This is a genomic window from Methylobacterium sp. ARG-1, from assembly GCF_001262595.1.
In the GTDB taxonomy this organism is placed as follows: domain Bacteria; phylum Pseudomonadota; class Alphaproteobacteria; order Rhizobiales; family Beijerinckiaceae; genus Methylobacterium; species Methylobacterium brachiatum.
The window spans coordinates 1-97,500 of the sequence record NZ_LHCD01000020.1 but is presented as its reverse complement, the minus strand read 5'-3'; the positions used below and the strand labels follow the sequence as shown (position 1 = coordinate 97,500).

Genomic DNA, 97,500 nt, shown 5'->3' with positions numbered 1-97,500 from the left:
CGGCGATCTACTCGCAATCCGGCGGCAGCCACGGCATCGGCTTCGCGATCCCCGTCGGCATGGTCAAGGCGGTGGTCGACGCGGCCCGCGAGGGCGCGAGCATGGTGCGCCGGCCCTGGCTCGGCGCGCGCATCCAGAGCGTGACCCCCGACATCGCCGACAGCATGGGCCTCGATCATCCCACCGGCGTGCTGGTGGCGAGCCTGCAGCCCAAGAGCCCCGCGGACGAGGCCGGCCTGAAGCGCGGCGACCTGATCCTGACGATCGACGGCCAGGAGGTCGCCGACCCGGAGGCGTTCGGCTACCGCTTCGCGCTCAAGGGCATCCAGGGCCAGACCCGCTTCGGGATCCTGCGCGGCACGGCCCGCCAGACGGTCACGGTCAAGCTCGCCCCCGCCCCGGAGACGCGCCCGCGCGACGTGCTCAAGGTGCGGACCCGCTCGCCGTTCCAGGGCGCGACCCTGGTCAACACCTCGCCCGCAGTGGCCGAGGAGTTGCAGGTCGATTTCCCGGCCGAGGGCGTGGCCGTGCAGGCGGTAGACGAGGGCTCGATCGCGGGCCGGCTCGGCTTTCAGAAGGGCGACATCGTCGTGGCGGTCAACGGCGTGCCGGTGGCGACCACCAAGGACCTGGACCGGGTCACCCGCAACACCCTCAATTCCTGGGAGGTCGTGATCAACCGCAACGGCGAGATCATGACCTCGGTGTTCGGGGGCTGAGCCGGACGGCGCGCATCCGGCTCATGGCCGTGGGCAAGGCCTGGATCCCGGGTTGCGCCCGCCGCCGGGCCCGGTGTTGATGCACGGATGTCCGACCTGTTCGCCTCCGCCGAGCCCCCATCGGGACCGGATTCCGGCCACGCCCCCGTCGCGGAGGCGAGCCGCCCGCTCGCGGACCGGCTGCGCCCGCAAAGCCTCGCGGAGGTCGTCGGCCAGGAGCACCTGACCGGGGAGGGCGGAGCGCTCACCCGCCTGCTGCGCGGAAAGAGCCTCGGCTCGCTGATCTTCTGGGGACCGCCCGGCACCGGCAAGACCACGGTGGCGCGGCTTCTGGCCCAGGGCACCGACCTGCATTTCGAGCAGATCTCGGCGATCTTTTCCGGCGTGCCCGACCTGCGCAAGGTGTTCGAGGCCGCCCGCAAGCGCCGGGCGACCGGGCAGGCGACCCTGCTGTTCGTCGACGAGATCCACCGGTTCAACCGGGCGCAGCTCGACGCCTTCCTGCCGGTGATGGAGGACGGCACCGTCACGCTGGTGGGCGCCACCACGGAGAACCCGTCCTTCGAGCTGAACGCCGCCCTGCTGTCGCGGGCCCGGGTGCTGCTGTTCCGCGCCCTCGATCCGGGCGCGATCGCGCGGCTGCTGGTCCGGGCCGAGGCGCTGACGGGCCAGGCCCTGCCGCTCACCGAGGAGGCGCGGGGCGTGCTGGTCCGGATGGCCGACGGCGACGGCCGCGCGGCGCTGACGCTCGCCGAGGAGGTCTGGCGCTCCGCCGGCCCGGGCGAGATCCTCGACGCCGAGGCGCTGCAGGAGATCGTGCAGCGGCGGGCGCCGATCTACGACAAGGCCCAGGAGGGCCACTACAACCTGATCTCGGCCCTGCATAAGACCGTGCGCGGCTCCGATCCGGACGCGGCGCTCTACTATCTCTGCCGGATGCTCGATGCCGGCGAGGACCGGCTGTTCATCGCCCGCCGGCTGGTCCGGATGGCGGTGGAGGATATCGGGCTCGCTGACCCGCAGGCCCTGGTGGTGGCCAACGCCGCCAAGGACGCGTTCGACTTCCTCGGCAGCCCGGAGGGCGAGCTGGCTCTGGCCCAGGCCGCGATCTACCTGGCCTGCGCGCCGAAATCGAACGCGGTCTACACCGCCTACAAAGCCGCGACGCGGCTGGCCAAGGAGGCCGGCTCCCTGCCGCCGCCGCGCACGATCCTCAACGCGCCGACCAAGCTGATGAAGCGGATCGGCTACGGCGAGGGCTACCGCTACGACCACGACGAGCCCGACGCCTTCTCGGGCCAGGATTACTGGCCGGACGCCCTCGGGCGCCAGCACCTCTACGCGCCCACGGAGCGCGGCTACGAGACCCGCCTGGCCGAGCGCCTCGCCCGCTGGGAGGTCCTGCGCAAGGAGCGGCGCGGAGAAGGGTAGGGCGGCGGCGTCACAGGTCGAGCGGCGCGTTGTCGATCACCTCCTTCATCACGAAGAAGGTCCGGGTCTGGCGCACGCCCGGCAGGCCGATCAGCGTCGCGCTGTGGAGGCGGTTGAAATCGGCCATGTCGGAGACGCGGACCTTCAGGATGTAGTCGAAGTCGCCGGCCACGAGGTGACAGTCGAGCAGCACGGGGATCGCCCGCACCGCCGCCTCGAACGCGGAAAAGCTCTCGGGGGTCGAGCGGTCGAGCACGACGCCAACGAAGACCAGGGTGCCCCGGCCGACCCGGGCCGGATCGACCAGGGCCCGGACCGCCCGCACGAAGCCGTCCGTGAACAGGCGCTGGATCCGGCGATGGCAGGTGGCCGCGCTGGTGCCGGAGCGCTCGGCGATCTCGGCATTGGCCATGCGCCCGTCCGCCTGCAGCAGGCGCAGGATCTTGAGGTCGATCCGGTCGAGCCCTGCGGACATGGTGGTTTCTTTCAGTTTTTTGCCGCTTTCCGGACGATTTCTCACCCGTTGCCGCGATCGATGCAAGCACCCGGCCGTCCCTGGGCCAAGATCGAGAGCACCTTTCACGCGATTCGGGTTAGCTTTCCTGCGTGCCGGACAGGCGCGCCGCCGGACATGGATCGGTCCCGGCGGTCGGAAGACCCGGAGAGACCCGATGCTGCAAGATTTCGAGCGCTACCCCCTGACCTTCGGCCCGACGCCGATCGAGCCGCTCAAGCGGCTCACGGACCATCTCGGGGGCGAGGTCGAGATCTACGCCAAGCGCGAGGATTGCAATTCGGGCCTCGCCTATGGCGGCAACAAGCTGCGCAAGCTCGAATACATCGTGCCGGACGCGATCAAGAGCGGCGCCGACACCCTGGTCTCGATCGGCGGCGTGCAGTCGAACCACACCCGCATGGTCGCGGCGGTGGCCGCCAAGATCGGCATGAAGTGCCGGCTGATCCAGGAAGCCTGGGTGCCCCACGAGGATGCCGTCTACGACCGGGTCGGCAACATCCTCCTGTCGCGGATCATGGGCGCGCAGACGCAGCTCGTGGATGACGGCTTCGACATCGGCATCCGCGACAGCTGGAAGCGCGCGCTGGCCGAGGTCGAGGCCGAGGGCGGCAAGCCCTACGCGATCCCGGCCGGTGCCTCGGTGCACAAGTACGGCGGGCTCGGCTATGTCGGCTTCGCCGAGGAGGTGCGCAAGCAGGAGGCCGAGATGGGCCTGCGCTTCGACTACGTGGTGGTCTGCACGGTCACGGGCTCGACCCATGCCGGCATGCTGGTCGGCTTCTCCGCGGACGGGCGCGCCCGCAACGTCATCGGCATCGACGCCTCCTGCACCCCGGCCCAGACCAAGGCCCAGGTCCTCGAGATCGCCCAGAACACCGCCGCCCTGGTCGGCGCGGGCGACATCGTCGCCGACGACGTCGTGCTCAACGAGGATTACGCCTACCCGGTCTACGGCGTGCCCTCGAAGGAGACCGTCGAGGCGATCCGGCTCTCGGCCCGGCTCGAGGGGATGATCACCGACCCGGTCTACGAGGGCAAATCCATGCAGGGCATGATCGACCTCGTGAAGAAGGGCTTCTTCCCGAAGGGCTCGAAGGTGCTCTATGCCCATCTCGGCGGCGCGCCGGCGCTGAACGGCTACAGCTACACGTTCCGCAACGGCTGAGGGCGCGCGACCGGCCTCCCACCCATACCCCTCAGCCTGAGGTGACCGCGAAGCAGGATGAGGGGGAGGGTGGGAGCCGCGACTCCGGCGCCTGGTCCACTATATGGCAGCACCGGACCCGTATCGGAGAGAGCCTGGATGATCGCACCGGCACGCGCGCTGCTCCTCGGGCTTCTCGTCACCCTCGGAGGCCCCGGTGCGCGGGCCGCCTCGGGACCGGCCGTGGAGGCCGAGAACGGCATGGTGGTGTCGTCCCAGCGCCTGGCCTCGCAGGTGGGCGCCGACATCCTGAAGGCCGGCGGCAACGCCATCGATGCCGCGGTGGCAGTGGCCTATGCCGAGGCGGTGGTGAACCCGTGCTGCGGCAATATCGGCGGCGGCGGCTTCCTGGTCCTGCACCGGGCCGACGGGCAGAGCCGCTTCATCAATTTCCGCGAGAAGGCCCCCGGGGCGGCCAGCCGCGACATGTATCTCGACGCCGCCGGCAACGTCGTGAAGGGCGCGAGCCTGCGCGGCTGGAAGGCGGCGGGCGTGCCCGGCACCGTGCTCGGCCTGAACACCGCGCTCGCCGAATACGGCACCCTGCCGCTGGCCCGGGTCATGGCCCCGGCGGTCGCCCTCGCCCGGGACGGCTTCGTGCTCACCCGGGGCGACACCGACATCCTGGATTACGGCGCGAAGCTGTTCGCCGGGCAGGCCAACGTCGCTCGCATCTTCCTGCGCCCGGACGGCAGCCCCTGGCGGCCCGGCGACCGGCTGGTCCAGGCCGGCCTCGCCCGCACCCTCCAGGCCATCGCCGAGGGCGGCTCGGACGCGTTCTACACGGGCGGGATCCCCCGCCAGGTCGAGGCGGCGTCCCGGGCCGGGGGCGGGCTGCTGACGGCGGCCGATTTCGCCGCCTACACGGTGACCGAATCCGAGCCGCTGAGCTGCGGCTACCGGGGCGCCACCATCCTCTCGGCGCCCCCGCCCTCGTCCGGCGGCACGACTTTGTGCGAGATCCTCACGATCCTGGACGGCTACGACCTGCGGGCGGCCGGCTTCAATTCCGCGCGGACCGTGCACCTGATGGTCGAGGCGATGCGGCGCGCCTTCGCCGACCGCAACATCCTGCTGGGCGACCCGGATTTCGGGCCCAACCCGGTGGCGCAATTGCTGTCGCCCGCCTACGCGGAGAAACTTCGGGCGACGATCCGGCCGGACCGGGCGACCCCGTCGGCGGACATCCGCCCGGCCCCCGAAAACCTCCCGCAGGAGCGGCCCGAGACCACCCACATCTCGGTGATGGACAAGGCCGGCAACGCGGTCTCGCTGACCTACACGATCAACGGCTATTTCGGCGCCGGGGTGATGGCGGGCGAGACCGGGTTCTTCCTCAACGACGAGATGGACGACTTCACGGTCAAGCTCGGGGTGCCGAACCTGTTCGGCCTGGTCCAGGGTGCCCGGAACGGGATCGAGCCAGGCAAGCGCCCGCTCTCGTCGATGGCACCGACCATCGTGCTGCGCGACGGCAAGGTCGCCCTGGTGGCAGGCTCGCCGGGGGGCTCGCGGATCATCACGATCAACGCCCAGACGCTCATCAACGTGCTGGATTTCGGCATGGAGCCGCAGGAGGCGGTGGACGCCCCGCGCATCCATCACCAGTGGCTGCCCGACACGGTCTATGCCGAGCCCTTCGCGCTCTCGGCGGACACGCAAGGTATCCTGCGGGGCATGGGCCACACGATCGTCGAGCAGAAACCCTGGGGGGCGCAGGAGCTGATCGCCATCCGCGCCGCCGTGCCGGATGCCGCCGACGTGGCCTCCTCGGGCAACGATGCGACCCGCACGGAGCGGATGCGCCCGGGCCTGCTCTACGGCGCCAACGACAATCGCCGTCCGGCCGGTGCAGCCATCGGCGATTAACGGGTTCCCAAAGGGCCAGCCCTCTGGCCGGGGTTCGGGGGGCGGAGCCCCTGAAGACAGCGGGCTCCGCCCGCACCCGCAAAAGGTCCCGGACCTTTTGAAACCAGGACTTTAGCCCCGCTCGGCGGCTTCCCGGGCGACTTCGCGAAAACCGATGTCCCGGCGGCAGAAGCCTTCCGGCCAGTCGATCCGGGCCACGGCCGCGTAGGCGTGGTCCTTGGCGTCGGTGACGCTGTCGCCGAGCGCCGTGACCGCCAGCACCCGGCCGCCATCGGCGAGCAATTGCCCGCCCTCGGCCCGGGTGCCGGCCTGGAACACGAACACGCCGTCGCCCTCGGCCGCCTCGACGCCCCTTATCACCGAGCCCCGGACCACGGCGCCCGGATAGCCCGCCGCCGCCATCACCACGGTGAGGGCGGCCCGGTGCGCGTCGAATTCGAGCGTGATCCCGGAGAGGTCGCCCTCGCTAGCCGAGAGCAGGGCCGGCACGAGGTCGGAGGCGAGGCGGGGCATCAGCACCTGCGCCTCGGGATCGCCGAAGCGGGTGTTGTACTCGATGAGCTTGGGGCCGTCCGCGGTGAGCATCAGACCGGCATAGAGGATGCCGGTGAAGGGGCAGCCGCGCGCCCGCATCCCGGCGAGCGTCGGCATGATGATCTCGGCCATGACCCGGGCCTCGATCTCCGGGGTCACCACCCGGGCCGGGGAATAGGCGCCCATGCCGCCGGTGTTCGGGCCGCGGTCGCCGTCGAACACGCGCTTGTGGTCCTGCGCGGTGCCGAGCGGGATCGCCCGGGTGCCGTCGCACAGCGCGAAGAAGCTCGCCTCCTCGCCGAAGAGACACTCCTCGACCACCACCTCGGCGCCGGGCTCTTCGAAGAGCGACGTGAGGGCGTCCTCGGCCTGGTCCAGGGTCTCGGCGACGGTGACGCCCTTGCCGGCGGCCAGCCCGTCGGCCTTCACGACGATCGGGGCGCCCTGCCGGCGGACATAGGCGAGCGCCGGCTCGAGTTCGGTGAACCGCGCGAAGGCGGCGGTGGGGATGCCGCAGGCGGCGCAGAGATCCTTGGTGAAGCCCTTGGAGCCCTCGAGCCGGGCCGCGTCGCGGGTCGGGCCAAAGGTGCGGATCCCGGCGATCTTCAGGTCGTCGACCAGTCCGGCCACCAGCGGCGCCTCGGGCCCGACCACCACGAGGCCGATCGATTCCGCGGTGCAGAAGGCCGCCACCGCGGCGTGGTCGGTGACCTTGAGGTCCGGCAGGTTGGTGCCGTGCCGGGCGGTGCCGGGATTGCCCGGCGCCGTGAACAGGCGGGTACAGAGCGGGCTCTTGGCCAGGCGCCAGGCCAGCGCGTGCTCGCGTCCCCCCGAGCCGATCAGCAGAATGTTCATGCGCGCGCCACCATGGGCCCTGCTTCTGGGCCAAGCGTGCGGACGGGAAAAGGTTTTTTTCGGGCTGTCCCCGCAATGCCCGGACCCGTGATGGTCAGCAGCCGATGCACACGCTCGTGTTGAGCCCACCCCGGGGCGCCCGCGCGATCCCGTGCCGGCCGACCCGGCGCCCGCCATAGATGCCGTAGACCGGCGCATGCGGCTGGAACTGGACGTTGCGCTGGAACTGCTGGTTCAGCGTGTTGTAGTCCGAGACCCGCTGCTGGTTGAGCGTGCGGATCTGGCTCTGCAGGGCGAACGAGGCATTGGCCGCGTTCGGGTCGTTCGGCTGCACCTGCGCCCGGGCGGCGCCCGCCGGGAGGGCGAGCGCCAGGGCGAGGAACGCGCGGGGGAAGGCGCGCATCTGTCTCTCCGTGATCAGGCCTGAATATTGTCCATCCCATCGACGCATCCAGGCTCGATCAGGTTCCTGACCGCGTCAACCCGGCACGATCGGCGTCTTGGTCTGCGACAGGGCGTCGATCTGCTTGGGATCCAGCCCAGTATGGGCCTGCACCAGGGGATGCGGGGTCAGCGCCAGCCACTGGTTCAGCGAGATGTCGGCGTAGCGCGGGCTCTTGAACATCTCCAGGAAGGTCAGCGTCGTGTCGCCGGTATTCTCGATGTAGTGGCCCATGGCGTAGGGCACGTAGCCGACATCGCCGGCCTGGTAGTCGAAGGTGCGGGCCTTCGATTCCGAGCCGAACACCGTCATCCGCCCCTTGCCCGAGAGATAGTACTGCCACTCGTCGCTGTTGGGGTGCCAGTGCAGCTCGCGCAGCCCCCCGGGCTCGACTTCGACCAAAGCCGCCGCGATCGTCACCGAGGCCGGGAACACCGTGGAATCGGTGATGCGCACGCGCCCGCTCCTGGTGCGGATCGGCTCCTGCGCCAGCATCCGGTGGCTGAACGTCTTCGGGACGTCGCCGGCGCCGCCCATCTTGTCGGCCGCGAGCGGGCCGGGCATCGGCCCGGGGAAGATGTAGAGCTCCCTCTCGGGGATCTTGGCCAGCGCGCTCTCGGGCACCCCGAGGTTCTTGGCCAGGATGTCCCGCGGGGTGTGGGCCAGCCAGTCGGTCAGCAGGAAAGTCGAATCCTCCGAGAAGCCGCCGTCGTCGAACACCAGCAGGAATTCGCAGCCGTCGACCCCGTCGGCGGACAGCCCCTGGATCGAATGCGGGATGCCGCCCGGGAAGTACCAGAGGTCGCCCTCGCCGACATCGTCCGCGAAGGTGCGCCCGTCCTGGTCGACCGCGGTGATCCGGGCCTTGCCCTTGATCATGTAGGCCCACTCGGCCTCCTTGTGCCAGTGCATCTCGCGGACCACGCCGGCCTTGAGCCGCATGTTGACCCCGGCCATGGCCTTGGAGATCGGCAGCTCGCGCACAGTGGTCTGGCGCGCCCAGCCGCCCTCTTCCAGGCGCATGTGGCTGTCGCTGAACGACCATTTCAGGTTCGGCATCGTGCCGTGGTCGGTGGACGGCGGCGCCTGGGTGAAGGGCTCCTCGGCGGCCCGGGGATCGTTGGTCGGGCCCAGGATGTCGGCGCCCTTGGAGCCGCGCCGGGGCAGGGGGGCGGCGAGGGGGGCGGCGGGAGCGGTTGCGGTCTGGGCCAGGGCGGGGGACGCCATCATCGCACCGCCGGCGGCGATCATGGAACGCCGGGAGATCTCGGTCATCGCGTCTCGGTCTGTTGAGCGCGCCGCCGAAGCCGGGACCGGCTCGGCGTCAGCGCGCGGTGGAACAGAGGCTCGGAGCCAAACTCGCTCGCCCTGCGATCGGGCCTCTCGGCTCCGTCGCGGGGGTAACCGGCCGGTTCACCGGAGGATCCAGCACATGATCGTGCGCTGCGGCATCTCGCCCGGACCCCGGGCGTGGTCTATGAATTGAATACGATATTGGATGTGTCCCGGTCGGCGGGCGCCGGCCGCAGGGCGGGGCGCCTCTGCGACAGAGGACGTTCGGCGCGACCCGAGGACCAGGATGGCGGACCGGGACAGTTCAGCCGCGCGCGAGGCCGGCGGCCCCGCGCGACGCGGCCGCCTGTGGGTCGGCCTGCTGGCGCTGGCGGGAATCGGGCTCCTGGGCTACCGCCACTGGCCGGACCCGTCCCGGGCGGCGACCCCGCCGTCCCAGGCGGCCCCGAAACCCCAGACTGTGCGGGTCGCCAAGGCCCAGCGGGCCTCCGACACGCTCAGCCTCACCCAGACCGGCACCGCTCAGGCCTTCGACACGGCGAGCCTCTATCCCCGGGCCACCGGCTACATCGTCGAGCGCAAGGTCGATATCGGCTCGCACGTGAAGAAGGGCGACCTGCTGTTCCGGATCAGCGCCCCGGACCTCGACCAGCAGCTCGTCCAGGCGCAGGCGCAGGTGCTGCAATTGCAGGCGGCGCTGATTCAGGCGCGCGCGATGGTCGATCAGGCCGAGGCCAACCGCCACCTCGCGGACGTGACCAACCGAAGGACCTCGACCCTGGCCGGCACCGGCGCCGAGACCCGGCAGAATGCCGACACCTCGCAGGCCGGGGTGCTGGCGCAGAGCGCCAACGTCGATGCGGTCAAGGCGGCCGTGAAGGTCGCGGAGGCCAACATCGCCGCCCAGGAGGCCCAGGTCGCCCGGCTCAAGGTGCTGACGGGTTTCGAGGAGATCCGGGCGCCGTTCGACGGGGTCGTGACCACCCGCAACAACGATGTCGGCGACGCGGTCACGGCGGACACCAATACGGGTGCGCCATTGCTGACGCTGGCCCGGGACGACGTGCTGCGCCTGGCGGTGAACGTGCCGCTCTACGCGGCCGACGGCGTCCGCGACGGCCTGGACGCCAAGGCCGAGGTGGCGCAGCTCCCCGGAAAGGTCTTCCCCGGCCGGGTCTCGCGCTCGTCGACGACCCTGCTCCACGCGTCCCGCACCCTGGTGACGCAGGTCGACATCCCCAACCCCGACCGCGCCCTCCAGGCCGGCCTCTACATCACCCTGACGCTGGCGATCCCGCGGGTCTCCCCCGCCGTGACGGTGCCGAGCGACGCCCTGATCTTCGACCAGGACGGCACCCGGGTGGCGGTGGTGGAGGCGGGCCAGGACGGGAGCCAGCGGGTGCGGATGCGCCCGGTCACGATCTTCCGCCAGACCGGGTCCACGCTGGAGCTGCGCACCGGCCTCGACGGCGGCGAGCAGGTCGTGGTCGGACCACCGGCCTCGCTGCGCGACGGCGACGCGGTCGCCCTGCGGGCGGAGGGCAAGGCCGGCACGTGAGGAGCGGCCGGGCTGCGGGCCCCGCCATCGGTCCGCCGCCGTACGAACGGCACAGCTTGAGGCCAGCTACAGCGAAGATAAACCGCCCGACTCGGGGCATTGCGCGGGTATTCTGTCCGGCAACCCCCAAGATCCACCCTTTTCGTCCGGATCAAGAGAGCGGGTTCCATCGCAATGGCAGTCAAACTCCTGGGATTGCTGACCGCTATACTGGGCTTAGCCCTGATCGGCTTCGGATACAAGCTTGCGTCGGTCGGCGGATCGGCGTTCTACGTCTGGATCGGCCTCGGCCTGCTCACCGCCGGGATCCAGCTCGCCCGGCGCCGCCAGAGCGGGTTCTGGCTCTACGCGCTCACCCTGGCGGCCGCCTTCGCCTGGACGATCCAGGAGGTCGGCTTCGACAAGTGGCAATGGATCCCGCGCGGCGCGCTGATCCTGTTCCTCGGCCTGCTGCTGTCCCTGCCGTTCGTGCCGTCCGGCCTGCGGGACGGGCCGCGCGCGTCCTGGGCGCCGCGATTGGGGAACGGGCCGCTGGCCCTGCGCGCCGTCGTGGCGCTCCTCGCGATCCTGGGCGCCGTGGCCTGGTTCGTCGATCCGGTCGAGACACGGGGCAGCCTGCCGAAGGTCGCGCAGGCCGGCAACGCCGCCATCGACCCGAGTGGCGTCCCCTATCCGGCAGACGACTGGGTGGCGTATGGCGGCACCAATCTGGGCCAGCGCTACTCGGCGCTGAAGGACATCGATACCGGCAACGTCCGGACCCTCAAGGTCGCCTGGGAGCACCATACCGGCGACCTGCGCGAGGGCGACAGCAAGGATTCGAAGGAATACACCTTCGAGGCGACGCCCATCAAAGTGAACGGGCTGCTGTATCTCTGCACCCCGCACAGCATCGTCCAGGCGCTGGAGCCGGAGACCGGCAAGCTGGTCTGGGCCTTCGATCCCAAGATGCAGCGGGACGCCCAGTACCAGCACCAGACCTGCCGCGGCGTGTCCTACAAAGACTCGGCCGGCTACGTGCCGCCGGCCGAGGCCGATCCGGCCACCGCCCAGGCGGCCGCGGCGGCCATCGCCGAATGCCCGCGCCGGATCATCGCGGCCTCGGTGGACGCCAAGCTCTACGCCCTGAACGCCGATACCGGCGCCCCGTGCAGGAGCTTCGGCACCGACGGCGCGGTCGATCTGAAGGCGCAGATGCCCGGCCTGCAGCGGGCGACCTACCAGCAGACATCGGCACCGCTGGTGACCCGGGACCTCGTGATCCTCGGCAGCGCCATCGCCGACAATTACTACGCGACCAACCCGTCGGGAGCGATCCGCGCCTACGACGTGCGCACCGGCGCGATCGTGTGGAAGTTCGACGCCGGCAAGCCCGACGATACCGCGCCGCTCAAACCGGGCGAACTCTACGAGCCGAACTCGGCGGTGGCCTGGACCCAGCTCTCGGCCGACGAGGGCTTGGGCCAGGTCTACGTGCCGTTCGGCAACCGCTCGCCCGACCAAGTCGGCGTGTCCTGATCCAAGACGGACGAGGCCTTCATCGATGCCCTGGCGGCTCTCGATCTCAAGACCGGCCGGCTGATCTGGAAGTTCCAGACCGCGTATCATGACCTGTGGGACCGGGATAACCCGTCCCAGCCGGTGCTGCTGACCCTGCCGCACAAGGGTGAAGCGGTGCCGGCGATCCTGATCCCGACCAAGATCGGCAACATCTGGGTCCTGGACCGCCGCACGGGCGAGCCGATCGTGCCGGTGGAGCAGATGAAGGTCTCCACCGAGACCGACATCCCGGGCGAGACCCTGTCGCCGGTCCAGCCGATGTCGGCGCTGAACTTCACCCCGGCGCCGCTCACCGAGGCGGCCATGTGGGGCACGACGCCGTTCGACCAGATCCAGTGCCGCATCGCGTTCCGGTCGAACCGCTACGACGGCAACCCGTTCACGCCGCCCCAGGCGTCGGGCGGCTCGATCGTCTGGCCGGGCAATATCGGGGTGTTCAACTGGGGCTCCGTGGCCGTCGATCCGGTCAACCACTGGATGATCGCGACGCCGCAATACCTACCCTACATCTACCAGCTGTACCGGCGCCCCGCGGGCGAGCCGAACAAGCGGCTGTTCTCGACCGATCCGGAATCCAAGCCCGGCAACGAGAATCTCGGCGGCCCCTACGCAGTGTCGATCGCCCATATGCGCTCGGCCCTCGGCGTGCCCTGCAACGCGCCGCCCTGGGGCGTGCGGGTCGGGGTGAACCTCGCGGACGGCACCACGGCGTGGAAGCACCGCAACGGCACCGTGGCCGGCCAGAAGGTCGCCGGCCTCGCCGTACCGATCCCGTTCGAGATGGGCATGCTGGCCCATGGCGGCACCCTGACCACGGCCGGCGGCGTCGCCTTCGCGGGCGCCACCCTCGACGATCTGATACGCGGCTACGACATGCAGACCGGCGAGACCCTCTGGTCCATGAAGCTGCCCGCGGGCGGCCAGGCGACGCCGATGACCTACCGGGGCAAGGACGGCCGGCAATACGTGGTGATCGCCGCCGGCGGCCACGGCTCGCTCGGCACCACGCCGGGCGACTCGGTCATCGCCTACCGGCTCGACTGAGCGCCCGAACGGGGTTTCCAAGGGCTCTCAGCCCTTCGGCAGGGTATCGGGCGGAGCCCCGATGCCCGATCCCGGGGGTCTGCCCTGGACCCGCACAAGGTCACAGACCTTGTGAATCCAGGAGTTTCGCCCGTGGATCCGTGCGGGCGAGGCGGGCCAGCAGGTACGTGATCTCGGCCTTGGCCTGCGGGGTGAGCGCCTGGGACGGCTTGCGCTGGGCGTCGGAGGCAAAGATTCCCCGGCGCTGGAACACGTATTTGCGCACGGCGAGCCCCAGCGGGCCCTGCTGCTGCTCGTAGCGCAGGTAGGGCAGGTGGGCGTCGAACAGGTCGTGGGCGGCGTCGCGCTCGCCGGCCCGGCCGAGGCGGACCACGTCAACCAGCATCTCCGGGAAGGCGTAGCCGGTATTGGCCCCGTCGGCGCCGCGCTCGGTCTCGAAATCCAGGAACAGGCCGCCATTGCCGACCAGGATCGCGATGTGGCGCATCGAGCCGTCGGCCTCGAAGCCCCGCAGGGTCGAGATTTTTTCCAGCCCCGGCCAGTCCTCGTGCTTAAGCATCACGCAGGACGGATTCTCGGACACGATCCGGCGGATCACGCCCGGGGTCATCTGGACCGAGAAGGTGAGGGGGTAATCCTGCAGGACGAAGGGCACGTCCGGCCCGATCGCCTCGACGGCGTTGCGGTAATAGCCGACCACCTGGTCGTCGGTGCGCAGGGTGTTGGGCGGCGCGATCATCACGCCGGCCGCACCCATCGCCATCACCTCGCGGGCGAGCGCCCGCATGGCCGCGAAGCCCGGCGCCGTCACGCCGACGATCACCGGCAGACGGGTGCGCCCGAGGACCTGCTTCGCGACGGCGAGCCCTTCGTCATGGTCGAGCTTGCCCGCCTCGCCGAGCTGGCCGAGGATGGTCAGACCATCGACCCCCGAAGCCCCGAAAAAATCGGTCATCCGGTCGAGGGAGACCGCGTCGATCCGGCCGTCCGGGTGGAACGGCGTCGGGGCGATCGGCACGACGCCGCGGAGATCGCTGGTGAGGGGCATGCCGGTTCTGTCCTCCGTCGCGCGGCAAGGGGGCAGCCGAGGGGGCGGCCGCGCGGGCGGGGATCATAGGGCATCCTGCCGAAAGGTGGTCCCGGCTGTGCCAAAAAGATCCGGCGCCGTCAGGGCCGGGCTTCGGCCGGCCGGACGACCGGCTGCTGCCCGGCGCGGGGGCGGGCGGCGCGACCGGAGCGCCCGGCCAGGGCCACCGAGCCCTGCTGCAGGGCGATGAAGGCGAAGAGCAGCAGGCCGGTGGCGATCTTGGTCCACCAGCTCGACAGGGTCCCGTCGAAGGTGATCGCCGTCTGGATCAGGCCGCCGATCATCACGCCGAGGAACGTGCCCAGGATGCCGCCCTGGCCGCCGGTGAGCAGCGTGCCGCCGATCACCACGGCGGCGATGGCGTCGAGCTCGACGCCGACCGCCGAGAGCGGGGTGCCCGAGGCGGTGTCCAGGGAGAACACGATCCCGGCGAGCGCCGCGAGCAGACTCGACAGGGCGTAGATCGCGATGGTGTTGCGCCCGACCCGCACGCCCATCAGCCCGGTGGTGTGTCGGCTGCCGCCCAGCGCGTAGACGGTGGCGCCGAAGCGCGTGGCGTGGAGCAGCACCCCGCCCATCAGGAAGACGGCCAGCATCACCCCCGCCGTCAGGGTCAGGCGCCCGCCGCCGGGCAGGCTCAGGGATAGGTCGGCCACCGCGCTGTAGAGGGGCGCGTTGATCGGGACCGACTCGGTGGAGAGCAGGAAGCCCGCGCCCCGGGCCAGGAACATGCCGGCCAGGGTCACGATGAAGGGCGGCATCTCGAAGACGTGGATCAGCGCGCCCATCGCGGCGCCGAACAGGGCGGCGGCCCCGAGCACGATCCCGAAGGCGGCGAGCGGCGGGATCCCCCAGCGCTCGATGGCGAGCGCCAGGAACACCGTGGTGAACCCGACCACCGAGCCGACCGAGAGGTCGATGCCGCCCGAGATGATCACGAAGGTCGTGCCGACCGCGACGATGCCCAGGAAGGCGCTGTCGGTGAGCAGGTTGCCGACCACCCGGGTGGTCAGGAAGGCGGGGAACTGCGTCGCGCAGAGGCTATAGCCGGCCGCGAACAGGAGCGCGGCGACCAGGACCGGAAGGTTGCGGCTCATCACGGCTTCCGCAGCAGCAGGGTCAGGCCCGAGAGGCGGGGTGACTGGAGCAGGAGCACCGCCAGCACCACCGCGGCCTTGACCACGAGGTTCAGTTCCGGCGGCAGGCCGGAGAGCAGGATTCCGGTGTTCATCGCCTGGATGATGAAGGCGCCGAGCACCGCCCGCCACAGGCTGAACCGCCCGCCGAGCAGGGACGAGCCGGCCACCACCACGGCCAGGATCGCGTCGAGCTCCAGCCACAGGCCGGCATTGTTGGCGTCCGCCCCCAGGATGTCGGCGGCCGCGACCACGCCGGCGAGCGCCGCGCAGAGGCCGCTCCAGGCATAGACCGCCACCGTCACCGACCTTGTGTCGATGCCGGCGAGCGCGCTGGCCCGGGCATTGCCGCCGGTTGCCTCGATCATCAGGCCGAGCGCCGAGCCGCGCACCAGGGCGAGCGTCAGGAGGAGCATGACGAGGACCAGCACCACCGGCATCGGCACGCCGAGCAGGGCTCCCCCGCCCAGGAAGGCGAGATCGGGCGACGTGAAGGTGACGATGCGCCCCTCGGTGATCAGCTGGGCGACGCCGCGGCCGGCGACCATCAGGATCAGGGTGGCGACGATCGGCTGGATCCGCAGGCTCGCCACCAGGAAGCCGTTCCACAGCCCGCAGGCGAGCCCGGTGCCGAGGCCGGCGGAGAGGACCACCGGCAGGGGGTAGCTGTCCGCGAGGCTGGCCGCGACCGCCCCGGCGATGGCCATCACGGCGCCCACTGACAGGTCGATGCCGCCGGTGGCCACCACCAGCACCATGCCGAGCGACAGGAGCGCCACCGGCGCGCCGCGGTTGAACACGTCGACCAGGCTGCCGAACAGGCGCCCGTCCTGGAGATGCACCGCGAGGAATTGCGGCGAGGCGAGCCGGTCGGCCAGGAGCACGGCCGCGAAGGCGAGGAGCTGGGGCGCTCCGGAGCGAAGGACGCGCATCAGGCGGGTTCCGGGACCGGTGCGGGCGCTGCCTCGGCAGCGATCGCCCGGAGGATGGCGGTGAGGTCGACCGCGCTGCCGGCGAGCTCGGCCACCTGGGCCCGGTCGCGCATCACGATCACCCGGTCAGAATAGGTCACGATCTCCTCGAGCTCCGAGGAGATCACCAGGAGGGCGAGCCCCTCATCGCAGAGCCGGCGGATCAGCCGGATGATCTCCGCATGGGCCCCGACATCGATGCCGCGGGTCGGCTCGTCGAGGATCAGCAGGCGCGGCTCGGTGGCGAGCCAGCGCGCCAGCAGCGCCTTCTGCTGGTTGCCCCCGGACAGGAGTCCGATCGGCCGCTCCGGATCGGGCGGGCGGATGTCGAGCATCGTGATGAAGTCGCGGGCGATCTTGTCCTGGGCCGCCCGGCCGAGGGGCCGGAACGGGCCGCGCCGGGCCTGCAGGGCCAGCACGATGTTCTCCCGCACCGTCAGGTCGGCGACGATGCCCTCGGTCTTGCGCTCCTCCGGGCAGTAGCCGAACCGGTGGCGCAGGGCGTCCCGGGGTCCGCCGATCTGGACCGGCTTGCCGTCGAGCCGGATGCGGCCGCGATCGGCCCGCTCGGCGCCGAACAGCAGGCGGGCGGTCTCCGTCCGGCCCGAGCCGAGGAGGCCCGCGAGGCCCACCACCTCGCCGCTGCCCACCGTGAGGTCGATGGGCTGAAGGTAGCCGGCCTTGCCGAGCCCTTCCGCCTGCAGGACCGGCGTCCCGGACCCGGCGCGGGCCGGCCGGTCCGCCTGCTCCACCCGCGCCTCGGTCTCGGCGAGGTCGTGGCCCAGCATCGTGTGCACGAGCTCGATGCGCGGGAAGCGCGCGGTCTCGCGCTCCGTCACCAGCCGGCCGTTGCGCAGGACCGTGATCCGGTCGGTGATCGCGTAGACCTGCTCCAGGAAGTGGGTCACGAAGACGATGCCGATCCCCCGCTCGGCGAGGCGGCGCATCACGCCGAACAGCACCGTGACCTCATGGGTGTCGAGGCTCGCGGTCGGCTCGTCGAGGATCAGCGCCCGGGCCGAGAGATCCACCGCCCGGGCGATCGCCACGAGGTGCTGCACCGCCACCGGGTAGCGTCCCAGCGGCGCGCCGACATCGATCGCCAGGCCGAAATCCGCGAGCAGCGCGACCGCGCGCCGGCGCATCTCCCGGTTGCACACGAGGCCGAACCGGGTCGGCTCGCGGCCGAGGAACAGGTTCTGGGCCACGGTGAGGTTCGGCAGCAGGCCGACCTCCTGGTAGACCGTGGCGATGCCCGCCCGCGCCGCGGCTTCCGCCGAGCGCGGGGCGATCGGCTCGCCGTCGAGCCAGACCTCGCCGGCATCGCGCCGGACGACGCCGGTCAGGGTCTTGATGAAGGTCGACTTGCCGGCGCCGTTCTCGCCGAGGAGGGCGTGAATCTCTCCCCGGCGCAAGGTGAAGTCGACCCCTGCGAGGGCCTGGTGCCCGGCAAAGCTCTTCGAGAGCCCACGGACGGTGAGCAGGACGGAATCGGACACGATGCGATCGCAGAGGTCGGGCGGCGCGGGGCGCGTCAGTAGCCGAGGTTCTTCTTGCTGTTGTAGACCTTCATCGGGTCGTCGGCGGCGGTGTAGAGCTTCGACTCGGTCTGGATCCACTTGGGCGGGACGGTGCCCTTCTCCTTGTAGGCCTTGAGCGCGTCGAAGGCGGGGCCGGCCATGTCGGGGGTGAGCTCGACGGTGGCGTTGGCCTCGCCGGCGGCCATCGCCTTGAAGATGTCGGGCACGGCGTCGATCGAGACCGTCAGGATCTCCTTGCCGGGCTTCAGGCCGGCCTCCTTCATCGCCTGGATGGCGCCGACCATCATGTCATCATTGTGGGCGTAGACCGCGCAGATCGCGCGGCCACCCTCGGCCTTGATGAAGCTCTCCATCACCTCCTTGCCCTTGGCCCGGGTGAAGTCGCCGGTCTGGCTGCGCACGAGCTTGATGTTGGCGTGGGGCGCGATGGCGGCGTCGAAGCCCTTCTTGCGGTTGGTGGCGACGCTGGCGCCGACCGTGCCCTGGAGCTCGACCACGTTGCAGGGCTTGTCGCCGACCGTCTTGGTCAGCCAGGTGCCGGCGACCCGGCCCTCCTCGACGCTGTCGGAGGTGACGGCGGTCAGATAGAGGTCCTTGCCGGCGGGATCGATGTCGCGGTCGAGCAGGATCACCGGGATCTTCGCGTCGCGCGCTTCCTTGAGCACCGCATCCCAGCCGGTGGCGACCACCGGGGCGAGCAGGATCCCGTCGACCCCCTGGGCCACGAAGGACCGGATCGCCTTGATCTGGTTCTCCTGCTTCTGCTGCGCGTCGGCGATCTTGACGGTGATGCCGCGCTTCTTGGCCTCGTCCTTGGTCACGGTGGTCTCGGCGGCGCGCCAGCCGGATTCGGAACCGATCTGCGAGAACCCGACGGTCAGCGAGGCCGCCTCGGCCCCGCCGGCCCACGCGAGAAGCGCGCCCGCGAGCATGGCCTTGATGGAAATGGTCCCTCTCATCGACGTCCCCCCGTTCGAATGTTTCCGCCGCCTCTTCAGGACGATCGGTCGGCATATGTATGACATATGCGCGACGCGTTGAACAGCCGCATCCCTTGGGTTGCCGACCGCGCCGCCAAGTCTCGGAGCGCGGCGCCATTCGCACCGCATATCGGCTGCGCGACCGGTAAAACAGCAGTTTTTCTCAATCTCTTATAATCGTTGACTCATTTTGAGACCCCGAATGTCGCCTGCCTGCATTGGGCTGGCGAGGCGCGCTTTTCACCTTTGCCGCCGCGCGTTCCGGAAGCCTGCTGATGCGCCGGCGCCGGCTTCCCGGCTGACGGGGGTCGGCGATTCGCTGTACGGCCGACCGTGCGCGACCAAATTGTATGAGTTTATAGCAAGCGGATTCGACTGCTCCTGGGACAGTGCGAACCGGTGCTGTGCCTGTGCCGCCCCTCAGTCGGAGCGTACGGCCCGGCAAACAACAAAAAACCCTGCCCGATCGGGCAGGGTTCTCGTCGTTCGGGCCATCGGAAGCGGGGAGCCGGACGGCAAAGATCCGCCAGACCTGCCGGGATCAGCCCAGGAGCTTGTCCAGGGTGATCGGCATCTCGCGCACCCGCACGCCGGTGGCGTGCCAGACCGCGTTGGCGATGGCGCCGACCGTGCCGGTGATGCCGATCTCGCCCACGCCCTTCACGCCGAGCGTGTTCACCACGGAATCGTCCTCATGGACCAGGATCGCTTCCATGGCCGGGATGTCGGCATTCACCGGCAGGTGGTACTCGGCGAGGTTGTCGTTGAGGAAGCGGCCGGTGCGCGGGTCCATCTCGGCCCGCTCGTGCAGGGCGAAGGACAGGCCCCAGATCATCCCGCCGTAATACTGGCTCTGGACCAACCGGGGGTTGATCACCCGGCCGGCCGCGAAGGCGCCGACCAGCCGGCTCACCCGGATCTGGCCGAGATCGGGATCGACCTTCACCTCCGCGAAGACCGCCCCGTGGGCGTGCATCGCGTAGGATTTCTGCGCCGCCGGGTCTGCCCCGGCCTTGCCCTGGCCCTCGATGCTGGCCCGCCCGGCCCGCTTCAGGATGTCGGCGAACGCCTCGCTGCGGCTCGGGTCGTCGCGCCGGGTCAGGCGCCCGTTTGCGGCGGTGACACCGGCATTGCCCGCGCCGTAGAGCGGGGAGGCGGGGTCGTCGGTGGCGAGCTTCGCCAGCTGGGCGATCACGTCCTGGGAGGCCGCGTGGATCGCGTTGCCGGCGGTGGCGGTGTGGCCGGAGCCGCCCGCGATGCCGGCATTGGGCAGGTCCGAGGAGCCCATCCGGAAGGTCAGCGCCTCCATCCCGATCCCGAGCCCGTCGGCGGCGATCTGGGCCAAAGCCGTCCAGGCGCCCTGGCCCATGTCGATCGCCCCGAGCTCCACCGTGCCGGTACCGTCGGCGCGGATCTCGGCCCGGGCTAGCCCCTCGAAGATCAGCGCCGGGAAGGTGGCGGTGCCCATGCCGGTGCCGACCAGGAACCCGTCCTTGTCCCGCGTCTGACGGGGCTGGAGCGGGCGCCCGGCCCAGCCGAACGCCTCGGCGCCGCGCCGGTAGCACTCGCGCAGGGCCTTGGAGGAGAACGGCTTTCCGGTGATCGGCTCGACCTCGGCGTAGTTGGCGAGGCGGAACTCCAGCGGGTCCATGCCGAGTTCGTGCGCCATCTCGTCGAGCGCGCTCTCCAGGGCCGCGCTGCCGCTGGCCTCGCCGGGCGCCCGCATGAACAGGGGCGTGCCGGTATCGAGCCGCACCGCCTCGTGCCGGATGGCGATGGCCGGGCTGGCGTAGAGGGTGCTGGTCGCCCGGCCGGCCGGCTCGAAGAAGTCGTCGAAGCTCGACGAGGCGGTCAGGATGTGGTGGTCCAGAGCCGTGAGCTTGCCGGCCGCGTCGGTGCCGAGCCGCAGCGTCTGCCGGGTCGGGCCGCGATGGCCCATCGGGCCGTACATCTGCGCGCGGGTCGGCACGAGCTTGACCGGCCGCCCGACCATCCGGGCCGCCATGCAGGCGAGCACCTGCGGCCCCGAGGGCACGCCCTTCGAGCCGAAGCCGCCGCCGAGATAGGGGCTCTCGATATGGATGTCGTCGGGCCGGATCCCGAACAGCCCGGCGAGCCGTCCCTGGGAGATCGCCAGGCCCTGGGTCGGCATGTGCAGGGTCAGCCGGTCGCCGTCCCACTGGGCCAGGGCCGCGTGGGGCTCCATGGCGTTGTGGTACTGGGCCGGCGTCTCGTAGGTGGCCGCGATGGTGCTCGAGGCGGCGGCGAGGCCCGCCTCGACGTCGCCGTCACTCTCGGCCGGGGGCGCGCCGACGCCGACCGCATCCGGGGTGAACACCTCGCCCGCGTCGAGGCCGATGCGCGGCGTCTCGGTCTCGTAGGTCGGCGCGAGCAGCCGGGCGCCCTCGGTGGCGGCCTCCAGCGTCTCGGCGATCACCACGGCGATCGGCTGGTTGGCGTAGCGGACCCGGTCGTTCTGCAGCAGGTCCAAGCGGAAGATGAACGGCCCGGCCTTGGCATCCGGGTCCTGGGCGAGCTTCGGGGCGTTCTCCGGGGTCATCACCGCGACGACGCCCGGATGGGCCTCGGCGGCGGCTCGGTTCAGGCCAGTAACCCGGCCCTTGGCGATCCGGGCGACGCAGAGCGCCGCGTGCAGCGTGCCAGGGGGCAGGTTGTCGGCGGAGAACCTGGCCTGGCCGGTCACCTTGAGGGGGCCGTCCCGCCGGGTCAGCGGCTGGCCGATGCTGGAGCCGTGGCGGGTGCCGGCGGCGTTCTGGGGTGTGGCGGTCGCGGTCATGCGGTCTGTCCTCAGACGATGCCGAACGGGGAGGCGGGAAGGGCCGGGATCCGGGCGGGGGTCCCGGCGGCGGCCAGCGTCAGCGCCCGGACCGCGACGCGGCGGGCGAGCTCGATCTTGAAGGCGTTGGCCTCGCCGGTGGGCTTGGCGCCGTCCAGCGCCAGGGCGGCGGCCCGGGCATAGGCCTCGGGGGAGGGCGCCTGGCTGGCGAGCGCGGCCTCGGCCGCCTCGACCCGCCAGGGCTTGAGCGCCAGCCCGCCGAAGGCGAGCCGGGCCCGGCCGATTTTTGCGCCGTCGAACGTGAGGGCCGCTGCCGCCGAGACCACCGCGAAGGCGTAGGAGGTGCGGTCGCGGACCTTGAGGTAGCGGGCATGGCCCTGGAACGCGGCCGCCTCGGGAGGCAGGCGCAGGGCGGTGATCAGCTCAGCCGGGCGCAGCGCGGTCTCGCGCTCCGGGTGGTCGCCGGGCAGGTTGTGGAAGGCGGTGAGCGGTACCTCCCGGGCGCCGTCCGGCCCGGCGATCTCCACCACCGCGTCGAGGGCGGCGAGCGGCACGCAGAAATCGGACGGGTTGGTGGCGATGCAGTGCTCGCTCCAGCCCTGGACGGCGTGGATCCGGGTGGCGTGCCCCAGGGCCGCGCAGCCGGAGCCGGGCGCGCGCTTGTTGCAGGGCGAGACCGCGTCGGTGAAGAACGGGCAGCGGGTCCGCTGCATCAGGTTGCCGCCCACCGTGGCGGCGTTGCGCAGCTGCGCCGAGGCGCCGGCCAGCAGGGCCTCGGCCACCATCGGGTAGGTCTTCGCGAAGGCTGGGTCGTGCGCGAGGTCGCTGTTGCGCACCAGGGCGCCGATCCGGGTGCCGCCGTCGGGCAGCTTCTCGATGCTGGAGAGACCCGGCAGCCGGGTGATGTCGACGATCCGGGCCGGGGCGGTGACGCCGCCCTTCATCAGGTCGACCAAGTTGGTGCCGGCGGCGAGATAGGCGGTGTCGGGAAGCTGCCCGGCCGCGACGGCCTCCGGCAGGCTCGCCGGGCGGATGTAGTCGAAGTTCCTCACGCCGCGTCCTCCCGGTGCTCGTTCCGGGCCGCAGCGTCCTGCACCGCGTCCAGGATGCCCGCATAGGCGCCGCAGCGGCAGAGGTTGCCGCTCATGCCCTCGCGGATGCGCTCGGGATCGGTGCCGGCATGGCCCTCGCGGATCAGGCCGACCGCGCTCATGATCTGGCCGGGGGTGCAGAACCCGCACTGGAAGCCGTCATGGGCGATGAAGGCGGCCTGGACCGGGTGCAGCCGGTCGCCCTCGGCCAGCCCCTCGATGGTCAGGATCTCGGCGCCGTCGAGGCTCACGGCGAGCGTCAGGCAGGCGTTGATCCGCCGCCCGTCCACCAGCACCGTGCAGGCGCCGCACTGGCCGCGGTCGCAGCCTTTCTTGGCGCCTGTCAGGCCGAGACGTTCGCGCAGGAGGTCGAGGAGGGTGACGCGCGGATCGTCGAGGGCGATCTCGCGGGCCTGCCCATTCAGGGTGAGCCTGAGGGGAATGGTCATGCTGGGTCCCGGCTGGCAAAGGCTGGAACCGTTACAGATAGCCGGCACCCCGGCCCCGGCGAGGCCCGGGGCGGGTATTATGTGCGCCAGCTCACAGGCCGGTACGCCTGCGCCGATCCGCTTACTTGACCGTCACCTCGGAGACGGACTTGAGCACCGTCTTGCCCTTCTCGGTCTTGATCTCCACGGCGGGCTCGTCCTTCGAGGCCTCGCGCTTGACCGTGTTGCCCTTGATGGTCTTCTCGACGTCCTTGGTGTGGACCTTGGTCACCGCGCCCTCGACGGTGCCCTTGCCCCACTTGTAGGTGACGTCGTCCCCGGTCTTCACCTTCGCCTTGCTCATCGCGCACTCCATCGTCTGGTGCGGGAGAAGGCCGCCGAGGGCGGGGGCGTTCCCGGACTTCCACGGCCGGGATGCCGCAGGTCCGGGCGTGGTGCCGAAATCGTGCGGCTCAGGATGCCGTCGCCTGGGCTCCCGCGGGCCGCGTCCTGTCGGACGATGATGGGGAAGGCCTTATGCGCAGGCCTGATCGGCACGTGTACCGACAGTCGAACACTCACCGTGTCAGTCCGGGGCCGCGAAGCGGAGCCCGGGAATGACGGGGCGATTCAGACGCGCCCGTCCCATCTCCGACCGAAGAGGCGGTCCGAGACGCGGCGGGCAGGCCTCAGCGCCTGACTTCCCCGCGCAACGCCGCGACCATCGCCTCGACCGTGGCCTGGGCGGTGTCGCCGAGGTCGATATCGGTCTCGCCGGCGGTGACGAGGCCGCGCTCCTCTAGCTCCTTCACGCCCGCCGGGTCGGCCTCGTGGCCGGCGCCGTCCTTGCGGATGACCGAGGTGACCCGCTCGCCGCTGACGAGGCGGTGATAGGCCGCGAAGGCGAAGATCGAGAGCGCCTTGTCGGAGAGTCCGTTCACATCGTCGGCCATGGTGCCATCCTTCGAGACGGGGGATTGACGGAACGCCGCCCAGCGCCGACGGGTCCGGGGGCGGGCGGGGGTGCGACGATCCGGTGCGACGACAGGGGCGACGACGGATGCGCCGCCGGAGGCTAGAGCGCGTGCCGCCGCGAGGGGCGCCGGTTCGGCGTCAGCGAGCGCGTCGGATCGCGGTCCCGGAGCCGGGCCGGCAGCTCCGCGTCGCCCTGGGACCGCCTTCCTGCTAATCTGCCGCCGCCCATGACCGCACAGACCGATCAGACCGCAGTGGAACCCAGCCCCGACGCGCCCGCGGATCCCGCCGCGCCCAGACCCGCGCCGCCCGATCTTGGCGACCGCCTGCGCCAGCAGGTGATCCTGTCCGAGTTCGGCGTCGAGGCCCTGCGCGGCACCGATGTCGACCACCTGCTGCAGCGGGCCGCGGAGCTGTGCGCGCAGGGGATGGGGGCCGAGTTCTGCAAGGCGCTGGAATACCGCCGCGGCGAGGACACGCTGCTGGTGCGCGCCGGCGTCGGCTGGGGCCCGGAGGTGATCGGGCAGGCCCGGGTCGGGGCCGACCTCGCCTCCCCGGCTGGCTTCGCCCTCAAGACCGGCCGGCCGGTGATCTCGAACCACCTCGCCGAGGAGACTCGCTTCCGCACGCCCCAGCTGATGGCCGAGTACGGCATCCGCCGGGCGATCAACGTGCTGATCGAGAACCGGGACGGGGCCTTCGGCGTGCTCGAGGTGGACGACACCCGTGAGGGCATGTTCGAGGAATCCGACATCGCCTTCATGCAGGGCTTCGCCAACCTGCTCGGCGGCGCGATCGAGCGCCAGCGCACTGAGAGCCTGCTGCGCGCGGCACTGGCCCGGCAGGATCTCCTCGCCCGCGAGATGAGCCACCGGGTCAAGAACAGCCTCGCCATCGTGGCGAGCCTGCTCGCCCTCCAGGCCCGGGCCGCCGAGGCCGAGCCCGCCGTGCAGACGGCCCTGTCGGATGCGCGCAGCCGGGTCGAGGCCATCGCCGGCGTCCACGACCAGCTCTGGCGGCAGGGTGACAAGACCGGGGATGGGGAGGGGGAGGGCGTGCCCGGCGAGCTCGACCTCGCGCCCTTCCTGGAGAAGCTGGTGGCCAATCTCGACAGCGGCGCCCCGGGCCAGTCCCTCACCTGCACGGCGGCGGCGCAGCGGATCTCGGCCGACCGGGCGATCCCGATTGGGCTCCTGGTCAACGAACTCGTCACCAACGCGCTCAAATATGCCTACCCGCCCGAGACGCATCCGGACGGCGGCGCGATCCGGGTCCGCGCGGAGCGCGAACTCGACACCCTGGTGGTCGAGGTCGCCGACGACGGCGTCGGGCTGCCGGCGGATTTCGAGATCGGGCGCAGCTCGAAGAGCCTCGGCATGCGGGTGGTCGGCAGCCTCACCCGGCAGCTCGGCGGTACGCTGACGGTGCCGCGGACGGGGCAGGGCGCCTGCTTCCGGCTCGAAGTGCCCCTGGCGGGTTGAGCCGCCGTCCCGGCCCCCTGCCCAAGTTCAGGTAGATTCGGACGAAGAAACCGGGCAAAAGTGGCAATCGCCGTCGGGGCACTCCCGGATCGGCGCTTGCGGAGGGGGCGGGATGCGACGGCGGCGCGTGCTGCTGGCAGGGCTGGCCCTGGCAGGCCTCCTCACCCTTGCCGTCCTGACTCTCGCCGCCCCGGCCGGGCCGGACCTGCGCGCGCGGGGCGCTCCCCTGCTCGCCACCTTGAACGGCCTTGTCACGGCATTCCTGCCGGAGGCGCCGGCCGCCGTCCCGGAGCCGAAGGCGACTGCGCGGGTCGCCGTCGAGGACGGCCGCACGATCGTGCGGCTCACCCCGGAGGAGCGCGACCGGGTCGGCCTCCGAACCGCCATCCTGCCGGCCCGGCCGCACCGCCAGGAGCTGACCGCCTATGGCAGCGTGCTCGACCTCGCCCGGGTGACCGAGCTGACCAACGCCTATGCCGGCGCGGTGGCCGGGCTCCAGACCGCCCGGGCCCGGGCCGAGGTCTCGGCCAGCGCCGCGCGGCGGGCCCGCAGCCTCGGCCCCGCCACCATGGCGGCCGCCCAGATCGAGACCGTCGAGGCCACCGTGCTGACCGACCAGGCCGCCGTCACGGCCGCGGAATCGCAGCTGCGCACCCTGGCCGCCACCGCCCAGCAGGAATGGGGCCCGGTGCTCGGCCGCGCCATCGTCGAGCGCGGGCCGCTGGTCACGCGCCTGATCGAGCGCGCCGACTTCCTGATGCAGGTGACCCTGCCCCCGGGCGAGACCCTGAACCCGCCGCCGGACGCGGCCTTTGCGGAGGTGCCGCCCCAGAGCGACCGGGTCCCCCTGCGGCTGGTCTCCCCGGCGACCCGCACCGATCCGCGGATCCAGGGCCAGAGCTTCTTCTACCGCGTCTCCGGGGCGGGCGGCCTCCTGCCCGGCATGAGCACGATGGCGTTCCTGCCGGCCGCCCGCTCGGCCACCGGGGTGCTGGTCCCGGAGGACGCCGTGGTGCACGGGGAGGGGGGAACCTGGGTCTACCGGGGGATGCAGGGCGGCTATGTCCGCCACCCGGTCCGGGCCGACGCGCCGCTCTCGGCCGACGCCTTCGTGGTCGAGGACCTGCCCGACGGCACCGAGATCGTGCTGAAGGGCGGCCAGGCCCTGCTCTCCGAGGAGATGAAGGGCCAGATCCGGGTCTCCGGCGACGACGATGACTAAAGCGCGCGCCGCCGAAGCGGACACCGGTTCGGCGCCAGCGAGCGCGTTGAACCAAGGTGAGCCCCTGCCCCGCGGTCCCCAGGCCGGGCTGGTCGGGTTCTCGGTGCGGCGGCCGCACGTGGTGCTGGCCCTCGCCTGCGCGCTCCTGGCCTTCGGGCTCTACGCCCTGCGCAGCGCCCGCTACGACGTCTTTCCGGAATTCGCGCCGCCCACCGTGACGATCCAGACCGAGGCGCCCGGCCTCGACCCCGAGCAGGTCGAGGTCTTGGTCACCCAGGCGATCGAGGGGGCGGTGGGCGGCCTGCCTGGGCTGGAGAGCCTGCGTTCCTCGTCGATCCAGGGCCTGTCGGTGATCAGTGCGGCGTTCCGGGCCGGCAGCGACGTCGACCGGGTGCGCCAGCGGGTCAACGAGCGCTTGGCCGCCCTGGCCGGAAGGCTGCCGCAGGGCGTGATGGCGCCCGCCATGACGGCGCTCACCTCCTCCACCTCGACGGTGCTGCTGATCGGCCTCACCTCGGACAGCCGCAGCGCCATGGACCTGCGCACGCTCGCCGACTGGACGGTCCGGCTGCGCCTCCAGGCGGTGCCGGGCATCGCCCAGGTCTCGGTCTATGGCGGCGACGTGCGCGCCCTCCAGGTGCAGGTCCGCCCCGACGACCTGATCCGCTACCGGGTCGGGCTCAACGACGTGCTGGCCGCCGCCCGCAAGGCCACGGGGGTGCGGGGCGCCGGGTTCGTGGACACGCCGAACCAGCGGGTCGGCCTGCGCACCGAGGGGCAGTCGCTCACCCCGGAGGCGCTGGGGCGCACCGTGCTGGTCAACGAGGGCGGGGCGAGCGTGGTCCTGGCCGACGTCGCCACGATCCTGGCCGCCCCCGAGCCGGCGATCGGCGCGGCCCTGGTGGACGGCAAGCCCGGGGTGCTGCTGATGGTCGGCGCCCAGGTCGGAGTCGACACGCGGACCGTCACCCGGCGCCTGGAGACGGCCCTGGCGGAGCTGCGGCCGGCCCTGGCGCGGGCCGGGGTGAGCCTGCATGCCGACCTGTTCCGCCCGGCGAATTTCGTCGATGTCGCCAACGGCAACGTCCTCCAGGCGCTGATGCTGGGCGGCGCCCTGGTGGTCATCGTCCTGCTGGTCTTTTTGGCCGACTGGCGCACGGCCCTGATCAGCGCGGCGGCGATCCCGCTCTCGCTGATCGCCGCGGCGCTCGCCCTCCAGGCCTGGGGCGAGAGCCTCAACACCATGACGCTGGGCGGGCTGGCGCTCGCCATCGGCGAGGTGGTGGACGACGCGGTGATCGGCGTCGAGAACGTCGCCCGGCGCCTGCGCGAGGCCCGAGCGAAAGGGAGGAGCGGCGGTCCCCGGGTGGTGTTCGACGCGATCCTGGAGGTGCGCGGCGCGGTCGCCTACGCCACCCTGGCGGTGCTGCTGATGTTCCTGCCGGTGCTGGCGCTCACCGGGGTGGCCGGCCGCCTGTTCGGCCCCCTGGCGCTCGCCTATATCGCCGCCGTGCTGGCCTCGCTGCTGGTGGCGCTCACGGTCACGCCCGCCCTCGCCCTGATGCTGCTCGGTGGGACAGGCCGCACCAAGGCCGGGGCCGCCGACCCGCCGGTGGTGCGCCTGTGCCGGGCGGCCTATCGCGGGCTTCTCGCCGGGATCGGGCGGGCGCCGCGCACCGCGATCCTCGCGAGCGCGCTGGCGGTTCTGGCCGGGGCCATGTTGGTGCCGCGGCTCGGCGCAAGCTTCCTGCCCGACCTGAAGGAGGGCCACCTGATCCTGCACATGGCCGCGGCCCCCGGCACCGCCCTGCAGGAATCGCAGCGCCTGGGCGGCCTGATCACCGCTGGCCTCAAGGGCATTCCCGGCGTCCGGACCGTGGCGGCGCAGATCGGCCGGGCCGAGGCCGGGCAGGACACCGCCGGCACCCATTACAGCGAGATCCATATCGACCTCGAGCCCGGGCTCGACGGGGCGGCCCAGCGGGCTACGGAAGCCGGGATCCGCGCCCTCATGGCGGGCTTCCCGGGGGCGGCCTTCTCGCTCAAGACCTTCCTGACCGAGCGGATCGAGGAGACGGTCTCGGGCCACACCGCACCGGTGGTGGTCAACCTGATCGGCGACGACCTGCCCCGGATCGAGGCCGCCGCCCGGGCGGTGGCGCGCGAGCTCGCCGAGGTGCGGGGCGCCCGCGACGTGCAGCTTGCCGCGCCGGCCGGGCTGCCGCAGGTGACCGCCGCCCTGCGGCCGGCGGACCTGCGCCACTGGGGGCTCGACGCGATCGAGGTTCTGGAATCGGTGCGCACCGCCTACCAGGGCGACACGGTCGGCCAGACCTATGTCGGCAACGCGGTGTTCAACGTGCTGGTGATCCTCGACGCCCGGGCTCGCGGCCGGCTCAGCGCGCTGGGCGACCTGCCCCTGCGCAATCCGGGTGGGCGCTATGTCCGGCTCTCCCAGGTCGCCGACATCTACGAGAGCACCGGCCGCTACCAAGTCCAGCATCAGGGCGCCCAGCGGGTCCAGACGGTGACCGCAGGCGTCGAGGGCCGGGACGTGGCCGGCTTCGTGGCGGCGGCGCGCGCCAAGATCGCCCGGTCGGTGCGCCTGCCGGAGGGCGTCTACGTCGCCTTCGCGGGGGCCGCAGAGGCGCAGGCCCAGGCTCGCACCGATCTCCTGGCCCATGCGGCGCTCGCCGGGTTCGGCATCGTGCTGCTGCTCGCCGTGGTCACCGGCTCGGGGGCCAACCTGCTGCTGGTGCTGGTGACCCTGCCCTTCGCGTTCGTCGGCGGGGTGGCGGCGATCGTGCTCACCGGGGGCGTGCTCTCCCTCGGGTCGATCGTCGGCTTCGTCACCCTGTCGGGCATCAGCCTGCGCAACAGCGTGATGATGATCGCCCATTACGAGCAGCTCGTCACCGCGGGCCGACCCTGGGACCGGGCCACCGCGGTGGAGGGCGCCGCCGACCGGATGGTGCCGATCCTGATGACCTCCCTGGTCACCGGCCTCGGCCTGCTGCCCCTGGCGCTGGGGGCGGGCGAGCCCGGCCGGGAGATCGAGGGCCCGATGGCGCTGGTGATCCTGGGTGGCCTCGTCACCGCGACGCTGCTCACCCTGGCGATCCTGCCGGAGCTCGCCCTGCGCTTCGCCCGGTTCCGGGGGCCGGGGAGGGGGCTCGAGACGGAGCCCCGGGCCGCAGCCTGAGCCTGCGGCACCGGATCAGTCCGCCGCAGTGCAGCAATCCGGGCGCGGGCGCGTTGCCGCTGGTTCGGGACGATGCCCGGGCGCTCCGGATCAGCAGGGACGATGGCAGAGATGAAACCGCGCGTGGCCCTCGGGCTCCAGGGTGGCGGCTCCTACGGCGCCTATGGTTGGGGCGTGATCGACCGGCTGCTGGAGGAGCATATCGAGATCGTCGCGGTCAGCGGCGCCAGCGCGGGCGCGCTGAACGGCGCCGCCCTGGTGGCGGGGCTGGCCACCGGCGGCGACGCGGGCGGCCGGGAAGCCCTGGAGCGGCTGTGGCGGGCGACCGCCGAGCGCTCGCCCCTGCGCGGCTTCGAGGGGTTCGGGACCTATTTCGAGCCCTTCCTGGACCCGTTCGTCGCCCGGTCCCTGGCGCTGTTCCGGGAGGCCTCGGCCTATGTCTCGCCGTTCCTGCCGGCCTTGCGCGACATGCACCTGTTCCAGGCGGTGGTGCGCGCCAGCATCGACCTCGAAACCGTCGCCCGCCAGGAACGGGTGCCGCTCTACGTCTCGGCCACCGACATCCTCACCGGGGCGGCGCGCCTGTTCACCGGGCCCGAGGTGACGCTCAAGGCGCTGATGGCCTCCTCGTGCCTGCCGGAGCTGTTCGCCCCGGTGGAGATCGACGGCCGGCGCTACTGGGACGGGGGCTACGCCGCCAACCCAGCCCTGGAGCCGCTGGTGTTCAACGGCCACGGCGCGACCGACCTGATCGTCCTGCAGCTGACGCCGTTCGTGACCGACGAGATCGGCCTGCTGCCCTCCGAGATCGCCGGGCGGGTCAGCGACATCAGCTTCAACGCCTGCCTGATGCGCGACCTGAAGGCGCTGACCGAATTGCAGCGCTACGCCCGGGAAACGGACACCCGGGACGCCCGGATGGCGGCGGTGGCCGACATCAACATCCACCTGCTGCAGGCGCCCTGCGAGCTGGCCGGGGGCGAGATCAGCAAGCTCGACACCCGCTGGTCGACGATCGGCGCCCTGCGCGACCTCGGCCGCGCCACCGCCGAAAGCTGGCTCTCGGAATCCGGACACGCGATCGGCACCGATTCAAGCCTTCAGACCCTGGAGGCGGTGATCGCGCCCTGAGGCCGGGGCACCGGGATTCACCTGCCGCTTTCGACCGCTGCCGGCGCAAGAGTTTGACATGTCGGCAGCTCTGGATCCCGGGCTCCGCTCCCGCGGCCCCGGGATGACGGCGCGTGGCGGCACCGGTCGCGCCTTCGGCCGGAGAGCAATGAGACGTCCGACCTGCGTAACCCGTACCTTCCTGCGGTGGGAGCGCGCGTTGCGTGAATCCGACAGGGGCCGGGGAGGGGGCTCCAACGCACCGAACAGCGAAAAGCACCCCTCCTCCCGGGCCGACCAAGTCGCCGCCGCGTCGGCCATGCGCGGGCGGGGCTGGACAAACCCGGGGGACCCCGCGATCTGGCGTGAAAGGGCTCGGCGGATCAGAGCGGACGACAGTGACCGGGATCAGGAACGCGGCGGCCGCAAGGCTTTCGGAGCGGCTCCACGGGTTTCGCAGCCTGGGCGGCAATTGCGAGTTCGGCTTCGTCCAGCGCTACGGCGGCGTCGAGCCGTCCGGCCTGCTGCGGTTCTCCTACACGCCGATGGAGGATCTGATCCGCGGCCTGCGCTGCGGCTTCGCGGATTTCGGCGCGCCGGGCGACCTGCGCATCGCGGTGAGCGCCGGCGGCACCTATTACTGCCACAGCGTCGCCTACAACATCTGGGCGAACACCGGCCACCCAGCCGGCTCGATCGACCCGGAGGTGCTGGTCGAGCGCGAATACGGCCGCCTCGCCCACCTGAAGCGCAAGATGCTGGACGATCTCGCCGACGGGTCGAAGATCCTGGTGCGCAAGGTCGGCCGCGACACCCCGGATTCCGAGTTCGAGCGCCTGGCCGAGGCGGTCTGGGCGCACGGGCCCTCGACGCTGCTGCGCGTCACCGCGGCCGGGCCGGACTGGCGCCCGGAGCCCGCGCGGCGGGTCGCCGACCGGGTGATCGCCGGGCAGGTGCGCCGCTTCGCCCCCACCGAGCAGGCCTGGGAGGTCGATCTCGAGCCCTGGATTCACCTCGTCGACAGCGCCTACGCGCTGGCGCACGGCCAGGCCCCGACGGATCTGGGGGCGGGAGCCTTCGCGGACGCCCTGTCCCTGCCGTCCGGCCTGCGCCGGCATGCCGGGCGGCACCCGACCCCGGCACTCAGCGCCTATACGCGGGCGGTCGACCCGGCCCGCCTCGGCACCGACCGGGCCTACGTGTTCTCGACCTGGGTGTGGATCCCGGAGGCGTTCGGCGGCGACCGGGTGTTTGCCGTCGCCGGGCACGGGCGCCTGGGCTGGCGCGACGCCGACCTGTCGCGGCGCGGCTGCTGGCAGCGGGTCTGGGCCGCCGGACGGATGCGCCGGGGCGTCGACCGCGAGCCTGTCGGGCTCGGCATGATCGGGACCCGGCAGGACAAGTTCTGGTCGTTCGGCGCGCGCTTCCACGAAGGCCCGATCCCGGAGGAGGGGGCCGCACCGACGGTCCGGATGCCGCCTGCCCGCTTACCCGGGCGCCGCCTGTTCGGCTGGCTCCGCTCGAAGCGGCCGTAACGCCCACGTCCATCGCCGCAGCTGTGTCGGCGATCCTCGGCGCGCCGGAGCGGCGACCGGGGCGCCGCCCCGGCGCTCGATCGCTCACGCGCCAGTCCACGGCCATGCAGGCGAGGCCGCCGGAAGCGGTGATCGGGAGCCGCCGACCGCCTGCAAGACCTCGACCTGTCGGCGGGTCTGGATCCCGGGCTCCGCTGCGCGGCCCCGGGATGACGGTGTGGTTCTGGAGGCGGCTGCCCGGATCCTGCGCCAGGGCCATCAGAAGACATCCCGGACCTGCCATCGGGCCCCAGCAGCACCCTTCCAACCCACATCCAGAGTTCGCATAAGATATATTATGGAACCAAAGCCATAAGCGCGGCCGGGTGAGGGGGTCTGGCATGCCAGATGGCCGGGTTCGCCGCCGAATCGGAGCGGCGTATCCCACCGGTCTCTGGCCGGCCCCCGAGAGCCGGCCCGATCCTCGGCGCCGCAAAACGGCAGCACACCCGAGAAGCGAAGCGGCGGAACCGGGTGAGGGCGGTTCGAGCAACCCGGGTCAAAGCGCCCTCCCCGCGGCGTCACGCGGCGCGCCTGGCCAGCCGGCTCTGGTCGACGAAGATCCGGCCGTCCTGGGCGCGGCACTCGATCTGGTCCGACAGCCGGCCCGGCCGGATCCGGATCGCCGCCGGCCGAGCCAGGGAATCGGCCTGGGCCAGGAAGCCGGCGGCGTCCATCGGCGCGTCGCGGCCGCCGCCGAGCCCGCGCCACCACAGCACCGCCTTCTCCCGCTCGTAGCCGCTGCGCTCGGGCCGCAGGCGTACCCGCCAATCGGCCGCGACGGCGCCGTCCCGCCAGCCGAGCACGAGGTCGAGCCCGTCCGGGGCCGCCTCCAGGCTCAGATCCATCACCGGATGCCAGGGCGCGTCCGCCTCCGGAGCAGGGCCGGCCGGCTCCGCGGCCGGCACGATCTCGGCCGAGAGGATCGGCAGTTCGTCCTCGGCCGCGGCGTCGTGCAGGGCGGCCGGGTCGGCCTCGTCCTCCGGCTCGGTCCAGCAGGCCTCGCAGGTGGAGGCGTTCAGGGCGATCAGGGCGCCGCAGCCGGGGCAGGGCTTGGCGCGCAGGCCCCCTGCCCCGCCGAGCACCTGGGCGGCACTCTGCGCCGTCACGGCGTCCACCGGCCCGTGCATCCGCACCAGGCCGGCATAGTCCAGGATCAGCGCGTCTTCCTTGCCGGGGGCGCAGCGCAGCGCCCGGCCGACCTGCTGGACGTAGAGGCCGGTGCTGCGTGTCGGGCGCAGCAGCGCCACGAGGTCGACCTCAGGGGCGTTGAAGCCGGTGCCGAGCACGCCCACCGAGGTCAGGCAGCGGATCTTCCCCGCCCGGAATGCCGCCACGATCCGGTCACGCTCCCGGCGGGGCGTCTCGCCCGAGACCGTCTCGCAGGAATACCCCTCGGCCCGCACCGCGTCGCGCACGGAATCGGCATGGGCGAGGCCGGCGCAGAAGGCGAGCCAGGCCCGGCGGCCGGCGCCGTACTCCGTCAGCTCGGCCACGGCGGCCCGGGTGATCCAGTCGCGGTTGACCGCCGCTTCCAGCTCCCCCGGGATGTAGTCGCCCCCGCGCCGGCCGACCCCGGAGACGTCGAGCTGGGTCAGGGTCGCCTTGGACACGAGCGGCGCCAGGAAACCGCGCCGGATCAGGTCGCCGGTATCGGCCTCGTAGGCAATCCCGGCGAACAGGCGGCCCTCCCCTGCGTCGAGCCGGCCGGAATCGAGCCGGTAGGGGGTCGCGGTGAAGCCCGCCACCCGCATCCCGGGGGTCAGCGCCTGCAGCCCGGCCAGGAACCGGCCGTAGCGGGTATGGGCGGCGCGGGGGATCAGGTGCGCCTCGTCGACGATCACGAGGTCGCGCGGGCCGACGGCGTCGAGCCAGTCGGCGACGGACTGGATGCCGCAGACCAGGACCTGCGCACCGGCCTCCCGCCGGCCGAGCCCGGCGGAGAAGATGCCGGCCGGCGCCTCCGGCCAGTAGCGGGTCAACTCCGAGAAATTCTGGGCGACGAGCTCGCGGCTGTGGGTGACGATCGCCACCCGGGCGAGGGGGTCTTGTGTGACCATCTCCTGGGCCAACGCAGCGATGACCAGGGCCTTGCCGGCCCCGGTGGGCAGCACGACCAGATGTCCGGGCGCCGCCGCGTCGCCCCCTCCCCGCCCCCAGGCGGCCGCGAGCGCGTCGAGGCTGGCGCGCTGGTAGTCCCGCAAGCGCAGCATGGCGGCGGTCTAGCCGGGTCGGACCGCCCTGTCCGTGGCGGCGGAGTCACGGCAAGGGCCGGCGTTCGCACGGGGCGTGTTCGAACCGCCCCCTCCCATCCTCCTCCTGAGGCAGCGAAGCGGAGGCCTCGAAGGAGCCCTCCAGCCGGCCGCGCGATCCCTGGAGGCCTCCTTCAAGGCCGCTGTGCGGCACCGCAGGATGAGGGAAGAGATCGGGATATCCGCGCGCAGCGCAACACTCCGGGGCCGGGGGCGCAGCCTCTCTCGCTCAGAGCCGTCGTAACAGATAAATATCCATGATCCAGCCGTGCCGTGCCCGGGCCTCCGCCCGGACCCGCCGGATCTCGTCGCCGACCGTGCCGAGGCGGCCGGCGATCAGGATCTCGTCCGGACTGCCGAGATAGGCGCCCCAGTAGACCGTCAGATCCGGGTCGAGATGGGCGAAGCGCGGGTCGCCGTCGAGCATCACCACGACGCTGTCGGCCCCCTCGGGCCAGCCCGCCGCGAGGCGGCGCCCGGTGGTGATCAGCACCGGCCCGCCGATGGCGTTCAGCGGCACGCCGTGGCGGGCGGCCAGGACCTGCACGCTGGAGAGGCCGGGGATCACGGAGTAGGTCAGGGCGAGACGCCCGCGCGAAGCAATGCGGTCGAGGATCCGCAGGGTGCTGTCGTAGAGGGCCGGGTCGCCCCAGACCAGGATCGCCCCGACCTGCCCGGCTTCGAGCTCCGCCGCGAAGGTCGCCTCCAGCCGCTCGGCCCGGGCCGCGTGCCAGGCCTCGACGGTGGCGCCGTAATCGGCCGGATGGCGCTCCCGGGGCGGGTCCTCGACGGTGACGACCCGGTGGGGGTTTCGGATATGGGCAGCACAGATCCGCTTACGGATGTCCACGAGGTCGGCGGTCTCGGTGCGCTTGTCGAGCACGAACACCGCGTCGACATCGGAGAGCGCCCGCACCGCCTGGAGGGTCAGGTGCTCGGGATCGCCCGTGCCGATGCCGATGACCCGGATCTGCCTGTCCTGCATGCCGCTCTGTCCTCCGCCGGGGCGGGGGGAGGGCCGGCGTCGGCGTCCCCTACCCGCGCCCGCCCGCTTTGGCGAGGATCGCCCGGGCGATGGTCAGGTCCTGGAGGGCAATGCCGGAGGAATCGAACACCGTGATCGTCTCCGGGTCGGTCCGCCCCGCGTTGCGTCCCCCCTGCCCGCTCCCCAGCACGGCGCCGATCGCCCGCAGCTCCGCCGCAGCGGGGGCGTGCTGGAACTCGCCGATGGTGCGCGATTGCTCGGGCAGGTCGCAGTAGAGGGCTGCCCGTTCCAGCAGGGCCGGGGGCAGCTCCTGCTTGCCCTTGGCATCCGCCCCCATGGCGGCGACATGGGTGCCGGGGCGGACCCAGTCCGCCTCGAACAACGGCGCCCGGGCGGGCGTCGCCGTGACGATCACGTCGGCGGCCCGGCAGGCCTCCTGCGGATCGGCCGCCCGCACCTCCACGGCGATCCCCTGCCCGCGCAGGCGCTCGCCGAACCCCGCGACCTTGGCCGCGTCGCGCGCCACCACCAGCACGGTCCGGATCGGCAGGACCCGGGCGAGCGCCGCGCATTCGAACTCCGCCTGGTTGCCGGCCCCGAACACGGCGAGCACCGCCGAATCCGGCCGGGCCAGGACGCTCGCCGCCACCGCGTCGGCGGCGGCGGTGCGATAGGCGTTGACGCGGCCCGCCTCGATCACCGTGTCGACCCGGCCGACATCCTGGTCGAACAGCAGGATCACCGAATTGTGCCGCGGCAGGCCCCGGTCGGGATTGCCCGGCCAGAACGAGCCGACCTTCAGGCCAGCATAACCAGCGGTCGATCCCGACTTGATCGAGAACCGGTTGGTCGGCTCCGAGCCGTGCCCCAGCACCGCCGGGAACAGGGTGGTGCCCGGCGCGACCGCGGCGATCAACGCCTCCCGGGCCGCCTCGAACGCCAGGGCGTGATCGACCAGGGCGGCGGATTCCTCTTCCGAGATGAAGCGCATGAGCGGCAAGCCTTTCCTGTCATTCGGCCTCTCCCACCCGCGCCCTCATCCTGAGGTGCCGGGCGATCGACGATCGCTCGGCCTCGAAGGAGCCCTCCTTCGAGGCCGCTGGCGCGGCCACCTCAGGATGAGGGGAATGGGTGGGAGGCGCCCCCTACCCTACAACGTCATGCCGCGGGCGGTGACCGGCCAGACCGCCTCGACCCGGCCGTTCCGCACGCCGACATACCAGTCGTAGACGTTGACGGTCGGGTCGCAATGGCCCGGGATCAGCTTCAGGCGGTCGTTGAGCTTGAGCACGTTGCCGGGATCGCTGATCACCCCGTGCTCGTCCGAGCACTTGACGTATTCGACGTCGCTCCGGCCGAACACCAGAGGCAGGCCGCTATCGATGCTCTGGGCCTTCAGGCCGGCATCGCAGATCGCGACATCGGCCTTGGCCTTGCTCATGATCGACGTGACGATGAACAGGCTGTTCTCGAAATCGCCGATCGGCTGGCCGCTCGCATCCTTCACCCGCTGGTAGTCGGCGTCCATGAACACGTAGGAGCCGCATTGCAGCTCGTTGTAGACGCCGCTGCCGCCCTCCAGGGCGAAGCTGCCGGTGCCGGCGCCCGCCACGATATCGCAGCTGAGCCCTTCGGCCTTCAGCAGGTCGACGGTGCGCTTCGTGTCGTCGATCGCCGCCTGGATCAGCGCCTTGCGCTCATCGTAGTCGCGCACGTGCTGCGCCCGGCCCTGATAGGCCTGCAGCCCAGCGAATGTAAGCCCCGGCGCCGCCGCGATCCGCTTGGCGATCGCCACGGCCGGCTCGCCCGGGGCGACGCCGCAGCGGCCGGCGCCGACATCGATCTCCACCAGGGCCTCGAGGGTGACGCCGTACTTCACCGCGGCCGCCGACAGGTCATCGACATTGCCGAGGTCGTCGACGCAGACCAGCACCCGCGCCCGGGTGGCGAGCGCGGCCAGGCGCTCGATCTTCTGCGGCGCCACGACCTGGTTCGACACGAGCACGTCGCGGATGCCGGCGCTGACCAGGGCCTCGGCTTCGCTGACCTTCTGGCAGCAGACGCCGCAGGCCCCGCCCCGCTCGATCTGCACCGTCGCGATGTCGGAGGATTTGTGCGTCTTGGCATGGGCCCGGTGGCGCAGGCCGTTCTCCTTCATGAAGCGGCCGAGCTTGTCGACGTTGCGCTCGAAGGCGTCGAGATCGACCATCAGGCAGGGGGTGTCGATCTCCTCGACCGGCATGCCGACGCGGGCGGGAATGTTGTTGCGCATGGGTTTTCCTCCTGTCGGGGCGTCTTCTTGGTTCGCGGTCGCGGAAGCTCAGGTCACGGGGCGAGACCCAGAAGCTCGGCGATGCGCGGCGTCGCCTTGATGCCGGTGCCGGTGAGCACCACCGCGACGGTCTCGTCGGGCCCGATCGCGCCGCTCGCGGTCAGGTCGGTCAGCGCCGCCGCGGCCATGGCGCAGGTCGGCTCGACGTAGAGGCCGGAGCGGGCGAGCTCCATCAGCGCCGCCTCGATCGCGGCCTCCGAGACCGCCACGGTGCTGCCCCCGGAGCGGCGGAGCGCCGCCAGCACCGCCCGGCCGCGCACCGGTTGGGCGATGGACGCGCCCTCGGCGAGGGTCGGACGCGGGGTGACCGGCAGGAAGTCCTCGGCCTCCGCCTGGAAGCCGGCATGCAGGGGCGCGCAATGGGCCGGCTGCACCGCGTAGAGGCGGGGCAGGCGGGCGATCGCCCCCCGGCGCAGCAGCTCCGAGAAGCCGATGTCGCAGCCCAGGATGTTGCTGCCCGCCCCGCACGGGATGATCACCGCGTCGGGGGCGGAGAAACCCAGATCCTCCCACAGCTCGTAGGCGAGCGTCTTGGTGCCCTGGAGGAAATGCGCCTGCCAGTTGTGGCTGGCATAGAAGATCGTGTCGGCCTGCCGCACCGCCGCGTCCGCGGTGTCCTGGCGGGTGCCGGGGATCAGCTCGACCTCGGCGCCGGCGGCGCGCATCTGCACGGTCTTGGCCGGCGAGGTTGAAGCCGGGACCAGGATCTTGGCCCGCATCCCGGCGGCGGCCGCGTAGGTCGCCACCGCGGCGCCGCCGTTGCCGGAGGAATCCTCCAGCACCGCGTCGATCCCCTGCTGGCGCAGGATCGACAGCATCACGGAGGCGCCGCGATCCTTGAAGCTGCCCGAGGGGGCGAACCATTCGAGCTTGAAATGGGCCTGGCGCCCCCGCCAGGGCCGGCGCACCAGCGGCGTGCAGCCCTCCCCCAGCGAGACCGGATCCGTGACCGCCACCGGCAGCGACGCCGCGTAGCGCCAAAGCGAGCGCTGCCCGGTATCGATCTGCCCCCGGTCGATCCCGGGCAGCGGCGAGATCATCAGCGGGCCGCCCGAATCACCCCGCCAGCGCGGGATCTCGATCGGGTAGGAGGCGCCGGTCGCGGGGTCGATATAGGCTGGGGGCATGCGCATCACGGCTCGGGAATCCGGGGCGGCTCAGGCACTGTATACATAATAATCCAACCTGGCACGTCGGCCGTGGGACGTCCGAGCTCCAGTGCGGGTGCGGAGCGGGGCTCCCTTGCCACATCAGGGCTCCGCCCTGATCACCCGCCACAGGGCTGGCCCGTTGGGAACCCCGGACTATCCAAGCCGCATCAGGCCGCCAGATCCAGGCCCACGGCCTCCGGCGCGTGCTCGGCGGCCACCGCCTCGGCGACGAGCTCGGCGGTGGCGCCCGAGAGAGTCCAGCCGAGATGGCCGTGGCCGGTGTTGTAGAACACGCCCTTCCGGCGCCCGCGCCCGACCTTGGGCAGCATGTTCGGCAGCATCGGCCGCAGGCCGCTCCAGGCCACGACCCGATCGGTGTCGACCAGCGGGAACTGCTCCCGGGTCCAGTCGATCAGCGGCTGCACCCGGTCGTGGCGGATGTCGCGGTTGAAGCCGTTGAACTCGGCGGTGCCGGCGACCCGCAGGCGCTCGTCGCCGAGCCGGCTGGTGACGATCTTGGCCGCCTCGTCGAGGATGCTGACCTCCGGGGCCGCCTTCTGTGCCTGCGGGGTCAGCAGGTTCACGGTGATCGAGTAGCCCTTCACCGGGTAGACGTTGACCCGGTCCCCGAGCATCGCGGCGAAGCGCCGGCTGGCACAGCCCGCGCAGATCACCACCGCGTCGGCGCGCAGCACCTGCGCGTCGGCGGTCGGCCGGTCGGCAAGATGGCCTGCTTGACGCCAGCCGATGGCGTAGCCCCCCTCCCCGGCCGCGATCGTCTCGACGCTGGCGTCGTGGACGAAGCGGACGCCCTTGCGGGCGCAGGCGGCGGCGAGGCCGCGGGTGAATTTGTGGATGTCGCCGGTGGCGTCCGACGGGGTGAAGTAGCCGCCCGCATAGGTGCCGGCCAGCGTCGGCTCGATCGCCCGGATCTCCTCCGGGGTCACGGCGTAGCGCTCGAGCCCGCCCTCCCGCAGCAGGGCGTTGACGGCGTGCGCCTTCTCGAAGCTCGCCCGGTCCCGGTAGAAATGCAGGATGCCGCGGGTCTTGAGGTCGAAATCGATACCCTCGGCCTCCGCCATGGCGAACAGGGCGGTGCGCGCCTTGAGCGCCAGCCGCACGGTCTCCACGGTGTTCTGCCGGTAATGGGCGATCTCGCGCACGAACTCCGCCATCCAGGACAGCTTGTGCCAGGACGGGGTGGGATTCATCAGCAGCGGAGCGTCGCGGCGCATCATCCACTGGATACCGTGGAGCACGGTGGAGAGCTTGTTCCAGACCTCGGCGTTGCAGGCCGAGAGCTGGCCACCATTGGCGAAGGAGGTCTCCATGGCGGCGTAGCGCTGCCGGTCGACGATGGTGACGCTGTAGCCACGCCGGGCGAGCGCATAGGCGGTGGTCACGCCGGTGATGCCGGCGCCGATGATGGCGATGTGGGTCATGATGGGTACTCCGGGACGTGCGGACGCGGGAAGGCCGCCCCTTGCGGGTTGGCCGGTTGCGCGCCCCATCTGTCCCGGTGCCTGAGAGCTTGATCCGGCCGGCCCTGGCGAGGCTGGCACGGACGTCCCCTTCGGCGGGTGCCCACGGAGACATCCGCTGCACCGCTCTCCAGATCGCCCTGACGACACGGTTCCGGTGCCTGAGAGTTTCCGGGGCGGTTGCTCCGTCGGCGCCGGGCCCCCCTCTGGCGGGTGGATCCCGGTCTCTCCCGCATCGTCGTGATGGGCCCAAACGGGATACCCCGATTCGGCCGACCGGGTGAAGGCCGGGCGCCCCGTCCCGGCCGACAGCGCGGCCACCCTGTCACCCGCCGGGAGCGAACCCGGCGCTGGCCGGTTGACAGGTGGAGGCCGAGGAGGCGCCCCGATGCTGACCAGGACCGCGATCTACGAGGGCACGGTGCGCGACGGCCGGGACGAGGAGTTCTTCCGCCGGGTCCGAGACGAGCTGGAGCCGTTCTGGCGGCGCTTCCCGGGGGTGACCGCGGTGCGGGTGCAGCGCCTCGTCTCCAAGGATGCCGACGCCCGGCCGATCGCCATGATCCTGGAGATGGACTTTCCCGATCAGGCGGCGCTCGACGCCTGCCTGGCCTCCTCGATCCGCCCGGAATCCCACGCCGCCACCGAGGCGGTGATGCAGATGTTCGACGGCCGGTTCTACCACTTGGTCAGCGCGGCGCACGGCCTGGACGTGGCGGGGTAGAGGGCAGACGCGCGGTCGGCTGCTCGGCGGGGCACCGCGGGGAGCTTACCGAAGCGCGCCTGCGGCCGCCTGCATCCGCGCGTCCACCCGTCCCTCACCGTTCATCGACACGATATAGGCCAGCCCCGCTGCGGCACAGGCCCGATTCAGAGCCTCATCCTCGTGCAACGCCAGGATGGCCTGCGCCAAGCCCGCCGGGGTGTCCGCCACCAGCCCCGCCAGCGGCTCCGGCAGATCGAGCCCCTCCGCCGCCGCCGGCGTACAAACGCAGGGCACCCCCGCCGCCAGGCTGTCCAGGACCTTGCCCTTCACCCCAGCCCCATAGGCAAGCGGCGCCACGCTCAGCCGCACACGGTCGAACAGCAGGGCGAGGTCGGGCACCCAGCCCACGGGTTCGACCCCCGGCCGCACCGCTGCCAGCTCCCGCAAGCGCTCCGGCATGACGCTGCCGGCCAACAGGCAGGGGAGCTCGGCGCCGGCACCGCGCGCCGTCAGTTCCGGCACCACCGACTCGATCAGGAACAGCGCCGCGTCGAGATTGGGCCGGTGCCCGTAGCCGCCAACGAACGCCAGCCCCCGCCGCGCGGCGAACGGCACCGCGGTCGGGCGCGGGTCGACCGCCCACGGCACGACATGCACCCGCTCCCGCGGAATGTGCGCGCCCAGGATCTCGGCCTCGTACGTCGAGTGGGTGATCACCGCATCCGAAGCGCGCGCCGCATGCAGTTCCAGGAAGCGCAGGTGGTCCGCGTAGGCCGCGAGATCCGCCCGGCCCTCGACCTCGGCCTGCCGGGCGGTGCGCAGGTGGTGCAGGTCGGCCACGCCGTAGACCAGCCGCGCGTGCCGCTGCGTGTCGCGCACGAGCTGGGCATAGCGCCCGGCGGTGTCGACTCGGTGCAGATAGACCAGCGCGAAGGCCCCGGCGTGCCGGCGCAGCACCTCCTCCACCGTGGCGTACCAGGGCGACAGGCAGCAGCGTACACCATGGGCCTCCAGCGTCTCCGCGTCTCCGACCATATCGACGGGGGCGAAGGTGACGGCGTAGCCGAGGCGCTGCAGGGAGCGGACCTGCGAGAGGATCGCGTTCGAGCCGGCGTCGCGGGTGGTTGCCGGCAGCGTGGCATCGATCACCAGGGCGCGCGGCCGGGTGTCGCTGTCGCGGGTTGCCCCGGGCTCGTCGGCTGCGGCTTGCCGCAGGCGCTGCACCTCCTCCATCAGGAAGGCGAGCCGCCGGGCGCGCTCGGCCGCATCGACAGGCTCGGCCAAGGCCAGGGACAGCCGCCCCCGCAAGTCGGCGTCGAACGTGGTGATCGGGTCGAGGACCAGGGGCGAGCCCGGCACGACCGCGCCGTCGCCGTCGCGGCGTACCGAGACGGTGCAGCGGGCCAGCGCCGGCAGGGCCCCGTCGGGGAAGGCGAAGTCGAACCCGTGCCGGCCGTGGCCCTCACCGGCTGCGACGAGGTCGTCGCGCGGCCGGTCGGCGAGGCAGCGCCCGACCGCACGGCCGTCAACCACGACGACCAGGGCGACGGTGCTGTCGGGCGCGGCTTCATCCCGCGCCCAGCCGATCACCTGCCGGCGGGACAGGCGATCGACATGCCCGCGCAGCGCCACCGGCACGGCTCGATTCGTCGGATCAGGCGGCGAGCCCGATCGGCGCGGCCGTATGCGCGGTACCGAGCATCGACCCGTCGGCCGAGCGGCGCAGTGCGACCGTGGACCCGCTGGGGACCCCCTTGAGCGTCAGCGTCACGTCGAAGCCGTGGCGGCCGTCGCCGATGCCGGACGCGGCAAGGTCCGCGCGGTAGGCCTCAGCATAGGCCAGCCCGACCACCGCACCGTCCACCACAACGTCCAGGCAGACCGGCCCGTCGGGATGCGCCAGATCCCAGGCCCAGCCCGCCACGCGCAGGGTCCCGTCCGCACCGACAGCGCACAGGTCGAGCTGGCCGCGCAGTTCACCGAACCGCCGCGCGGGCGCCACCGGCAGCCCGGCGCGGAGCGCCAGCCGCTGCCGGATCGCCTCCAGGGCGAAGCCGTCCGTCACCCGCGGGGCGCAGTAGTCTGCCGTGCCCGTCCAGGCCGGCGCGTGCGGGTACAGGGCGCGGTGCTCGGCGGCGTTGTGGAAGATCCCCCGGCCGCCATCGTCGACGAAGCTCTCGGCCGGCGCGTCCTCGGCGAGCAGCACGTCGTGGCTGTCCAGCTCGATGTGCCAGTAGGTGACGGCCTCGACGCGCTCGGCCTTCACGATGCTGACGCCGTTGACCAGCAATTCGGCCGGCACGAGCACGCCGTCGAGGAACAGGGCATGGTCAGGGGAGACCCAGAGGTCGCGGACGGGCACCGCCTCGGCCAGCGCACCGGCCTTGACGCAGACGGGCAGGATTGCGGGATTGGTGTTGGCGAAACGGCCGCCGTAACTGCGGGTGCCGATCCAGCGAATCGGGCGGTGCACGCCGGCAGCGGTCACGACCCGGTCGCCGATGGCCAGATCCTCGACGGCGACCGGGCCGCGGTCGGTCAGGATGCGCGTGCCGGTGCAGTAGCACGGGGCGTTGTTGGCCGGTGGGGTTGGGTTTGTAGGCGTTGGGTTCGTAGCGACCGGGTTCGTAGATTGATTCGGCGACGCGGCGTTACCGTTCGAAACCCGGAAGACCACTCCGGTGTCGTTTGCTCCGCCCTGAGACGTCGTGCCGTAGAGGTTGCCCTGAGCGTCGGTTGTCACACCGGAAAAGGGATATGCCCCGGTGGCGTTGCCGCTATGGCTGTTGGCGGCGAAGGAAAACAGGGTCTGCTGAGTGTAACCGTTGGCGCCTTTGACCAGCTCGTACACGGTCCCGGTGTCGTTCGCACCACCCTGTCCCGTCATACCGTAGAGATTGCCCTGGCCGTCGGCAGTCAACCCCAGAGTGGGGTAGGCGCCGGTGGCATTGCCGCTGCCGGTCTTGGCGGCGAAGGAAAACAGGGTCTGATGCGTGTAACCGTTGGCACCCTTGACCAGCTCGTACACCGTCCCGGTGTCGTTTGCACCGCCCCTATCCGTTGTGCCGTAGAGGTTGCCCTGAGCGTCGGCAATCACGCCGGCATTGGGGTTATTCCAGGTCACGTTGCCGTTGCTCTTGGCGGCGAAGGAATACAGGGTCTGCTGGGTGTAGCCGTTGGCGCCCTTGACCAACTCGTAAACCGTCCCGGAGTTGTTCGCGCCGCCCTGAGATGTAGTGCCGTAAAGATTGCCCTGAGCATCGGAAATCAGGGGCCCCGCAGAGGGCTTGGCTCCAGTGGCGTTGCCGCTACTGCTCTTGGCGGCGAAGGATAACAGGGTCTGCTGAGTGTAGCCGTTGGCGCCCTTGACCAGCTCGTACACCGATCCGGTGTCATTCACACCGCCCCTATCCGTTGTGCCGTAAAGGTTGCCCTGGGCGTCGGCGGTCAGGCCCGCAGAGGGGTTGGCCCCGGTGGTGTTGCCGGTGCCGATGCCGTTGGCGGCGAAGGAGAACAGGGTCTGCTGGGTGTAGCCGTTGGCGCCCTTGACCAGCTCGTACGCTACTCCGGTATTGTTCGTGCCGCCATAACGTGTCGTACCGTAGAGGTTGCCTTGGGCATCCGCGGTCAGGCCGGCGAAAGGTAAGGCCCCGGTTGCGTTGCCGCTGCCGTTGCTGGGCTGGGCTGCGAAGGAGAACAGGGTCTGCTGGGTGTAGCCGTTGGCGCCCTTGACCAGCTCGTACACCGCCCCGGTGTTGTTCGCGCCGCCCCAAAGCGTCGTTCCGTAGAGGTTGCCCTGAGCGTCAGCGATTAGGCCGGCATAGGGGAAGTAACCGGAGGCGTTGCCGCTGCTGGAAGATGCGTCGAAAGAAAACAGGGTGTCGACGGTCGCCATGTCGCCATCTCGAGTCGGCCGCCATCCATCCTGCTGATGTGGCTGCCATGAACCTCCGCCCGGATCGTCGACCCCGGCAGACCTGAGGCATTAAGTTGCCGATCCAAAGATCGCAGTCAATCGGCCTGCCATCGAAGCAAAACGCATAATTTTTTCCGGGCAAGTGCGTTGCTAAAACGCAACACAACCGAGAGTAATCTTTAAGCACTTGAATTTTGACTTACAAACGACGATACGACCCCACAGGGCGCGACGCTCGGAACTTTCACGACGACACTTTGACGGACGGAGCATCTGCAGCATGGCCATGAGACCCCGAGCCCGGATCGTGGACGATCCGGCCGTGCGCGAGATCGTGGCCACCACGACGGTGACGGGCACGGTCTTCGAGGGCGCGCTGTTCGTGACGCTGGCGGCGCAGCGCGCTCTGCCGGAGACGACCGGGGTGCCGCCGAGCCAGCCCCCGAGCGCGCACGTGACGGGGCGCCTCGTGCTGACGCCCACGGCCGCGGTGGAGTTGGTGAACACGCTGAGTACGCTGCTGGCGACGATGCCCGGGGTCAGCGTCACGCGGGTCGGTTCAGCGTAGGGCGCAGACGTTCCGTCAGCGGCTCGACCGGCGCGCCTCTCTATCTCGGTGACACGCCAGGGCTGGATTCCGGCTGGCCGCGATGCGAGGTCTGCGTGGCATGACCAGATGCGTCGCCACGAACCGGGACGGTCCGATGAAGCTCTTCTACTCCCCCGCCTCCCCGTATGCCCGCAAGGTGCTGGTGCTGGCCCACGAGACCGGGCTGATCGACAGGATCGCCGTCACGGTCGCCGGGGCCTCCCCGACCGGCCCCTCCCCGGAGGTCGCCGCCCACAACCCGCTCGGCAAGATCCCGGCCCTGGTCCTGGAGGACGGCACCGCCCTCTACGACAGCCGGGTGATCTGCGAGTATCTCGACGGGCTCTCGGCCGGGCCGCGCCTATTCCCCGAGGGCGCGGCGCGCTGGGACGCCCTGGTCCGGCAGGCGCTGGCCGACGGCCTGCTCGATGCCGCGCTGCTCACCCGCTACGAGCGGGTCCTGCGCCCGGAGGCGCAGCGCTGGGCGTCCTGGGAGGCCGGGCAGGTCGGCAAGATCACGGCGGCGCTCGACCGGTTCGAGGCCCTGGTCGCCGACATGCCGGCGCTCGATATCGGCTCGGTGGCGATCGCCTGCGCGCTCGGCTACCTCGACCTACGCTTCCCCGACCTCGCCTGGCGCGAGGGGCGCCCCGCCACCGCCGCCTGGTACGCAGTGTTCGAGGGCCGCCCTTCGATGGTCGCCACCGTGCCGAAGGGGTGAGTCCTCGGGGCTGCGTGCCCCGAACCCCGCTAGAGCAGTCACCGACCGGGTTGAATCGTCTAGGGTTTTCGCCGGGACAGGGTTGTGATTCGATGCGCGGCTTTCCGAGGAGGAGAGCCGATGGCGTCTGCCCTATCTGTAGATCTGCGCGAGCGTGTGGTGGCTGCGATCGAGGCGGGCGCGTCGCGCCGGGAAGCGGCACGACGCTTCGAGGTCAGCCCGGCCAGCGCCGTGCGCTGGCACGGGGCCTTTGTGCAGGAGGGGCGGACGCAGGCCAAGCCGATGGGCGGCGATCAACGCTCGCATACAATCGAGGCGCAGGCTGATCTGATCCGGCAAACCTACGAAGCGCAGCCCGAGCTATTCCTGCGTGAGTTGCGCGACCGTCTGGCCGAACGGGGTTTGCGGGTCGGTGTCAGCAGCTTGTCCCGCTTCTTCAAACGCCACGGTATCACGCGCAAAAAAACACTGGCCACGCCGCCGAGCAGGAACGGGAGGACGTGAAGGCCGCGCGCCTGTCCTGGTTCGAGCGCCAAGTCGATCTCGACCCAGACAGCCTCGTGTTCCTCGACGAGACCGCCCCCAACACCAAGATGGCACGCCGTTATGGACGGGCTCCGCGCGGCGAACGCTCCCGGGTCGCGGTCCCGTTTGGCCACTGGAAGACCATCACCGCCGGCCTACGCACCAGCGGCCTGATGGCCACCGCCCTCTTCGATGGGCCGATGACCGGCGCACGCTTCCGCGACTACGTCGAACAAACCCTCGTCCCAGCCCTCAGGCCTGGTGACACGGTCGTGCTCGACAATCTGCCTGCCCACAAGGTCAGCGGTATCCGCGAGCGCATCGAGGCGGCGGGAGCGGGGCTGCTCTACCTCCCGGCCTATTCCCCCGACCTCAACCCAATCGAACTCGCCTTCGCCAAGCTCAAGGCCCTTCTTCGTGCCGAGGCCGCCCGCACGATCAGCGACCTTTGGGACACCATCCAACGGGCCCTCCGACGCTTCACGTCCGCCGAATGCCGCCGCTATCTCGCCGCCGCAGGCTACGACGCATATGATCCAACATGATCGGATGCCGCTCTAGGTCGACGATGAGGCCCTTTGGAATCCCGGATTTTACGGCGTGGTCTGGACCGCGTAGGGGTGGGACGAGGCGAGCGGGTCGGCGAAGAAGTTTTCGACCGTCCCGGCGCCGGTCCCGAAGGTGATCAGCAGGAAGCCTCCGGCCAGCGCAAAATTCTTCAGGAAATCCCAGAACAGTTCGCGGCCCTTGCCGCCCGCCCAGAAATCGCCGGGCGCCCAGAACTGCTTCCACAGCAGCGCGGTGACGCCGCAATAGCCGGCGAGCACGAAGGCCGCCGCCCGGTCGGCGAAGCCGGTCAGGATGCACAGCGACATCCCGATCTCGACCCCGAGCCCGATCAGGATCAGCAGGGTCGCCGGCCCAGTGGCGTGTACCGCCTGGCGGGCCTGGCCGACCGCGCCCTTGAAGTTGAGGATCTTGTCCAGGGCGCTGAACGGCAGGAACAGCAGCACCAGGAGCAGGCGGACGCCGAACGCGATCGCGACGCTGAGGCTGGCCATGCGCTTTTCGACGATCCCCGACCCGGCCCCGCGGCCCGCCGCTCCTCCAAACCGCGAGCGGCGCAAAGGTTTCCCGTCGCGGGCCGAGCACGGATCTTCCGGCATACGGTGGGCCAGGCCCTGGCCGGACTGAGCCGTGCGGATCTGGTCGAGCGGCTGATCCTGTATCTTGCGTCGTTGGTGACTTCTGAACAACAGCATGGCCATCGATTTCAGCCAGCATTACGATCGATATCCCAGCGTTAAACACTCTTATATTCGAACAAAGCAATCAATTTTATAATGCAAAAAGATCTAATACACTTTATATGTTCGGATATTGTTTCGATCTTAACAGTCTGGAATAACTTGACAGCCCGAAACCCATACTGTTTCGAGTTATCCAGCGCGAGAGAATGTCGGCATGCCACAGTGCTATGAAGATATTTATATCCTACACGCAGCGTCGTCATGCATTTCTCGATAAATTTGTAGAGAAGCAAGAATGAAAATTGCGGTTATCACGCCATCACGGCTTAAACGCTCGACGCTGGCCGGTAAATCTGATCTCTATTTCTTGGAGCATGCGGTTGCGAGTGCAACGACCCAGGAGATCAATGATAGTCAGCTCACGATTCATTTTTTCGTGGGCGTCGATGCGGATACCGTGATCCCAGCTCGGCTCGCTGACCATCCGCAAATCACGTTCGTGCGGAGCGACTGCAAGGCCCAGGTCCCCGCATTGAATGCGGCAATCCGGGCCGTGGATGCCAGCTGGGACCTCGTCGGCTTCCTTGAGGACGACGACCGGTGGCTGCCGCAATATCTCGCTATTGCCATCCGGGCCCTCGACGGATTCGACTTCGTCTCCTCGACTCAACTCGAGGTGAACGAGGCCGACGAGCCCGTCCGGATCAACGATTTTCCGGCGCCGTCCGGCTGGCTCATGCGCCGCAGCACGTTCGAGCAGGTCGGCGCGATCAATCCGGCCTCGAAGTGGCACTACGACAATGAGTGGCTCGGTCGCCTGGCGGAAACCGGCCTGCGTCGCGCCCACCTCGTCGAGGCAACGGCACCGGGGAACTTGCAGGACGCCTTTCAGGTCCGCCCCTGGCTGGCGAACGTTCTACGTTTCGGCGGTCCGAACATTCACCTCGTGCGTCACAGCTTCGTCCTGCCGCTCGTGTACCGTCTCGTGCATCCGGGATCCGGGACATCGCATGTCGGCGGAGGCGGGACGGCCACGGCGGAGAGCACCGCGGAGTACCAGTGGCTCGTCGACCGGTTTGGACGCATCCCGTGGTGATCTGCCGGCTTCGGATCCGGCCTTGATCGCATTGCAATCGGTCTGGCCTTCAAGTCCTTGATGTGACGCCCCCGCGAGGGAGTGCTGGCCGCGACGTCCGGCCATTCTTCGCGGAAAATCTCAATCCGCGCTGCGAGAGCCGCAGCCTTCGAAGGCTCTTCGCGGGGAACGCTGCGCCGCGCCGTCAGCCCCGGCACGTCCGGATCAGCCGCCGGACGAACTCGGCGCAGGCGGCGAGCTCGTCCCGGGTCACGTATTCGTCGGCCTTGTGGGCCCGGGCGATTGAGCCCGGACCGATCACCACCGCCGGCACGCCACCCAGCCGCTCGAACAGCCCGCCTTCCGTCCCGTACGAAACCTTCCCGTGCGCGTTCCGCCCGGCCAGCCGCTTGGCGAGCGTCACGATCGCCGCCTCGGGGTCGGTATCGAGGCCGGGATAGTCGATCAGCGGCTCGACCTCGACGCCGCAGGCCGGGTCCGTTTCCCGCATCAGCGGCGCCAGGGTGTCGGTGGCGTAGGCGATCGCGGCCGCCGCCAGCGCCCCGGCATCGTCGGCGCCGATCGCCCGGTACTCGAATTCCACGCTGCAGGCATCCGGCACGATGTTGAGCGCCGAGCCGCCCCGGACCACGCTCGACAGGCCGGTGGTGTGGGGCACGTCGTAGAGCGGGTCGCGGGCCCCGTCCCGGGCGATCGCCTCCGCGCACAGCCGGACATGCTCGATGAAGCGGGCGGCGTATTCCACCGCGTTGACGCCCGCGGGTGCCAGGGCCGAATGGCTGGCCTTGCCCCGGAAGGTGAGGCGGGAAGCCGACTTGCCCTTGTGCCCGACCACCACGTCCATTCCGGTGGGTTCGCCGACGAAGCAGCCGAGCGGGCGCGGCCCCCGCTCCAGTATTTGGGCGATCAGCGGCCGCACCCCGAGGCAGCCGACCTCCTCGTCGTACGAGATCGCGATGTGGAGCGGGGTGGCGAGCTCCGCCGCCGCCATCTCCGGAAGCAGCGCCAGGCAGACGGCGAGGAACCCCTTCATGTCCGAGGTGCCGCGCCCGTAGAGCCGGCCCGCCTCCTCTCGCAGCACGAACGGGTCCGATGACCAGGGCTGGCCCTCGGTCGGCACCACGTCGCTGTGCCCGGAGAGGACGTAGCCGGCCCGCGTCTCAAACGGGCCGACGCTGACGAGCAGGGCCGCCTTCGTGCCGGTGGCGTCGGGCACCCGCGCGACCGCGGCGCCGTACGCGCGGCAGTAGTCTTCCGCCCAGTCGATCAGCGGCAGGTTCGAGCGGGCGCTCACGGTGTCGAAGGCCACCAGGGTCTCGAGCAGCGCGACCGGATCCTGCGCGGCGGGGTTTTCGGCGGCGATCGGCATCGGGCGGCTCGCATCGTCTCGGGGGGAGGGCGTCCCGCATCCTACGGGGTTTTCGCAAGTTCCGGACCGGCGAACACCGCCCTGCCCCGGGAAACGCCTCCGGAACCGGCGGCGCCGAGCCGGGTAGGCGCCGGAGCGCCCGCACAGCCGAGCCCGAACCATGCGCCCCGCGCCCGTCCCGATCCTTGCGGCCCTCCTGCCGGCGGCGCTGCTGCTGACACCCGCTCCGGCCGAGGCCCGCCCGCGCCCGCGGGAACCGCAGTACCGCGCAGCCTCGGACATGGTCGGACATGGAGGCGACGCTGGTCCGCATGGCCGAGCGCGACCGGCTCCGGGGCTGGCGGTCGTGGCAGAGGCCCCGGCCCCGCGCGGGCATCCTTCCCCCGGCGACGCGGGAGCGGGTCGCGGCCCCGCCCTTCACCGGCTGGGGCTATGGCGGCACGATCCCGAGGGCCCGGATTCTGACCTCTTCCCGCCCGACTCCGCGTCCGAGGATTGCGATGCCTGCCCCCACCCGCCCCGCCGCCCGGCTCACCCATGCCGCGGCCCTGACCGTCCTCCAGGCGGTCATCGCCCGCGCGGAGGCGATCGGGGTGCCGGAGAACGTCGCCGTGGTCGATGCCGACGGCAACGTGCTCGCCTTCCTGCGCATGGAGGGCGCCAAGTTGCTGTCGCGCGAGAGCGCGCGCGCCAAGGCGGTCACCGCCGCCTCGAACGGGGCCGCCACCGGCCGGCTCCCGGCCGATCTCGCCGTGACGGTCGCCCTCGCCTCCGGCGGCCGGCTGACCGACCTCCCGGGGGCCTGCCGATCGTGATCGACGGCGCCTGCCTGGGGGCATCGGGGTCGGCTCCGGCGCCAGCGACCAGGACGTCGCGGTGGCCCGCGCCGGCCTGCGGGCGATCGGCGCGCAGGATCCCGACCCCGCGGCCTGAGAACCGGGCGGCTCGACCCGGGTCCGGCGGCCTGTCATGGTGTGGCGGGAGGCGGGGAGGCAACCCACGATGGTTCTCGATTTCCGCCTGGACGATCCGACCCCGGCCGATCCGCGCCGCCGCTGGGCCGAGCTCGATCGGGACGCGCGCAGCGCCTGCTACGACAACACCCGCGCGGTGGCCGACAGCGCCGCCCAGGTGGCCGCCCGCGACGCCGCCTCGGCCGCCTACCGGGCCCGGCATCCGGTCGGCCTCGACATCCCGTACGGCCCGGGCCCCGCAACGCCCTCGACCTCTACCCGGCCCGCGACGGCTCGGCGCCCGGCCTGATCTTCCTCCATGGCGGCTACTGGCAGCGCGGTGCCCGCGAGCTGTTCGCCTGCTTCGCCGAGGGGCCGAACGCCGCCGGCTGGTCGGTGGCGCTGGTCGGCTACACCCTCGCCCCGGAGGCGAGCCTGACCCGGATCGCGGCCGAGATCGGCGCGGCGCTCGACTGGATCGGCGCGCAGGGACCCGCGCACGGGATCGGCGGCCCCCTGGTCCTGGCCGGCTGGTCGGCGGGCGGGCTGCTGACCGCCCTGCAGCTCGGCCACCCGGCGGTCGCCGCGGGGCTCGCGATCTCGGGCGTCTACGATCTCGCCCCGATCCGCCAGACCGCCCTCGACGACAAGCTGCGCCTCACGGAAGCGGAGGTCGAGGCCCTGTCGCCGCTGCGCCTGCCGGTGGTGGGCAAGCCGCTCTGCCTCGCCTATGGCAGCCGCGAGCTGCCGGCCCTGATCCACGATGCCCGCAACCTGCACGCCCTTCGGGCGGCGGCCCATGCGCCGGGTCCCCTGCTGCCGGTGCCCGGGGCCGAGCATTTCTCGGTGCTCGGCGAGCTGCGTCGGCCGGACGGGATCCTGGTGCGGGCGGCGCATGCGCTGCTCGGCGGCTGAGCGCCCGCGCCGACGTTCGCGCGGCGGCACGGACCGCCGTTTCGCCGGACACGCCGCCCCTGCGGAAGACCGCGCGGAGGGGTGAGATCGCGCACGGGCCCGGCCTCGGCGGGTCCCGTCCGGAGCCGGTCGCCTTCATCCCCTCCCCCGCCCCAGACCGGGCGGCCGCGATCCCGCAGCGCGAACCGGATCGGGGCCGGTTAATCCGTCGGTCCGACAGGCCTCGGGTTGCCGCGTGCGGTCACGCACCAAGTCGACCAGCAAATCGGATTAAATTTTACATCGATCTACTGTGCTTATCCGCACATCTACTTGGATCGCCTGAAGCTATGTTGGGTTCATCGGCACAGGACGCGGTGTCCCGAGCCAGCATGACGAACACAGGCGGAGAGCTTCACATGACGCGCACCACAACCCAGCGCATCCTGACCCTCGGCCTCCTGGCCGGTGCCCTCGCCCTGCCGATGGCGGCCCAGGCCGGCGAGGGTGGCGGCGGCAGCCGGCAGGCCGCCGGCGGCGGCCACATGAGCTCCTATGTCAGCGATCCCTCCCACGATCCGCGCTCGCTGCATTCGCAGCGCGTGGGCAGCGGCCAGCTGCTCGGTGCCCCGATGCTGCATGACCGGGGCCACGCCACGGTCGCGCGCCGCAGCGTGATCGATCCGCACTGGGCTTCCGGGCATGTCGAGCGCCGCACCCGGCGCTGACCCCGCGTGAGACCCGGCGCCGCGTCCCGCATCCGATATCCGGGGCGCGGCGCCGGATCCGTAGAGCCCCCCCTGTCGGGATGATGCCCGAGCCCCCTGGTCGGTCGGTCCCATCCGAAGGCCCGCATCGCCGGAGGGGCCCGCACCGCCATGCCGAGACGGCGCGGCGCCCGGGCTCCCCCGTGCCGGCCCCTGTTCGCCCCTCCCTCACAGCCCGATCTCTCGCCGCCGAAGGTCATATCCGTGAACAGCATCATCCAGGGCATCGCCAGCTTCCAGGGCAGCGTCTTCCCGGGCCAGCGCCAGATGTACCAGCAGCTGGTGCGCGACGGTCAGCACCCGAGCGCGCTGATCATCGCCTGCGCCGATTCCCGGGTCGCGCCCGAGCACATCACCCAGGCGGGCCCGGGCGACCTGTTCGTCTGCCGCAACGCCGGCAACATCGTGCCCCCGGCCTCCGACGTGGTCGGCGGCGTCTCCTCGGCGATCGAGTACGCCGTGGTGGCGCTGGGGGTGCGCGACATCGTGATCTGCGGCCATTCCGATTGCGGCGCCATGAGCGGCCTGATGAAGCCGGACCTCCTGAAGAAGATGCCCAGCGTCGCGGCCTGGCTACGCCACGCAGAGGCCGCCGAGCGGATCGTCTGCGAGGCCTATCCCGAGGGGATGGATCCCCAAGAGCGCCACCGGGCCCTCGCCCTGGAGAACGTGGTGGTCCAGCTCGCCAACCTGCGCACCCATCCGAGCGTCGCCGCCGGCCTGGCCAGGGGCGTCCTGCGCCTGCACGGCTGGTTCTTCGAGATCGAATCCGGCGCGCTCCTGGCCTATGACGGCACGACCGGGCGGTTCCGGCCGATCGCCGAGGTGGACATGCCCGTAGCCCAGTCGCCCCTGCCGGGGGACCGGATGCGCGCGGCGTGAGCGCCCACCCGCGCCGCGGCCGGCCCGGCGAGACGCGGGCACGGCCCACCCGGACCGGATGTGGCAGCGCCGACGATTGATCACCACCCGGGCCGAAGACTTTGTACGCCCGTATAGCCCCTTCGACCCAAGATCTTCGCATCCGGTTAAGCTTGAATCTTCGCGCCCTTTTAAGACGCCGCCGCCACACTCGCCCGGTTCGGTCGACCCGCGGCCCGGGATCCGGCGGACATGCGTCTTCGGCAGGGAGCTTCGTCGATGTTCAGGTTCCTCGCGGCCCCGGTCGCCTGCCTGGCCCTGGCCGGAATCGCCGCGGCCCAGGACTGGACCGAGAGCGTCCAACCGGTGGCGGCGATGCCGGGGCCGGAGGCGCAGCGCCCGGAACCCGCGCCCCGCATCCTCCTCGACAGCCTCGCCCTCCGTCACCCGGAGCCCGAGGCCGCCCAGACCACCGCGTCCCTGAAGAGCCCGGCGGATCTGCCCAAGGAGGCGCTCAGGCCGGTCCCCAAGCCCTGGTGCGCGCAGGAGAGACGCGTCGGCACCGGCGCGGGCTTCTGCCTGATCAACTGAAGCACCTGCCGACGCCCGGGACGGCGGTTTTGCGGCAGCGAGCCCGTGCCCTCAGGGAAGCCGCAAGCCAGATCGCGTCGCTCGGAAGGCCGTCCCGACGGGCAGAGGGTCCGAAACCGCGTCCGCCGGTGGGGCGACGTCGAGGGAGGCGACCAGCAGCACCATGACAGCCGCCAGGATCGCCGCGGCGGCGAGCATCCGGGTGAGGATCTCCGCGTGCCCACGGGCGGCGTGGATCACCGCGCAGCCGAGCGCGAAGGCGCAGAGCAGCCCGGCGGTGTGACGAGCGCTGCCGTCACGGCCCCGCCTCCGGGCCCGCTTCGCGCGAATGCGGATCGCTCTGCATGATGTCCCCGCGGCGCGGCGCGGCCTCCGGGCCGGTCCTGAACGGCCCGGCGGCGGCGCGTCCCCCTATGGGTCAGCGCCTGCCGGGGCCGGCTCCGAACGGCGCGGCATCGTGACCGGCCGTGGATCGGGCGCTTTCGCGACGCCGCGGGCCCAGCTTCGTTCTCAAGCCTCCGGATCCTGGTCCCGCTCGAATGGGGGATCGGCCTCTCCGGCCAGGGCGTAGGTGGCCTCGGCGACGCGGCGCAGGGGTCCGCCGGATCCGGCCCGCTTCCACAGCCGGGTGTTGAGCGCCGCCACCGGATCGCGCCCCGGCAGGCTGAAGCCGCGGGCCAGGAGGATCTCCAGGATCTCGGCCGCGTGCAACGGCCGTCCGGCCTCCAGGATCGCCCCGCAGGCCGCCTCCACCAGCGCCCGTCCGTAGCGGCGCGCGGCCGCCGCATCCTCCGTGAACGCGATCGCCGGCGGAATCCCGGCCGGCTCCTCGTGCGGTGGAACGGGTCGAGTCTCCTGGGCTGGGGGGGCCCAGGCCTCGGGCGCGGCCGGGCTCGGCCGGGCGGCGGGCGGTGGGCTGGTCTCGACGGGAATGCCCAGGGCTGCGGCAGGCCGCGGTTCCGGCGCCGGACGGGCGGCGTGGCCTGAGGCGCGGCCTTCGTCCCGATCAAGGACGGCCGACCGGCTCCCCGCCCCCCGCAGCCGCCGGCCGAGTTCTCGATAGAGCACGAGATCGGCAATCTCCCGGTCGAGCGCCTCACGCTGCCGCCGCAACGCGGCGAGCCGCGCCTCGATCTCCTCGTCCGACAGGCCCATGTCGCGTTCCCTTCAGCAGGACGGAACATGTAGCGTGTTCCGAACGCCTAGGGAATAGGCATCCTTCGTTCCGTCGGGTCAGAGGCCAGCCACTAGAGGGAATATACCGATCCCGAAAGGGAATTCGACCCGTTCCCTTAAATTCCCTGCCGGCGCGCCTTTATTCCCTTTGTGGAGGCCGGGCGCGGTGGCACCAGCAGGGCGCTCGGATCGGCCGGGTGCAGGGTCAGGCCGCCATCGTCGAGCACGATCGGCAGGCGCGGGAACACCTCGCGCAGATGCGCCAGATCGGCCTTGAAGGCCTGCCGGAAGCTGCGGATCGAGGCGTTCTCGGCGCCGAACTGTGCGTGCAGGTTGGCCCAGGTCAGCCGCAGCGGCCGTTGCAGGGCCCGCAGCCGGTAGCCGGTCCAGAACAGCAGGTCGAGCTTGCGCGCCGAGCCGGAGAAGGCCCGCGCCGCCCGCACGTCGACCGGCAGGGCGTGCTTGATCAGCGTCTCGTAGAATTCCGGGTCGAACCGGACCGTCCGGCCCGCCTCCTCCTCGCCCTCGCCGGCGCGCGGACGCCACAATTCCAGGCTGCGGAACGGCGGGACGTTGAGGGTGGTGGCGCTGTCGCGCCCGTCCCAGAGGCCGATCTGCATGGTGCAGGCGGCCAGCCGGTTCAGCTGTTCCTTGAACTGCCGGATGGTGCCGCGCTCGCCGCCGGTCACCGCGAACCCCATCTCGCGCATGAAGCCCGAGAGCGTCTCGGCGACCTTCACGGTGGGGCTGCGCTGGCGCACCGCCTCGGTGCAGAGGTGCAGCAGCACCAGCCGGGCCTTCGGCCCGTAGGGCAGCCCCTGGGGCTCGAAGGCGCCGGTCTCCGGATCCTTGATCCGCCCGGCCATCAGGCTCAGCGAGTTGCGCCCGTAGGTCCGGGAGAATTCCCGCACCGGCCCGGGATCGCGATAGGGCAGGCCGCAGAGCGCCAGCACCGAGTGGATGTGCTGCAGGCTCGAGGGCAGCGCCGGCTCGCTCTCGATGACGAGGCGCACCGCGTCGCGGCGGCGCTGGTCGCGCGACAGCTGGGCGCGGCGGAGCTCCTGCTCCCCGAGAACGGCGGCCTCGGCATCGCGCGCGCGCTGGCGGTGCAGCACGTGCTCGACGATCTGGGCGAACAGGAAGCCGCCGCGCGCCGCCTCGATCTCGGCCCGCAGATCCGCGTCATGGATCGCGGCAATCTTTTCCTCGACGCCCATCGCCCCTCAGCCCGAGCCGCACGCGGACACGCCCCTCCAACAGGCGGAGAGGCGGCCCGATCCTGCCATGCCACGATTCGCCCGCCAGGGCTCCGGTTCGATCCGGCTTGTCCCGGCAATCCACGCTTCCCCGGGGTCTCTCGCGAGGATCTCCCGAGCGGCAGCCGCGCAGAGTTGCATACGCGCGGATCAGGGCCCTGGGCCCACGCAGAGTCCGATACGCCCGGGTCCCGGCATTCTGTCCCCGCATTCCACCGCCCCGACCCGGAATCCGCGCCGAATCGGATACGCAACCGCGCAGAATCCCATGCATCGACCGGCCGGATCCGCGCAGACTCCGATACGCCAGCGCGCAGAGTCGGATGCGCATCCACGCAGAGTCGGATACGGAAACCTGGCTTAAGTCGATGGCGTAGATGAGGAATTGGCCACTGCATATAGTCTTCCGAACTGACTCTCTGAAAGATTCCTTCTAGATAATCTTCCTACTTAACGCAGCGATCGTTCGTTCTGAAGAACACATCCGGTTCCGTCGACATGCACATGGTTTGAAGGGAATATACCCGATCCATCCACAGACGGGGGTGTGGAGGTGAGGCAGCCCGTCACGGAATCCGGTGCCCGGCCAGCTGGGCGACGATGTTTCGGACGGCCTCGGGTTGACGTGGGCTGTGCCGCCCGGTTTCTCGGACCGACCCAGTCTGGAAAGGCCATGCCGATGCTCCCCTCCCCGATCGCGTTCCGATGACCGGCCACCGCAACGACGGCCGCCCAGGCGGCCCGCCCCGGTCCGGGTTCCGGCCCGGCTTCCGGCCTGGGGGGCGTCCCGGCGGGTCCGGGCCGCGGCCCGAATCCGGCGCGCCGGAAGGCACCGCCGTGCTCTACGGCTGGCACCCGGTGGTGCAGGCGCTCGGCAATGCGGAGCGCGGCCTGCACCGGCTGCTCGCCACCGAGAACGCGGCGGCCCGGCTGACAGAGGAATTCGGCGACGCCCTGCGCATCACCCCGGAGCTGGTCCGACCGAGCGAGATCGGGCGCCTGCTCGGGCCGGACGCGGTCCACCAGGGCCTGTATCTCGAGGCCGAGCCCCTGCCCGCCCCGGGTCTCGACGACCTGCCGGCCGACGCCCTGCTGCTGGCGCTGGACCAGATCACCGACCCGCACAATGTCGGGGCGATCGTGCGTACGGCCGCGGCCTTTGGGGTCGCCGGTATCGTCACCACGGTGCGGCACGCGCCGGGTGCCACCGGGGTCCTGGCGAAATCCGCCTCCGGCGGGCTGGAGCACGTGCCCTTCGTCACCGTCCGCAACCTGGCCGAGGCGCTGATCGCGCTGGGCGAGCGCGGCTACACGCGGATCGGCCTCGATTCCGACGCACCCGCGAGCCTCGATACGCTCACCATCGCCCGGCCGCTGGTGATCGTCCTCGGGGCGGAGGGCAAGGGCCTGCGCGAGCGGACCCGCACCTGCTGCGACATCCTGGCCCGAATCCCGTTCTCGGGGGCGATCCGCAGCCTCAACGTCTCGAACGCCGCCGCGATCACGCTCTACGCCCTGGGCCGGCCGCCGGCCTGAAGAGCGGCCGGATACGGCCCGGAAACAAAAAGATCCGCGCCGAATCCGAGCCGCGACCTAGGCAATTCCAGTCCTCTGCCGTAGAAGACCGCATTGAGGGGGGCGTGGGCTGCGAGGCGTGCGCCGGATGCTGGACGATGCTTTAACTTACGGCGGCGGGGTTTTCAGCCTGATCGCCGTCGGCGTATGGCTGTGGCTCGCCCGGCGGGCGATCCCGAGCTTCGACGCCTTCGTGAAGGGGTTCGACGACGAGCTGCGGCTGGGCGCGAGCCCGGAGGAGCGCGCCCGCACCGCCCGTTGGCATCAGATCCGCCAAGCGGCCGTGGCCCTGACCGCGGTCGGCGCCCTGTGCCTGTCGATCGGCCTCGCGATCCCCGACTGAGAGCCTCTCACAAAACTCCCGCCGCACAGTTGCGTGCGAGGCGAGGGCTCCCGGGAACCGGGAGTTTTGTGAGGTGCTCTGAGTGGGTAACGTCCTGCCGCGAGGGCTCCGCCCCTGACCCGGCTAAGGGGCGGAGCCGTTTGGAAGCCCCGTCGCGCCGGCTCTACGGCTCGGCCCGGAATCCGGCGAGCGGTGCGGTGAGCGTGCAGACGAGCCCGTCGCCGGCGAAGTCGAGCTCGGCCCGGCCGCCGACCGCCCCGGCCAGCCCGCGCTCGATCAGCCGCGAGCCGAAGCCCCTGCGCCTCGGCGGGGCCACCGGCGGGCCGCCGCTTTCCCGCCAGACCAGCGTGAAGCAATCGTTCCCGCCCGCGTCGAAGCCCGTCTCCCAACGCACCGCGACCCGGCCCGTCTCCGTCGAGAGCGCGCCGTATTTGACCGCGTTGGTGCCGAGCTCGTGCAGCATCAGGGCCAGCGACAGGGCGGCCGACGGCCCGATCAGCAGGTCCGGGCCGTTCAGCTCGAACCGGCCGCGCCCGTCCTGATGCAGCGCCAAGCTTCCCGTCACCACCGCGGCGACGCTGGCAGTCTCGGCCTGGCCGGCGAGGTGCCCGGCGAGCAGGACGTCGTGGGCCTGGCCCAGGGCGACCAGCCGCGCCGCCAGGGCCTCGCGGGCCGCGTCGATATCGGGGGCGTTGCGCAGCGTCTGGGCGGCGATCGCCTGCACCAGCGCCAGGGTGTTCTTGAGCCGGTGGGACAGCTCGCCGTTGAGCAGAGTCTGGTTCGCCTCGGTGCGCTTGCGCGCCTCGATATCGGACACCGCCACCACGGCGCCGACGGTGGCACCGGCGGCATCCTTGATCGCCTCGCCCCGGATGGCGATCCAGCGGCGCGCCCCGTCCGGGTGCTGGTAGCGGACCTCCAGCTCGGCCCGGGCGGCCTGCCCCGCGCAGATCCGGGCGAGGGGGAATTCCTCCGGGGCCACCGGTCTGTCGTCGGCGTGGTAGGCGACGTAGAGGCCGTATTCCGTGCTGGCCTGCGCGTAGAGCGTGTCGTGGCCCAGTACCTCGCGGATGCGCCGGTTGCCCATGACGATGCGGCCCGACGGCGCCTCGGCGAGCAGGATCCCGACCGGGACCGTGTCCATCACGGTGGCGAGCCGGGCCTCGGCCGCGCCGAGCTCGCGGGTCTCGGCGAGCCCCGCCGCGACCGTGCTGGCGATCATTCGGGCGACCTCCAGATCGTCCTGCGTGAAGGCACCGGCCCGGGCCGCGCGCAATTCGAGGATGCCCAGAACCGCGCCGCCGAGGCGCACGGGCGCGTAGAGGGCCGCGCGCATCCCGGGCACCGGCAGTGGGTCCTGCGTCACCCGCGGATCCGCCGCCAGATCCGGGCTCAGGAGCGCCGTGTCCCCGGTCAGCGCCGCGCCGGCCAGGCTGCCGGCGAGCGGTCGGTGCAGGCCGAGCTGGCCGGCGAGGGTCCCGGCCCCCGAGCGGTAGACCAGGTCGGCGCCCTCGCGCATCGCGACGCCGCCGCCCTCGGCCTCGGGCACCGCCGCCAGGGCGGCGGCCACCAGGAGATCGAGGATCGCCCGCCGGTCGCCGGCCTCCAGGAGAGCCGTGAGCACCCCGGCCACCACCGCCCGCTGGGTCAGGAGGCGGTCGCGCGCGGCCCGGCTCCGCTGGAAGTCCAGCTGCCGGACGGCCAGGCGGGCGAGGGCGGCCAGATCCTCGGCCTCCTCGGGTCCGAGGCCTCCGGGCCGGGGGGCGTGGTCGAGCACGCAGAGGGTGCCGAGTCGCTCGCCGGATTCGGTCTCCAGCGCCGCCCCGGCGTAGAAGCGCAGGCCCGGGCCGGCCACGACCAGGGGGTCGGCGCGGGTGCGCGCATCCGTCGTCAGGTCGGGGATGACGAGCAGGCCCGGCCCGTCGGGGATACGTCCGAGGAGACCGTCGAGGCTGCTGCCGGGCGCGCATGGGCCCGGCTCGAACCCGGCTCCGGCCTGGAACTGGACCCGGTCCCCGGCCGCGAGGCCCAGCAAGGCCATCGGGGTTGCACAGGCCCGCCGGGCCATGCGGACGAGGTCCGCGAACCCGGCCTCCGGCGGGGTGTCGGGAACGAAGCTGGCCGGCGCGGCGAGGCGGCACGGGTCGCGGACGTCGTGCATCGGTGCGTGATCGGTGGACGCGGATAGAGCCGCCTCCGGGGCAACGATGGCGGCAGCAAGGCTGACCGGGCAAAAATCGCGATCTCGGGCCTGATCCGGAAAGATGGGGCGCGTTTTCAGGCCCGGAAGACGTCGATGAGACCCGATCACATCGGCCTGAATAGCGAATCCGTACCGATGGAACCGGGATTCGGCCCGGAAGCGGGCGCCCGGCGCCGATCAACCCGCCAGGGCCGTGGCGTGCGCGGCGATTCCGCCCGCCGTGGTGAGCCAGATCCGGTCCCGGTGGGCCGCGATATGGCCGAGCGCCGCCCGCAGCGGCCGCAGCCGGTGGGGCTGGCCGACGATGTAGGGATGGAGCGCGATACCCATCACCAGCGGCGCGGCGGCGGATTGCTCCAGCATCTCGTCGAAGGCGTCGACGATCGCATCGGCGAATTGCCGGCCGGTCTCCTTGCGGGCGACGATCGCGGGGATATCGTTCAGCTCCTGCGGATAGGGCACGGCCAGGATCCGGCCGCCGCCCCGGGTCGCCATCCAGGTCGGCTGGTCGTCGTGGCACCAGTCGAGCAGGTAGCGGTAGCCGGCCTCGGCGAGCAGGTCGGGCGTGACCCGCGATTGCGAGATCCAGGGCCCGAGCCAGCCGGCCGGCGCCCGGCCCTCCTGTCGGGTCAGGATCGCGGTCGCCTCCGCGATCAGGGCCCGCTCCTCCGCCTCGGACAGGGTGCCCTGCCGCTCGACATTGGTGCGTCCGTGCCCGACGATCTCGTCGCCCCGGGCCCGGAACGCCTCGATCAGGCCCGGACAGTCCCGGTAGAGCCGGCTGTTGACCAGCACGCTCGCGGGCAGGCCGAGGCCGTCGAGGGCGTCGCGCAGCCGCCAGGCCCCGACCCGGTTGCCCCAGTCGCGCCAGCCGTAATTGAGCACGTCGGGCTGCGGCCCGCCCGGGGCGAGCTCGGCGCCGAGCCCCGATCCGAAATCGAAGGTCTCGAGGTTGAGCCCGACATAGACCGCGAGCCGCCTGCCCCCGGGCCAGTCGTAGACCGGCCGGTCCGGAAGGGCGCTGTAGCGGTAGCGGTCGTGCTGTGCGGCCGAGGCAGACTCATCCATCGCGGGTCTCAATGTCCAGGGGCCCCCGACCAGATAGGCCGGATCCGGGCCGCCGACAGCGCCGGCCGATCCGCCGCCATGCCTGTTCGGGCGGGCGGCCCTGCTGTACCGGGTCGGAAACGGGACCGCGCGGGGCGCGGTCCGGGTGCCGAGGAAGGATCCGCCGTGCCGCTTGCCGCGACATCTCAGGGGGACGGCCGTCCGGTCGTCTCCGACATCGCCGCGCGCCTCGAACGGCTGCCGATGTCGCGCTACCAGCGGAAGATCTTCGCGATCATCGCCTCCGCGTGGCTGGTCGACCAGATCGACGTGGCGCTCCTGACCTTCCTGCTCGGCTCGATCGTGGTGGCCTTCGGCTTGAGTCCCACGGAGGCCGGCCAGCTCGCCGCCATGACCTTCGCGGGCCAGCTCGTCGGCAACATCGCCGCCGGCACCGCCTCCGACCGGTTCGGCCGCAAGGCCGTGTTCCAGGTGACCATGGTGGTCTGGGGCTTGGCGAGCCTCGCGGCGGCGACCGCCTGGAGCCTGCCCGTGCTGATGGCCTGCCGGTTCCTGATCGGGGTCGGCGTCGGCGGCGAGGCGCCGGTGGCGCAGGCGATGGTCTCGGAGATCGTCCCGGCCCCCGTGCGCGGCAAGTACATCGCGATCCTCGAGGGGTTCTGGGCGGTGGGCTACGTGCTGTCCGGGGCGATCAGCTTCTTCGTGCTGCCCTATCTCGGCTGGCGCTGGGCGTTCGTGGTGGTCGGCCTGCTGTCGCTGGTCGTGCTCGCGGTGCGCCGGACCATGCCCGAATCGCCCCGCTGGCTCGCGGAATCCGGCCGCCACGCGGAGGCGGAGGCGGTGATGGTCACGATGGAGCGTGCGGTCGAGCGCGCCACCGGCCGGCCCCTGCCCCCGGTCACCCCGCAGATCGCCGCCGCGGTGGCGGGGGCGGTCCCCGCTCCTCGGCTGAGCGCGGTGGCGACCCTGTTCGCGCCGGCCTACCGGATGCGCACCGTGATGGCCTTCGGGCTGTGGTTCTTCGCGCTGATCGGGTTCTTCGGGCTCAATTCCTGGATCGCGGTGCTGCTCAAGGAGCGCGGCTTCTCGATCGTCGGCTCGGTGGGGTTCGTGACCCTGATCACGCTGGGCGGCATCCCGGGCTTCGCCGCGGCGGCCGTCCTGCTCGAGCGGATCGGCCGCAAGCCGACCACGGCCCTGTTCCTCGTCTGCGCGGCGGCCGCCGCCTGGCTGTACGGCAATGCCGGCGGCGAGCCCGTGCTGACCGTCGCCGGCCTCACGGTGACCTGGCTGTTCGTCGCCGGCTTCGTGATGCAGTTCTTCATGTTCGGCATGTGGAGCTGCCTCTACGCCTACACGCCGGAACTGTACCCGACCCGGGCCCGGGCCACGGGGGCCGGCTTCGCCTCGGCCTTCGGGCGGATCGGCGCCATCCTGGGTCCGATGATCGTGCCGGTGCTGGTCCGCGATTACGGCCCGGCCACCGCCTTCCAGGTCGGCGCGGGCGGCTTCCTGATCGCCGCCCTGCTGGTCCTCATCCTCGGGGTCGAGACCCGCGGCAAGGTGCTCGAGGCGGTCTCGCATTGAGCGGACGAGCTGCCGCGTCTTGCAGGGCGCTGCCCTGCACCTGCACAAGGTCTCGACCTTGTGAATCCATGATCTGATACGACGATCGACGTTCAGCCCCAGACCTTGCTCACCTCACAAACGTGGAGTCCCAGAAAATGCCTGTCGTGGACATGCGCAGCCGGCCGACCTTCCTGCACAGGTTCTTCGGCGCCGAGCCCGACACGCCGGAATTCGGTGTCGCGCGCTGGCTGAATGCCCGGGTCGGCAGCCGCGAGGTCGAGCACTTCACCCGCGGCGCCACGATCGAGGGGTTCTGCGCCGAGATGGACGGCGCCGGGATCGACGTCGCCGTGATGGTCGCCCGCTCGGTGCCGGGGGTTCGGGTCTCGAACGACGCCCTCGCGCAGGCCGCCGGGCACGATCCGAAGCGGCTGATCGGCATCGCCTCGGTGGATCCGGTGAAGCTCGGCCGCAAGGCCGCGGTCGCCGAGGCCAAGCGCGCCGTGACCGAGCTCGGCTTCAAGGGAATCAATCTCGATGCCGGCTTCTACCGCGAGGGCATGCGGGCCGACGACGAGCGCCTGATGCCGCTCTACGAGCTGTGCGAGAAACTCGCGGTCCCGGCCTTCGTGATGTCCGGCCCGACCACCCCGGACCTGCGCCTCAACGACCCGCTGGCGGTGGACCGGGTCGCCCGGACCTTCCCGAAGCTGCCGATCGTCTGCTGCCACGGATTCTATCCGCACGTGGCCGAGATGGTGACCGTGGCCTTCCGCAACGAGAACGTGTTCGTCTCCCCGGACATGTACACGTTCGCCCCCGGCGGCGGCCTCTACGTGGAGGCGGCGAACGGCTTCATGAAGGACCAGTTCCTGTTCGGCTCCTCGTTCCCGTTCCGGCCGATGCGCCAGGGCGTCGAGGATTTTCGCGCCCTCGGCCTCTCGGAGGAGGCCCTGGACGCCGCCCTCTGGCGCAACGCCGACCGCCTGCTCAACCTCGGCCTCGCCTAGGCCCAGTCCTGGGATCCCAAAGGGCTCAGCCCTTTGGCAGGGGTTCGGGGGCGGAGCCCCCGAGACACCAGGGCTCCGCCCTGGACCCGCACAAGGTCCCGGACCTTGTGGATCCGGGACCTCCCTGTCAGGCGGCCCGGACGTTGGCCAAAAAGTCGCCGACGGCGCCGCGCAGGGCGCTGGCCTGCCGGGCCAGGTCGCTGGCGGCGTCGAGCACCTGGGACGAGCCGTGGCTGGCCATGTCCGCCGCCTCGCCCACGCCGGCGATGTGGCCCGAGACCGCGCGGGTATCCTGCGAGGTCTGGCCGGTGGTGCGGGCGATCTCGGCGGTGGCCGCGCCCTGCTGCTCGACCATGGCGGCGATCTCGGCCCCGATCCGGGCGAGGGTGCGGATCACCTCGGTGATGCCGCCGATCGACCGGAGCGAGGCTTCGGTGGTGCTGGTGATCTCGGCGACCTTGGCGGCGATCTCCTCCGTCGCCTTGGCGGTCTGGCCGGCCAGTTCCTTCACCTCCGCGGCAACGACGGCGAAGCCGCGCCCCGCCTCCCCGGCCCGCGCGGCCTCGATCGTGGCGTTGAGCGCCAGCAGGTTGGTCTGGCCGGCGATGTCCGAGATCATCGCGACGATCGCTCCGATATTGCCGGCGGCCTGTGCGAGGCGGCGGACTTCCCCGCCCATGCTGTCCACATCCCGGGTCGCGGAGGCTGCGAGGTCGGCGGAGGCCCCGACCTGCACACCGATCTCCCGGACCGAGGCGGTGAGCTCCTCGGTGGCCGCCGCCACCGTATCGGCCGAGCGGGCGGCCGAATCCGCGGCTCCGGTCACCGCCCGGCTCAGGTCGGTGGTGTCCTGCGCGGCCCGGGCCATGCCGTGGGCGGAGGCCTCCAGCTGCTCGGCGGCGGCCGAGACCGCCTCGACGATGCTGCCGACCTGCCGCTCGAAGCTGTCGGCCAAGCTCAGGGCGGCGGCGCGCTGGGCGGCGGCGTTCTCGGCGGCGAGCCGCCGCTGCTCGGCCCGGGCGAGCCGGCGCTCGGCGACGCTGTCGCGGAACGTCACCGCGGCGGCGGCGATCGCCCGCACCTCGCGCGGGCCCCCCGCGGGGATCGTCAACGCCGCGGCGCCCGGCTCGTCCCGGCCGATCGCCGTCAGCACCCGGGCCATCCGGACCAGGGGGCGGGCGATCGCCGTGCCGAGCCAGACCGCGAAGCCGACCGAGAGCGCGAACAAAGCGAGCCCGCCCGCGATCCAGACCGTCAGCATCCGGTCGGTCCGGGCCCGCACCGCGTCGGCGGCGGCCACGAGGTCGGCGGTCAACCGGTCCTCGACGCCCTTCAGGGCATCGATGCGCTGGGTGGCGAGCCGGAACCAGGCCGGCGCGTCGCGGAAGGCGAGGGTCGTGCCCGGCATCGTCTCCTGCACGGCCTTGCGCAGGCGCGCCACCTCCCGGGCCGGCTCGGTCGCCTCCGCGGCGTCCAAGAGCGCGGCCTGCCCGTCCGAGGCCCCGGCCCGGAACAGGGCGCCGTAGGTCGCCTGATCGGCCGAGAGCGTGGTGAGCCGGCGCGTGGTGGGAAGGTCCAGGGTGCCGGAGGCGAACACCGCCGAGGCGGCGGCCCGCTCCTGGCCGGCGGCTTCCTTCAGCGCCAGGAATGCTGCGTAGGCGTTGGCCCGGGCCGCGATGCCGGCCTCGCCGATCACCCCGCCCATCGCCCGGACCACGCCCAGCCCCTCGCCGATCAGGCCGGTGTAGAACGATACCGCCTACGGCGCGCTCACGCCGAGGGCGTCGACCGCCCGGCGCTGGGCCGCGAGCCCGGCGAGCGCCTTGGACAATCCGTCCGCCCGCGCCGCGAAGGCGGGGCCGAAGCCGGTCGCCGCCGCCATCGCATCGGGAAGCCCGGCGAGCGCCGCGTCGGTGCGGCTGCGCTGGGCCGCGAGTTCCGGCCCGAACTGCGCGCCCTTGGCGCCCAGAAACAGGCTGGATGCGCCGCGCTCACGCTGCGCCTCGTGGACGAAGGCGCTGACCCGCGAGGCGAGGCCGACCAGGTTCTCGACCCGGTCCATCTCGGCGCGCCGCGCCCATTGGTCGGACACCGCCCACCCCGCTGCGCCCGCGAAGGCGAGGCATGGCGCAAGCGCCACCGCGAGAATGCGGGCGCGGAGCGAGGAGAGGACGGTCATCGGAATCCAGAGCGGTCGCGGTTAACCCGAATCATCCGGTACGGTTATAAAAACACCGTTACGGTGGAAGGGTTTGGCGCGGACCGCCATGCACAATCAGGCGGCACTCCGAACAGTCGGTGCCGCGTCGTCATGCAGTTCCACATGCAGGTCGCCCCAGACCTTCAGCGCGTGGATGACCGGCTCCAGCGACCGCCCGCGCGCGGTCAGGCTGTACTCCACCTTCGGGGGTACCTCGGCGTAGACCGTCCGCGCGATCAGGCCGTCCGCCTCCATTTCGCGCAACTGGTTCGTCAGCATGCGCTGCGTGACGTTCGTCAGCCGCCGGCGGATCTCGTTGAAGCGCAGGGTCCCTTCCATCAGGTGGTAGAGGATCACGCCCTTCCACTTGCCGTCGATGAGCCGGAGGGTCGCCTCGACGGCGCAGCCGGGGCTGCAGGCGCCGCGATGGTGTCGGGTGCGGGGCATGGCGGGATCCTCGGCCGTCTCCGGGGACGGTATCATTTTCGGCACTAGCGGCGTTTTATGTGCGTACTTGCGGTTCGTGAAGGCGGGCGGCATCTCCTGGCGGATCAGCCGGAGGAGATTGCGATGCGCGCCGTCGGGTACAGAAAATCCCTGCCGATCACCGAGACCGAGGTCCTGGTCGATCTCGACCTGCCCCAGCCCGAGCCCGGACCCCGCGACCTCCTGGTGAAGGTCGAGGCGATCTCGGTGAACCCGGTCGACACCAAGGTCCGCATGCGGGCCGAGCCCGAGGCGGGCGGGGTCAAGGTGCTGGGCTGGGACGCCGCCGGCACCGTGGTCGCCAAGGGCGCCGAGGCCGAGGGCTTTTCCGTCGGGGACGCGGTGTTCTACGCGGGCGACCTCACCCGGCCGGGGACCAACGCCGAGTTCCACTGCGTCGACGCGCGCATCGTCGGGCACAAGCCCGCGCGCCTCGACTGGGCGCAGGCCGCCGCCCTGCCGCTCACCGCCATCACCGCCTGGGAGACCCTGTTCGACCGGCTCGACACCGCCAAGCCGGTGCCGGGCGCCGCCCCGGCGATCCTGATCGTCGGCGGGGCGGGCGGCGTCGGCTCGGTGGCGATCCAGCTCGCCCGGCACCTCACGGACCTGACCGTGATCGCCACCGCGTCCCGGCCCGAGACCGCGGCCTGGTGCCGGGATCTCGGCGCCCATCACGTGGTCGACCATGCCAGGCCGCTCGCCGCCGAGGTGGCTTCCCTGGGCCTCGGCGCGCCGGGCCTCGTGTTCTCGACCACCAACACCGACGCGCACCTGGCGGAGATCGCCGCGCTGATCGCCCCGCAGGGCCGGTTCGCCCTGATCGACGACCCCGCGCAGCTCGACGTGGCCCTGCTCAAGCGCAAGAGCCTGTCGCTGCACTGGGAATTCATGTTCACCCGCTCGATGTTCGGGACGTCCGACATCGGTGCCCAGGGCGCGCTCCTCGACGAGGTCGCCCGGCTGGTGGATGCGGGGCGCCTGCGCACGACCCTGGGCGAGCATTACGGGCGGATCGACGCCCAGAACCTGCGGCGGGCCCACGCGCTGATCGAGAGCGGGCGCGCCAAGGGCAAGATCGTGCTCGAAGGCTTTTCCGATTGAGGAGGACGTGATGGCGGACGCGGCGGGGACCGGCCTCTTCGACGTGGCGGCGCTCGCGGCGGCCCTGCCCGACAGCGCGCGGACGCTCCTGGTCGACACCTACCTGACCGACCGGGAGGCGGCGAGCGCCCGGGTGTTCCGGGTCTACCGCCCGACGCCGCCGCACTACCACGCCACCTGCGACGAGTACCTCTATTGCCTGTCGGGACGCGGCACCGTCTGGCTGGGCGACCCCGCGAATCTCACGGCGTTCGGCCCCGGCCAGCTCCTGTTCTTCGAGAAGGGCACGGTGCACGCGATGCCGGAGATCGCCCCGGACGAGCCGGTGACGTTCCTGTCGATCGACACCCCGCGGCGGGCCCCCACCGACATCATCTTCGTGAACCCCGAGGACGGCACCCCCGCCACCTTCATGGCGCGCAACGCCGACGCGTGAAGTCCCGGATTCAAAAGGTCCGGGACCTTTTGCGGGTCCAGGGCGGAGCCCTGGTGTCGGGCTTCGCCCGATGATCGGGGCGTGGCCCCGACACCCCCCCAAAGGGCCGCAGGCCCTTTGGAAACCCCGACTTTCCGGCTCGGGGACAGCACATCCCGGGGAGGCGGTTGCCGGCGTACGCGTTTCGTTCTAGCAAGGGTTTCGCATGTCGGGCCTGCGTCCCGCCGGCCCCACCTTGCCGTCGACCGCTCCGGGCTCGACATGAGCGGGTGCGGCGGCTGACCCGCGCGCAAGCCAGCCCCGACCGCGTCGACCCCTCGAAAGACCGCCGCCCTCATGGCCAAAGCCCAAGCCGGAACCAGAGTCGGAGCCCGAGGCGGCGCCAGCAAAGCCGCCCCCAAACCCGCACCCGTGAAGGTTTCCGCAGCCAAGGCGCCTGCGGACGCGGTGCCGGCCAAGCCCGCGCGCAAGAAGGTCGAGGCCCCCGCGCCGGACCGGCGGAGCGCGGCCGCGGAGGCCGCCACCGACGCCAAGCTGGAGGCCCTGTTCGATGCCGCGCAGCCGGCCGCCGGCGACCGGCGGGTCATCACGGTCCGGGGCGCCCGGGAGCACAACCTCAAGAACGTCGACCTGACGATCCCCCGGGACAAGCTCGTGGTGTTCACCGGGCTGTCGGGCTCGGGCAAGTCGTCGCTCGCCTTCGACACGATCTACGCCGAGGGGCAGCGCCGCTACGTCGAGTCGCTCTCGGCCTATGCCCGCCAGTTCCTAGAGATGATGTCCAAGCCCGATGTCGACCAGATCGACGGGCTCTCGCCGGCCATCTCCATCGAGCAGAAGACCACCTCCAAGAATCCCCGCTCCACCGTGGGGACGGTCACCGAGATCTACGACTACATGCGCCTGCTCTGGGCGCGGGTCGGCATCCCCTACTCCCCGGCCACCGACCTGCCGATCGAGAGCCAGACCGTCCAGCAGATGGTCGACCGGGTGCTGGAGCTGCCGGAGAAGACCCGGCTGTATCTGCTCGCTCCGGTGGTGCGCGGCCGGAAGGGCGAGTACCGCAAGGAAATCGCAGAGTACCAAAAAAAAGGGTTTCAGCGGCTGCGGGTCGATGGCGAATACTACGCGATCGACGACGCGCCCAAGCTCGACAAGAAGTTCAAGCACGACATCGACGTGGTGGTCGATCGGATCGTGGTGCGGCCCGACATCGCCGCGCGGCTGGCCGACTCGTTCGAGACCGCCCTGGAGCTCGCCGACGGCATCGCCGAGATCGTGTTTGCGGATGCGCCCGAAGGCGAGGAGCCCCGGACGATCACGTTCTCGTCGCGCTTCGCCTGCCCGGTCTCGGGCTTCACCATCGCGGAGATCGAGCCCCGGCTGTTCTCATTCAACAACCCGTTCGGCGCCTGCCCGACCTGCGGCGGCATCGGCCATGAGATGCGGATCGACCCCGAGCTGGTGATCTCGGATCCCGGCCTCAGCCTCAAGCGCGGTGCGGTCGGACCCTGGGCGAAATCGACCTCGCCCTATTACGGCCAGACGCTGGACGCGCTGGCGGAGCATTACGGCTTCAAGACCGGCGTGCCCTGGCAGAGCCTGCCGGAGGCGGCGCGCGCGATCGTGCTGTACGGCTCCGGCAAGCAGGCGATCCGCTTCGCCTACGATGATGGGCTGCGCAAATACGCGGTCAACAAGCCGTTCGAGGGCGTGATCCCGAACCTGGAGCGCCGCTACAAGGAGAGCGAGTCCGACGCGGTGCGCGAGGAGATCGGCCGCTTCATGAGCGAGACGCCCTGCGCGTCCTGCGGCGGCAAGCGGCTGAAGCCCGAGGCGCTGGCCGTGAAGGTCGCCATGGCCGATATCGGCGACGTGACGGCGCTGTCCGTTTCGGAGGCCCATCGCTGGTTCTCCGAATTGCCGGAGAAGCTGACGGCCAAGCAGAACGAGATCGCGGTCCGAATCCTGAAGGAAATCCGCGACCGGCTCAGCTTCCTGGTGGATGTCGGCCTGGAATACCTGACGCTGGCCCGCGGCTCCGGCTCCCTGTCGGGGGGCGAGAGCCAGCGCATCCGGCTGGCCTCGCAGATCGGCTCCGGCCTGACCGGCGTGCTTTACGTGCTGGACGAGCCCTCGATCGGCCTGCACCAGCGCGACAACGAGCGGCTGCTCGGCACGCTCAAGCGCCTGCGCGATCTCGGCAATTCGGTGATCGTGGTCGAGCACGACGAGGACGCGATCCTGCAGGCCGACTACGTGGTCGATGTCGGCCCGGGCGCGGGCATCCATGGCGGCGAGATCATCGCCCAGGGGACGCCCGCCGAAGTGCTGGCCAACCCGGCCTCGCTCACCGCCAAGTACCTCACCGGCGCGATGGCGGTGCGCACCCCGGCCGCACGGCGCAAGGGGCGCAAGGGCAAGCTCGGCGTGTTCGGCGCCCGGGGCAACAACCTCAAGGACGTCGACATCGAGATCCCGCTCGGGACCTTCACCTGCATCACCGGCGTCTCCGGCGGCGGGAAATCCACCCTGGTGATCGACACCCTGTACAAGGCCGTCGCGAAGAAACTGAACGGGGCGCTGGAGCACCCGGCCCCGTACGACCGCCTCGAAGGTCTGGAGCATCTCGACAAGGTCATCGACATCGACCAGTCGCCGATCGGGCGCACGCCGCGCTCGAACCCCGCCACCTATATCGGCGCCTTCACGCCAATCCGCGACTGGTTCGCCGGCCTGCCCGAGGCCAAGGCCCGCGGCTACCAGCCGGGCCGCTTCTCCTTCAACGTGAAGGGCGGGCGCTGCGAGGCCTGCTCGGGCGACGGCGTCATCAAGATCGAGATGCACTTCCTGCCGGACGTCTACGTCACCTGCGACGTGTGCAAGGGCAAGCGCTACGACCGCGAGACCCTGGAGGTGAAGTACCGCGGCAAGTCCATCGCCGACGTGCTCGATTCCACCGTCGAGGAGGCGGCCGAGCTGTTCAAGGCGGTGCCGGCGATCCGCGAGAAGCTCGAGACCCTGAAGCGGGTCGGCCTGCACTACGTCCATGTCGGCCAGCAGGCGACCACCCTGTCGGGGGGCGAGGCGCAGCGCGTGAAGCTGTCCAAGGAGCTGTCGAAGCGCGCCACCGGGCGCACCCTCTACATCCTCGACGAGCCGACCACCGGCCTGCATTTCCACGACGTGGCCAAGCTCATGGAGGTGCTCCACGAGCTCGTGGACCAGGGCAACACGGTCGTGGTGATCGAGCACAACCTCGAAGTGATCAAGACCGCCGACTGGGTGATCGACATGGGCCCCGAGGGCGGCGATGGCGGCGGCCGGGTGGTGGCGCTGGGCACGCCGGAGGAGATCGCCCGCGCGAAGGCGAGCCATACCGGCCGGTTCCTGCGCGAGGTTCTGGCCCGGCGCCCTGCCCCGCAGACCGACCGCCGCAGCGCCGCCGAATAGGCGCCGGGGCGGCAGATTCTGCCGGGTGACGGCCGGAATCCCGGCTCGGTCGGCCCGCCACGCCGACTGATTCGGGCCGCCGGGCTCCGGTGCCGGCCCCGAACGGCCCGGTCGGGGCGGGGATTCCGGCCCGTGGATGACGGCCGGGCCCCTGCCCGTTCCCCCGCCCCCGCTTGCCGGATTCTCCCGCCAGCGCCGTCGGCAACAGCTTGACCGTTCAACGATATTTTGCCGGCCGGAACCCCGATATTCATTCCTGGGGACTGTGTTGCATCGCCGCAAAAATGCGGCTTTTGCGCAACGGTTCGGCCGGTTTTGCCGCTTCGATCAGCATTCCACTGTCTTTCCGCAGGTCTCTGTAGAATAGTCACCAACGTTGAGACGGGCGGGCTCCGTGGGGGCGCTCGGCACACCGGAAGTCGGCAGCCGCCAGGGGCGAGCAGACCGGCAGGGTAGTGCCGAATGCGGGACGGATGCCTTGAGACCTTGGGAAGGAAAGAAACAATGATGAAGAACTGGCTCGCGGCCGGCGCGGTCGCGCTCACGGTCGGCATGACGTCAACGATCGCGCAGGCGCAGACCACGACGGTTCCGGGCGAGCAGGTCGGCCTCGCCGTCGGCGCGCCGCTGCCCGAAGGTATCTACGCGATCAACACCTTCACGTTCCGTCGCACCGAGGGCCGGAACGATCCCGATACGGCTGTCAACATCCCGGTGCTGGTCTGGTCGACCCCGCTCGTGCCGTTCGGCGGCCGCATCGAGCTGCTCGTCGCTCCCCCGACCGTGTTCGCCTTCACCCGCAACCCGGCCGGCGTGCGCAACAAGGACATCTCGATCAACGTCGGCACCTTCGTCGGCGGCATCTGGGCGTTCGACCTGGGCAACAACTTCGGCGTCAGCTTGCTCGGCGGCGTGTACCTGAACGACCTCAACGGCGACCGCGGCTCGATCATCACGGCGAACGGCACGACCGCGACCCCGGTGCTGCCGCAGCTCTCGTCGAACACCTACCGCTTCGGCGTGGCCGGCAGCTACACCGGCGACGGCTGGAACATCACCGGCAACCTGACCGCCAACATCTACGACTCGCCCGGCCGCTTCGGTGGTCCGGTCGGCGCCGCCCTCGGCCCGTTCTACCTGTCCGACGCCCTGAACTTCGACATCACCGCGACGAAGAAGTTCGGCAACTTCGAGATCGGTCCGGTCGCCTACGGCACCTACAACTTCGACATCGGCCAGTTCAGCGCGGCGGCCGGTTCGCCGTCGGCGGCCTGATCGGCTACGACTTCAAGATCTTCACCGTGCAGGCCTACGTCGCCCGCGACGTGGTCACCAGCGCGCAGATCGCCGCGACGCCGTTCAGCCGCGCTCGTGACAACTACTCCACGGACGGCTGGCTGCGCCTGATCGTGCCGCTGTACTCGCCGGCCCCCGCCTCGCCAGTCCCGACCGCCCTGGTCCGCAAGTACTGATCAGACGACCACTGATCAGACGACACGCCGGTCTCCCGCCGCCACGGCGGCGGGGGATCCCGGATCTCGACGACACCGTCCGCCAGGACGGCGAACCGCCCGGCGCCCGCCGGGCGGTTTTTTCATGGCCGGCGCAGGGAGCGGCCGATAGTCAGATCCTGCGAAACCTTTCCGCTCGAGGCGCCGTAAGCGGCGGCGCAATCCCGGTCCTGACGTGATCGCGGGATGCCTGACGGAAGGAAACCCCAGGATGCTCAACGTTATCGGAGGCCGGCGCACGGCCCGGGCGATCGCCCTCGCTCTGACCCTCGGCCTCGGCGCGACCGGTATGGCCCAGGCCAAGAATCCGATGGTCGGCGGCGCGCCGATGTATGCCAGCAAGACGATCGTCGAGAACGCGGTCAACTCCAAGGACCACACCACGCTTGTCGCCGCCGTGAAGGCCGCGGGCCTCGTCGACACGCTGAGCGGGCCCGGCCCGTTCACGGTGTTCGCGCCGACCAACGCCGCCTTCGCCAAGCTGCCGCCCGGCACCGTGGAAAGCCTCGTCCAGCCGCAGAACAAGCCGACGCTGACCAAGATCCTGACCTATCACGTGGTCCCGGGCGTCTACACCGCCCAGGACCTTGTGGCGCTCGTCAAGAAGGGCGGCGGCCAGGGCCAGCTCACCACGGTCGCGGGCGAGCCGCTTGCGGTGGCGGTGCAGGGCAAGAAGGTCCTGATCACCGACGTGAAGGGCAACACCGCCACGGTGACGATCCCGAACGTGATGCAGTCGAACGGCGTGATCCACGTGATCAACGCCGTGCTGATGCCCTGAGCCGGATTGTGTGATCCGACCATCCGCGGCGCCGCCCCGGCGCCGCGGGTTCTGCCCGGCGCCTACTCGGCGATCAGCTTGCCGGTATAGACCACCGGTCCCGTGGGCTGGCCGCTCGGCGAGCCGCCCGGCGGCTCCACGGACACCGCCAGCAATCCGTCCGGCGAGGCGCCCTGCGGCAGGCTCACCCGGCTCGCATCGGCTCCCACGAGGCCGAGCGGCTTCGGCCCCTCGGCGCCGACATACCACAATTGCAGGCTTCGACCCGCGGGTGCCTCGGCCCCGACCGGTCGGACCTGGGCGGTGCCGGTGCGGGTGTCGACGCGCACGATCAGGGCCGGCAGGGCGCCGCCGCCCTGGACCACCGCGAGGTAGCGGCCGCCCTCCGGCTCCGGCCGCGACCCGACCGCGACGAACAGCGCCAGCCCGGCCGCCAGCAGGCCGGTCCCCGCGGTGGCGATCCGCCACCGCCGGACCTGGCGGCGCAGGTGGGCGAGCGGGTCGGGCGCGCCGGCGGACCGGGCCGCCAGCGCCCGCAGCAGCGCCGCGCGCACCCGCGGCGGCGGCGCCACCGGCGGGATCGCGGACAGCAGGGGCGACAGCCGCCGCTCCCAGGCTCGGACCCGGGCCGCCGCGCCGGCATCGGTGGTGATCGCACGGGCCATCTCGGCCCGCTCCCCCGGGTCGAGGGTGCCCAGCACGTACTCGGCCGCGCGCAGGTCGGGATCCGAGGCCGGGTCGTCGAGGCCGCCGCTCACGAGACAGCCTCCAGGCAGGTCTTCAAGGACGCGAGCGCCCGGTGCAGCCAGGTCTTGATCGTGTTGACCGGCCGGTCGTAGCGCTGGGCCAGTTCGTCCCGCGAATGGCCCTCGCAATAGGCCAGCACCACGCAATCCCGGTGCGCGGGTTCCAGCCGGCCCAGGCACGCCCCGAGCGCGTCCCGGTCCAGGAACGCCGCGGCGTCGTCATGCGGATCCATCAGCCGCGCCACCCAATCCTCGCCGTCATCCCGCACCGGTCCCTGAACCTCGGCCACCCCCTTGCGGCGCACGCCGTCGATCGCCCGGTTGCGGGCGATCGTGCACAGCCAGGCGAGCGGGCGTCCGGCCTCGGGATCGTAGCTCCCGGCCGCCTGCCAGATCCGCAGATACGCGTCTTGAAGGACGTCCTCGGCGAGCGACCGGTCGCGCTGGATACGCAGGATCACGCCGAAGAGTTTCGGGCTCGTCAGGTCGTAGAGTTCGGCCAGCGCGGCCGCCTCGCCGCGCCCGATCTCGGCCAGCAGCCGCCGCAGCTGCGCCTCGTCGGCACCGGAAGAGCTTGGCGGTCGCGCCGGGGCTGGAGACGCCCCCGCGGCAAAGATCGGTCCGGTCAAGATCCGTTCCCGTGCCCGCGCGCCGTTCATCTGCCGGTCGCGCTCCCGTAAGAGTGATCTAAACGTCCCCGCGCGTGCTGTCACATCGCCGGCCGCGCGGGATCGTCGATAGGTCGTCGGCTCAGCGATCCGCGCGCGGCGCCGCGCCACGGGTGTCGCAGGCCGTGCGGACCGCCTATCTTAGGCTCTCATCCCGATCCGGTGGTTGCCGGCTTTCGGGACACGACGATGCGCAGCACAATCCCGGAGCCGCGTCCGATATGCGGGACGCGGCTTCAGTCCGAAGTGGCGCGGCCGGCGGCGGCGCAGGGGCGAACGAGCCGAAGGAATCTCATGGCGACCCAGGGCGAGTGGAAGATCCCCGCGCAGGCCCAGCCCAGGCCTGCGGATTACGGCTACGATCTCGATCGGGCGCTCTCGTCGGTGCTTGCCCTGTCGGCGCGGGTGCCGGAGAGCGCCTTCACGGCCGAGACCCTCGGCACCGAGCGGGCCGGCAACGGCGTGGTGATCCGGGAGGACGGGCTCGTTCTCACGGTCGGCTACCTCATCACGGAGGCCGAGAGCGTCTGGCTCACCACCCGTGAGGGCCGCTCGGTCCAGGGCCACGTGCTCGGCTTCGATGCCGCCACCGGCTTCGGCCTGGTCCAGGCCCTGGGCGAGCTCGGCGTCCCGGCCCTGCCGCTCGGCCGCTCGGCCGCGCTGAAGACGGGCGACCGGGCCGTGGTGGCGGGCGCCGGCGGGCGCCAGCGCTGCGTCGCCGTCGAGGTCGTGGCCCGGCAGGAATTCGCCGGGTACTGGGAGTATGTCCTGGACGAGGCGCTGTTCACCGCCCCCGCTCACCCGCATTGGGGCGGCACCGCGCTGATCGGCGCGCAGGGCGAGCTGCTGGGGATCGGTTCCTTGCAGCTGCAGCAGGGCGGCAGCAGCGGCGGCCGCCCGATCAACATGGTGGTGCCGATCGACCTGCTGCCGCCGATCCTCGACGACCTGGCCACGCGCGGCCGCGCCAACCGGCCGCCGCGGCCCTGGCTCGGCCTCTACGCCACCGAGAGCGAGGAGGGCATCGTCGTGATGGGGCTGGCCGATGGTGGCCCGGCCGAGACCGGCGGCCTGCGCAGCGGCGACGTGATCGAGGCGGTGGCCGGCGAGCCGATCCCGGATCTCGCCGCCCTGTTCCGCAGCATCTGGGCGCTCGGGGAGGCCGGGGTCCGCGTCCCGCTCACCGTGCGCCGCGACGGGCGCAGCGTGAAGCTCGCCCTCGTCTCGGCGGACCGGGAGCGGTTCCTGCGCACGCCCTCGCTGCACTGACGGGCTCTGCCGCGGCGGCCAGCCGCGAAACCGTCGCGGCCGGGGTTGCGTTTCTCGGATGCCGAGGTCGAGGCTGCACGGGATACAACCACAGGCTCAGCTTCGGTTCAGGCGGCGGGGCCGAATCTCTCTCGACCGGCGCCGATCCGCCGGACGCTTTGAGGAGATGTGTCATGGCGATTCTGAGCGCACCGCGCGCGAAGGCACTCGTTGTGGCCGCCGCGATCGCCGGCGGCCTCGGGCTCGCGGGCTCCGCCGAGGCGGCGGGGGGCTGCGGCCCGGGCTTCCATCCGAACCCCTGGGGTATCTGCCGCCCGAACTGGGGCCCCCGCCCCTACTGGCGCCGGCCGGTCTATTACGGCGGCTACGTGCGGCCGCGGCCCTTCTACCGGCCCTATTACCGACCCTATGGTTTCTACGGACCGCGCCCGTTCTACTAAGGGATCCGCCCGTTTTGCGCCGCGAAGGGCGTCCCGCCGGCCGGCGGGACGCCCTTCGCGCGTTCAGAGGGCTCCCGGCATGCGCACAAAGAATGACCATCCGGGAAGGTTGCCAGTTTCTTAATCCGGGCATGCGGCGTACGCAGGCCAGATCCTTGGCCTTTCGACTCCTGCTGCGCCGCGGGAGGTTTATATGTGCGTTGCACCAACAAGAGGCAGCGATGCGCAACGGCGCGCCATCCACTGCCTGAACAGAGGTCAAAAAACTCCATGTCCGCCGCTCGTAGCGTCCTGAGTCGCGTCCGCGCCTATCTCCGGTACCGCGACACCGTTTCCCAGCTCTCCCGCCTCTCGGATCGCGATCTTGCCGATCTCGGCATCAACCGCAGCGAGATCCACGGCATCGCCCGCGTCTGATCTCCCGGCACCATCGCGATTCGACTGAAAGGACCGCCGCCCGTTGATCCGGGCGACGGTCCTTCGCTATTCTGGGATATGACACAGACCATTCACATCATCGGCGGCGGCTTGGCGGGATCCGAGGCGGCCTGGCAGGTGGCCGAGGCCGGCCATCGCGCCGTGATCCACGAGATGCGGCCGGTGCGCGGCACCGAGGCCCACCAGACCGACGGCCTGGCCGAGCTGGTCTGCTCGAACTCGTTCCGGTCGGACGATGCAGAGAGCAACGCCGTCGGCCTGCTGCACCAGGAGATGCGCAGCCTTGGCTCGCTGATCATGCGGGCGGCCGACGCCAACCAGGTGCCCGCGGGCGGTGCGCTCGCAGTCGACCGCGAGGGCTTTTCCGCGGCGGTGACCCGGAGCCTGGAGCAGCACCCCAACGTCACGGTTGTCCGCGGCGAGGTCGAGGGCCTGCCGCCCGAGGCGTGGGGTCCCTGCATCGTCGCCACCGGCCCGCTGACCGCTCCGGGCCTCGCCGAGGGCATCCGGGCACTTACCGGCGCCGAGTCCCTCGCCTTCTTCGACGCCATCGCGCCGATCGTCCATCGCGACTCGATCGACATGGACGTGGCCTGGTTCCAGTCCCGCTACGACAAGCCCGGGCCCGGCGGCACGGGGGCCGACTACCTCAACTGTCCGATGAACCGGGCGCAGTACGACGCCTTCGTGGCCGCCCTCGTGGCCGGCGAGAAGATCGGGTTCAAGGAATGGGAGGGCACGCCGTATTTCGACGGCTGCCTGCCGATCGAGGTGATGGCCGAGCGCGGTCCCGAGACCCTGCGGCACGGCCCGATGAAGCCCGTGGGGCTCACCAACCCGCGCGATCCCCTGGTCAAGTCCTGCGCGATCGTGCAGCTGCGCCAGGACAACGCGCTGGGCACCCTTTACAACATGGTCGGCTTCCAGACGAAGCTGACCTATGCCGAGCAGGTCCGGATCTTCCGCACGATTCCCGGCCTGGAGCGGGCCGAGTTCGCGCGGCTCGGCGGCCTGCACCGCAACACCTATCTCGACAGCCCGCGCCTGCTGGACGCCACCCTCCGGCTGAAGGCCCGGCCCGCTTTGCGCTTCGCCGGCCAGATCACCGGCTGCGAGGGCTATGTCGAGAGCGCCGCGGTCGGCCTGATGGCCGGCCGTTTCGCGGTGGCCGAGGCGGCGGGCCGGCCGCTCGGCCCCCTGCCCCAGACCACGGCGCTGGGCGCGCTCATCGCCCACATCACCGGCGGCCACATGGCCGCCGACGGCGAGGCCAACGCCCCGCGCTCGTTCCAGCCGATGAACGTGAATTTCGGCCTGTTCCCGCCCCTGGCCCAGGCGCCCCGCAACGAGACCGGCCGTCGCCTGCGCGGCCCGGAGAAGGCCGTGCTGAAGAAGCGGGCGCTCACCGACCGGGCTAGGGCCGACCTCGCCGCCTGGATGACGGGTGCGCAACCGGCGGATTGGAAACAGGCAGCGGCAGAGTAGCGCGGCGAGTCGCGGTTTCGAAGGGGCCGGGACCTTTCGCGGGTGCAGGGCTGAAGCCCTGCTGTCGGGCTCCGCCCCGACACCCCGCCAAAGGGCTCGCCCTTTGAAAACCCCGATATGCGCATGGCGCTTGCACAGTCTGGGCGCTCAACTCCCGGGGACCGCTGCATGACCGAGATCGATACCGACGCCTTCCTGGCCGACCTCTATGCTCTGCGCGAGATCGGCCGGTTCCGCACCGGCGTTCACCGCCCGACCTTCTCGGCCGCCGACATGGAATCCCGCCGCTGGCTGATGGCCAAGCTGGAGGAATGCGGGCTGGAGGCATCGATCGACGGGATCGGCAATGTGCTCGGGCGCCATCGCGGGCCCGGACCCCACCTCTTGGTCGGCAGCCACATCGAGACCCAGAACGAGGCCGGCTGGCTCGACGGGGCGCTGGGGGTGGTGGGCGGGCTGGCCCTGGCCCGGGCCGGGCTGCCGGTCGATGTCGTCGCCTTCGCGGACGAGGAGGGCCATTTCTCCGGCGGCTTCCTGGGCAGCCGCTCGGCGATCGGCGACTTGACCGAGGCCGAGATCGAAGCCGCCCGCAACCGCACCGACGGCACGCCGCTGCGCGCGGCCCTCGAATCCGCGGGACTCGCCGGATTGCCGCGGATGCAGCTCGATCCGGACCGCTACCGGGGCTTCCTGGAACTGCATATCGAGCAGGGTACGCAACTCGAATCCGCCGGTCTGCATCTCGGTGTGGTCAGCGGCATCGTGGCGATCTGGCAATTCCAGATCGTGTTCGACGGCAACCAGGACCATGCCGGCGGGACCACCATGGCCGAGCGCCGGGATGCGGGGCTCTCGGCGGTACGCCTGCTCGCGGCGATCGACCGGGAATTCCCGAAACTCTGCGGCCCGCGCAGCACCTGGACCACCGGGCGGATCACCCTGGATCCCGGCGGCTACAGCATCATCCCGGGCCGCGCCGAGGTGGCCTTCCAGTTCCGCGACGTGTCGATCCCGGTGCTGGAGCGCATGGAGGCGTGCCTCGAGGCTCTGGTGCGCGAGTCGAACCGGCGCGAGCGCTGCCCCGCCACCCTCACGGCCCTGTCGAAGGCGATCCCCGCCCCCTGCGACCCGGACCTCATGCGGGCCCTCTCGGAGGCCGCCGAGCAGGTCTGCCCCGGCCGCTGGCAGGTGATGCCCTCGGGCGCCGGCCACGACGCCCAGAACATCGCCCGGATCCTGCCGGCCGCCATGCTGTTCGTCCCGTCGATCGGCGGCATCAGCCACCATTGGGCGGAGGATACCAGCGACGCCGATCTGGCCTTCGGGGTGCGCACGCTCGGCGCGGCGGCCGCGCGGGTGCTGGCGGGGTGAGCGCCGTGCCTCTCTCCGATCGCCGAAGCAACGTCCCCCACATCCAACCGTTGATCCGGATCAATGCCGGAGGGCGGCCATGCGGATCCGCAAGGAAGCGACGTATGACGGGGTGTGGACCGTGTTCGTCGGTGAGGGCCTCTGCTTCAGCGATCTGAGCGGGCCGGCCGCCGACGCGCTGGTGGCGGCGTTCGCGCGGCGGTTCGCCGAGGCGGACGCGTGAGCCTCAGGCGCCCGGGATCAGCGACTGGATTGGGATCAGGTCCGGGCGGTATTCCTGCATCCCGCCGGCGATCCGCTCTTCCACCGCGTCGAGGAATCGCTCGGGATCGGTGATCGAGCACTGGCGCAGGTCCCAGAAGGCGTAGCGCCACCATTGCACCTTCAGGTAACGCTCGATCAGCGCGTCGGGGAAGCGCATCTTCACGACCCGGGCCGGGCTGCCGGCCACGATCGCGTAGGGCGGCACGTCCTTGGTCACCACCGCCATGGCGCCGATGATCGCCCCGTCGCCGATGGTGATGTCGGGCATCAGGAAGGCGCCGTGGCCGATATAGACGTCGTTGCCGATGCGCACCCGCTTGGGCCACAGGTAGGGGCCGCAGATCTCGTAATCCTCGGCGCGGGGATCCAGTCGGTCGAACACGGCGGAATGGTGCGTGTAGAACAGCGGCGAGGTCGAGCCGCAATGGACCGGGTGGCTGCCGCGCCCGACCTGGACGCTCTCGCCGATCGAGCAGTAGCGGGCGATCTCGGCGCCGAAATAATAGCCGCTCACCGCGTAGGAGAACGCCCCCATGGTGAGGCAGTAATCGATCCCCATCCACTTGATGCTGCAGGGCGGCTCGAAGGTGCAATCCTCCGGCAGGCCGAACGGGGCCGGGTGCAGCACCGAGATGCCGCGCCGGAGCATCTCCTGCTTCATGTCCTCGTTGACGGAGATCATGCGGCGTCCTCGTCGAGTGGGTTCTTCGCCCCGGATTGGTCCAGGACGTAGTAGTCGCGCATCAGATCGTCGTACTCGGCGGCCTGGATCGGCACCGAGAGCTCCCCGCTGGCTGAGATGTCGATCGCCAGCAGCCGGTCGTTGAAGGCGGCCGGGTCGCTCAGGAGGGCGTAGGGCAGGACATGGCCGTTCGGGTAGGCGCGCAGCCGGTCGCCTTGGGCGCCGAGATCGAAGGCCACCACCGGCAGGCCGGTCCGCAGCCCGAGCGTCAGGGCATACGAATACGTCTCCGGCCAGATCGCCGGCAGCAGGACCAGGTCGGCGGAAACCCGCCAGACCAGGTCGAGGGCCTCGTCGTCGCCGGCGTAGCGCCCGGTCTGGCTCACCCCGGCCCGCTCCAGCCCGCCCGCCAGCGCCGGATCGGAGAAGCCCACGATCGCGAACCGCAGCGGCAGCTTTCGGTCCTGGGCGTCGGTGGCCAGGGCCTGCAGGAACAGGCCGCCCTTGGTCGCGCTGATGGCGCCGAGCACCGCGACGCGGCGCACGCGGTCGGGCCGCCGCAGGGCGGTGGAGCGCACGCTTCGGTCGGCCTCGACATGCGGCCGCACCGTGATCGCCAGATCCGGGTACACGGCGCCGATCCGGCCCGCCGTGTCGGTGGACGGCGCAAACACCCGCGCCGCGCCGGCCAGGAACCGCCCGAACGTGGCCCGCCGCTCCGCCGGATCCGGCTCCTCGTAGCCGTCCGCGTCCGAGGCCAGGCAGTCCCGGCACAGAGACACCGGCGCCAGCCCGCAATAGCGCCCGTCCGGCATCACCAGGTGGTTGCGGTGGCACACCGGCGAGAAGTCGTGCAGCGTCCAGGCATAGGGCCGCCCCGACCCGGACACGAGGTCCATCAAGGCGCGGGCCGCGTTCCAGCGCAGGCCCGCCAGCGAGTGCACGTGGATCAGCAGCGGCGCCAGCTGCTCCACGAACGCGGCCACCGCCTCGGCATCGCGCGGCAGGTACAGGCTGTCCAGGCTCGGCAGGTACACGAACTCCCGGCTGCGATACGAGACGTTGACCTGGCTGTTCCGGGCCCGGTCGACCGAGAGCAGCACCACGCTGGTGCCCTCGGCCGTCAGCCGGGCGATCATGTCGTCGATGTGCCGCTGGATGCCCCCGCCCCAGCTATGGGTCACGAACAGCACCGCCCGGCCGCTAAAGTGCCGGGCGAGCCGATGCAGGTCGAGCCGCGCCCGCCCCCGCCGGCCAGGATCGGCCTGGACGAACTGGCCGACCGCGGCCGGGTAGTCCGGATGCTTGGCGAGCAAAGCCGCCTGGCCCTGGTCGTACTCGCCGCCCGGATCGAGCCCGAACGAGATCTGCCCGGCATGGTAGACGTACACGTCCTCGGCGAGCAGGTTCGCGAACCCGGCCTTGCGGGCGCGCATGCACCAGTCGTTCTCCTCGCCGTAGCCCTTGCCGAAGGCGACCTCGTCGAGGACCCCGACCGCGTCGAGCGCGGCGGCGGTCATGTATAGGCAGAACCCGACCCCGGTGGGCACCTCGATGCTGCGGCCGCGGTTGAGCGTGCGGGCGGCCTGGTCGAGTTCGGGCCGGGGGATCTCCAGCGCCATGGTGTTGTTGGCGTTGAAGCGCGGGTAGCTGCAGATCGTGGCGTTGTTCGACAGGGGCGTGACGCTGCCCACCGGCGGGCGGCCCTCGGCCTCGGCGGCCTCGGCATGGGGTGTTTCTGCATGGGCGACGAGCCGGTCGAGCCAGTCGCCGAACACCTGGGCGTCGGAGTTGAGCAGGACCACGGCCTTGCCCTGGCGCAGACTGAGCCCGCGATTGACCGAGCGGACGAAGCCGAGGTTTTCCCGGTTCTCGACGAGGTGGAACAGGCCGCGGCCGGCGAGGTCCTTGAGGTCGGCGGAGAGCAGCGGGTCGGGGGACCGGTCGTTGACGGCGAGCAGGGTGAAGGGGGTTTTCTGCGGGGCGGCGAGGCAGGCGTGGATGGCGCGCAGGGTCTCGCCGCGTCCCTTGTAGACCGGCATGATCACGACGACCCGGGCCTGGGCGAGGGTGAGGGCGCGGGGCAGGCCGTCCCAGTCCCGGGGCTCGGGGGCCTCCATGGCCGGCCAGCTGCCGAGATCCTCGGGGCAGCCCATCAGCCCGGCGGCGCGCCCGGTGCGCACGTAGTGCAGGAACGGTGATTCACCCGGCGCAAGAAGATGCCCGTAGGTCTCCGCATAGAACGCGATCGAGAAGCGCTTGCTCGGGTCGCGGCCCTCGTGCTGGCCGTAGGCGACGAAATGGGCGAGCGGGCCGCCCGCGGCGCCGGCGACGTCAGGATTGCGCCTCGCGTAGAACGCCGCATCGAAAGACGGCTCGAACAGCCGGGCCTGCTCGGCCAGGGCGTCCGCCTCGGAGGGCGGTGGGCCGTAGCGCGGGTCGAACCGTCCGGCCGCAATGTCGACGCCGTGCAGCAGCGCGGTGGCGAGATGGTGGACCAGGGGCGCGTTGCCGGTCTCGCGGACCCAGGGATGAGCGTCGAGATAGGCGGTCCCGTTGAAATCGGGGCGCGGGTTGCGGCCTTGCCGCCAGCCGGTGTCGCAATAGTCGCGGACCGCGTCGATATCCTCCGCGAGGCCGTAGCGTTCCCGGTAGAAGGCGTGGTCGAAATGCAGCGCCGCCAGCCCGGCTTGCAGGTCCAGGGATGCCGCCCGGTCCAGGGGCTTCCGACCGATCGCGCCGAGCCAGAGCGTGTCCTCCACGGGCGGACGCGCCGGGCGCAGGCCGCAGACCCGCAGCAGCGCGTCGAGGGTCGAGCGCCCCGGGCCCGGATCGCGCAGCTCCCGCCAGCCGCCGGTGGCGAAGTGCAGGTAGGGTGTGGCCTCCCGCACGTCCGGGTAGGTCGCCCGGTACCAGGCCTCGTCCACGGCCGGGACGTTCAGCCTGTCCGTCCCTGAGAACGGCTGTTTACCCGTCAGCAGCGTCTCGGCGACGGAGCGGAAGAACGGATCGCCGATCACCGCCCGGCTGCCGGCCCGCGCCTGCATGAAGCCGGCCGGGTCGAAATCCTGGCGCGGGCTGCGCATCGCCCGCCAGCCGCGCTGGACATAACTCCGCAGCAGTTCCGCATCGGACACGTCGGAGAGCTCCTGGGCCTCCTGCTCGTCCAACCCTTGCCGGTAGTAGGCGGCGTCGAAATAGGGGGCCAGCGTCTCGGCCCGAAGCGCGACAAGATCCTCCGGCTCGGGCCGGGCCGGGCCGCCGTGCAGGACGTAGTGCACCAGCGGGTTCTGGGTCGCGTAGGAGATCCCGCGGGTCAGACAATAGGCCAGGGTGTCGAAGTGCGGCGACGGCTCGCGGCCCTCGCGCCAGCCGGAGGCCATGTAATGGGCCGCCGGGTCGACGCCCGCCGCCCGCAGGTCGGGGTTGTTGGCGAGATAGAACGGGCCGTCCACGAGGCGGCGGGCCAGGCGCTCGGCCTGTTTCGTGTCGGGCCGGGGCAGGGTGCCGCCCTTGGCGCGCTGCGCCGTCACCCAGTGCAGGAACGGGTTGATGCCGGCCCGGGCCAGATACGGGCGCGCGGCGAGGTAGTCGGCGGTGCAGAAATCCGGTCGCGGGTCCCGGCCCTCGCGCCAGCCGACCGTGAGGTAGTCCCGCACCGGATCGACCGTGATGCCGTACCAGCTCGCGTAGAAGCCGGCGTCGACATACGGCTCCAAAGCCGCGACCATGTGGGTCTCGATGTCGTCCCCGGCCTGTTTGCCGACCCACCGGGCGTGCAGGGCAGCGGGCCTGCCCAGCGGGTCGCTGAGCCGGCGCCAGCCGAGGCGCAGGGCGCGGGCGGAGTCGAGGGCGCCGCGCGCGACGGGCCGGCCGATGCGGCGCTTGAACCGCCCGAAGGTCGGGGGCAAACCGAGGCGCATCTCAGGGCTCTATGAGGAAACGTGCGCCGCGTGCCGTCACGAGATGCGGCATCCGGCAGCCGCCTTCGGGGTCGACGCGGTCGAGGCGCGGGTCTCGGATCGGCTCATGGTCGGCAGCGTCGGGGCGTGCGAGGCGCGGAGGCAGACCTCGCGTTCTTCGCCCGTCGAACTAACGGAACCGGCGGAGTCCGTAAACCATGGGCCGGCCCGTTCTCGGCCCGCGCGGCTGCGCGACCCGGCATGGCCGCTTGTCGGGGACCGGGGCCCGCGATATCGAAACGCCGGCCTCGCGCACCGTGCCGGGTATCGGAACCGGCACGGTGCGCGAGGCCGATGCTTCACATCGCCTTTTTCCGAAAGCCGGCAGCCACCTTTCGGGACGATGCTGTATCGAGACCGGATCGACGCCATGCCCCGCCGCGCGGGCTTTCCAGTCCGGCCTTTCCTCGCGAGCGATCCCTTCGATGCCGCGCCGCGGACCCCTCGACGTCGAACAGGCCGACGCCGCCGCGGTGGAGCGGGCGTGAGCGGCCGGAGCCCGGCCTGTGCCTGAACCGACGCTGGGCCGCCTGATGATCGGCATCACCCTGTTCCGGCCGAGCCCGGACCAGGTGGATCGGGTGCTGGCGCAGGCCGCCTCCGGATGCGCCGGGGTGATCGCCTTCGACGATGGCGGCCTGGCCGAGGCGGATGCGGAGCGCCTCACCCGAGCCGGGGTGACCGTCCTGTCGGCGGGGCGCAATCTCGGCATCGCGGAGGCGCTCAACCGGATCGCCGCGGCAGCCCGGACGGCCGGCGCCGAGACCCTGCTGCTGCTCGATCAGGATGCCGAGCCAAAGGCCGGGCTGGCCGCGGCGCTGCTGGCCGCCCGCGACCGGCTTCGGGCGGCCGCGATCCCGGTCGCGGTCGTGGGACCGGCGCCTGCCCCCGCCCCCGGCCACAAGGCGCCGTCCTACCCGCCCCGACCCGGCGCGCCGGCCTGCGGCGCCCTCCCTCCAGCCTGCGGCGCCCTCGCCCAAGCCTGCGGCGCCCTCGCCCCGGTGCAGTTCCTGGCGACCTCGGGCTCGCTCATCGACCTCGACGCCCTCGCCCGGATCGGGCCGTTCCGCGCTGATTTCTTCATCGACGGCGTCGAGCTGGAATGGTGCTTTCGCGCCTGGAGCCAGAACTTCGGCTGCTATCTCGCCCGCGACATCGCGATCCCGCACCGGGTCGGCGGCGGGGTGATCCGCGGCTTCGGGATCGCGATGCCGCGCCAGCCCCTGTTCCGCATGGCGACCTACCTGCGCAACGCGGTCTATGCCTGGCGCCTGTCGCACGTGCCCCTGCGCTGGAAGCTCGCCCAGGCCGCCTACCTGCCCCTCCAGGCCGGCCTGTACTGGGCGGATTCGGGCTGGCGGCCGGCCGTGCTGCTGCGGCTGATCGAGGCCGTCTGCGACGGCGCCCTCGGGCGCCTCGGCCCGCCCCGGGATCGCGTATGACCGGCCGCGCCGGCCTCGACGTGGTGATCGTCAACTGGAACGGCGGCGCCCTCCTCCGCGCCTGCCTGGTGAGCCTCGCATCCGCCCGGGATGCCGAATCCGTGCAGGTCATCGTGGTGGACAACGCCTCGCAGGACGGCTCGGCGGACGACCTGCCCGCCCTGCCCCGCCCGCTCCGGCTGATCCGCAACGCTGAGAATCACGGCTTCGGCTGGGCCTGCGATCAGGGTGCCGCCACCGGGGACGCCCCGGCGATCCTGTTCCTCAACCCGGACACGCAGGTGGAGCCCGACGCCCTCGACGTCGCCCGGACCGCCCTGCTGGCCGATCCGCGCACCGGGATCGTCGGTGCCCGGCTGATCGACCCGGACGGGCGGACCGCCCGTTCCTGCGCCCGAGCGCCCACCGGTCTCGGCCTCCTCGGCCGCGCCCTCGCGCTCGACCGGCTCGGCCTCGTCCGGCCGCATTTTCTGCGCGAATGGGATCACGCCGACGACCGGGCCGTCGGCCAGGTGATGGGCGCGTTCCTGATGATCCGCCGCGACCTGTTCCAGGCGCTTGGCGGGTTCGATCCGCGCTTCTTCGTTTACTGGGAGGATGCCGACCTCTGCACCCGCGCCCGCGCCGCCGGCTTCGCGGTGCGGCACGTGGCCGGGGCGGTCGCCCACCATGTCGGCCAGGGCACGACCCGGCAGGCCCGGGCGCGGCGCCTGTTCTACTTCCTGCGCAGCCAGATCCTGTATGCCGCCAAGCATCACGGCCGGATCGCGGCGCTCGCCGTCACGCTGGCGAGCTTCGGGGCCCAGGTGCCGCTGCGGCTCGCCCTGGCGCTCGCCCGCCGCGCGCCGCGGGAGGCCGCCGAGGTGCTGCGCGCGGCCGGCCTCCTGGCGGCGGCCCTGCCCGGCCTCGCGGTGGCGACCCGGCGAACGGGCACGGATCCGGGCTCAGGGCCGGCGCGGCCATAAGGCCCAGAATCGGGCGGCGTGTCGCTGATGGGCGCGCCGTCCGCGAAGGAGATCGGGGATGGACCGGCTGGACGACGAAGAGACCGCGGCCCTGAGACGGGACTGGATCGAAGGCGACGGCCTCGTGCTGCGCGATGACGATCCCCCGCAAGACCACGGCGCCATCAACGCCCGGATCCTCGGACTCCTCGACAAGCAGGACAGGTCCGGGGGGACGAGCGCATCCTGTCGGAGGTCCATCACAGCCTGAACTTCGACATCTCGTTCGAGGCCACGAAAAGCGTGCGGGAAACCCTGTTGCGGACCGTCAGAGGGAAGCTCGCGGGGGCGCGATGAGGCCGCCTGGGCCGGCCCTGGCCGCAGCTTCGAACCGGACGCTCCTCAGGGCCGCGCGCTGCGCCCCGGGGGCGACCGCGCTCAGCGGCCGATATGGGCCACGGAGGCGATCTCCACGAGGGCGTCGGGCTTCACGAGGCCGCACTGGATGCAGTAGCGCGCCGGCTTTTCACCCGGGAAATACTCCGCGTAGACCGCGTTGATCGCCGCGTAATCGGCCCAGTCCTTCAGGAAGACGTGGTTGAAGGTCACGTCGTCCATCGTGCCGCCCGCGGCCTCGACCACGCTCTTGATCGTCTCCAGCACGTGCCGGGTCTGGGCACCGGCATCGCCGACATGGACGACGTTGGCATCCGCATCGAGCGGCAGGGTGCCCGAGACGTACAGCACCCCGTCGGCCAGGGTGCCGGGCACGTAGGGGGCGAGCGGCTTGCTCGACCCCGGCGGAATGACGACCTGCTTCGGCATTTTTGGGGGCCTTTCGCGGTGCGGGTGCCGGGACGGCAGGCGGTTTATTCGGCGGCGGCGCGGGTCTGCGCGGCCAGCGCCGCTTCGAACGCGGCCACGTCCGAGACCCAGCCGAAGAAGGTCTCGATATTGGCGAGCGCCCCCTCGTGCAGGCTCGGCGGCCCGGCCTGGTGGGTGGCATCCGCCAGGACGATCCCGAAATACTCCCGGTGGTAGCCGTCCCGCAGGGTCGACTCGACGCAGACATTGGTGGCGATGCCGGTGAAGACCAGCGTGTTCACCCCTCGGGCCCGCAGGATGCTGTCCAGCGGCGTGTTGTAGAAGCCGCTGTAGCGCGGCTTGCCCAGCACGATGTCGCCAGGCTCCGGCTTCAGGGCGTCCACCAGGGCGTAGTCCCAGGAGCCCTTGGCGAGGAGCTGCGCGTTCATCTCCGGCCGCCGCCGCATGGTCTTGAGGGCGTTGGACTTGTGCCAGTTCGGCGAGCCCGGGCCGCCGGCCTCGACGTAATCCGGATCCCAGCCGTTCTGGAACCACAGGATCCGGATGCCCGCGGCCCGGGCCGCCGCCACCGCCCGGATGATCTGGGCGATGACCGGGCCGGTGCCCGAGACGTCGAAGCCCGCGAGGTCGAGATAGCCGCCCGGGCTGGCATAGGCGTTCTGCATGTCGACGACGATCAGCACCGTCGCGGCCGGATCAAAGGCGATCGGCTCGGGCCGCGCCGGCAGGATCACGCCGCCGTGGCGGCCATGGGCGTCGTGGAATCCGGCTTGCGTGTCCATCAGGCGACTTCTCTCATCAGGCGACCTCGGCCAGCGGTGTCGGCACCACGTGCCGGCGGGATTGCATCAGCGGCTGGATCCGGGTCCCGAAGGCGTCGAGCCCTTTGAGGAAGTCGTCGAACACCAGCAGCACGCCCTCCACCCCGTCGATCGTCATGATCGCGTCGAGCATCTCGGCCACGTGGGCGTAGCTGCCCACCAGGGTGCCCATGTTGAGGTTCACCGCCGAGGTCGGGTCGGCGAGCTGGCGGACGTTCGTGTCGCTGCCGGACTTGGTGTCGGCCGCGCCCTGGATCCCGAGCCAGGCGATCGCCTCGGCATCGGCCCCCGCCTTGTAATGCTCCCAGGTCGCCATCGCGGCGGCGTCGGTCTCGTCGGCGATGATCATGAACAGCGCGTAGGCGGTCACGTGCCGCCCGGTCTTGGCCCTGGCCTCCGCCAGCCGCTCCACCACGGGCGCGAAGGCGGTGGGGGTGTTGACCCCCTTGCCGAGGCAGAAATTGTAGTCGGCATATTGCGCCGTGAAGGCCATGCCGGCGCCGCTCTGGCCGGCGCAGATGATCTTCATCGGCGCCTGCGGCCGGGGGCTCAGGCGGCAATCGTTCATCTGGAAGAACGTGCCCTTGAGGTCGCTTCGACCCGTCTCCCATAGCTCGCGCAGAATCTGAGCATATTCCGATAAGTAGTGGTATCGCTTTGAGAAATGCTCCTCGCCGGGCCACAGGCCCATCTGGTCGTATTCCGGCTTCTGCCAGCCGGTGACGAGGTTCAGGCCGAAGCGCCCGTCCGAGATCGAATCGATGGTCGCGGCCATGCGGGCGACGATCGCGGGCGGCATGCACAGGGTCGCCGCGGTGGCGAACAGCTTGATCCGCGTGGTCACCGCGGCGAGCCCGGCCATCAGGGTGAACGATTCGAGGTTATGGTCCCAGAACTCGGTCTTGCCGCCGAAGCCGCGCAGCTTGATCATCGACAGGGCGAAATCGAGCCCGTGCGCTTCCGCCTTGAGGGTGATCTGCTTGTTGAGCGCGAAGCTCGGCCGGTATTGCGGGGCGTTCTCCGACAGCAGCCAGCCGTTGTTGCCGATCGGGATGAACACCCCGACGCTCATGGCTGGAACGCCCGTGGTCGGGACGGTCTCGGGACGGGTTTCCGCGTCCGTTTGGCTTTGCACCATCGCCCTCTGCTCCGCTCGGCCAAGCCCCGCAGGACTGAGTCGGTGCGCGGACGCTCGCAAAACCCGGGCGGAGAATCAAACCCGTGCGCCGGTTCGGGGCCGAAAATGCCTCTCATTCCAGCGACTTGCACAACCGAAGCGCGACGCCTGCACATCCTGCGTGCGCAGTGCTTGCCGACCGCCCACGCCCGTCTAGATGATCAGTCGGCTCAGGTGTCTCGCGGGAGACGCCGGATCGGAGTGACCGTCGATGCGCGCGTGGCTCGCCCTCCTGCTGATCCTCGGCCTCGCTGGGCCGGCCCTGGCCGATGACGGCGCCCGGGCGGCGGCCCGGGCGGTGATCGCCAAGCAGGTCGAGGCGCTTGGGCGCGACGACGCGCCGACCGCCTATGCCCAGGCGGCCCCGGCGATCCAGGAGATGTTTCCGAACGCCGACCTGTTCATCGGCATGGTCCGCAACCAGTACCGTCCGGTCTATCGCCACCGCAGCTTCGTGTTCGGCGAGGGCCGGGATATCGGGGAGGCGGGGGTGGTGCAGTCGGTGGCGATCCAGGACGAGTACGGCGTCGACTGGACCGCCGAGTACAGCCTCGCCCGGGACGCGGACGGGGCCTGGCGCATCACCGGCTGCCGACTGATCAAGGCGCCGGGCACGAGCGCCTGACCGGCGCTCGCGGTTCCACCGGCCTACGCGGCGAGGACCTTGGCCTTCCGGATATCGCCGTCGAGCGTGATGTGGAGTTCGTGCTCCGCGCCATCCTTCGCCCCCCGCAACGCGAAATGCTTGGGCTTGCGCTCCGGCACGCCAGCGACCGCGTAGCCCGCCGCCTCCGCGGCCCGGATCGCCAGGGCGGGATCGGCCGGCGGATGGTCGTGCTTCTCCTTCTGGGGCCAGTCGATCGTGCGGGTCGAGCCGTCCGCCAGGGTGAGGCGGGTGACCTTGATCTCGGAGGGCTTGCGCGTGCCCCGCAGCGAGACCCGGTCGCCGACCGTCAGGGTTATATCCGCGGACCCTTTCGGGCCGAGATCCGCCAGGATCCGCCCTGCTGCCCCGTCGAGGGCGAATCGGTGCCCGAACACGGCCCAGACGGTGCCGGCGGCCTCATGCGAATCGGTTCTCGTATCGGTCATGGCGGTGATCCTGTCGTGGGTGCCGGCATTGGCGGGGTCGTTTCCGAGCCCCGCCGGCGTGGCGAGGCGCTATCGGGCGTCGGTGGGCCGCAGCGTCCCGAGCTTGTCGACGAGCTGCAGGGTGATGTCGGCACAGGCCTTCATCGAGTCCTCGTCGGCGCATTTCACGTCGATCCGGGTGTCGCCCCGCTCGAGGCGGAAATGCGCGCCCTTCGGCGGCGGAGGGGGCGGCGGACCGTCAGGGCCCGGGCCGCGCTGGGGACCGCCGGGGGGCGGCGGGGGCGGCCCGTCCGGGCCGGGGCCGCGCCGGGGACCGCCCGGGGGCGGGGGCGGCGGCGGGGCGCCGGCCTCGGGACCGGGCCGCGGGCCGCCGGGGGGCGGGGTCTGGGCGATCGCCGCGGTGCCGAGCAGCAGCGCTGCGGCGCCGGCCAGGGCGAGGGGGCGAATGACGCGGGGTCGAACGGCACGGGTTCGAATCATGTCGGCTCTCTTTCCGAAGGCACCCCGCAGGCGGGGTTGGGCCGCCCCCGCGGCACCGGCCCGTTCGGGCCGGGGTTCCTCGGGGGTGATCCGGTTCTAGGAGCGGCGGCGCAACCGGTCCTGAACCGGCCCGTTCAGGCCCGGTTAAACCGCGCCCCCCCTCGGCCGCGCCGGGCTTTCGACAGGCCCGCCTGCATCGTGTAGAGGGGGCGCCTTCCTCCCGGAGGCCCCTGTGCTCCACGTCTCGACCCGCGGCGAGGCCGCGCCGCTCTCGTTCTCGGATGCGCTCCTCGCAGGCCTCGCCCGCGACGGCGGACTCTACGTGCCGCAGACCTGGCCGCAGATCGGCCCGGCGGAGATCGCCGCGCTGGCCGGCAAGCCCTACGCGGAGGCTGCCAAGCGCGTGCTGCGTCCGCTGATGGATGGCGAGATCGCCGGTCCGGACCTCGACCGGATGATCGACGAATCCTACGCCACCTTCCGGCACCCGGCGGTCTGCCCGCTGACCCAGCTCGACGACAACCTGTTCCTGCTGGAACTTTTCCACGGTCCGACGCTCGCCTTCAAGGACGTGGCGATGCAGCTGCTCGGGCGGCTGATGGACCACGTCCTCGCCAAGCGCGACACCCGCGCCACCATCGTGGGCGCGACCTCGGGCGATACCGGCTCGGCCGCCGTCGAGGCCTTCGGCGGCCTCGACCGGGTCGACATCTTCATCCTCTACCCGCACGGGCGGGTCTCCGAGGTCCAGCGGCGGCAGATGACCTCGGTGCCGGCCCAGAACGTCCACGCGCTGGCGGTGGACGGCACCTTCGACGATTGCCAGAACCTGGTCAAAGCCCTGTTCCAGCACGCCGAATTCGCCGATGCGGTGCGCCTGTCCGGGGTCAACTCGATCAACTGGGCCCGGGTCGCGGCGCAGGCGGTCTACTATTTCACCAGCGCGGTGGCGCTCGGGGCGCCCCACCGGCCGGTCTCCTTCGCGGTGCCGACCGGCAATTTCGGCGACGTGCTCGCCGGCTGGGTCGCCAAGCGGATGGGCCTGCCGATCGAGCGGCTGATGATCGGCACCAACGCCAACGACATCCTGGTGCGCACCCTGGAGCATGGCGCCTACGAGCTGCGCGGCGTCGTGCCCACGACCTCGCCCTCCATGGACATCCAGATCTCGTCCAATTTCGAGCGCCTGCTGTTCGAGGCCCTGGGGCGCGACGCCTCGGCGCTGTCGCGGCTGATGTCCGGGCTGAAGCAGTCCGGCGGCTTCTCCCTGAGCCCGGACGTCCTGGCCACGGTTCGCTCCGAGTTCGATGCTGTCGCCGTGCCCGAGAGCGACGTGATGGAGGAGATCGCCCTGACCCAGGCCGCCACCGGCGTCGTGCTCGATCCCCACAGCGCCATCGGGGTGCGGGCCGGCCGCCGGCTCCTGGAGAAGGACCCGGCTACCCCTGTCGTCGCCCTCGCCACCGCGCACCCCGCGAAATTCCCGGACGCGGTCGCCAAGGCCACGGGCGGCCTGCGCCCGGCCCTGCCGCCGCACCTCGCCGACCTCATGGACCGGCCCGAGCGCATGACCCCGGTGGCCAACGACCAAGCCGCGGTGGAGCGGCTGATCCGCGAGCGCGCCCGCATCACGAAGGGTGCCTGAGCCCGCGATGAACCAGCATTTCTCCACGCACGCCGCCTCCCCGGACCTGCGCACCACGCGGCTCGCGAACGGTGTCACGGTGGTCACCGAGCCGATGCCCGGGGTGGCGACCGCCAGCCTCGGCGTCTGGGTCGGCGCCGGCTCGCGCAACGAGCGGGCGGATGAGGCCGGCCTGTCCCACCTCATCGAGCACATGGCGTTCAAGGGCACCCGCACGCGCACGGCCCAGAAGATCGCCGAGGAGATCGAGAATGTCGGCGGCGAGATCAACGCCGCCACCTCCACCGAGGGGACGAGCTATACCGCCCGGGTGCTTGGCGAGGATGCCGGCCTCGCCCTCGACGTGATCGGCGACATCCTCACCGATTCGGTGTTCGATGCCGGCGAGCTCGCCCGCGAGAAGGGCGTGATCCTGCAGGAATACGCCGCCGTCGAGGACACCCCCGACGATGTGGTCTACGACGCCTTCACGGAAGCCGCCTTCCCGGACCAGCCGGTCGGCCGGCCGATCCTCGGGCGGCCCGAGACGATCCGGAGCTTCGACGAGGCCGGCATCCGCGCCTATCTCGCCCGGGAATACACGCCGGACCGCATCGTCGTGGCCGGGGCCGGCGCGGTCGCCCACGAGGCGATCGTCGAGGCCGCCGAGCGCCATTTCGGCGCCCTGCCGGCCACGGTGGCGCCCGCGGCGGTGGCGGGCCTCTACGGCGGCGGCGAGCGGCGGATGCCGCGCAAGCTCGAACAGGCCAACGTCGTGATCGGCCTGCCCGGCCTGTCGTTCCGCGACGAGCGCTACTACGCGCTGCACATGTTCGCCCAGGTGCTCGGCGGCGGGCTGACCTCGCGGCTGTGGCAGGAGGTGCGCGAGACCCGCGGCCTCGCCTACGAGATCCAGGCCTTCCACTGGCCGTTCTCCGATTGCGGCCTGTTCGGCATCGGCGCCGGGACCGCCGGGGCGGACCTGCCCGAGCTGGTCGACGTGACCCTCGCGGCCACGGTCCGGGCCGCCCGCGACCTCGCCGAGCCCGAGATCGCCCGGGCCAAGGCGCAGCTGAAGGTGTCCCTGCTCTCGGCGCTGGAGACGCCCGGTGGGCGCATCGAGCGCAACGCCCGCCAGATCCTGGCCTGGGGCCGGGTCATTCCCGCCGGGGAGGTGATCGACAAGGTCGATGCCGTCACGGTGGCGGATGTGCGGGCGGTCGCGGCCGACATGCTCAAGGGCGCACCGACGCTGGCGGCGATCGGCCCGATCCGCAAGCTGCCCACCCTCGACCGGATCGCCGCCGCCCTCGGCGCAGCCTAGGGCAGCGTCCCGGGGCCGAAGCCGGGGCGACGCGCGAGGCCTTTGATGGGGCAGCCTCTTTTCCGAAAGCCGGACGCCGCCTTCCGGGATGGGGCTGTAAAATCCACCGCAAACCCGCCCCGGCCGGGCGCCGCCCCCGCGCACCCAACTTGATTTGGCCGCAAAGGGGCGCGATCCGCGGGGTCCGGATCCGGACCGGGGCGGCTGCCCCGGGATCGGGGCCGTCCTATCGATCGCGGCCGCCCGGGTGGCCGATGCCGAAGCTCGCACGGCCGGAACTCAAGACACCCTTGCGCATCCTCGCCCTCCTCCTGACCCTGGTCGGTGCCCTGTCGCTGGCCGTCTCGGCGAGCGCTCCGGCCCTGGCCGTCGAGGCGGTGCGCGTCACCCTCGACGCGCCGGTGATCGACCTGACCACCGCGATCGAGCGCTACCGCTCGGACGGGGACCTGATCCAGATCTCGACGGCGCCGGGCAAGGACGGCATCGTCCGCCGCATCGTCGTGAAGGCGCGCGATGCCGGCGCCCGGCCCGACTGGATCGTGTTCGCGCTCACCAACGACACCGACGAGCAGATCGACCGCATCCTGGTGGCGCCGCATTTCCGGCTGGTGGATTCCGGGGTGATCTGGCCCGATCTCGGCGGCTCGCGGATCGCCGCCATCACGGCCAGCCAGGGCATCCGCCCGGAGCGCGACGAGAACCCGGAGGCCGACCAGTTCACCATCACGCTGGACCCCGGCACGACCGTCACCTACGTCGCCGAGCTGCGCGGCCCCAACGTCCCGCAGCTGCACCTGTGGGATCAGGACGCCTATCGCCGCAAGACCGCCGGGCTGACCCTGTACAAGGGCATCATCATCGGCATCAGCGGGCTGCTCGCCCTGTTCCTGACCATCGTGTTCGTGGTCAAGGGCGCGATCATCTTCCCGGCCGCCGCGGCTCTGGCCTGGTCGGTGCTCGCCTATGCCTGCATCGATTTCGGCTTCCTGCAGCGGGTCTTTCCCGTCACCGAGCTCGCCGAGCGGGTCTACCGGGCCTCCGCCGAGGCGGTGCTCGGGGCGACGCTGCTGGTCTTCCTGTTCGCCTACCTGAACCTCGCCCGCTGGCACGTGCGCTACAGCCACGTGGCGTTCTTCTGGCTCGCCTTCCTGGCGGGCCTCGTCGGCCTGGCGGTGTTCGACCCGCCGGTGGCAGCCGGGGTGGCGCGCATCT

General features: G+C 71.4%; 81 protein-coding genes, 4 pseudogenes and 2 riboswitches (1 of these 87 only partly in view). Of the genes and pseudogenes, 46 read left to right on the top strand and 39 right to left on the bottom strand.

The window, feature by feature from the left end; genetic code table 11:
- Positions 1-719, top strand: partial view of a DegQ family serine endoprotease gene (locus AKJ13_RS18675; RefSeq protein ID WP_050734708.1) — the end only. It extends 739 nt beyond the left edge of the window; 719 of the gene's 1,458 nt are visible here — the last part of the coding sequence; its start codon lies beyond the left edge, outside the window; its stop codon occupies positions 717-719.
- Positions 720-806: 87 nt separating this feature from the next.
- Positions 807-2,150, top strand: coding sequence for a replication-associated recombination protein A (locus tag AKJ13_RS18670; RefSeq protein WP_050734707.1), 1,344 nt, complete (start codon positions 807-809; stop codon positions 2,148-2,150).
- A gap of 10 nt (positions 2,151-2,160) precedes the next feature.
- Here AKJ13_RS18670 and AKJ13_RS18665 read toward each other — a convergent pair whose 3' ends face one another.
- Positions 2,161-2,625, bottom strand: coding sequence for an Lrp/AsnC ligand binding domain-containing protein (locus AKJ13_RS18665; protein ID WP_050734706.1), 465 nt, complete (start codon positions 2,623-2,625; stop codon positions 2,161-2,163).
- 196 nt (positions 2,626-2,821) lie between these two features.
- Here AKJ13_RS18665 and AKJ13_RS18660 point away from each other — a divergent pair, with 196 nt between their 5' ends.
- On the top strand, positions 2,822-3,832 hold the full coding sequence (locus tag AKJ13_RS18660; RefSeq protein ID WP_050734705.1) for a 1-aminocyclopropane-1-carboxylate deaminase: 1,011 nt from the start codon (positions 2,822-2,824) through the stop codon (positions 3,830-3,832).
- 138 nt (positions 3,833-3,970) lie between these two features.
- On the top strand, positions 3,971-5,740 hold the full coding sequence (gene ggt, locus AKJ13_RS18655; RefSeq protein ID WP_050734704.1) for a gamma-glutamyltransferase: 1,770 nt from the start codon (positions 3,971-3,973) through the stop codon (positions 5,738-5,740).
- A gap of 111 nt (positions 5,741-5,851) precedes the next feature.
- Here the strand turns inward: ggt and purD are convergent, their stop codons facing one another.
- From purD to AKJ13_RS18640, 3 genes are all read right to left on the bottom strand, one after another.
- On the bottom strand, positions 5,852-7,129 hold the full coding sequence (purD, locus tag AKJ13_RS18650; RefSeq protein WP_050734703.1) for a phosphoribosylamine--glycine ligase: 1,278 nt from the start codon (positions 7,127-7,129) through the stop codon (positions 5,852-5,854).
- Positions 7,130-7,223: 94 nt separating this feature from the next.
- Positions 7,224-7,532 (bottom strand): hypothetical protein, encoded by a 309-nt coding sequence (locus AKJ13_RS18645; RefSeq protein WP_050734702.1) that lies wholly within the window; start codon positions 7,530-7,532, stop codon positions 7,224-7,226.
- A 75-nt stretch (positions 7,533-7,607) separates the two neighbouring features.
- On the bottom strand, positions 7,608-8,846 hold the full coding sequence (locus AKJ13_RS18640; RefSeq protein ID WP_050734701.1) for an oxalate decarboxylase family bicupin: 1,239 nt from the start codon (positions 8,844-8,846) through the stop codon (positions 7,608-7,610).
- A gap of 304 nt (positions 8,847-9,150) precedes the next feature.
- On the opposite strand from AKJ13_RS18640, the gene AKJ13_RS18635 reads away from it, so the two are divergent.
- From AKJ13_RS18635 to AKJ13_RS32715, 4 genes and pseudogenes are all read left to right on the top strand, one after another.
- Positions 9,151-10,422: an efflux RND transporter periplasmic adaptor subunit gene (locus tag AKJ13_RS18635; protein ID WP_050734700.1), complete on the top strand. Its 1,272-nt coding sequence runs from the start codon at positions 9,151-9,153 to the stop codon at positions 10,420-10,422.
- A 174-nt stretch (positions 10,423-10,596) separates the two neighbouring features.
- Positions 10,597-11,940: a PQQ-binding-like beta-propeller repeat protein gene (locus AKJ13_RS32725; RefSeq protein WP_244471654.1), complete on the top strand. Its 1,344-nt coding sequence runs from the start codon at positions 10,597-10,599 to the stop codon at positions 11,938-11,940.
- A gap of 21 nt (positions 11,941-11,961) precedes the next feature.
- Positions 11,962-12,033 (top strand): annotated as a pseudogene (locus AKJ13_RS33125) (hypothetical protein); the annotation flags it as partial.
- A 30-nt stretch (positions 12,034-12,063) separates the two neighbouring features.
- Positions 12,064-13,026 (top strand): hypothetical protein, encoded by a 963-nt coding sequence (locus AKJ13_RS32715; protein ID WP_244471653.1) that lies wholly within the window; start codon positions 12,064-12,066, stop codon positions 13,024-13,026.
- Positions 13,027-13,126: 100 nt separating this feature from the next.
- On the opposite strand, the gene AKJ13_RS18625 is transcribed toward AKJ13_RS32715, so the two are convergent.
- From AKJ13_RS18625 to AKJ13_RS18580, 10 genes are all read right to left on the bottom strand, one after another.
- On the bottom strand, positions 13,127-14,074 hold the full coding sequence (locus tag AKJ13_RS18625) for a dihydrodipicolinate synthase family protein (RefSeq protein ID WP_050734699.1): 948 nt from the start codon (positions 14,072-14,074) through the stop codon (positions 13,127-13,129).
- Between the two features lie 119 nt (positions 14,075-14,193).
- Entirely contained in the window at positions 14,194-15,210 is a 1,017-nt protein-coding gene (gene yjfF / locus AKJ13_RS18620; protein WP_050734698.1) for a galactofuranose ABC transporter, permease protein YjfF, read from the bottom strand.
- Positions 15,210-16,181, bottom strand: coding sequence for an ABC transporter permease (locus tag AKJ13_RS18615; protein ID WP_050734697.1), 972 nt, complete (start codon positions 16,179-16,181; stop codon positions 15,210-15,212). The genes yjfF and AKJ13_RS18615 overlap by 1 nt, the downstream gene beginning before the upstream one ends.
- Complete coding sequence (locus AKJ13_RS18610) at positions 16,181-17,719, bottom strand: sugar ABC transporter ATP-binding protein (protein WP_050734696.1); 1,539 nt, start codon at positions 17,717-17,719, stop codon at positions 16,181-16,183. The genes AKJ13_RS18615 and AKJ13_RS18610 overlap by 1 nt, the downstream gene beginning before the upstream one ends.
- Positions 17,720-17,754: 35 nt before the next feature.
- Positions 17,755-18,693 carry a galactofuranose ABC transporter, galactofuranose-binding protein YtfQ gene (gene ytfQ / locus AKJ13_RS18605; RefSeq protein WP_200905662.1) on the bottom strand — a complete coding sequence of 313 codons (939 nt, stop codon included), beginning with the start codon at positions 18,691-18,693 and terminating at the stop codon, positions 17,755-17,757.
- A gap of 589 nt (positions 18,694-19,282) precedes the next feature.
- On the bottom strand, positions 19,283-21,538 hold the full coding sequence (locus AKJ13_RS18600; RefSeq protein WP_050734695.1) for a xanthine dehydrogenase family protein molybdopterin-binding subunit: 2,256 nt from the start codon (positions 21,536-21,538) through the stop codon (positions 19,283-19,285).
- Positions 21,539-21,549: 11 nt separating this feature from the next.
- The gene (locus tag AKJ13_RS18595; RefSeq protein WP_050734694.1) at positions 21,550-22,590 is read right to left on the bottom strand and encodes a xanthine dehydrogenase family protein subunit M; all 1,041 of its coding nucleotides are present in this window, start codon (positions 22,588-22,590) and stop codon (positions 21,550-21,552) included.
- Positions 22,587-23,078, bottom strand: a complete 492-nt coding sequence (locus AKJ13_RS18590) for a (2Fe-2S)-binding protein (RefSeq protein ID WP_050734693.1) — start codon at positions 23,076-23,078, stop codon at positions 22,587-22,589. The genes AKJ13_RS18595 and AKJ13_RS18590 overlap by 4 nt, the downstream gene beginning before the upstream one ends.
- Before the next feature lie 121 nt (positions 23,079-23,199).
- Positions 23,200-23,421, bottom strand: a complete 222-nt coding sequence (locus AKJ13_RS18585) for a DUF2945 domain-containing protein (RefSeq protein WP_050734692.1) — start codon at positions 23,419-23,421, stop codon at positions 23,200-23,202.
- Between the two features lie 325 nt (positions 23,422-23,746).
- On the bottom strand, positions 23,747-24,010 hold the full coding sequence (locus tag AKJ13_RS18580) for a hypothetical protein (RefSeq protein ID WP_050734691.1): 264 nt from the start codon (positions 24,008-24,010) through the stop codon (positions 23,747-23,749).
- A 249-nt stretch (positions 24,011-24,259) separates the two neighbouring features.
- Here AKJ13_RS18580 and AKJ13_RS18575 point away from each other — a divergent pair, with 249 nt between their 5' ends.
- The 5 genes from AKJ13_RS18575 (at position 24,260) to AKJ13_RS18555 (ending at position 32,582) form a co-directional block, all read left to right on the top strand.
- Positions 24,260-25,513, top strand: coding sequence for a histidine kinase dimerization/phosphoacceptor domain -containing protein (locus AKJ13_RS18575; protein ID WP_200905661.1), 1,254 nt, complete (start codon positions 24,260-24,262; stop codon positions 25,511-25,513).
- A 112-nt stretch (positions 25,514-25,625) separates the two neighbouring features.
- Positions 25,626-26,735, top strand: coding sequence for an efflux RND transporter periplasmic adaptor subunit (locus AKJ13_RS18570; RefSeq protein ID WP_050734690.1), 1,110 nt, complete (start codon positions 25,626-25,628; stop codon positions 26,733-26,735).
- The gene (locus AKJ13_RS18565) at positions 26,728-29,937 is read left to right on the top strand and encodes an efflux RND transporter permease subunit (protein ID WP_244471652.1); all 3,210 of its coding nucleotides are present in this window, start codon (positions 26,728-26,730) and stop codon (positions 29,935-29,937) included. Before AKJ13_RS18570 ends, AKJ13_RS18565 begins: the two co-directional genes overlap by 8 nt.
- A 102-nt stretch (positions 29,938-30,039) precedes the next feature.
- Entirely contained in the window at positions 30,040-31,068 is a 1,029-nt protein-coding gene (locus tag AKJ13_RS18560) for a patatin-like phospholipase family protein (RefSeq protein ID WP_050734689.1), read from the top strand.
- Between the two features lie 377 nt (positions 31,069-31,445).
- Positions 31,446-32,582, top strand: coding sequence for a hypothetical protein (locus tag AKJ13_RS18555; protein ID WP_050734688.1), 1,137 nt, complete (start codon positions 31,446-31,448; stop codon positions 32,580-32,582).
- Positions 32,583-33,142: 560 nt separating this feature from the next.
- Here the strand turns inward: AKJ13_RS18555 and AKJ13_RS18550 are convergent.
- The 6 genes from AKJ13_RS18550 to AKJ13_RS18525 form a co-directional block, all read right to left on the bottom strand.
- On the bottom strand, positions 33,143-34,834 hold the full coding sequence (locus tag AKJ13_RS18550) for a DEAD/DEAH box helicase (RefSeq protein WP_050734687.1): 1,692 nt from the start codon (positions 34,832-34,834) through the stop codon (positions 33,143-33,145).
- 268 nt (positions 34,835-35,102) lie between these two features.
- The gene (gene cobF / locus AKJ13_RS18545) at positions 35,103-35,858 is read right to left on the bottom strand and encodes a precorrin-6A synthase (deacetylating) (RefSeq protein WP_050734686.1); all 756 of its coding nucleotides are present in this window, start codon (positions 35,856-35,858) and stop codon (positions 35,103-35,105) included.
- 49 nt (positions 35,859-35,907) lie between these two features.
- The gene (locus AKJ13_RS18540) at positions 35,908-36,849 is read right to left on the bottom strand and encodes an ornithine cyclodeaminase family protein (protein WP_050734685.1); all 942 of its coding nucleotides are present in this window, start codon (positions 36,847-36,849) and stop codon (positions 35,908-35,910) included.
- A 159-nt stretch (positions 36,850-37,008) separates the two neighbouring features.
- Positions 37,009-38,130: a DSD1 family PLP-dependent enzyme gene (locus AKJ13_RS18535; RefSeq protein WP_050734684.1), complete on the bottom strand. Its 1,122-nt coding sequence runs from the start codon at positions 38,128-38,130 to the stop codon at positions 37,009-37,011.
- 53 nt (positions 38,131-38,183) lie between these two features.
- On the bottom strand, positions 38,184-39,317 hold the full coding sequence (locus tag AKJ13_RS18530) for a pyridoxal-phosphate dependent enzyme (protein ID WP_050734714.1): 1,134 nt from the start codon (positions 39,315-39,317) through the stop codon (positions 38,184-38,186).
- Between the two features lie 191 nt (positions 39,318-39,508).
- Positions 39,509-40,783, bottom strand: a complete 1,275-nt coding sequence (locus AKJ13_RS18525) for a D-amino acid dehydrogenase (RefSeq protein WP_050734683.1) — start codon at positions 40,781-40,783, stop codon at positions 39,509-39,511.
- Between the two features lie 67 nt (positions 40,784-40,850).
- Positions 40,851-40,958: riboswitch (glycine riboswitch) on the bottom strand.
- Positions 40,959-40,961: 3 nt separating this feature from the next.
- A riboswitch (glycine riboswitch) is annotated at positions 40,962-41,065 on the bottom strand.
- 145 nt (positions 41,066-41,210) lie between these two features.
- On the opposite strand from AKJ13_RS18525, the gene AKJ13_RS18520 reads away from it, so the two are divergent.
- A complete protein-coding gene (locus AKJ13_RS18520) occupies positions 41,211-41,546 on the top strand; it encodes a hypothetical protein (protein WP_050734682.1) in 336 nt (111 codons plus the stop codon).
- A gap of 45 nt (positions 41,547-41,591) precedes the next feature.
- Here the strand turns inward: AKJ13_RS18520 and AKJ13_RS18515 are convergent, their stop codons facing one another.
- Both AKJ13_RS18515 and AKJ13_RS32710 read right to left on the bottom strand, forming a co-directional pair.
- Complete coding sequence (locus tag AKJ13_RS18515) at positions 41,592-43,166, bottom strand: glycosyltransferase (protein WP_244471651.1); 1,575 nt, start codon at positions 43,164-43,166, stop codon at positions 41,592-41,594.
- 16 nt (positions 43,167-43,182) lie between these two features.
- Entirely contained in the window at positions 43,183-45,423 is a 2,241-nt protein-coding gene (locus tag AKJ13_RS32710) for a choice-of-anchor tandem repeat GloVer-containing protein (protein ID WP_050734681.1), read from the bottom strand.
- Positions 45,424-45,724: 301 nt separating this feature from the next.
- Between AKJ13_RS32710 and AKJ13_RS18505 the strand changes: the two genes are divergently transcribed.
- The 3 genes from AKJ13_RS18505 (at position 45,725) to AKJ13_RS30570 (ending at position 47,824) form a co-directional block, all read left to right on the top strand.
- Entirely contained in the window at positions 45,725-46,012 is a 288-nt protein-coding gene (locus AKJ13_RS18505) for a hypothetical protein (protein ID WP_144426298.1), read from the top strand.
- A gap of 136 nt (positions 46,013-46,148) precedes the next feature.
- Positions 46,149-46,754 carry a glutathione S-transferase gene (locus AKJ13_RS18500; protein ID WP_050734679.1) on the top strand — a complete coding sequence of 202 codons (606 nt, stop codon included), beginning with the start codon at positions 46,149-46,151 and terminating at the stop codon, positions 46,752-46,754.
- A gap of 120 nt (positions 46,755-46,874) precedes the next feature.
- Positions 46,875-47,824 (top strand): IS630 family transposase gene (locus AKJ13_RS30570; protein WP_144426297.1). Its coding sequence is split into 2 segments (ribosomal slippage): positions 46,875-47,214 and positions 47,214-47,824, totalling 951 coding nucleotides; the frame shifts between segments, so codons are not numbered across the junction.
- 48 nt (positions 47,825-47,872) lie between these two features.
- Here AKJ13_RS30570 and AKJ13_RS18485 read toward each other — a convergent pair.
- Complete coding sequence (locus AKJ13_RS18485; RefSeq protein WP_050734676.1) at positions 47,873-48,340, bottom strand: DoxX family membrane protein; 468 nt, start codon at positions 48,338-48,340, stop codon at positions 47,873-47,875.
- A 484-nt stretch (positions 48,341-48,824) separates the two neighbouring features.
- On the opposite strand from AKJ13_RS18485, the gene AKJ13_RS18480 reads away from it, so the two are divergent.
- The gene (locus AKJ13_RS18480; protein WP_050734675.1) at positions 48,825-49,625 is read left to right on the top strand and encodes a glycosyltransferase family 2 protein; all 801 of its coding nucleotides are present in this window, start codon (positions 48,825-48,827) and stop codon (positions 49,623-49,625) included.
- Positions 49,626-49,809: 184 nt separating this feature from the next.
- Here AKJ13_RS18480 and argE read toward each other — a convergent pair whose 3' ends face one another.
- Positions 49,810-50,994 (bottom strand): acetylornithine deacetylase, encoded by a 1,185-nt coding sequence (gene argE / locus AKJ13_RS18475; RefSeq protein WP_050734674.1) that lies wholly within the window; start codon positions 50,992-50,994, stop codon positions 49,810-49,812.
- A 500-nt stretch (positions 50,995-51,494) separates the two neighbouring features.
- Between argE and AKJ13_RS18470 the strand changes: the two genes are divergently transcribed.
- From AKJ13_RS18470 to AKJ13_RS18450, 5 genes and pseudogenes are all read left to right on the top strand, one after another.
- The gene (locus AKJ13_RS18470) at positions 51,495-51,809 is read left to right on the top strand and encodes a heme-binding protein (RefSeq protein WP_348270953.1); all 315 of its coding nucleotides are present in this window, start codon (positions 51,495-51,497) and stop codon (positions 51,807-51,809) included.
- Positions 51,810-51,996: 187 nt separating this feature from the next.
- Positions 51,997-52,862: pseudogene (locus tag AKJ13_RS18465) on the top strand (alpha/beta hydrolase).
- A gap of 398 nt (positions 52,863-53,260) precedes the next feature.
- Positions 53,261-53,569 carry a hypothetical protein gene (locus AKJ13_RS18460; protein WP_007560534.1) on the top strand — a complete coding sequence of 103 codons (309 nt, stop codon included), beginning with the start codon at positions 53,261-53,263 and terminating at the stop codon, positions 53,567-53,569.
- 243 nt (positions 53,570-53,812) lie between these two features.
- Positions 53,813-54,490, top strand: coding sequence for a carbonic anhydrase (locus tag AKJ13_RS18455; protein ID WP_050734673.1), 678 nt, complete (start codon positions 53,813-53,815; stop codon positions 54,488-54,490).
- A 258-nt stretch (positions 54,491-54,748) separates the two neighbouring features.
- Positions 54,749-55,060, top strand: coding sequence for a hypothetical protein (locus tag AKJ13_RS18450; RefSeq protein WP_050734672.1), 312 nt, complete (start codon positions 54,749-54,751; stop codon positions 55,058-55,060).
- Between the two features lie 510 nt (positions 55,061-55,570).
- On the opposite strand, the gene AKJ13_RS18440 is transcribed toward AKJ13_RS18450, so the two are convergent.
- On the bottom strand, positions 55,571-56,215 hold the full coding sequence (locus AKJ13_RS18440; protein ID WP_050734670.1) for a hypothetical protein: 645 nt from the start codon (positions 56,213-56,215) through the stop codon (positions 55,571-55,573).
- Positions 56,216-56,352: 137 nt separating this feature from the next.
- Positions 56,353-57,453 carry a replication protein RepA gene (locus AKJ13_RS18435; RefSeq protein ID WP_050734669.1) on the bottom strand — a complete coding sequence of 367 codons (1,101 nt, stop codon included), beginning with the start codon at positions 57,451-57,453 and terminating at the stop codon, positions 56,353-56,355.
- 744 nt (positions 57,454-58,197) lie between these two features.
- On the opposite strand from AKJ13_RS18435, the gene AKJ13_RS18430 reads away from it, so the two are divergent.
- Both AKJ13_RS18430 and AKJ13_RS18425 read left to right on the top strand, forming a co-directional pair.
- Complete coding sequence (locus AKJ13_RS18430) at positions 58,198-59,028, top strand: RNA methyltransferase (RefSeq protein WP_082317017.1); 831 nt, start codon at positions 58,198-58,200, stop codon at positions 59,026-59,028.
- Positions 59,029-59,155: 127 nt separating this feature from the next.
- Positions 59,156-59,410 carry a hypothetical protein gene (locus AKJ13_RS18425; RefSeq protein WP_050734668.1) on the top strand — a complete coding sequence of 85 codons (255 nt, stop codon included), beginning with the start codon at positions 59,156-59,158 and terminating at the stop codon, positions 59,408-59,410.
- Positions 59,411-59,573: 163 nt separating this feature from the next.
- Here the strand turns inward: AKJ13_RS18425 and AKJ13_RS18420 are convergent, their stop codons facing one another.
- Entirely contained in the window at positions 59,574-61,571 is a 1,998-nt protein-coding gene (locus AKJ13_RS18420) for an HWE histidine kinase domain-containing protein (RefSeq protein WP_050734667.1), read from the bottom strand.
- Between the two features lie 219 nt (positions 61,572-61,790).
- Complete coding sequence (locus AKJ13_RS18415; RefSeq protein WP_050734666.1) at positions 61,791-62,681, bottom strand: polysaccharide deacetylase family protein; 891 nt, start codon at positions 62,679-62,681, stop codon at positions 61,791-61,793.
- A gap of 165 nt (positions 62,682-62,846) precedes the next feature.
- On the opposite strand from AKJ13_RS18415, the gene AKJ13_RS18410 reads away from it, so the two are divergent.
- On the top strand, positions 62,847-64,268 hold the full coding sequence (locus tag AKJ13_RS18410; RefSeq protein WP_050734665.1) for an MFS transporter: 1,422 nt from the start codon (positions 62,847-62,849) through the stop codon (positions 64,266-64,268).
- Positions 64,269-64,405: 137 nt separating this feature from the next.
- Positions 64,406-65,260 carry an amidohydrolase family protein gene (locus AKJ13_RS18405; protein WP_050734664.1) on the top strand — a complete coding sequence of 285 codons (855 nt, stop codon included), beginning with the start codon at positions 64,406-64,408 and terminating at the stop codon, positions 65,258-65,260.
- A 127-nt stretch (positions 65,261-65,387) separates the two neighbouring features.
- On the opposite strand, the pseudogene AKJ13_RS18400 reads toward AKJ13_RS18405, so the two are convergent.
- Both AKJ13_RS18400 and AKJ13_RS18395 read right to left on the bottom strand, forming a co-directional pair.
- Positions 65,388-67,439: pseudogene (locus tag AKJ13_RS18400) on the bottom strand (nitrate- and nitrite sensing domain-containing protein).
- 96 nt (positions 67,440-67,535) lie between these two features.
- Positions 67,536-67,907, bottom strand: a complete 372-nt coding sequence (locus AKJ13_RS18395; RefSeq protein WP_050734663.1) for a helix-turn-helix domain-containing protein — start codon at positions 67,905-67,907, stop codon at positions 67,536-67,538.
- 123 nt (positions 67,908-68,030) lie between these two features.
- On the opposite strand from AKJ13_RS18395, the gene AKJ13_RS18390 reads away from it, so the two are divergent.
- The 5 genes and pseudogenes from AKJ13_RS18390 to AKJ13_RS18370 all read left to right on the top strand — a co-directional run bounded on the left by AKJ13_RS18390 (position 68,031) and on the right by AKJ13_RS18370 (position 75,231).
- Positions 68,031-69,050, top strand: coding sequence for a zinc-binding alcohol dehydrogenase family protein (locus AKJ13_RS18390; RefSeq protein WP_050734662.1), 1,020 nt, complete (start codon positions 68,031-68,033; stop codon positions 69,048-69,050).
- Positions 69,051-69,060: 10 nt separating this feature from the next.
- Positions 69,061-69,486 (top strand): cupin domain-containing protein, encoded by a 426-nt coding sequence (locus tag AKJ13_RS18385; protein WP_050734661.1) that lies wholly within the window; start codon positions 69,061-69,063, stop codon positions 69,484-69,486.
- A 336-nt stretch (positions 69,487-69,822) separates the two neighbouring features.
- Complete coding sequence (uvrA, locus tag AKJ13_RS18380) at positions 69,823-72,939, top strand: excinuclease ABC subunit UvrA (protein ID WP_050734660.1); 3,117 nt, start codon at positions 69,823-69,825, stop codon at positions 72,937-72,939.
- A 504-nt stretch (positions 72,940-73,443) separates the two neighbouring features.
- A pseudogene (locus AKJ13_RS18375) lies at positions 73,444-74,411 on the top strand (transporter).
- A gap of 328 nt (positions 74,412-74,739) precedes the next feature.
- Positions 74,740-75,231 (top strand): fasciclin domain-containing protein, encoded by a 492-nt coding sequence (locus tag AKJ13_RS18370; protein WP_193375363.1) that lies wholly within the window; start codon positions 74,740-74,742, stop codon positions 75,229-75,231.
- Between the two features lie 62 nt (positions 75,232-75,293).
- Here AKJ13_RS18370 and AKJ13_RS18365 read toward each other — a convergent pair whose 3' ends face one another.
- Entirely contained in the window at positions 75,294-75,989 is a 696-nt protein-coding gene (locus tag AKJ13_RS18365) for an anti-sigma factor (RefSeq protein WP_050734659.1), read from the bottom strand.
- The gene (locus AKJ13_RS18360) at positions 75,986-76,636 is read right to left on the bottom strand and encodes a sigma-70 family RNA polymerase sigma factor (RefSeq protein WP_244471650.1); all 651 of its coding nucleotides are present in this window, start codon (positions 76,634-76,636) and stop codon (positions 75,986-75,988) included. The genes AKJ13_RS18365 and AKJ13_RS18360 overlap by 4 nt, the downstream gene beginning before the upstream one ends.
- 303 nt (positions 76,637-76,939) lie before the next feature.
- Between AKJ13_RS18360 and AKJ13_RS18355 the strand changes: the two genes are divergently transcribed.
- The 6 genes from AKJ13_RS18355 to AKJ13_RS31935 all read left to right on the top strand — a co-directional run bounded on the left by AKJ13_RS18355 (position 76,940) and on the right by AKJ13_RS31935 (position 81,871).
- Positions 76,940-77,914 (top strand): S1C family serine protease, encoded by a 975-nt coding sequence (locus AKJ13_RS18355; protein ID WP_050734658.1) that lies wholly within the window; start codon positions 76,940-76,942, stop codon positions 77,912-77,914.
- 173 nt (positions 77,915-78,087) lie between these two features.
- Positions 78,088-78,354, top strand: a complete 267-nt coding sequence (locus tag AKJ13_RS18350) for a hypothetical protein (RefSeq protein ID WP_050734657.1) — start codon at positions 78,088-78,090, stop codon at positions 78,352-78,354.
- Positions 78,355-78,624: 270 nt separating this feature from the next.
- The gene (locus AKJ13_RS30560) at positions 78,625-78,771 is read left to right on the top strand and encodes a DUF1127 domain-containing protein (protein WP_007566967.1); all 147 of its coding nucleotides are present in this window, start codon (positions 78,625-78,627) and stop codon (positions 78,769-78,771) included.
- Positions 78,772-78,849: 78 nt separating this feature from the next.
- Entirely contained in the window at positions 78,850-80,277 is a 1,428-nt protein-coding gene (trmFO, locus tag AKJ13_RS18345) for a methylenetetrahydrofolate--tRNA-(uracil(54)-C(5))-methyltransferase (FADH(2)-oxidizing) TrmFO (RefSeq protein ID WP_050734656.1), read from the top strand.
- 168 nt (positions 80,278-80,445) lie between these two features.
- Complete coding sequence (locus AKJ13_RS18340; protein ID WP_050734655.1) at positions 80,446-81,648, top strand: Zn-dependent hydrolase; 1,203 nt, start codon at positions 80,446-80,448, stop codon at positions 81,646-81,648.
- Between the two features lie 79 nt (positions 81,649-81,727).
- Positions 81,728-81,871: a hypothetical protein gene (locus AKJ13_RS31935; protein WP_160320615.1), complete on the top strand. Its 144-nt coding sequence runs from the start codon at positions 81,728-81,730 to the stop codon at positions 81,869-81,871.
- A 3-nt stretch (positions 81,872-81,874) separates the two neighbouring features.
- On the opposite strand, the gene AKJ13_RS33120 is transcribed toward AKJ13_RS31935, so the two are convergent.
- On the bottom strand, positions 81,875-82,594 hold the full coding sequence (locus tag AKJ13_RS33120) for a CatB-related O-acetyltransferase (protein WP_050734654.1): 720 nt from the start codon (positions 82,592-82,594) through the stop codon (positions 81,875-81,877).
- Entirely contained in the window at positions 82,591-86,517 is a 3,927-nt protein-coding gene (locus AKJ13_RS18330; protein WP_050734653.1) for a glycosyltransferase, read from the bottom strand. Before AKJ13_RS18330 ends, AKJ13_RS33120 begins: the two co-directional genes overlap by 4 nt.
- 197 nt (positions 86,518-86,714) lie before the next feature.
- Between AKJ13_RS18330 and AKJ13_RS31415 the strand changes: the two genes are divergently transcribed.
- Genes AKJ13_RS31415 through AKJ13_RS18315 form a run of 4 tightly spaced genes read left to right on the top strand, consistent with a single transcriptional unit; the run spans position 86,715 to position 89,213 of the window.
- The gene (locus AKJ13_RS31415) at positions 86,715-87,044 is read left to right on the top strand and encodes a hypothetical protein (protein WP_144426296.1); all 330 of its coding nucleotides are present in this window, start codon (positions 86,715-86,717) and stop codon (positions 87,042-87,044) included.
- Positions 87,045-87,062: 18 nt separating this feature from the next.
- On the top strand, positions 87,063-87,998 hold the full coding sequence (locus AKJ13_RS18325; protein WP_244471649.1) for a glycosyltransferase family 2 protein: 936 nt from the start codon (positions 87,063-87,065) through the stop codon (positions 87,996-87,998).
- On the top strand, positions 87,995-88,963 hold the full coding sequence (locus AKJ13_RS18320; RefSeq protein ID WP_050734651.1) for a glycosyltransferase family 2 protein: 969 nt from the start codon (positions 87,995-87,997) through the stop codon (positions 88,961-88,963). Before AKJ13_RS18325 ends, AKJ13_RS18320 begins: the two co-directional genes overlap by 4 nt.
- 58 nt (positions 88,964-89,021) lie before the next feature.
- Positions 89,022-89,213, top strand: coding sequence for a hypothetical protein (locus tag AKJ13_RS18315; RefSeq protein ID WP_050734650.1), 192 nt, complete (start codon positions 89,022-89,024; stop codon positions 89,211-89,213).
- 167 nt (positions 89,214-89,380) lie between these two features.
- Here AKJ13_RS18315 and rutC read toward each other — a convergent pair whose 3' ends face one another.
- Genes rutC through rutA form a run of 3 tightly spaced genes read right to left on the bottom strand, consistent with a single transcriptional unit; the run spans position 89,381 to position 91,660 of the window.
- Complete coding sequence (gene rutC / locus AKJ13_RS18310) at positions 89,381-89,767, bottom strand: pyrimidine utilization protein C (RefSeq protein ID WP_050734649.1); 387 nt, start codon at positions 89,765-89,767, stop codon at positions 89,381-89,383.
- A gap of 44 nt (positions 89,768-89,811) precedes the next feature.
- Positions 89,812-90,549: a pyrimidine utilization protein B gene (gene rutB / locus AKJ13_RS18305; protein WP_050734648.1), complete on the bottom strand. Its 738-nt coding sequence runs from the start codon at positions 90,547-90,549 to the stop codon at positions 89,812-89,814.
- Positions 90,550-90,565: 16 nt separating this feature from the next.
- Positions 90,566-91,660, bottom strand: a complete 1,095-nt coding sequence (rutA, locus tag AKJ13_RS18300; protein WP_050734647.1) for a pyrimidine utilization protein A — start codon at positions 91,658-91,660, stop codon at positions 90,566-90,568.
- A gap of 316 nt (positions 91,661-91,976) precedes the next feature.
- On the opposite strand from rutA, the gene AKJ13_RS18295 reads away from it, so the two are divergent.
- Positions 91,977-92,390, top strand: coding sequence for a DUF4864 domain-containing protein (locus AKJ13_RS18295; RefSeq protein WP_050734646.1), 414 nt, complete (start codon positions 91,977-91,979; stop codon positions 92,388-92,390).
- Between the two features lie 23 nt (positions 92,391-92,413).
- Here AKJ13_RS18295 and AKJ13_RS18290 read toward each other — a convergent pair whose 3' ends face one another.
- Positions 92,414-92,857 carry a hypothetical protein gene (locus AKJ13_RS18290; RefSeq protein WP_050734645.1) on the bottom strand — a complete coding sequence of 148 codons (444 nt, stop codon included), beginning with the start codon at positions 92,855-92,857 and terminating at the stop codon, positions 92,414-92,416.
- A 69-nt stretch (positions 92,858-92,926) separates the two neighbouring features.
- Positions 92,927-93,337 (bottom strand): hypothetical protein, encoded by a 411-nt coding sequence (locus tag AKJ13_RS18285; protein WP_050734644.1) that lies wholly within the window; start codon positions 93,335-93,337, stop codon positions 92,927-92,929.
- A gap of 232 nt (positions 93,338-93,569) precedes the next feature.
- Here AKJ13_RS18285 and thrC point away from each other — a divergent pair, with 232 nt between their 5' ends.
- From thrC to AKJ13_RS18270, 3 genes are all read left to right on the top strand, one after another.
- Positions 93,570-94,982, top strand: a complete 1,413-nt coding sequence (thrC, locus tag AKJ13_RS18280; RefSeq protein ID WP_050734643.1) for a threonine synthase — start codon at positions 93,570-93,572, stop codon at positions 94,980-94,982.
- 7 nt (positions 94,983-94,989) lie between these two features.
- The gene (locus tag AKJ13_RS18275) at positions 94,990-96,285 is read left to right on the top strand and encodes a pitrilysin family protein (protein WP_050734642.1); all 1,296 of its coding nucleotides are present in this window, start codon (positions 94,990-94,992) and stop codon (positions 96,283-96,285) included.
- A gap of 254 nt (positions 96,286-96,539) precedes the next feature.
- On the top strand, positions 96,540-97,500 hold a 961-nt coding region (locus tag AKJ13_RS18270; RefSeq protein WP_280137118.1), incomplete at its 3' end, for a 7TM-DISM domain-containing protein.

Excerpts from the sequence above, each read along its gene's own strand:
- AKJ13_RS18670 (WP_050734707.1), top strand. The coding sequence starts at position 807 with ATGTCCGACCTGTTCGCCTCCGCCGAGCCCCCATCGGGACCGGATTCC.
- AKJ13_RS18665 (WP_050734706.1), bottom strand. The coding sequence starts at position 2,625 with ATGTCCGCAGGGCTCGACCGGATCGACCTCAAGATCCTGCGCCTGCTG.
- AKJ13_RS18660 (WP_050734705.1), top strand. The coding sequence starts at position 2,822 with ATGCTGCAAGATTTCGAGCGCTACCCCCTGACCTTCGGCCCGACGCCG.
- ggt (WP_050734704.1), top strand. The coding sequence starts at position 3,971 with ATGATCGCACCGGCACGCGCGCTGCTCCTCGGGCTTCTCGTCACCCTC.
- purD (WP_050734703.1), bottom strand. The coding sequence starts at position 7,129 with ATGAACATTCTGCTGATCGGCTCGGGGGGACGCGAGCACGCGCTGGCC.
- AKJ13_RS18645 (WP_050734702.1), bottom strand. The coding sequence starts at position 7,532 with ATGCGCGCCTTCCCCCGCGCGTTCCTCGCCCTGGCGCTCGCCCTCCCG.
- AKJ13_RS18640 (WP_050734701.1), bottom strand. The coding sequence starts at position 8,846 with ATGACCGAGATCTCCCGGCGTTCCATGATCGCCGCCGGCGGTGCGATG.
- AKJ13_RS18635 (WP_050734700.1), top strand. The coding sequence starts at position 9,151 with ATGGCGGACCGGGACAGTTCAGCCGCGCGCGAGGCCGGCGGCCCCGCG.
- AKJ13_RS32725 (WP_244471654.1), top strand. The coding sequence starts at position 10,597 with ATGGCAGTCAAACTCCTGGGATTGCTGACCGCTATACTGGGCTTAGCC.
- AKJ13_RS18625 (WP_050734699.1), bottom strand. The coding sequence starts at position 14,074 with ATGCCCCTCACCAGCGATCTCCGCGGCGTCGTGCCGATCGCCCCGACG.
- yjfF (WP_050734698.1), bottom strand. The coding sequence starts at position 15,210 with ATGAGCCGCAACCTTCCGGTCCTGGTCGCCGCGCTCCTGTTCGCGGCC.
- AKJ13_RS18615 (WP_050734697.1), bottom strand. The coding sequence starts at position 16,181 with ATGCGCGTCCTTCGCTCCGGAGCGCCCCAGCTCCTCGCCTTCGCGGCC.
- ytfQ (WP_200905662.1), bottom strand. The coding sequence starts at position 18,693 with ATGCTCGCGGGCGCGCTTCTCGCGTGGGCCGGCGGGGCCGAGGCGGCC.
- AKJ13_RS18600 (WP_050734695.1), bottom strand. The coding sequence starts at position 21,538 with ATGACCGCGACCGCCACACCCCAGAACGCCGCCGGCACCCGCCACGGC.
- AKJ13_RS18590 (WP_050734693.1), bottom strand. The coding sequence starts at position 23,078 with ATGACCATTCCCCTCAGGCTCACCCTGAATGGGCAGGCCCGCGAGATC.
- AKJ13_RS18585 (WP_050734692.1), bottom strand. The coding sequence starts at position 23,421 with ATGAGCAAGGCGAAGGTGAAGACCGGGGACGACGTCACCTACAAGTGG.
- AKJ13_RS18580 (WP_050734691.1), bottom strand. The coding sequence starts at position 24,010 with ATGGCCGACGATGTGAACGGACTCTCCGACAAGGCGCTCTCGATCTTC.
- AKJ13_RS18575 (WP_200905661.1), top strand. The coding sequence starts at position 24,260 with ATGACCGCACAGACCGATCAGACCGCAGTGGAACCCAGCCCCGACGCG.
- AKJ13_RS18570 (WP_050734690.1), top strand. The coding sequence starts at position 25,626 with ATGCGACGGCGGCGCGTGCTGCTGGCAGGGCTGGCCCTGGCAGGCCTC.
- AKJ13_RS18565 (WP_244471652.1), top strand. The coding sequence starts at position 26,728 with ATGACTAAAGCGCGCGCCGCCGAAGCGGACACCGGTTCGGCGCCAGCG.
- AKJ13_RS18560 (WP_050734689.1), top strand. The coding sequence starts at position 30,040 with ATGGCAGAGATGAAACCGCGCGTGGCCCTCGGGCTCCAGGGTGGCGGC.
- AKJ13_RS18550 (WP_050734687.1), bottom strand. The coding sequence starts at position 34,834 with ATGCTGCGCTTGCGGGACTACCAGCGCGCCAGCCTCGACGCGCTCGCG.
- cobF (WP_050734686.1), bottom strand. The coding sequence starts at position 35,858 with ATGCAGGACAGGCAGATCCGGGTCATCGGCATCGGCACGGGCGATCCC.
- AKJ13_RS18540 (WP_050734685.1), bottom strand. The coding sequence starts at position 36,849 with ATGCGCTTCATCTCGGAAGAGGAATCCGCCGCCCTGGTCGATCACGCC.
- AKJ13_RS18535 (WP_050734684.1), bottom strand. The coding sequence starts at position 38,130 with ATGCGCAACAACATTCCCGCCCGCGTCGGCATGCCGGTCGAGGAGATC.
- AKJ13_RS18530 (WP_050734714.1), bottom strand. The coding sequence starts at position 39,317 with ATGCCCCCAGCCTATATCGACCCCGCGACCGGCGCCTCCTACCCGATC.
- AKJ13_RS18525 (WP_050734683.1), bottom strand. The coding sequence starts at position 40,783 with ATGACCCACATCGCCATCATCGGCGCCGGCATCACCGGCGTGACCACC.
- AKJ13_RS18520 (WP_050734682.1), top strand. The coding sequence starts at position 41,211 with ATGCTGACCAGGACCGCGATCTACGAGGGCACGGTGCGCGACGGCCGG.
- AKJ13_RS32710 (WP_050734681.1), bottom strand. The coding sequence starts at position 45,423 with ATGGCGACCGTCGACACCCTGTTTTCTTTCGACGCATCTTCCAGCAGC.
- AKJ13_RS18505 (WP_144426298.1), top strand. The coding sequence starts at position 45,725 with ATGGCCATGAGACCCCGAGCCCGGATCGTGGACGATCCGGCCGTGCGC.
- AKJ13_RS18500 (WP_050734679.1), top strand. The coding sequence starts at position 46,149 with ATGAAGCTCTTCTACTCCCCCGCCTCCCCGTATGCCCGCAAGGTGCTG.
- AKJ13_RS18485 (WP_050734676.1), bottom strand. The coding sequence starts at position 48,340 with ATGGCCAGCCTCAGCGTCGCGATCGCGTTCGGCGTCCGCCTGCTCCTG.
- AKJ13_RS18480 (WP_050734675.1), top strand. The coding sequence starts at position 48,825 with ATGAAAATTGCGGTTATCACGCCATCACGGCTTAAACGCTCGACGCTG.
- argE (WP_050734674.1), bottom strand. The coding sequence starts at position 50,994 with ATGCCGATCGCCGCCGAAAACCCCGCCGCGCAGGATCCGGTCGCGCTG.
- AKJ13_RS18470 (WP_348270953.1), top strand. The coding sequence starts at position 51,495 with ATGCCTGCCCCCACCCGCCCCGCCGCCCGGCTCACCCATGCCGCGGCC.
- AKJ13_RS18460 (WP_007560534.1), top strand. The coding sequence starts at position 53,261 with ATGACGCGCACCACAACCCAGCGCATCCTGACCCTCGGCCTCCTGGCC.
- AKJ13_RS18450 (WP_050734672.1), top strand. The coding sequence starts at position 54,749 with ATGTTCAGGTTCCTCGCGGCCCCGGTCGCCTGCCTGGCCCTGGCCGGA.
- AKJ13_RS18440 (WP_050734670.1), bottom strand. The coding sequence starts at position 56,215 with ATGGGCCTGTCGGACGAGGAGATCGAGGCGCGGCTCGCCGCGTTGCGG.
- AKJ13_RS18435 (WP_050734669.1), bottom strand. The coding sequence starts at position 57,453 with ATGGGCGTCGAGGAAAAGATTGCCGCGATCCATGACGCGGATCTGCGG.
- AKJ13_RS18430 (WP_082317017.1), top strand. The coding sequence starts at position 58,198 with ATGACCGGCCACCGCAACGACGGCCGCCCAGGCGGCCCGCCCCGGTCC.
- AKJ13_RS18425 (WP_050734668.1), top strand. The coding sequence starts at position 59,156 with ATGCTGGACGATGCTTTAACTTACGGCGGCGGGGTTTTCAGCCTGATC.
- AKJ13_RS18420 (WP_050734667.1), bottom strand. The coding sequence starts at position 61,571 with ATGCACGACGTCCGCGACCCGTGCCGCCTCGCCGCGCCGGCCAGCTTC.
- AKJ13_RS18415 (WP_050734666.1), bottom strand. The coding sequence starts at position 62,681 with ATGGATGAGTCTGCCTCGGCCGCACAGCACGACCGCTACCGCTACAGC.
- AKJ13_RS18405 (WP_050734664.1), top strand. The coding sequence starts at position 64,406 with ATGCCTGTCGTGGACATGCGCAGCCGGCCGACCTTCCTGCACAGGTTC.
- AKJ13_RS18395 (WP_050734663.1), bottom strand. The coding sequence starts at position 67,907 with ATGCCCCGCACCCGACACCATCGCGGCGCCTGCAGCCCCGGCTGCGCC.
- AKJ13_RS18390 (WP_050734662.1), top strand. The coding sequence starts at position 68,031 with ATGCGCGCCGTCGGGTACAGAAAATCCCTGCCGATCACCGAGACCGAG.
- AKJ13_RS18385 (WP_050734661.1), top strand. The coding sequence starts at position 69,061 with ATGGCGGACGCGGCGGGGACCGGCCTCTTCGACGTGGCGGCGCTCGCG.
- uvrA (WP_050734660.1), top strand. The coding sequence starts at position 69,823 with ATGGCCAAAGCCCAAGCCGGAACCAGAGTCGGAGCCCGAGGCGGCGCC.
- AKJ13_RS18370 (WP_193375363.1), top strand. The coding sequence starts at position 74,740 with ATGGCCCAGGCCAAGAATCCGATGGTCGGCGGCGCGCCGATGTATGCC.
- AKJ13_RS18360 (WP_244471650.1), bottom strand. The coding sequence starts at position 76,636 with ATGAACGGCGCGCGGGCACGGGAACGGATCTTGACCGGACCGATCTTT.
- AKJ13_RS18355 (WP_050734658.1), top strand. The coding sequence starts at position 76,940 with ATGGCGACCCAGGGCGAGTGGAAGATCCCCGCGCAGGCCCAGCCCAGG.
- AKJ13_RS18350 (WP_050734657.1), top strand. The coding sequence starts at position 78,088 with ATGGCGATTCTGAGCGCACCGCGCGCGAAGGCACTCGTTGTGGCCGCC.
- AKJ13_RS30560 (WP_007566967.1), top strand. The coding sequence starts at position 78,625 with ATGTCCGCCGCTCGTAGCGTCCTGAGTCGCGTCCGCGCCTATCTCCGG.
- trmFO (WP_050734656.1), top strand. The coding sequence starts at position 78,850 with ATGACACAGACCATTCACATCATCGGCGGCGGCTTGGCGGGATCCGAG.
- AKJ13_RS18340 (WP_050734655.1), top strand. The coding sequence starts at position 80,446 with ATGACCGAGATCGATACCGACGCCTTCCTGGCCGACCTCTATGCTCTG.
- AKJ13_RS31935 (WP_160320615.1), top strand. The coding sequence starts at position 81,728 with ATGCGGATCCGCAAGGAAGCGACGTATGACGGGGTGTGGACCGTGTTC.
- AKJ13_RS33120 (WP_050734654.1), bottom strand. The coding sequence starts at position 82,594 with ATGATCTCCGTCAACGAGGACATGAAGCAGGAGATGCTCCGGCGCGGC.
- AKJ13_RS18330 (WP_050734653.1), bottom strand. The coding sequence starts at position 86,517 with ATGCGCCTCGGTTTGCCCCCGACCTTCGGGCGGTTCAAGCGCCGCATC.
- AKJ13_RS31415 (WP_144426296.1), top strand. The coding sequence starts at position 86,715 with ATGGGCCGGCCCGTTCTCGGCCCGCGCGGCTGCGCGACCCGGCATGGC.
- AKJ13_RS18320 (WP_050734651.1), top strand. The coding sequence starts at position 87,995 with ATGACCGGCCGCGCCGGCCTCGACGTGGTGATCGTCAACTGGAACGGC.
- AKJ13_RS18315 (WP_050734650.1), top strand. The coding sequence starts at position 89,022 with ATGGACCGGCTGGACGACGAAGAGACCGCGGCCCTGAGACGGGACTGG.
- rutC (WP_050734649.1), bottom strand. The coding sequence starts at position 89,767 with ATGCCGAAGCAGGTCGTCATTCCGCCGGGGTCGAGCAAGCCGCTCGCC.
- rutB (WP_050734648.1), bottom strand. The coding sequence starts at position 90,549 with ATGGACACGCAAGCCGGATTCCACGACGCCCATGGCCGCCACGGCGGC.
- rutA (WP_050734647.1), bottom strand. The coding sequence starts at position 91,660 with ATGAGCGTCGGGGTGTTCATCCCGATCGGCAACAACGGCTGGCTGCTG.
- AKJ13_RS18295 (WP_050734646.1), top strand. The coding sequence starts at position 91,977 with ATGCGCGCGTGGCTCGCCCTCCTGCTGATCCTCGGCCTCGCTGGGCCG.
- AKJ13_RS18290 (WP_050734645.1), bottom strand. The coding sequence starts at position 92,857 with ATGACCGATACGAGAACCGATTCGCATGAGGCCGCCGGCACCGTCTGG.
- AKJ13_RS18285 (WP_050734644.1), bottom strand. The coding sequence starts at position 93,337 with ATGATTCGAACCCGTGCCGTTCGACCCCGCGTCATTCGCCCCCTCGCC.
- AKJ13_RS18275 (WP_050734642.1), top strand. The coding sequence starts at position 94,990 with ATGAACCAGCATTTCTCCACGCACGCCGCCTCCCCGGACCTGCGCACC.